We start from the raw sequence: 112,475 nt of genomic DNA, 5'->3' as shown, positions 1-112,475 counted from the left end.
CTGCTGGTGCTGCTCGACGCCCTGCGCAGCACGATCACCGGGCAGGCGCCCGTGCGGGCGGCATACCAGCCCGCGCCGTGCCCGCGGCCGCCCGAAGCGGGCACCGAGGCTCCCGCGCCGCAGTTCGAGGTGATGTACCTGCTGGGCGAGTGCGGTCCCGAAGACACCGAAGCCCTGCGGGAGCGGCTGAACCAGCTCGGAGAATCTGTGGCAATCGCCACTTCAGGCGTGGTCGGCGGATATTCGGTGCACGTGCACACCGATGACGCCGGTGCCGCGGTGGAAGCGGGCCTGGCCTTCGGCCGGCCGCGGCGGATCCAGATCTCGGCCCTGGCCGGCGCCACCGGTACGTCCCCGGGCAGCTGGGCGCGGGAGCGCGCGGTGCTGGCCGTGGTCGACGGCGACGGTGCCGAGGCGTTATTCGACTCCGAAGGAGCCTGCGTGCTGCGGCCCGACCCGCACAGTGCCGAGCCGGTCATGATGGTCACCGCCCAGCAGCTGTTGCGGGCGGTGGTGGACACCGGTGCAGCGCAGGTGATGCTGCTGCCCAACGGTTATGTCGCCGCCGAGGAGCTGGTGGCGGGTTGTACGGCGGCCATCGGCTGGGGCATCGACGTGGTACCGGTGCCGACCGGCTCCATGGTGCAGGGGCTATCCGCGTTGGCAGTCCATGACCCTGGCCGTCCGGTGGTCGATGACGGTTACACGATGGCCCGAGCCGCCGGCAGCACCCGGCTCGGATCGGTCCGGGTGGCCACCGAACAGGCGCTGACCTGGGCCGGTGCCTGCCGGCCCGGCGACGGCCTGGGCATCGCCGGTGACGAGGTGCTGATCGTGGCCCGCAATGTGGGCGCGGCGGCGATCGGCCTGATCGATCTGCTGCTGGCGGCCGGCGGGGAGTTGGTGACGGTGCTGTTCGGGGCGGGCGTCGACGGGTTAGAAGAAGATGTCATGGACGTGTTGGCCCGGCACGTGCATGACCAGCACCCGGGGACCGAACTGGCGACCTACTTCACCGGCCATCGGGGGGACGCACTGCTGATCGGGGTCGAGTAGCGATGGTGACGCTGGCTGACCGGCTGGATTTCATCGTCGGCTCTGATGCCGCCGACAAACTCGACGAATGCTTCGGCATCCGCACCGTCGGAGACCTGCTGCGGCACTACCCGCGCAGCTACGTCGAAGGCACCGGGGTGCGCGGCGCGGCGGACAGTCGCCCCGCCGAAGGCGACCACATCACCATCGTCGACACCATTAGTTCAGCGGTGCTCAAAGACATGCAGCGGCGCAACGGCAAATACCTCGCTGTCACCGTCGGTAGCGGCCGCAACAAGGTCAGTGCGACGTTCTTCAACCCCAAAGGCCTGCGCTGGCGGTTGACCCCGGGCACCCGGGTGATGCTGTCCGGGGAGGTCAAGCTGTTTCGGGGTGCGATCCAGCTCACCCATCCGGACTTCCTGGTACTCAAGGAAGCCGACGATGCCGCGCAGGAACGCAACTTCGGCAGCAGTTCGCTGCGCAACATCGCCGATGCATCGCAAAAAGTCAGCGGGCAGATCAACCAGTCGGACTTCGAGCGCAGCTGCTACCCGATCTATCCGGCGACCGCGAAACTGCAGAGCTGGGACATCTTCGCCTGCGTGCGGCAGGTGCTCGACATGCTCGATCCGGTTCCGGACCCGCTACCGACAGCGGTGCGCACCGAACGGGGACTGCTCGGCGAAGACGACGCGCTGCGCGCGATCCACCTGTCGGAGAACGCCGCCGAACGGGACCGCGCCCGGGCTCGGCTGGCCGTCGACGAAGCGTTCGGTCTGCAATGGGCGTTGGCGATGCGCCGCAACGGTGAACTGTCCGAATCCGGGTCACCGGCACCGCGCCGCGACAACGGGATGGTCGCAGAACTGCTGCGGCGGCTGCCGTTCGAGCTGACCACCGGACAACGCGAAGTGCTCGGCGTGCTCGAAGGTGAACTGGCCGCCAGCCGCCCGATGAATCGGCTGCTGCAGGGCGAGGTCGGCTCGGGCAAGACGATCGTCGCGCTGCTGGCGATGCTGCAGCTGGTCGATGCCGGCTATCAGTGCGCCCTGTTGGCGCCCACCGAAGTCCTTGCTGCCCAACATGCCCGATCGATACGCGACATGCTCGGGCCGCTGGCGCTCGGCGGTCAGCTGGGCGGGGCCGACAATGCCACCGCGGTGGCGCTGCTCACCGGCTCGATGTCCGCGGCCGCCAAGAAGCAGGCTCGTGCCGAGATCGCCAGCGGCCGGGCCGGCATCGTCGTGGGCACTCACGCCCTGCTGGTTGATGCGGTCGAATTCGACAACCTGGGCATGGTGGTCGTCGACGAACAACATCGATTCGGCGTCGAGCAGCGAGATCAGTTGCGCGCCAAAGCGCCCGACGGCATCACTCCGCACCTGCTGGTGATGACCGCCACTCCGATTCCGCGCACGGTGGCGCTCACCGTATACGGCGATCTGGAGACCTCCACGTTGCGCGAGCTGCCCCGCGGCCGCCAGCCGATCGCGAGTTCGGTGATCTTCGTCAAGGAGCAGCCGACCTGGCTGGATCGGGCTTGGGCGCGGATCCGCGAGGAGGTGGCGGACGGAAGGCAGGCCTACGTGGTAGCACCCCGCATCGACGAGACCGACGAGCCGAGCAAACCCGGTTCAGCAGATGAGGGCGGCCGGACCTCGGCCACCGCGGTGGGGTTGTTCGATCAGCTGCGGGCCGGGCCGCTGTCGGGGCTGCGGCTGGGCTTGATGCACGGGCGGCTGACCGGGGACGAGAAGGACGCGGTGATGACGGCGTTCCGCAGCGGTGCGGTCGACGTGCTGGTCTGCACCACGGTCATCGAGGTCGGTGTCGACGTACCCAATGCCACCGTCATGCTGATTGCCGACGCCGACTGGTTCGGCATCAGCCAGCTGCATCAGCTTCGCGGCCGGATCGGCCGCGGCCAGCACGCCAGCCTCTGCCTGCTGGTGACCTCCAGCGGTCCTGGGTCCAAGGCGGGTCAGCGTCTGAAGGCTGTCGCTGGAACCCTGGACGGATTCGCCTTGGCCGATCTGGATCTGGCCGAGCGTGGTGAGGGAGATGTGTTGGGCCGCAACCAGTCCGGTTGGCGAGGCGGCCTCAAGCTACTGTCGCTGGCCGACCACGGCGAAGTGATCGAGGCGGCCCGGTCGTGGTGCAACAAGGCCTGGGAAGCCAACCCGGATGATCCCGGATTGGCCACGCTCGCCGCGTATTTCACCGATATCGACTACCTGGACAAATCATGACCAGTCGTAAAGCCCTGCTGTGGCTGGCCGTGGTGGCGGTGCTGGCCGTGGTCGTCGCCTACCAGACCGTGTCGGCCGTAGGTAGGAGCAGCCGTGCCCTGGCAGCGCAGGCCGGCATGCCCACGGTGGCGGCCGGCACCGACGTCTTGGCGGGCATCACGGTGGTTCCAGCCCGCACCCACCGCTACGACTACCGCCGGCCGCTGTTCGGCGATGCCTGGGATGACGACAACGATGCGCCGGGCGGGCACAACGGCTGCGACACCCGCAACGACATCCTCAACCGGGATCTGGTGGACATCACGCACGTGTCGACCAAACGCTGCGCCGACGCGGTCGCCACCGGAACCCTGCACGACCCCTACACCAACGCCGTCGTCGCCTTCACCCGCGGCGCGAAGATCGGTGAGGCGGTGCAGATCGACCACATCGTGCCGCTGGCGTACGCCTGGGACATGGGGGCCTCCGCCTGGCCCTATCGCCAGCGGGTGCGCTTCGCCAACGACCCCGCCAACCTGCTGGCGGTCGCCGGGCAGGGCAACCAGGACAAGGGCGACGCGGGGCCTGGGCAGTGGATGCCGCCCAATAAATCGTTCGCGTGCCAGTACGCCGTCGCCTACATTTCGGTCCTGCGGGGCTACGCGCTGCGTCTCGATCAGCCGTCAGCCGACGTGCTGCGTGAGGCAGCGGCCACCTGCCCGACCGGATAGGGGAGCCGATGACGATCGACCACTGGCGTACCGCGCCCACGCTGTCCGGCGAGCATGTGCTACTGCGGCCGACCGTGCTCGCCGATGTCGGCGGACTGGCCCGCGCGTTCGACACCGAGTGCACCCGCTACTTCCTCTACGGCCAGCACTCCGAGCCGCCCACCGAAGCCTCGGTGTCCGCGGCACTGGCTTCCGACCATCAGGTGTTGACTCAGATCGAGGTCGGCACCGGCGAGATCGTCGGGACGACATCGCTGTACGACATGAGCGAGGTGGACCGCCGGGTGACGGTGGGCAGCACCTGGTTGGCTCAGCGGGTCCGCGGGTCGGCGGTCAACTCCGAGTCGAAACTGCTGCTGCTCGACCACTGCTTCTGCGCGCTGGGCGCGGGACGGGTGCAGTTCAACGTCGACAACCTCAATGAGCGCTCGCAGCGCGCGGTGCAGGCCATCGGCGCCACCCGGGAGGGTGAGCTGCGCAAGCACGCCCGGCGCCGCGACGGATCCTGGCGCACCACGATCGTCTACTCGGTGATCGGGCAGGAGTGGCCGCAAGCGCGGGCCCGGTTGGTAGAGCGCATCAACCGGGTGTCGGCGCGCTGACCCGAGTGTGCGGACCAGTTGGGATCAGATGCCGGTGTAGGTCAGCGGGTCTTCCCGCACCCGCGTGCCGTCATTGAGGCCGCCGAGGCTCTCCATGTGCTGGTCGGCCAGCTCGAAGCCGAACACGTCGAGGTTGGCCGCGATGCGCTCCGGCTGAGCCGACCGGGGGATCACCACGTTGCCCAGTTGCAGGCTCCACCGGATCAGCACCTGTGCCGGGGTCTTGCCGTACTCCCCGGCGATCGCCGTCACGGTCGGGTGCTCGAGCAACCGACCGACCGCCAGCGGGCTGTAGGCCTGCGTGATGATGCCGCGTTCGGCGTTGGCGGCACGCAGCTCGGCTTGGTTGAGCAGCGGGTGCAGCTCGATCTGGTTCACCGACGGCGTCTCGAACGCCAGGTCGATCACATCGTCGAGGTGTTCGGCGGTGAAGTTGCACACCCCGATGGACCGGGCCAGTCCCAGCTCCCGGGCCTGGATCAGCCCGCCGTAGCTGTCGACGTACATGCCCAGCGACGGAGCCGGCCAGTGGACCAGGTACAGGTCCACATAGTCCATGCCGAGCCGCTCCAGGCTGGCCTTGCAGGCTTCGATGGCGGCGGTCAGTCCCTGGTCGGCGTTGGCCAGCTTGGTGGTGACGAACACCTCCTCACGCGGGATCCCCGACGCGGCGATCGCCCGGCCCACCGCGGCCTCGTTGCCGTACACCTTGGCGGTGTCGATCAACCGGCAGCCCAGCTCAAGCGCGGTCGAGACCGCACGCTCGGTTTCGGCCTCGGTCAACTCGGCCACCCCGATGCCCAGAGTCGGCATCGAGCGGTCGTCGTTGAGAGTGACGGAGGGGATCGAAGTGCCCGACGTCATTTCACCTACCTGTGTAATCGAATGTTCGCGGATCCGGTCCCAATCGGGCGCCGTCGTCGAGCGAGGATATCTCGGCCATCTCTGCTGCGCCGAGTTCGAAGTCGAAGACGTCGAAGTTGCCGACGATGCGCTCCGGGTGCACCGATTTCGGAATCACGATATTACCCAGTTGGATATGCCACCGAATCAGCACCTGCGCCGGTGTCTTATCGCAACGCCGCGCCACCTCGGTAACCGTCGGATGGGCCAACAGCGAACCTCGGCCCAGCGGTGCCCAGGCTTCGGTGGCGATCCCGAGGCGGGCGTGCACCTCACGCAGGTCGGGCTGGCTGAAGCGCGGGTGCAACTCGACCTGGTTGACGACTGGAACGATCCCGGTTCCGTCGATGAGCATCTCGAGGTGCTCGGGTGCGAAGTTGCTCACCCCTATCGAGCGGATCCGGCCCTGATCTCGCAGGTGAGCCAACGCCCGGAAGGTCTCGACGAACTTTCCGCGTGCCGGCAGCGGCCAATGGATCAGGTACAGGTCCAGAAATTCGAGGCCGAGGCGGTCCATGCTCGCCTCGAATGCCCTCAGCGTGGAGTCGTAGCCCTGGTCGGAGTTCCACACTTTGGTGACCACATACACCTCGTCGCGCGGCAGCCCGGATGCCCCGACGGCCCGGCCGACCTCACGCTCGTTGTCATACAGGGCCGCGGTGTCGATATGGCGGTATCCGGCAGCCAGTGCGGTGCGCACCGCTTGCTCGGTCTCGGCAGGTGAAATCTTGTAAACCCCGAAACCGACGCTGGGGATGGAATTACCGTCGTTGAGCGTGACCGAACGCAAGCTACCGTCAACAGCCATGACACGAAGTCTGCCAGGCGGCTCCGGTTCCGGCCGGGGAGCGCGATGGACCGACCAGCTGCAGAGCACCGCCATGAGAGTCGGCATGAAAGTGACGCCGCTGCTGCCGATCGGGGTCCAGCGGATGCTGACCGGCGGGCGGTCGGTGGCCATCGATGGAAAGACGTTGGACCCCACCTTGCGGTTGACGCTGGCCGCGCAGCGCGCGATGGGCATCAACGGCTTCGTCATCGGCGACGACGCGGTTGCCTCCCGTGCTCAATTGCGCGAGACGACCGCCGGGCTCGGTGGCGGTGATATCCACGTCGATGTTCGCGACATCGTGGTGCCCGGCCCGGACGGCGACATCGCCGCCCGCCACTACCGGCCGGTCGGCGGTGGCGCCAAGCCGCTGCTGGTCTTCTACCACGGTGGCGGATTCGTGATCGGCAACCTGGACAGCCACGACGCGATCTGCCGGCTGACCTGCCGAGACGGCGACATCGCGGTGCTTTCGGTCGACTACCGGCTGGCGCCCGAGCACCCCGCACCGGCAGCGCTCGACGATGCCTTTGCGGCATTTCGATGGGCACACGACCACGCCGCTGAGCTGGGCGGGATTCCCGGACGGATCGCGGTCGGTGGGGACAGCGCCGGCGGCAACCTGGCCGCAGCAGTGGCGCTGCTGGCCCGTGACGGCGGGGGACCGGCACCCATCCTGCAGTGGTTGATCTACCCGGTCACCGACTGCACCGCCCAAACCCGCTCGCGCACCCTCTATGGCGACGGATTTCTGCTGACCAAGCACGACATCGACTGGTTCACCGACCAGTACGTGGGCCGCTCGCAGCTTGACCCGACCGACCCGCGGGTATCGCCGTTGCTGGCCGGCGACCTGTCGGGCTTGCCACCCGCACTGGTGGCCGTAGCCGGTTTCGACCCGCTGCACGACGAAGGCGAAGCGTTCGCGAAAGCCCTGCGCGAGGCCGGGGTCGTCGTCGACCTGCGGCAGATGCCGTCGTTGACGCATGCCTTCATCAACCTGTTCGGCCTGGGCGGTGGCAGCGCGACCGCCACCGCTGAGTTGATCTCCGCGCTGCGCGCGCACCTCAGCCGCGGCTGAGGTCTAGGACGCACGCCGGTACGCTGAACCGCAAACCGACCACCGAAGACGAGGACCAACCGACTGTGGCCAGCAAACCCAAACGCCCCGGCGTCTCCGGCTTGAGGGCCGGCGACCAGAAACGCAACCTCGCCATGCAGATCGGGTTGGTCGCGATCGTGGTGGTCTTCGCGGTGGGGCTCATCGGCTACATCGTGGTGTCCAACGGCCACAAGAAGGGCGCTGGCGCCGGTGAGGCGATCCGGGTGACCTCGAGCAAGCTGGTCACCAAGGACGGGACCGATGAGCCCAAGGCCGTGCTGGCGTTCTACGAGGACTTCCTCTGCCCGGCCTGCGGCAACCTCGAGCGGGCATTCGGCCCGACGGTGTCCCGGCTGATCGACAGCGGGGCGATCGCCGCCGACTACCACATGGTCGCGATCCTGGACCGGCCGCAGAACGACGACTACTCCTCGCGCGCCGGTGCCGCCGCCTACTGTGTCGCCGACGAGAACAACGACGCCTTCCGTCGGTTCCACACCGCGCTCTACACCGAGCAGCTGCAGCCGTCGGAGATCGGTACGGAGTTCCCCGACAACAAGCGCCTGATCGAGCTTGCCCGCCAGGCCGGCGCCGCCGGCGGCGTTCCGGCGTGCATCAACAGCGGGAAGTACCTCAAGATGGTCGGCGGTATGGCTGCCGCCGCGGGCATACACGCCACCCCCACCCTGCGTATCAACGGCGAGGACTACCGCCCCTCGACTCCGGAGGCGCTGGTCTCCAAGATCCGTGAGATCGTCGGTGACGTGCCGGGCATGGCCGCACCGGCCCAGGAGTCGTGACCATCGCGGCTTCGGCCGTCGAACCCGAACCGCCCGAGCAGGCGGTACCGGTGGCGACGCCCCGGGCCTGGGCGGTGCTGATCGGCGGAATCATCGGGCTGGCCGCCTCGATCACGCTGACCGTCGAGAAGATCGAGCTGCTGATCGACTCGGGCTACGTGCCGTCGTGCAACCTCAACCCGGTGTTGTCCTGCGGATCGGTCATGGTCACCCCGCAGGCGTCGGTGCTGGGTTTCCCCAATCCCTTGATGGGGATCGTGGCATTCACTGTGGTGGTGGTGGCCGGTGTGCTGGCGGTGGCGAAAGTGCCTCTGCCGCGGTGGTATTGGACCGGGATGACGCTCGGCACGCTGGTCGGTGCGGGGTTCGTGCACTGGCTGATCTTCCAGAGCCTCTACCGGATCGGCGCACTGTGCCCGTACTGCATGGTGGTCTGGGCGGTCACGCTGTGCCTGCTGGTGATATTCGCAGCCCTAGCATCTGAGCAGGGTGGTATACGCAAAAATTTGCAGCATTTGCACCGATGGCGTTGGACCATCGCTGCGTTATGGTTTATCGCGTTATTTCTGTTGATATTTATTCGGTTTCAGGATTACTGGATAACGCTGCTGTAGGGGTGGAAGTGATCTCCAAAGTGCTGGTTGCGAACCGTGGGGAGATCGCTGTCCGCGCGTTCCGGGCCGCCTGCGAACTCGGGGTCGGCACCGTGGCCGTCTACCCCTACGAGGACCGCAACTCGCTGCACCGGCTCAAGGCCGACGAGTCCTACCAGATCGGCGAAGAGGGCCATCCGGTACGCGCGTACCTGTCAGTCGATGAGATCGTCGGCACCGCGGTGCGGTGCGGGGCCGACGCCGTCTACCCCGGATACGGATTCCTTTCGGAGAATCCGCAACTGGCGCAGGCTTGCGCGGACGCGGGCATCACCTTCGTCGGTCCCAGCGCGGCCGTGCTGGCGCTGACCGGCAACAAGTCCCGCGCGGTGGCCGCCGCGCGGGAGGCGGGACTGCCGGTGCTGGCGTCGTCGGCGCCGTCGTCCTCGGTGGCGGAACTGCTCGCCGCAGCCCAAGACATGACCTTCCCGCTGTTCGTCAAGGCGGTCGCCGGTGGCGGTGGGCGCGGGATGCGGCGGGTCGCCGACATCGACGCGCTGGCCGATGCGGTGGAAGCGGCCAGCCGGGAAGCGGATTCGGCGTTCGGCGACCCACACGTCTACCTCGAGCAGGCGGTACTCAACCCGCGCCACATCGAGGTGCAGATCCTGGCCGACAACCACGGCAACGTGATCCACCTCTACGAGCGCGACTGCAGCGTGCAGCGCCGGCATCAGAAGGTCGTCGAATTGGCGCCGGCGCCGAACCTCGATCCGGCGCTGCGGATGAAGATCTGCTCGGACGCCGTCGCTTTCGCGCGTCATATCGGCTACACCTGCGCGGGCACCGTGGAGTTCTTGGTCGACGAACGCGGCCACCACGTGTTCATCGAGATGAATCCGCGCATCCAGGTGGAGCACACCGTCACCGAGGAGATCACCGACGTCGACCTGGTGTCGTCACAGCTGCGGATTGCGGCCGGCGAATCGCTGGCGGACCTGGGCCTGTCCCAGGATGCGATCACGCTGCACGGTGCGGCGCTGCAATGCCGGATCACCACCGAGGACCCGGCCAACGGATTCCGGCCCGACACCGGCCGGATCAGCGCGTACCGCAGCCCGGGCGGGGCCGGGATCCGGCTGGACGGCGGCACCAACCTGGGTGCGGAGATCAGCGCCCACTTCGACTCGATGCTGGTCAAGCTGACCTGTCGCGGCAAGGATTTCCCCACCGCGGTGAAGCGGGCGCGGCGGGCGATCGCGGAGTTCCGGATCCGCGGGGTGGCCACCAACATCCCGTTCCTGCAGGCCGTGCTCGATGATCCCGATTTCTCCGCCGGGCGTATCACGACCTCGTTCATCGACGAGCGCCCGCAGTTGCTGACCGCGCGGTCCTCGGCCGATCGCGGCACCAAGATCTTGAACTACCTGGCGGACGTCACCGTCAACAGTCCGCACGGTACCCGGCCGTCGGCGGTATACCCGCGCGACAAGCTGCCCGAGCTGGATCTGTCGGTGCCGCCGCCGTCGGGCTCCAAGCAGCGGCTGGTCGAGCTGGGCCCGGAGGGCTTCGCCGGCTGGCTGCGGGAGTCGCCGGCCTTGCAGGTCACCGACACCACGTTCCGGGATGCCCACCAGTCGCTGTTGGCCACCCGGGTCCGCACGAGCGGATTGGTCAAGGTGGCGCCGTATGTGGCCCACACCATGCCGCAACTGCTGTCGGTCGAGTGCTGGGGCGGCGCGACTTACGATGTGGCGCTGCGGTTTCTGAAGGAAGATCCCTGGGAGCGGCTGGCTGCGCTGCGTGAGGCGCTGCCCAACGTCTGCCTGCAGATGCTGCTGCGCGGTCGCAACACCGTCGGCTACACCCCCTATCCGGAGCTGGTGACCTCGGCGTTCGTCCAGGAGGCGACCGAGACCGGCATTGACATCTTCCGGATCTTCGATGCACTCAACAACGTCGACTCGATGATTCCGGCCATCGATGCGGTGCGCGAAACCGGCAGTGCGGTAGCCGAAGTCGCCATGTGTTACACCGGGGATCTGAGCAGTCCGGGCGAGACGCTCTACACGCTGGACTACTACCTGCGGCTCGCCGAGCAGATCGTGAACGCCGGCGCCCATGTGCTGGCCATCAAGGACATGGCGGGACTGTTGCGCCCCGCTGCGGCAACCACATTGGTGAAAGCGCTGCGCAGTCGCTTCGACCTGCCGATCCACGTACACACCCACGACACCGCGGGTGGTCAGCTGGCCAGCTACGTCGCGGCCTGGCAGGCCGGGGCGGACGCCGTCGATGGCGCGGCCGCCCCGCTTGCGGGCACCACCAGCCAGCCGGCGGTGAGTTCGATCATCGCCGCGGCAGCGCACACCGACTACGACACCGGGATCTCGCTGGATGCGGTGGGCGACTTGGAGCCGTACTGGGAAGCGCTGCGAAAGGTGTACGCGCCGTTCGAGTCCGGACTGCCGGCGCCGACCGGGCGGGTGTACCACCATGAGATTCCCGGTGGTCAGCTGTCCAACCTGCATCAGCAGGCCAAGGCGCTGGGGTTGGCGGACCGGTTCGAAGACGTCGAGACCAACTATGCCGCCGCGGACGCCGTACTGGGCCGGCTGATCAAGGTGACCCCGAGCTCGAAGGTGGTCGGCGATCTGGCACTGGCCCTGGTCGGAGCGGGCGTGACTGCCGACGAGTTCGCCGCCGACCCGTCCCGAGTCGACATCCCGGACTCGGTGATCGGCTTCCTGCGCGGCGAGCTGGGCGACCCGGCCGGTGGCTGGCCGGAGCCGTTGCGGACCAAGGCGCTGGAGGGTCGCGGCCCGGCACGGGAGATGCAGCAGCTCTCGGCCGACGACGAGGCAGTGCTGGCTCGGTCCGGACCGGAACGCCAGGCCCGGCTGAATCGCCTGCTGTTCCCCGGCCCCACAAAGGAATTCGAGTCGCATCGGGAGCTCTACGGCGACATTTCGCGTTTGTCGGCCAACCAGTTTTTCTACGGCCTGCGTCAAGGCGAGGAACACCGGGTCAAGCTGGAGCGCGGGGTGGAGCTGCTGATCGGGCTCGAGGCCATCTCCGAGCCGGATGAACGCGGCATGCGGACCGTGATGTGCATCATCAACGGTCAACTGCGGCCGGTCGAGGTGCGTGACCGCAGCATCGCCAGCGAAGTGCCGGTTGCCGAAAAGGCCGACCGCACCAAGCCGGGCCATGTCGCGGCACCGTTTGCCGGTGTGGTCACCATCGGGGTTTCCGAGGGGGAGAAGGTCACCGCCGGACAGACCGTGGCCACCATCGAGGCAATGAAGATGGAGGCGGCCATCACCGCGCCGGCCGACGGCACCGTCACGCGGGTGGCCGTTGCCGAGACCGCGCAGGTCGAGGGCGGTGACCTGCTGGTGGTGCTGAGCTGACCCGCATCGTCGGCGGTGCAGTCGGTGGACGACGCCTCGCCGTGCCACCGCGTGGCACCCGGCCAACCACCGATCGGGTGCGCGAGGCGCTGTTCAATGTGCTCGATTCCCGGATGGATCTGACCGGGATGACGGTGTTGGACCTATACGCGGGTTCGGGGGCTCTCGGCTTGGAGGCGTTGTCTCGCGGCGCCGCATCGGCGGTGTTCGTCGAATCGGACCGCCGCGCTGCCGATGTGCTGGCCGCCAATATTGCCGCACTCGGGCTGGCCGGCGCCGTGCTGCGCCGCGGCACGGTGGCCGCGGTGCTGGCCGGGGGAACCGAGACGCCGGTGGATCTGGTGCTGGCCGATCCGCCCTACGACGTCGATGCCGCCACGATCGACGCGCTGCCGGGATTGCTGGTCGCCGGCGGCTGGGCGGGACCGGGCACGGTCGTGATGATCGAACGGGCCGCCTCCAGCCCCGCGGTGGGCTGGCCACCGGGCTGGGAATCCTGGCCCTCGCGCCGTTACGGCGACACCCGGCTGGAGCTGGCCGAGCTGGAGTAGCCCGGCTGCTAGCGTCGAGCACTATGAGTGGCGCGGTATGCCCCGGTTCCTTTGACCCGGTGACGTTGGGACACGTCGACATCCTGGAGCGCGCGGCCGCCCAGTTCGACGAGGTGGTGGCCGCCGTGCTGGTCAATCCCGCCAAGAAGGGCATGTTCACCCTGGACGAGCGTCTCGAGATGATCGCCGAAGCCACCGCGCATCTTCCCAACGTACGTGCGGAGTCGGGCCAGGGTTTGGTGGTCGACTTCGTCCGCGAGCGTGAGCTGACCGCGATCGTCAAGGGCCTGCGCACCGGTACCGACTTCGAGTACGAGCTGCAGATGGCCCAGATGAACAAGCACATCGCCGGTGTCGACACGTTTTTCGTGGCGACCACGCCGCGGTATTCGTTTGTGTCGTCGTCGCTGGCAAAGGAAGTGGCGTCGATGGGTGGCGATGTCTCAGACCTGTTGCCCGAGCCGGTGAACCGCAGACTGGCCGCCAAGCTGGCCGGCCGCTGAACAGGTTGCTGCCTACTGCGGCTGCCACCCCAGACGGTGCCCGGTCGAGGTGCGCATCGCGGTGAACCCGCCGGCGCAGCCCAATACCCGTAGCGCCGCTTCGGCAATCGTCCACGGATAATCCGGCGGGCAGGAGCCGTCGTCGGAACGGCGGTTGATCACCGCCTCCACCAACCGGAACGGCAGATCGTCGGCGTCCGAGGCGCCGTCGTGGTCGGCGATCACCGCGCGCGACAACTCGTGATAGTGGTCGCGCAACTCTCCCCGGCGTCGGCGGAATGCGGCGAAGCGCTCGAGGCGAAGCTCAGGGAGCAGATACAGGGTGCCCAGATTCCAGGCACCGCCGCACAATTGCGCGGTATCGGCGACCACAAGGGTGTGCAGCCGGGGCGCGCTCGGTCCGCCCTCGGCCAGCAGCTCGGCGGCCAGCTGCACGGAGTTCTCGACGGTGTCGGCCAGCAGGGCGTCGAGGATGTCGTCCTTGGCGGCGAAGTGGTGATACAGCGAGGCCTGCCGAATCCCGACGCTGTCGGCGATCCGCCGGGTCGAGGTCGCGGCGTAGCCGACGGTGGTGAACAACTCCGCCGCGGCATCGAGGATCTCGTCGCGGGGGCTGCGGCCCGGCCTGCTGGAAGCCACCAGCCGGGGACGTCCTCGTCGATCGGTCTGCACGCCTTACTGCCTATCACGCGCCGAGGCCGGGCGCGCTAAAAACTATCAGTTGATAGAAAATGTGCTAGCTTCCTGGTCATGGACAATCCACGCACCGATTCCACCGACGGGGCGCGTACCCATGCCCGCGCGCAGGCGCAGCAGGCAACGCCGCGCGTCCCGGCGACTCCCGATGACGTCGACCCCTCGACGCTGGTCTGGGCGGAATCGATCCCGCCGAACGGCTACACCACCAAGGTGCTCGCCCGGGGCAGCCGGATTCGGCTGATCGACGTCGACGGCGGGGCGTGCGCGCACCTGCTGCTGTACCGGGCCGAGGCGCCCTGGGAACGGCTCAATGTCGCCGACACCATGAAGGTGCCGTGGCAGGCCTACCTCGGTGTCGGTCACCCCCTGTTGTCCGATCAGGGCCGGATACTGGCCACCGTCGTCGCCGACTCCTCGGGGCGCCACGACCTGCTCTGCGGCCCGGACGCCACCGGCCGCCAACTGCTGCTGCTCGCCGCGATCAAGCAGGGCATGGATATTCGGGACGTGGCGCCGTCGGTGTCGCTGTTCCGCGGCGTGCGTGTCGACCCCGTCAGCGGCGCACTGGAATTCACCGGGTCGGTGGGCGCGGGTGCGGCGGTTGACCTGCTGGTCCACCTGCCGGTGGTAATGGTGCTGGCCAACACCGCGCACCCGCTGGATCCCAAGCCTCCCGCTACCGAACTGGACGTGCTCGGCTGGCAGGCCGGCGAGCAGTTGGCCGACCTGACCAACCAGGACCCGGAATACCTGCGAGCGGTGCAGAACACGGAGGCGGCCTGGGCCGCCGGATCGGGGAAACGCTCATGACGAACCAATCGCAGATCATCTCCGACGAGGTGGTGGCGGCCCGGGCGCCCTGGTCGGCAGTGGTGCGCGCCGGTGACCAGCTGCAGATCATCGACCTGCACGGAAACCAGGCGGTGGACTGCCTGCTCTACGACGCCGCCGACCACACCCGCCGGTACAGCGCCCAGGCCACCGTTACCGCTCAGCGCAACATCTTCTTGAGCACCGGATCGGCGCTGCGCAGCGCCGACGGCGCCGCCCTGATGACCGTCGTCGCAGACGACGTGGGCAACCACGACACCATCGCGGGAGCGTGCTCGCAGGAATCCAACACCCTGCGCTACGGCCATCACACCGCCCACCAGCACGCCTGCGTGGAGAACTTCCTCGCCGAAGGGGCCCGATGGGGCCTGGGCAAGCGCGACATCGTCTCCAATATCAACTGGTTCATGAACGTGCCGGTGGAAGCAGACGGCACGCTGGGCATCGTCGACGGCCTCTCGGCGCCGGGCAAGAGCCTGACCCTGCGCGCCGAGATCGACACCCTGGTTCTGGTGTCAAACTGCCCGCAGATCAACAACCCGTGCAACGGCTTCGACCCGACACCGGTGCGGATGGTGATCACCCGAACATGATCGGCATCGAGGTGGTCTCGCCGGGCATGTTCACCACGGTCCAGGACTGGCCCGGGCGCGTCGGCTACTGGCATATCGGGGTGCCGCCGTCCGGGCCCATGGACGACCTGTCGTTTCGGATCGGCAACCAGGTACTGGGCAATCCCGAAGGTGCCGCCGGTTTGGAATGCACCAAAGCCGGACCTGCCCTGCGCTTTTCGGATCCCGCCTGGGTGTGCATCACCGGCGCCGCGGTGCCGGTCAGCCTAGACGGTGTCCCGGTTGGGCAATGGCAGTCGATCCGGATACCCGCCGGTGGCCTCCTGGAGATCGGCATCATCCCCGGGCCGGGGATGCGCTGCTACGTCCTGGTGGAGGGTGGCATCGCCACACCGGAATTTCTGGGCAGCGCAGCTACTTTCACCCAAGGTGTATTCGGCGGACACCACGGCCGGGCATTGCGCGAATCGGATCGACTCAGCGCCGTCGGCCTGGGCGGCGCCCCGCCGACGCTCACCCGTGCCCCCAGTGAGAGCCAGCCCAGCATCGGCCGGCACTGGGACCTCGCGGTGACCGAGGGGCCACACGCCGCGCCTGAGTTCTTGACCCGCGCCGACATGGACACCTTGATCACCACCGATTACACCGTGCACTTCAATTCCGATCGCACCGGCGTGCGGCTGGTGGGGCCGAAACCACGGTGGGCCCGTCCCGACGGCGGGGACGCCGGCCTGCACCCGTCCAACATTCACGACACCGCCTACAGCATCGGGGCGCTGGACTTCACCGGTGACACCCCGATCCTGCTCGGTCCGGACGGACCCAGCCTGGGCGGGTTCGTCTGCCCGGTGACGGTGGTGCGCGGCGACCGATGGAAACTCGGCCAGCTCTCGCCCGGCGACACGGTGCGCCTGGTGCCGATCCGTGCGGGCCACGCCCCGCCGACGGCAGCGCTGGGTGTGCGCCGGCGCGCGGCATTGCCCGTCGTGGTCTCCCGTTCCGGCGACGGCGACGACGGAGTGCTGCAGCGTTACACCGGCCGCGACGGGACGGCCGTCACATTGCGGCGCGCCGGAGACAATGGCGTGCTGCTCGAATACGGACCGATGACCCTGGATTTGGCGCTACGGGCGCGGGTGCAGGTGCTCTACGACCAACTCCGTCAGCGGGGATTGCCCGGGCTGGCCGAACTGACTCCGGGTGTGCGATCACTGCAGATCCAATTCGACACCGAGCAGTTCTCCTGCGCCGAGGTGACCGACGAGGTGGCAGCCATCGACGACGCGCTGCCGCCCTGCGATGAACTCGTGGTGCCGAGCCGATCGGTACGCCTGCCGCTGAGCTGGGACGACCCCGGTACCCACGAGGCCATTCGCCGCTACATGTACGGCGTGCGCCCCGACGCGCCCTGGTGCCCGTCGAACATCGAGTTCATCAGGCGCATCAACGGCCTCGACGACATCGCGCAGGTGTACGACATCGTGTTCGACGCGCAGTACCTGGTGCTGGGCCTGGGCGACATCTACCTCGGCGCGCCGGTGGCCACCCCGCTGGATCCCCGGCATCGGCTGGTGACCACCAAATACAACCCCGCCCGCACCTGGACCCCGGAGAATGCCGTCGGGATCGGCGGCGCCTACCTGTGCATCTACGGCATCGAGGGGCCCGGCGGCTACCAGTTCGTCGGGCGCACCACCCAGGTGTGGAACCACCGGCATGCCACCGCCGGGCTGTTCGATGCCGAAACCCCTTGGCTGCTGCGCTACTTCGACCGCATCAGCTTCTATCCGGTCGGAGCCGGGGAGCTCCTGGACTTGCGTGCCGACATGGCGGCCGGGCGTGGTCGGGTAGAGATCACCGACGGAGAGTTCTCACTGCCGGCCTACCGCCGATTCCTGGCCGACAACACCGAGAGCATCGCTGGATTCCGGGACCAACAGGTCGCCGCGTTCACCGCGGAGCGCAATGCGTGGCACGACGCCGGCGAAATCGCCAGCGGTTAGGCCAATTTCAGCGAATCGTCGCGGCGCAGCACGAAGAAGTACGGTCGCGACGAGCCCCGCAGGTCCATCGCACCGATCACCGCGTCATCGGAGAGCCGGCGGAAGACGTCGTTGACCGGCGCCTGGTCGTAGACCATCGTGGCGCTGTCGACTCCGCGGAACCGGGTGGTGCGCAGCCGAGCCCGGGGCGCACGGGTCCGCAGCAGTGGCGCCACCGCGTTGATTTGCCGGAGGAACGAGCGGTTCTTCAGCGCCGGCAACTTCGTGGCGAGCCCGAGGACACTGAACGCCAGCACCGGGTTGAACGCCCACAGCGCAGATCCGTCGCGGGTGGGGAACAGCAGCGGATGGACGGTCTCGGCATCGACGAACTGCTTGCCCCACCAGCCGGTGGCGGCCAACAGCCCGTCCATCCGGTGGCCGGTCGGCAGCTCGGAACCATGCCAGGTGCCGACCATGAAATCGGGGTCGACGGCCTCTGCAGCGTCGAAGATCTCACAGGCCTCGGCGGTGGTCGTCGGCACGCTCGAGAACAAGTCCTGGACAGCCATGCGCAACACCGTACTCGACAGATGTCAACTCCGGAGCCGCCTAGAGCACCACCGTCTCGTTGCCTACCCGGATCACCCGGTCCTGGCAGTGCCACTGCACCGCCCGCGACAACACCGCCCGCTCCACGTCGGCGCCCAGCCGCACCAGATCGGTGACGCTGTGGGTGTGATCCACCCGCACCACGTCCTGTTCGATGATCGGACCCTCGTCGAGCACCTCGGTGACGTAGTGCGCCGTGGCGCCGATCAGTTTCACGCCGCGTTCCCGCGCTCGCTGATAGGGCGCCGCGCCGATGAACGCCGGCAAGAAGGAATGATGGATGTTGATCAGCGGACAGCCCACCGCCTCGATGAAGTCGCCGGTGATGATCTGCATGTAGCGGGCCAGCACCACCAGATCCACGTTGCCGCAGAGCAATTGCAGCTGACGCTGTTCGGCATCGCCGCGGATGTCGCGGGTTGCGGGGATGTGGAAGAACGGCACCCCGAACGGGCGTACCTGCTCGGCGAGCTCCGGGTGATTGGAGATCACCATCGCCACGTTCATCTCCAGCTCGCCGCGGCGGTTGCGCCACAACAGGTCCAGCAGGCAATGGTCGGTCTTGGACGCCATGATCGCCACCCGCTTGGGCTTGGCGGCTTCGGTGAACCGATAGTCCATCGCAAACCGCTGGGCCACGGTGGCGCCGAAGCGCTCCTGGAGTCCGTCGAGGGCTGCCGGCAGGCCGGGCAGGTGAAAGATCGCCCGCTGCACGAAGGTCCCGTCTTCGGGTGCGGTCGAGTGCTGATCCAGCGAGATGATGTTGGCGCCGGCCTCGGCCAGAAAGGCGCTGACCGCGGCGATGATGCCGTGACTGTCCCGGCAGCTCAGCAGCAGCCGGCCGAGATCGGTGGTGGCCTGGGCGCCGGACTGTTGCGGATAGCCCTGTGGGGCCTGCCCTGGTGTCGCGGTGCCCCCGTGGCCCCCGGAACCGTTCGTCATGGCCGCCCTTCGCTCATCTCCGACTTCAACGGGTCAGGCTACCGGTGAAGTGCACGAGAATCCGACACACCGGGCGACTAACACAGTCACACGCGTAACACAGGGCACACTAGTAACAACAACTATGCCTGGAGGGTGCTGCCGTGTACCGAGTGTTCGAAGCCCTTGACGAACTGGGCTCCATTGTCGAAGAGGCCCGTGGCGTTCCCATGACGGCCGGTTGCGTGGTACCTCGCGGTGATGTCCTGGAGTTGATCGACGACATCCGCGACGCCATCCCCGGAGAGTTGGACGACGCCCAAGACGTTCTCGACGCCCGCGACTCGGTCCTCAACGAGGCCAAGGAGCACGCGGAGTCGATGGTCGGCTCGGCCACCACCGAAGCCGACTCGCTGGTCAGCCACGCTCGCGCGGAGGCCGACCGGTTGCTGGCTGATGCCAAGGGGCAGGCCGACCGGATGGTGGCCGAGGCCCGTGGACACAGCGAGCGGATGGTCGGTGAGGCCCGCGAAGAAGCGGCCCGGCTGAGCGCCACCGCCAAGCGTGAGTTCGAGACCGCCACCAGCCGCGCCCAGGCGGAATGCGACCGACTGGTCGAGAACGGCAACGCCGCCTACGAGAAGGCCGTGCAGGAAGGCATCAAGGAACAGCAGCGGCTGGTGTCGCAGAACGAGGTGGTGACCTCGGCGCGCGCCGAATCCACCCGGCTGATCGATTCGGCACACGCCGAGGCCGACCGGATGCGCGGCGAATGCGACATCTACGTCGACGCCAAGCTGGCCGAATTCGAGGACTTCCTCAACGGCACGCTGCGCTCGATCAACCGTGGTCGTCACCAACTGCGTACCGCCGCGGGCACTCACGACTACGCGACTCGCTGACCCGAGAACGTCGAGGAACGCGCTGCGTAGAATCGCGGCATGGCGAGGCACCCCGGCGCAGGTATGAAGGCAGCACACCGACGGCTGCCTGCGCCGTTCGTGGTCAATGTCTCCCGGTTGGGACGACGCCCCGGTGCGCTGTTGCCGCTGCACGAGCAGCGGATCAGCCCCAATCGCATCGGGCTGGACTTGGTGGCGATTCCTGCGGACGCCGCAGTCGATCTGGATCTGCGGGTGGAGTCGGTCTCCGAGGGCGTTCTGGTCAGCGGCGTGGTCTCGGCGCGCACCGCGGGCGAATGCGCGCGTTGCCTGCAACCGCTGACCGGCGAGGTCGAAGTCGAGCTGACGGAACTGTTCGCCTACCCCGACAGCACCACCGACGCCACCACCGACGACGACGAGATGGGCCGGGTCGTCGACGACGCGGTGGACCTCGAACAGGCGATTGTCGACGCGGTCGGTCTGGCATTGCCGCTGTCCCCACTGTGCGACCCCGACTGTCCCGGACTGTGCCCGGACTGCGGGGCGGTGCTGGTCACCGCGGAGCCCGGGCATCACCACGACAAGATCGATCCGCGCTGGGCGAAATTGGCGGGAATGCTTGAACCGCAGGACGAGGCCCGACCGAGCGACGACGGTGAGCGGTGAGCCGTCCCCGGCAAGCTGTGCTGGATGCACTCGGCGTGGATCTCGCCGACGACTTGCTCACGTTGGCCGTCACGCATCGCAGTTACGCCTATGAGCACGGCGGTCTGCCCACCAATGAGCGCCTGGAGTTCCTGGGCGATGCCGTGCTCGGACTGACCATCACCGACGAGCTTTTCCATCGCCACCCGGACAGGCCCGAGGGGGACCTCGCCAAACTGCGCTCCAGCGTGGTCAACACCACCGCCTTGGCCGATGTGGCACGGGGGCTGACCGAGGACGGCCTGGGAGCCCACCTGCGGCTCGGCCGGGGCGAGGAAAACACCGGCGGCGCCGACAAATCCAGCATCCTGGCCGACGGAATGGAGTCCCTGCTCGGAGCGGTGTACCTCCAGCACGGAATCGACACCGCCCGCGAGGTGATCCTGCGGTTGTTCGGTCCGCTGCTCGACACCGCGGCCACGCTGGGTGCCGGCCTGGATTGGAAGACCAGCCTGCAGGAGTTGACGGCCGCGCGCGGTCTCGGCGTGCCGTCCTACCAGGTCAGCTCCACCGGCCCCGACCATGACCGTGAGTTCACCGCGACTGCCGTCGTGTCGGATACCGCGTACGGAACCGGAGTCGGCCGGACCAAGAAGGAAGCCGAACAGAAGGCCGCGGCGGCGGCCTGGCAGGCGCTGGACGCGCTGGACAACACGCCGCAGGCCTGAGCATGCCCGAACTCCCCGAGGTCGAGGTGGTTCGGCGCGGCCTGAACGAGCACCTGGTCGGGCGCACGATCACCGGGGTGCGGGTGCACCATCCGCGGGCGGTGCGCCGGCACGATGCCGGCCCTGCCGATCTGACCGGTCGGCTGCTGGGCGCGAAGGTCACCGGCACCGACCGCCGGGGCAAGTACCTGTGGCTGCTGCTGAGCGGGGCAGCGGCCGACGAGGCGCTGGTGGTGCATCTGGGGATGAGCGGCCAGATGTTGCTGGGGGAGCTTCCGGACGCCAGACACCTGCGGATCGCCGCCCTGCTCGACGACGGTACGAAGGTCAGCTTCGTCGACCAGCGCACGTTCGGCGGGTGGCAGCTCACCGACCTGGTCGTCGTGGACGGCAGCGCACTGCCGGTGCCGGTCGCCCACATCGCCCGCGACCCGCTGGACCCGCGCTTCGACACCGAGTCGGTGGTGGAGGTGCTGCGGCGCAAGCACTCCGAGATCAAGCGCCAACTACTCGACCAGACCGTGGTGTCCGGTATCGGCAACATCTACGCCGACGAAGCGCTGTGGCGGGCCGGGGTTCGCGGCACCCGAATGGCCGACCGATTGTCCCGGCCGCAGCTGCGGGCACTGCTGGGTGCGGCAGCAGCGGTGATGAACGACGCACTGGCAGCCGGGGGCACCTCGTTCGATTCGCTGTACGTCAACGTCAACGGTGAATCCGGCTACTTCAGCAGGTCACTTGACGCCTATGGCCGTGAAGACGAGCCGTGCCGTCGTTGCGGGACGCCGATCCGCCGGGAGAAGTTCATGAACCGCTCGTCATACTTTTGCCCGAAATGCCAACGCTGACTGCCGTTCTCTTTCGGCGAGCGTGCGTGTCTGTGCGCCAACACGCCGAGAATGGTGGCATTCTGCGCACGCTCGCGCCGTAGCGGCCCCCGCGCTGCGGAGACCGGCCTTCGATCACTCGAAGATGTTGCGGTGCACCCTGCCCGGCGGCAGATTCGGATCGATGAACCACTCTCGGCCGAAGATCAGGCCGGCCGCCTGTGGGGGAAGCCGCATCAGCACCGCGAACAGCCGCGCGGCGGCGGCGCTGGCGCCGATCTGGGAGCGGTGCGCGGCGAAGGCATCGCGCTTCTGCCGGGCAAACCGAAACACGTTGATCCGGTGCGTGATGCTTGATGCCGGTGCGTATGCGGTGCGTACCACCTCGCGCCCGTAAGGCGCCGGCAGGTGCAGTAGACGTGCGCCTTCGGCGACCCGGGTCAGCATCTCCCGGGGCATCGTCGCCTCGAGCACGCGCGGTGTCGCCGCGATCTGCGCGGCCCGCTTGCCGACATGATGAACCCGCACGTGATCGCGGTGGCCGTAGCCGCCGTTGGACTGGTAGCTCAGGAGCAGATCCGCGTCTTCGTCACGCAGGACGGCTGCCAGTCGCTGTGCTGCCTCCTCGATGTCGGCGCGCGCGAACCTGATCCGCCCCGGCGGGTCAGGATAGAACTCCGCCCCGAAGCCGCTGTCGGCATAGCCCAGGCATTCGACCCGGTGGGCCCCGAGGGCCGTTGCGCTCGCGTGCAATTCGACGAGCCGATCGCCATCGCCGTCATTGACGCGTCCATCGGTCGCTACCACCACGACTACGCGATGCCCCTCGGCAGCCGCGCGCGCCAGGGTTCCCCCGGTCAGAATTGCTTCGTCGTCGGGATGGGCGTGGAACGCGACCACCGTCGCCATAAATGCCCAGTATGCCCGTGGCGGTCGGCTGTGTCAGCGCCTCAGCTGCGCGACGCGCCGTCGAACGTCCTCGCCGGCCTTGGCCAGCGACCCGCAGTCAAACGGCGGTTGCGGGTCGTATTCGATCAGTAACTGGATGGCGCGGGCCGCCTCGGCGTCGGCCAACAGTTCGGCGAGCCGCAGCGCCATGTCGATGCCGCTGGAGACCCCCGCGGAGGTCACTATCCGCTCCGGCAGATGCTCGACCACACGCTGCTCCACGTAGCTGGCGCCCAGGTGTTCCAGCAACCCGACGGCGCTCCAATGAGTGGTCGCGGTCATCCCATCCAAGAGTCCCGCGGCGGCCAGCAGCAGCGAGCCGGTACATACCGAGGTGGTGAACCTGGTGTGGGTGTGGGCGCTGCGTATCCAGTCGAGCAATTCCGCGTCGTCGAGCAGTGTTCGTGTCCCGACACCGCCAGGGACGACCAAGACCTCGGGTGCGGTCAGTTCGTCGAATCGGGCGTCACAGAGGACTCCGAGCATCCCGTTGTCGCTGCGGACCTCGCCTCGGCGGTGCCCGACGAAAACCACCTCGGCACCTGGGATCCGTTGCAGCACCTCGTATGGCCCGATCGCGTCCAGCGCGGTGAATCGCGGGAAGAGCGGGATCGCTACCTGCACGGATGCCCTCCCGGCCCTTCGGCGAATGGTGTTGCGGGACAGCTCTGACGATAGTCCTGTGGCGCCGGATCCGCAGATCTCGTTATCCGCGCGTGGGGCCGAGCAGGATCAGCAGCCGAACGAGTTCGGCCTGGCGATGGATGCCGGTCTTGTCGAAGATGTGCCGGAGGTGGGTCTTCACGGTGGTCAGCGACACCGAAAGCTCTTCGGCGATCGGGGTCAGCCCCTCGCCTCGCATCACCAACAGGGCCACCTCTGCTTCGGCGTTCGTCAGTCCGTACAGGCGTCGCAGCAGTATCGCGGGTGGTTCCGGCTGTCGTTCGGGGTCGACGATGATGACCATGGCCCGTCCGGGGTGCAGTGTCGCAAAGGAATTCGCCTCGACCGGTAGGACATGAACGATGTAGGGGCGTTGCCCTGAGGGGCGTGCGCACAGGAATGAACCGCCCCAGATTTCCTGGCTTTCGGCCTTGGACAGTCGGGCGATGCTGTGTTCCAACTCCGCGTCGGCGTGCGAGGAATCGGCTGTGATGCAGCCGCGTTCGATCCGCAAGCCGTCGTCGGAACCCAGAATGCGCTCCGCGGCACCGTTGGCGTAAACGCATCGCCGTCCTTCGACGATGACGACCCCGTGACGGACGGCCTCACTGGCCGCCGTGAGATCACCATTGCGGCGATCCAGATCTTCGAGACGGTCCTGCAATCGAAGCGCTTGTTGCAGATGCGGAATCAGACGGTTCATCAACGCAAGATTCTCGGGATTGTCGAACCGCTGCGATTGCTCTGTACTGGCGATGGCCAGGCTGGTCATCGTCGTTCCGGAAGTGAGCCGAACGAACAGTCCGTCGTGCAGTCCATTCGGGCGAGCCCAGTCGATCTGAAACTCGCAATTTTGGTAGGGCCACATGAGTTCAGCGCCGGTCCGCACCACACCCACCGGTCCGTTCTCCACCGCGTAAAGGACGTGATCCAGCCGTTCGTAGTGCGCCGCGTATGCCGCAGCCGCTGACGACGGCATCTGCGCGTGCTTCAGTGTGCGCGAGACATTGTCGGAGAGCACCAGCGACGCCGCATGCGCGGTGAAGGCGCGGGCGATGGCGGCCATGGCGAGATCCCATTCGTCGGGAGCCAACACCGCGGAGTAAATACGAGAGATCAGTTGTGAGAATTCATCGATCGCGCTCATCGCGGGCCCTGAATCCATTGATAGGCCTGGACATTCCGCATGCTCCCGGTTGTGAAGGAATGGGAAGACGCCTGTCTTCTCGTCGCAAAAGTTTACGCGGATCTCGTCCATTGGGATGAGGCAATTTTGCGGTGATGGTGCTTGCCTTATGGATGCCGCCAGTCAGCAAGCGCCGGCCGTGCAAGCCGCGCACTTGGCGCGTGAGATGTTCCGGCTCTGATGCGTGAAAGTAGGCCGGGCACAAGAGAATACCTAAGAAAGGACCCGACAGATGTCCGAGCAGAACATCGCGCTGGTGCGCAACGGCTACCAGGCGTTCGCCGCCGGCGACACCGAATCCCTGATGGCGCTCTTCGATGACGACATCGAATGGGTGCAGCCCGGCGAGAGTGCAATCAGCGGAACCTACCGCGGCAAAGGGGAGCTCATGGAGTTCCTGATGCAGTTGGGGCAGAAGTCACCGACGATCACGCCGAAGCGCTTCCTGGCCGACGGGGAGACCGTCGTGGTCCTCAGCGAGGCGGCGATCGGCGGCGAACGGGGCCACAGCGCCGAGGTCTACACCCTGCGTAACGGCAAGACCGCGCGGGTGCAGGTGTACGGCGACACGGCCATGATGGAGCGCCAGTACGGCAGAAAGCCTGCTGCGGCGGTGGCCGACTGACCTAGCGGGGATCGCAAGCGCGGCGGAGCCGGGCGCAGCGGGTCACCGCCATTGGCCTAGCGGGGATCGCAAGCGCGGCGGAGCCGGGCGCAGCGGGTCACCGCCATTGGCCTAGCGGGGATCGCAAGCGCGGCGGAGCCGGGCGCAGCGGGTCACCGCCATCGGCACAGCGGCATCCGCTTGCGCACGCCGAACGCACGTTCGGCGCGGTCACGTCCGGGGCTGCCAAGATATCCCCATGACCGAATTATGGGTGGAACGAACCGGAACCCGCCGCTACACCGGACACAGTTCGAGGGGCGCGCAGGTGCTGGTCGGCAGTGAAGACGTCGCCGGCGTCTTCACCCCCGGAGAGCTGCTGAAGATCGCGCTGGCCGCATGCAGCGGAATGTCCAGTGACGCCCCGCTGGCCCGCCGGCTCGGCGACGATTACCAGGCCACCATCGAGGTCTCGGGCCTCGCCGATCGGGAGCAGGAGCGCTATCCGCTGCTGGAAGAAGTCCTGAAGCTGGACCTGTCGGGTTTGGATGAAGCGGACAAACAGCGGCTGCTGACCGTCGTGCACCGCGCTGTCGACCAGGTCTGCACGGTGGGCCGCACCCTGAAATCCGGCACCGAGGTGCGCTTCGAGATCGACTCCGGTGACCGGTCCTGACGTCCGGCTGTCCGCCTGGGTGCACGGCCACGTCCAGGGCGTCGGATTTCGATGGTGGACACGGTCGCGGGCGCTCGAGCTGGGCCTGACGGGCTACGCGGCCAACCGCCCGGACGGCCGGGTGCATGTCGTCGCTCAGGGGCCTCGCGCGGACTGTGAGCGCCTGCTGGAACTGTTGCAGGGTGGCACCACGCCCGGGCGGGTGACCACCGTCGTCGTCGACTGGGCGGACGTTGGGGACCCGATCGACGGTTTCGCCGAACGCTAGCCCGGTAGTCTCACCTCCCGTGCATCTCAAGAGTTTGACGCTGAAGGGCTTCAAGTCCTTCGCCGCGCCGACGACTCTGCGTTTCGAACCGGGCATCACCGCGGTGGTCGGACCGAATGGTTCGGGCAAATCCAACGTGGTCGACGCGCTGGCCTGGGTGATGGGGGAGCACAGCGCCAAGACCCTGCGCGGCGGGAAGATGGAAGACGTCATCTTCGCCGGCACCTCCTCGCGCGCCCCGCTGGGTCGCGCCGAGGTCACCGTCACCATCGACAACTCCGACAACGCGCTGCCGATCGAGTACGCCGAGGTCTCGATCACCCGGCGGATGTTCCGCGACGGAGCCAGCGAGTACGAGATCAATGGCGCGAGCTGCCGGTTGATGGACGTTCAGGAGCTGCTCAGCGACTCCGGCATCGGCCGAGAGATGCACGTCATCGTCGGCCAGGGCCGGCTGGCGCAGATCCTGGAATCACGGCCCGAAGATCGCCGGGCATTCATCGAAGAGGCCGCCGGGGTGCTCAAGCACCGCAAGCGCAAAGAGAAGGCGGTCCGCAAGCTGGATGCGATGGCGGCCAACCTGGCCCGCCTGACCGACCTGACCACCGAGTTGCGCCGCCAGCTCAAACCGCTGGGCCGCCAGGCCGAAGTCGCACGGCGAGCGGCCACCATCCAGGCCGACCTGCGCGACGCCAAGCTGCGGCTGACCGCCGATGATCTGGTGTCGCGGCAAGCAGAGTTCGCCGGAACCACCGACGCCGAGGCGACGCTGCGCCGCGAACACGACCAGATCACCGAGCGTCTGGCGGTGGCCGCCGACGAACTGACCGCCCACGAGTCCGCGGTCGCCAGCTTGACCCAGCGCGCCGAGAACGCCCAGCAGACCTGGTTCTCGCTGTCCGCGCTGGCCGAGCGGGTCAGTGCCACGGTGCGCATCGCCAGCGAACGCGCGCACCATCTCGACGAAGAGCCGATCACCACCGCCGGCGTCGACCCGGACGCCTTGGACGCCGAGGCCGAGCAGGTGGCCGCGGCCGAGCAGCAACTGTTGGCCGAGCTGGCCGAGGCCGGGATCCGGCTGGAGGCGGCGCGCGCCGAGCTGGCCGAACGCGAGCGCCGCAGCACCGAGGCGGAGAAGGCGCATCTGGCCGCGGTCCGTGCCGAAGCCGACCGGCGGGAGGGCCTGGCCCGGCTGACCGGTCAGGTGGAGACGATCCGGGCGCGGGTCGAATCGATCGATACGCACGTCGGGCAGCTCTCGACGCGCATCGAGGAAGCCGCCGGGCGGGCTCAGGCCGCGCAGGCGGAGTTCGAAACGATTCAGGGCCGGGTCTCCGAGCTCGATCAGGGCGAGGTCGGTCTGGACGACCACCATGAGCGGACCGTGGCCACCTTGCAGCTGGCAGATGAGCGGGTCGCCGAACTTCAGGCGGCCGAGCGCGCCGCCGAGCGGCAGGTGGCTTCGCTGCACGCTCGCATCGAGGCCTTGTCGATGGGGCTGGAACGCCGGGACGGCGCCGCCTGGCTCGCGGCGAACCACAGCGGTCCCGGACTGTTCGGGTCGATCGCGAAGCTGGTCAAGGTGCGTTCGGGGTATGAGGCGGCGCTGGCCGCGGTGCTGGGGTCCGCGGCCGACGCGCTGGCCGCGGAGAATGCCGGCGCGGCCCGCTCGGCGCTGCATGCGCTCAAGACCGCCGACGGTGGCCGGGCCGCCATCGTGCTGGGGGACTGGCCGCTGCCCGCCACCGACCAGCGTGCGGTGCTGCCCGACGGAGCGCTCTGGGCGGTGGAGCTCATCGAGACCCCCGAGAAGTTGCGCGGCGCGATGACGGCCATGCTGTCGGCGGTGGCGGTGGTCGACGACCTGCCCAAGGCGCTGGACCTGGTGGCCGCGCGCCCCGGGGTACGCGCGGTGACGCTAGACGGAGATCTGGTCGGTGCGGGCTGGGTCAGCGGCGGATCGGATCGCAAGCCGTCCACCCTGGAGATCAACAGCGAGATCGACAAGGCCCGCGCCGAACTGGCCGCCGCCCAGACGCAGGCCGGTGAACTCGGTGCGGCTCTTTCCGGAGCGCTGGCCGAGCAGTCCGCGCGCCGGGACGCCACCGAGCAGGCACTGGCCGCGCTCAACGAGTCCGATGCCGCCATCGCCGCGACCCACGAGCAACTGGGCCGACTGGGGCAAGAAGCCCGCGCCGCCGAGGCCGAGTGGCACCGCCGGCTGCGTGAGCGCGACGAGCTGGAGACCGGCCGGGCGCAGACCGTCACGGAGCTGGGCGAACTGGAGGCGCGGCTGCGCAACGCCGAAGAGGACCAGCCGGCCGCGGCCGCCGAACCGGTGGATCGCCAGCAGATCGCGGCGGCAGCCGAGGCGGCGCGCAGCGTCGAGGTTGAGGCCAGGCTGGCGGTACGTACCGCCGAGGAACGCGCCAACGCGGTACGCGGTAAGGCGGACTCGCTGCGCCGGGCGGCGGCGGCCGAACGCGAGGCGCGGGTACGCGCCGAGCAGGCTCGCGCCGCACGCGCACGCGCGGCGACGACAGCGGCAGCGGTGGCCGACGCCGGCAGCTCGCTGGCTCGCCGTCTGCAACATGTGGTGACCGCGGCGGCGCGGATCCGCGATGGGCTGGCGACTGAACGCCAGCAGCGAGCCGCCGCGATGGTCGCCGTCCGCGACGAGGTGAACGCCCAGAGCACCCGGCTCACCGCGCTCACCGAGTCACTGCACCGCGACGAAGTCGCCAAGGCGCAGGCCGCCTTGCGTATCGAACAACTCGAGCAGACCGTGCTCGAACAGTTCGGTATGAGCTCGGCAGACCTGATCGCCGAATACGGTCCGGACGTGGCGCTGCCACCGACCGAACTGGAGATGGCCGAGTACGAGCAGGCCCGGGACCGCGGTGAACTGGTGATGGCCCCCGCCCCGATGCCCTTCGACCGTGCCACCCAGGAGCGCCGGGCCAAACGCGCCGAACGCGAGCTGGCCGAACTGGGCCGGGTCAACCCGCTGGCGCTCGAGGAGTTCGCGGCGCTCGAGGAGCGCTACAACTTCCTGTCGACTCAGCTCGAGGACGTCAAGGCGGCCCGCAAAGACCTACTCGATGTGGTCTCCGAGGTCGACGCGCGCATCCTGCAGGTCTTCACCGACGCCTACGCCGACGTGGAGCGCGAGTTCACCGAGGTGTTCGCGGCGCTGTTCCCCGGCGGGGAAGGCCGGCTGCTGCTGACCGACCCCGGCGACATGCTGACCACCGGCGTCGACGTCGAGGCCCGGCCGCCCGGCAAGAAGGTCAAGCGACTGTCGCTGCTGTCCGGCGGGGAGAAGTCGCTGACGGCCATTGCCATGCTGGTGGCGATCTTCCGGGCCCGCCCGTCGCCGTTCTACATCATGGACGAGGTCGAGGCAGCGCTGGATGACACCAACCTGCGCCGGCTGCTGGCGCTGTTCGAGATGTTGCGGGCCCGCTCGCAGCTCATCGTCATCACCCACCAGAAGCCGACCATGGAAGTGGCCGACGCGCTGTACGGGGTGACAATGCAGGGCGACGGGATCACCGCGGTGATCTCCCAACGCATCCGGGGCGAAGAGCTCGTTTCCAGCCAGGCGTGAACCCGCACTAAGTCCCTGCTGCCACAATGACGGTCGTGTCGTCTCAAACTCTCCTGATCGCCGCGGCGGTCGTTGTCGCGCTAATCCTGGTCGGTGCCTTGGTCTGGGGCCTGGTGCGGTATCGGCGAGGCCGGATCAACCTGTCCGCGCCGCAACGCGAGAGCCTGGACCGCTCCGGTGGCTACACCGCTTCCTCGGGCATCACCTTCAGCCGGACCGAGACGTCAGAGCCGCCCGCGCCTGTCATCGGCGACGACGCGACCGTTCCGCGTGACGCGCCCCGGCGCACCATCACCGACGTCGATCTGCCCGAAGCGCCGGCCGAAGTCCTTCCCGAAACCCAGGCAGCGCCGGCGCCAGAGGTCGTCGAGCCGGACATCGAGCCGGTCGAAGGCCGGATGGAGCGGCTGCGCGGCCGGTTGGCCAAGTCTCAGAACGCATTGGGCCGCAGTATGCTTGGGCTGCTGGGCGGTGGAGACCTCGACGACGACTCCTGGCAGGACGTCGAGGACACCCTGCTGGTGGCCGACCTGGGTCCCATCGTCACCGAATCGGTGGTGACGCAGCTGCGCAGCCGACTGGCCGGCGGCCAGGCTCGCACCGAAGCCGAGGCTCGTGCCGTGCTGCGCGACGTGCTCATCGGCGAACTGCAGCCTGGTCTGGAGCGCTCCATCCGGGCGCTGCCGCACGACGAGCACCCGTCGGTGCTGCTGGTGGTCGGGGTGAATGGCACCGGCAAGACCACCACCGTCGGCAAACTGGCCCGGGTGCTGGTGGCCGACGGCCGTCGCGTGGTGCTGGGGGCGGCCGACACGTTCCGGGCCGCCGCGGCCGACCAGCTGCAGACCTGGGCAGCGCGGGTCGGCGCGGAAGTGGTGCGGGGCGCCGAGGGCGCCGATCCGGCCTCGGTCGCGTTCGACGCGGTCGACAAGGGCGTGTCCGACGGTGTCGACGTGGTGGTCATCGACACCGCCGGACGGCTGCACACCAAGACCGGTCTGATGGACGAGCTCGGCAAGGTCAAGCGGGTGGTCGAGCGCCGTGCGGCCGTCGACGAGGTGCTGCTGGTCCTCGACGCCACTATCGGGCAGAACGGCCTGGCCCAAGCCCGGGTATTCGCCGACGTCGTCGACATCACCGGAGTGGTGCTGACCAAGCTGGATGGAACCGCCAAAGGCGGGATCGTCTTCCGGGTGCAGCAGGAGCTGGGTGTGCCGGTCAAGCTGGTGGGGCTCGGGGAGGGGCCCGATGACCTGGCTCCTTTCGAGCCGGGCGCCTTCGTCGACGCGCTGCTCGGCTGAGCGATCCGGCCTCCACCGTGACCGTCTTGTGACCTCGGGTCGGCCATAAGGTAATTTTTGCCTGTGATCCCCTCAGCGTTTGGCGCGGTCGCGCGCTGCCTCACCCCCCTCCTTGCCGTTGCGGCCCTGGCCGGCGCGGCCCCCGCCCAGGCCGACGGGGACAACCCGCTGGGCGGCATGCCCTTCTATGTCGATCCCATCTCGAAGGCGATGCATGCCTCCAACGCGCAGCCGGACAGCGCCGAGCTGGCCCGTGTCGCCAACACCCCGCAGGCGTACTGGCTGGACCAGGCGTTCGGTGTGGGTTCTGTCGGCTCGACGGTGGCCCGACACACCGGTGCGGCCGCGGCGGCCGGAGCCATGCCGGTGCTGGTGCTCTACGCCATCCCGCACCGTGACTGTGGAAGCTACGCCGCGGGCGGATTCTCCTCCGGCGCGTCCTACCGCGCCTGGGTCGACAGCATCGCCGACGGGATCGGCGGCAATCCGGCCGCGATCATCCTCGAGCCCGACGCGCTCGCGATGGCCGACTGCCTCTCGGGTGATGCGCGTCAGGAGCGCTTCGACCTGATCAGCTACGCCGTCGACACGCTGGGACGCAACCCGGCCACGGCCGTCTACGTCGACGCCGGGCACTCGCGGTGGGTCAGCGCCGGAGAGATGGCCAACCGCCTGAACCAGGCCGGTGTGGGGCGCGCGCGGGGCTTTGCCCTGAACAGCACGAACTACTTCACCACCGAAGAGGAAACCGGTTACGGCGAAGAGATCTCGGGGATGACCGGCGGCGCGCACTACGTGATCGACACCTCCCGCAACGGCGCCGGCCCCGCGGAAGGCGACCCCTACGGCTGGTGCAACCCCAGCGGGCGGGCCCTGGGCACGCCGCCGACCGCCAACACCGCCGGGCAGCACGCCGACGCCTACCTGTGGGTCAAGCGGGTCGGGGAGTCCGACGGCAGCTGCGGCTCCGGCGAACCCGCCGCGGGACACTTCGTCAGCGACTACGCCATCAACCTGGCGCGCAACGCGGGCTGACCGGGCAGGCCTAACCGGCCTCCGGGGCAGCGTCGTGCCACCGCGCGAACCGCGATCTCCTTCACTTCAGCGTTTGGTAGCGATGAAGTAGTAGTTCGACGGATCCTCGTCGATCTCGGAGCACTCGACGTCGGTGAAGCCGGCGTCGGCCAACATCGACATGGCGAGTTGGCGGCCCCACATGGTGCCCAGACCGGCACCGTTCAAGGCCAACGACACCGGCATGCAGTGCATCAGTGAGACCGTGTAGCGGTAGGTGTTCATGGGGGTGCCGATGTTGTCTTCCAAGCGGCTTGACGCCTTCGAATCGGCCATCAAGAAGACGCCACCCGGCCGCAAGGATCGATAGATGTTCTCCAACACCCGCGCGGGCTGCGCCTGATCGTGAATGGCGTCGAACGCGGTGACGAGGTCGTACGCCGATGCTCGGTCGAACGTGGTCAGGTCGTGGCTCTCGAAGGTGGTATTGGCCAATCCCCGCTGAGTCGCTTCGCGCGACGCGCGCTCGATGCCCTCGGTCGAGAAGTCGATGCCGGTGAACCGGCTGGTGCGAAACGCCTCGGCCATGACGTTGACGGCGTGTCCACTGCCGCAGCCGAAATCGGCCACATCCGCGCCGTCGCGGAGCCGTTGCGGCAAGCCCTCGACGAGGGGCAGGACGACGTCGACCAGTGCCGTGTCGAAGACCTCGCCGCTTCGCTCCGCCATCACGGCATGGAAGCGCGGATAGTCGCTGTAGGGCAGTCCGCCGCCGTGCCGGAAGCAGCCCAATACCTTCTGCTCGACCTCGCCCATCAGCGCGATGTACTGCGCGACGCGCGCCAGGTTGGCGGCCCCGGCAGCACGGGTCAGCACAGCGGCATGGTGCTGCGGCAATCGATACGTCTGGTTGACGGGGTCGTAGTCCAGCACGCCGGCCACCGTCGTGCCCCCCAACCACTCGCGAACGTAGCGTTCGTTGAGCCCGGTGCGGGTGGCGATCTCGGCGCTGGTTGCCGGTGCTGACAGGGTGGTCAGCGCGTCGAACAGTCCGCTTTGATGGCCCAGGCTCAGGAGCAGAGCGAGGCTGGCGGCGTCCAGCGCCTCGGTGACGCGATCGGCGAATGCCACTTCCTGGGCGGTGGATTCCGTCGGCTGATGCCCGCTCGCTGGTGTTGTCACCACACTCCTCCAGATTCTCTGCGCCCTCGGCGCACACCGTCACGGCCGAATCGGCCGAGTGGCTTCGTGACGGGCCGCCAACTAGGATACTAGAAGTATCCTAGAGAGTAGTAGCCAATCATGGAGGACCGTATGGGCGACGTGACGGTCAATTCCGCACAACGTGCTCACGACCTGATCCGCGCGGGCATCCTCGGCGGTGAGTTCCCGGCCGGTGCCATGCTCAGCGAGTCGGCCCTGGCGGCGTCGATGTCGATGAGCCGTACGCCGGTGCGCGCGGCGCTGACGCGTCTACAGGACGAAGGGCTGGTGCGGATCTATCCCAAGCGCGGTGCGCTGGTGCGTGAATTGACTGTCGATGAGATCCGCGAGTCAGACCAGGTGCGGCACGCCTTTGAATGTGCCGGTGTGCAACTCGGCGACCCTGAAGCCCGGCGGCAACTCGGTGCGCGCCTGCAGGAGAACCTTGATGGGCAGGACCAGGCGTTACGCCGGCGCGACTATCCCGGCTTTGCGGCACTGGCGATGCAGTTCCATCGCGCTTTCGTGGAGCTCGCGAACAACTCCACGATGCTGGCGTTCTACGACCGGCTCCAAGATCGACAGCACCTCTCGATCGTGCGCAACTCGACAGTCCGCGGGCAACCCGATCTCGTGCTGGCCGAACATCGGAGCCTGCTCACCGATGTCGAGGCCGGCGATTGGATGACCTTCTCCAGCCGGCTCCGCGAACACCAATCACACGGCAACGACTTCGGATAGTCGACGATCCCGCGGACTACGGTGACGGCATCGGCGGAAGGGAGCATTCCCATGATCGAGCTACTGGCGGACATGCCCGAGGGAGTGACCGGAATTCGGGTGTCGGGGCGGCTTCGCGGCGACGAACTGCGTGAGATCAAGCCCGCGCTGCACGAGCTTCTGCAGGGGGGCGACGTTCGGATCGTCGAGGTGATCGACTCCGACTACGAGGGTTTCGGGCCCGGCGGGCTGGCCGAGGACATCAAGCTCGGTCTGGGCGCCGTGCTGCCGCATCACGCCGCGTTCAAACGGATCGCGGTGGTGTCCGACAAGGAGTGGGTCGCCCACGTTCTGCATGCGCTCGAGTGGATGATCCCCGGCGAACTGGCGGTGTTCGGCCTCGATGACGTCGACCGTGCCAAGGAATGGGCAGCCGGCTGACCGACGGGTGGGTCAGCATCGAGATCGTTCCTGTCACGGCGCCTATGGTCAAGCGGTGACCATCAGCTATGACGAGGCGCTGCGGGAGCGGATCCGGGCACATCTGGACGGGCATGACCGCCGCGTCGTGACCGACCCGTCGAAGCGGCACGCGGCCGTCGCGGTGGTGATCGTGGACTCCGAAGTCGCCGAAGACCGGGTCGACCCCGCGCCCGTGGATGACTGGATCGCCGGTCGGCCCTTGCCGGAGGCTGGTCTAGACGGCCGCATGGTCGATGTGTCCGGGGGTGCTGCCTTCCTCCTGTGCCGCAGGGCCTCTCGTCTCACCTCGCATGCCGCTCAGTGGGCGCTGCCCGGTGGCCGCCTGGATCCCGGCGAAACCGCGGTCGACGCGGCCCTGCGCGAGTTGGACGAAGAGGTCGGCATCAGTTTGTCTGGCTCGGCTGTGCTCGGCGTGCTCGACGACTATCCGACTCGCTCCGGATACGTCATCACGCCGGTGGTGATCTGGGGCGGGGGACGGCTCGATCTCCGTCCCGAACCGGCCGAGGTGGTGGCGGTCTACCGCGTGGGGCTACATCAGCTGCAACGCGATGATTCGCCGCGCTTCGTCAGTATCCCGGAGAGCACGCGCCCGGTCGTGCAGATCCCGTTGGGCAATGACCTGATCCACGCGCCGACCGGGGCGGTGCTGTTGCAAGTGCGGTGGCTGTGCTTGGAGGGTCGAGGGGACCGGGTCGACGAGCTGGAACAACCGGTATTCGCCTGGAAATAGGTTCGGGCCCAAGCGCCGGGCCCTAGGCTGCGCTTCATGATCAAAGACCGTGCGGCGCTGGTCGCGGGCAGTATCCGGCTGGCGTCGGGTATCTCGTTTCTCGTCGATCCGCTTCGGGCGAATCGGTGGTGGGGAGAACCGGACGATCCCGGGCCTTCTGCGCGCCTGCTGCTTCGTTCGATGGGATACCGGGACGCCCTGATCGGCGGGCTACTCCTGAACGGGGCGTTGCGCGGTCGCGACACGCGCGGCTGGTTCCTCGCATCCGGTGGTGCCGATGCGGCCGACCTGCTGGGCGGGATCAGCGTGCACGCCGATCTCAAGCGTGGACAGCAGATCGTTGGTCTCGGTGGAGCAGTTGTCGGCATCGGCGTCGGGCTCTGGGGTGCCACGCGCCGGCGCGCCCCCAGGCCTTGAGGCCGTCGTCCGCTGAGATTGCGTCCAGGGCTGTACATTTCGCGGTATCCGCGACCCTGGACGCAATCTCAACCTCGGGTACGAAAACTACTTCGGGGGCATCCGGATGCCACCGTCCACGCGGACGACCTCGGCATTCATGTAGGAGTTGGTGAGCAGCTCCACCACCATCGACGCCAGCTCTTCGGGCTTGCCGAGCCGGTGCGGGAACAGTACGGACTCGCCGAGCTTGGCCTTGAAGGCCTCCGAGGCCTCGCCCTCGCCGTAGATCGGGGTGTCGATGAGGCCGGGGGCCACCGTGTTGACGCGGATGCCCGCCGCCGACAGGTCACGGGCCACCGGCAGGGTCAGGCCCACGACGCCGCCCTTGGACGACGAGTAGGCGGCCTGGCCGATCTGGCCGTCGAAGGCCGCAACGCTGGTCATGTTGACGATTGCGCCACGCTCGCCGGTGTCGGTCAGCTCGTTGCGGCTCATCGCGGTGGCCGCGATCCGGATGCAGTCGAAGGTGCCGACCAGGTTGATGGCGAGCACCTTCTTGTACAGGTCCAGGTTGTGTGCCGACTCGAACTCGCCGTCCTTGCCGATGGTGCGCTGCGCCCAGCCGATACCGGCCGAGTTCACCAGCGCCCGCAGCGGGCCGAGGTCCGTCGCGGTGTTGACCGCGTCGATGATCTGTTCGGTGCTGGTCACGTCGACGGACACGAACACGCCGCCGATCTCGTGGGCCAGGGCCTCACCCTTGTCCGCCTGCAGATCGGCGACGACGACCCGTGCGCCCCTGTCGGCCAACTGGCGGGCAGTGGCCGCGCCGATTCCTGATGCGCCACCGGTGACGATCGCGCTTGCTCCGTTAATATCCACGAATGACACCTTACTTGGACGGTGTTCCGCGCTACGATTCGGGGAAGCCGAAAGGCCGATTTTTTATCATGCCCCAATAAGCGCAGTTATGTCAATCTGGCTGGCTTTCCACCGAACTACTGACTAAAACTGTTGCGGGTGATCTAATTTCGGGTGGGGTTCCGCGTTCCGCGGTGCGTTGAAGGGCATTTCAAGGGGTTTCCATGGCTGGTGTCGTCGCGATGACCGGTCCGCAGGGGGGGCGTTCGCTCCGCCGTGGTCGCGGAGTTCTCGCTGTCGTAAGCGTTCTCGTCGTCTTCGCCGGCATGGCGGGGCTTGCGACGGCATCGCCGTTGTCCGCCCGGTCCTCGGCTGCCGTGTCACAGGACGTAGCGCTGACCGCGGGCGACATCGCGTTCGTCATGGGCGGCAGCGGTATTCCGTTGCCGTCGGAGGGGTACGTCAACGCCGCGAACTTGTTGTACCTCCAGGCGCACGGCTTTACCGGAACAGCGGAGTCGCTGTTCACGCCCCAGCTGTATTTCCCGGGCAACATCTCGATGGTCCAGGGCGCCCAGATCCTCGCTGAGGCGATCAACAAGGAGATCGCCACCGGCCAGGTGAACGCCGACAACCCGGTGTATGTGTTCGGCTACTCGCAGAGTTCGGCAATGTCGTCAATGACGATGGAACAACTCGAGCACGAGGGTGTCGCGCCCGACAACGTTCATTTCGTGCTTGTGGGGAATTCTGCGAACCCGAACGGCGGACTCCTCCAGTTACTGAACTTCTGGGGCGGGGACCTCACTTTTTGGAACGGGATGACCCTCGGGCATCCGACGCCGGACTACTTCACCACCGATGTCTACACGATGGAATACGACGGGTACGCCGATTTTCCCCGTTATCCGCTGAACCTGATATCGTCGCTTAATGCCGTCGTCGGCATGTTCTTGCTGCATGACGGATATTTCGGTGTGAGTCATGACGACATCGCCAACGCAATTCAGTTGGAAACCACCGGAGACGGTCTCACCAATTATTATGTGATCCCCACGGATTCGCTCCCTCTGCTGGATCTGTTACGGGTGAATCCCGTCTGGGGGAACCCCTTGGCCGACCTCTTGGAACCGAGCATGCGCATCCTGGTCAATCTGGGCTATGGCAGCCTCACGGAAGGCTGGAACCAGGGACCTGCCAACGAGCTCACGACCTTCAGTTTCGACCTGTTGCCGAGCAACATCAGCTGGGCTGAGGTCAACACCGCTCTGAGTGCAGCCTGGTCGGAAGGTGTTCAGGCAGCATTTCGTGACCTGCAGGACCCGGCGAACTACGTTTGGGGCTCGTTTATGGAGCAGGAACCGTTCTCGACGCTGTGGAACGCAGCCCAACGCGTCTTTTTCGATATCCAGGACCCGACCTCGCTGTTCGGTGGTCTGTTCGGTGGTTCGGCGATGGCGACCGACGCAGGGGACTCGCCGGATTTCCTGAACTCACTCGGGTCCCTTGTCGACGGGAATCCCGATCTGTCTTGGATCGGCGAATTCCTCGGCCTGGACACGGTTACCGCCGCCTAAGTCAGCTTCGCGCCCGTCAACACGGGTTAGTCGTAGAAAGGTCAATCGCAATGAATCGTCGTCTTCGCCGTAGTGCCGGGCACCGGGGTCGTAGCGCAACTGGCCGGATGAGTCGTGCGATAGGCGGTGCTGCGGCGGCATTGACGCTCGTCCTGGCGCCCATGACGATGGCGCCATCTGCCCAGGCGGATTTCGACTTCTTCGACCCTGTTACCTGGTTCGACACGGCCGACGTCAACCCGGCCGGCGCTGACCTCGCAGACATCGGCATCGCCAGCTTCGACCCGGGTGATCTCGGCGGCGCCGACTTCAATCTGTTCGTACCGGCTGACTGGGCTCAGCTCTATCAGGACAGCTTTTATCTCCCGATCCACGACGCACTGGAAAGCTTCCTGCACAACGCCGGAAACCAGCTGCTGATCGACCTGATCAACACTCCCGTTGTGTTGATGTTCGGCCGGGACCTGATCGGCGACGGAATCGACGGCTTCAACGGTGTCAACAACTCGTTGTTCGGCTGGCTCGGTCTGGGAAACCTCGGCGACGGCGGGTTCCTTTTCGGTGACGGCGGCGACGGTGCGGCCGGCGTCGCCGGAGTCAACGGTGGCGTGGGCGGTGATGGCGGCGACGCCGGATTGTTCGGCAACGGTGGTGCGGGCGGTCAGGGCGCCGCCGCCTACGTCGGTGCGGGTGGTGTGGTGATCGAGGCCGGCGCGGGTGGCCAGGGCGGTACCGGCGGAATGTGGTTCGGCGACGGCGGTGTCGGCGGCCAGGGTGGCACCGGCTTCCACGACACCTTCGACGGCACGTCGTTGGTGACGCACGCCGGGGGTACCGGCGGCGGCGGTGGTGACTCCCTGGCCGGGTGGGGATTCGGCGGAACCGGTGGGCGCGGTGGCTCCGGCTGGGCCGGTGTCAACGGTCCCGATGTGACCGCGTTGAACGGCGGCGTCGGCGGTAACGGCGGCGTTGGCGGCAATGCCGGGTGGCTCTTGGGCTTCAGCGGTAACGGCGGCGCCGGTGGCGTCGGCGGGCTGGGGGCGGCCGGCGGCATCGGCACCGCCAGCCAGCCCAACGGAGGCAACGGTGGCGACGGCGGCGACGGCGGCCGAGGCGGTGCTGCCGGCACGGGCGTCGGATGGATCGGCGCGGTCGGGCAGGCGGGCGACGACGGAGACGGCGGCGCCGGGGGCGCGGGCGGCGCAGGTCTGACCAACCCGTTCGGCACCGGAGGCCATGGTGGCAACGGTGGCGCGGGCGGGGCCGGCGGTGTCGGAACGACCGGTGGGAACGGCGGTGCCGGGGGAGTCGGCGGTGCCGGCGGCGGCGGCCGGGTCGGCGCTAACGGTGGTGACGGTGGCGACGGCGGGGCAGCGGCCGATCAGACCGGCAGCTCCGGCGGCCGCGGCGGCAACGGTGGTGCGGGCGGCAATGGTTCGGTGGGCGCCGGCGGGGACGGCGGCGACGGCGGCCACGGCGGGTCCACCGGAGGAACCGCCGGCGGCGCGGGCACACCCGGCGATCCCAACGTCGACGGCACCGGTGGTGCCGGCGGCGCCGGGGGTGCACCCGGCGCGCCCGCCTGACGCCGCCGCCTGGGCTGGCCGCGACTGGTTCGACCGCGCGCGGCAGGCGGTTCGTGGGACATTCTTTTGCACTCTTCTGGGCTCTTCCGGGTTCGACCGGTGTGAGCAGGTGGTCACACATCTGCAACGGAGCGGCGCTAGCGCCGAAACAACTGTTGCGCATGGTTATGACCAGCCGGGTTCATCTGGCAACCGGCCGCGGCGGAGGAGGTTTGGTGCATGGATCAATTCCCGACGATGGGCGTGCCCGACACCGGAGACACTGCCTGGATGCTGATCAGCGCCGCCCTGGTGCTGTTGATGACGCCAGGTCTGGCGTTCTTCTACGGCGGCATGGTCCGGGTCAAGAGTGTCTTGAACATGATCATGATGAGCATCAGCGCCATGGGAGTGGTGACCGTGCTCTGGGTGCTCTACGGATTCTCGATCGCGTTCGGCGATGATGTCGGCAACGTCGCGGGAAACCCAACTGATTACTGGGGATTGAAGGGCCTGATCGGGGTCAACGCGGTCGCCGCCGATCCGGCCAGTGGTACGCCTGCGGTAGAAATTCCGCTGGTCGGCACGGTGCCGGCGACCGTTTTCGTGGGGTTCCAGATGATGTTCGCGATCATCACGGTCGCGTTGATCTCTGGGGCAGTGGCCGACCGGATGAAGTTCGGCAGCTGGCTGTTGTTCGCCGCTCTGTGGGTAAGCGTCGTGTACTTCCCGGTTGCCCACTGGGTTTTCGCGTTCGACGACAGCACCGCCCCGCACGGCGGTTGGATCGCCAACAAACTCCATGCGATCGACTTCGCCGGCGGCACCGCGGTCCACATCAACGCGGGCATGGCTGCCTTGGTGCTGGCGCTCATCCTCGGCAAGCGCCAAGGGTGGCCTGCCCTTCCGATGCGGCCGCACAATCTGCCGTTGGTGATGCTGGGGGCCGGCCTGTTGTGGTTCGGGTGGTACGGATTCAACGCCGGATCAGCGGTCAGCGCCAACGGTGTTGCCGGATCGACCTTCATCACCACGACGGTCGCGACAGCCGCCGCGATGCTGGGCTGGCTGCTGGCCGAGCGGATCCGCGACGGCCACGCCACCTCATTGGGCGCAGCGTCGGGAATCGTGGCCGGGCTGGTGGCGATAACCCCGGCGTGCGCGTCAGTGGATGTTGTCGGCGCGTTGGTTGTCGGCGCGGTTGCCGGGGTCGCCTGCGCACTGGCAGTGGGCCTCAAATACCGCTTCGGCTTTGATGATTCGCTGGATGTCGTCGGGGTGCACCTGGTCGGCGGCCTTGTCGGAACCCTGTTGGTGGGTCTGGTCGCGGCGCCGACCACCGCGGCGATCGACGGTGCGTCCGACGTGTCGCCAGGCCTGTTCTACGGCGGCGGCTTCGATCAGCTGTGGCGCCAACTCATCGGCGCGTCCAGTGTTGCGCTGTACTCGGCGGTGGGAACCGCGATCTTGGCCTTGATCCTCAAATACACCATCGGGCTGCGAGTGGACGCCGAGGATGAAGCGTCGGGAATCGATGAAGCCGAGCACCTCCAAAGCGGTTACGACCTCGTGAGTACCGGCAGTGCTGTTCTTGCTTACTCGGCTGAAGACAGGAGAGAAGATGAAGTTGATCACCGCGATCGTGAAGCCGTTTACGTTGGAGGACATCAAGACTGGCTTGGAAGAGGCCGGGGTCCTGGGGATGACGGTCAGTGATGTCCAGGGATACGGACGGCAGAAGGGCCACACCGAGGTCTACCGCGGCGCTGAGTACTCGATCGACTTCGTTCCCAAGGTGCGGATCGAGGTGCTGGTCGACGACTTCGCGGTGGACAAGATCGTCGACGTCATCGTGCGGGCGGCACATACCGGCAAGATCGGCGACGGCAAGGTGTGGGTCAGCGCGGTGGAATCCGTGGTCCGGGTGCGCACGGGCGAACGCGGCTCCGACGCGGTATGAGTCTGTAGCGCGATCCGAGCCGATGTAGACGGCCATGAACCGCGGGGGTCCAACCTTGAGCCCTGAGCAGCGTCGACCTGGCTGCTCCGCAACCGACCTGGCCGCTGTTCGATCGGCATTGCTGGGTGCCACGCCAACACAATGGGACTCGGTCGCATTGCGGACAGTGTGGCGCCAGGTACATGAGTCGTGGCTGGTTGCCAAGGCGAGCGAGATCGGGGTAGTGGCCGGAAGTGGTTTCGCGGTTGTTGCCACCGGTTCGCTGGGCCGCGGCGAGTTGCTTCCGCACTCGGACTTGGACCTGCTGCTGGTGCACGACGGCATGCCTGCCGATTCGGTGCGGCGGACGGCGGAGCTGCTCTGGTATCCCTTGTGGGACGCCCATGTTCGTCTCGACCACAGCGTGCGCACAGTTCCGCAGGCGCTGCGGGTCGCAGACTCCGATATCCTCGCCGCTCTGGCCATGCTGGACGCACGCCATATCGCCGGCGATGAGCTGCTGTCGACACGCCTGATCGCCGGCGTCCGACAGCAATGGCGCCACGGCATCGGCCCCCGTTACGCCGAGCTCGTCGATGTGACACGCACCCGGTGGCAGCGCAGCGGCGAGATAGCGGGTAGCGCCGAACCCGATCTGAAATGTGGCCGAGGTGGCCTGCGTGACGTTCAACTGCTCGATGCGCTGACGGTGGCCCATGTCTCCGGCGGTTGGACCAGGCGTCGGCCGGATGGCATCGGGAGTTCGTTGCGCGGTGCCTATCGCATGGTGCTGGACGTCCGTACCGAACTGCACCGGGCGGGCGGGCGCGCCCACGATCTGCTGTCGCCCCAGTTCACCGACGAGGTCAGTGCCGCGTTGGAGCTCGGCGACAGGTACGAGCTGGCGGCCAGGCTCTTCGATGCGGCGCGCACGATCAGCCGGAGTGTCGACGCCGTACTGAGTGCCGTTGCCAACACATCGCCGCGTCGCGGGAGGCCAGCTCTGCGGGTGTGATCTCCGCGGTGTTGGCAATTTGCTGTCGGTACCCACTGTGGCCGGAAGCGTCGTTTTCTGTGCTTTATTACGGCCCTGCGTTGGGGAAAATGGCCCCGGAAATGATCAGCCGGCACATCGGCACAGATGGAACCGTGGTCGGTCCGGTTTCCGGGCAGCTGAAACCCGGCATTTCTGCCATTTGATCGGAATTATTTTTGGCGCGTTGAAAGCACGGCGAGGTATTTGGGGGAGCGCCCGGTATATTCCGCCGCGATTATCAATACCGACGTCCTAAATCTGGGGCCGCCGCCTTCCCGCGAAATCGCCCGCGTGCCCGGGGCGGACTTTCGCGCGCCGCCCGCGTCGGCGGTGACCGCCACCGGCAGAGACCTGCGAAGACTCAGATGTATGCCAGGAAGATTCAGATGGATGCCAGAAACACGAAGTACGTTGCGTGAAGGGGGTGAAACACGGACGAAACATAGGGATAGCGATGAGACACTTCGGCAAGATGACGGCCGCGTTGTTGGGCACCACCGGCGTAGCCTTGACTGTCGGGTTCACCGGAACCGGAGTGGCCGGCATCGCGCAGGCGGCGCCCATCCCTGTGAGCGGTGTGGCCCCCTTGCCGGGCGTAGCCCCCGCCAGCCCCCAGACCTGCATCATCGGCCTCAACTGCGGCTGTATTCGGGGCCGCACCTGCCCCGGTGACCGGCGGAAGCACGCGGTGCGCCCTCCTGAGGCGCGGCTCGACGGGGCTCCCGCCATCGCCAGTGACCACGAGGGCGCACCCGGCTTCACACCAGCACCTGTTTTGGCATCACCGTAGGTCTGAAGCCGTAACGCGGGCCTCCGGAACCCAAACCGCCGCGCCCACCCGCGCCCATCGGTCCCATTCCGGCCGGGACGGCGTGCATCTGCGCGGTCTCCTCTGCGGCAACCGTCCAGCCCGAGCCCGTCGACGCCGCGACCTGAGTGCCCGCCGCGGCCGACCAGCCGGCCGGTACCGACATCCCACCCATGGTCGATGCCTGACCCAGTCCCGCCAGCACCGGCGTTCCGGCGGCAGCCACCGCTCCTACCGGCTGGGTCATGCCCGCCAGGACCCCAGAGCCCAGTCCCGCCGCCAGCCCATCTACGCCGGTGACGTCGGACGCCAGGCTGGCCGGGCCGGCCAAGGCCAGGGTGTGGCCCAGCGATACCGCCGTCGGGATGGCGGTGCACACGAACCAGGCCGCGGTGTTCACCCCGCCGTTGATGGCATTGCCGAACAGTGGGGTCCCGAGAAACAGGTCAAATGCAGTCCCCAGGTCCGGCATCGACGCCGTGGCTGACAGGGGCGATGCAGCCGCCTGCAGCGCGCCCTGCAACGAAGCCAGTGATTGCGACAACTCCTGTTGGAGCCCGCCGGTGGCGCTGCCGGCAGTGGCGACTGCCGCGCCTACGGGGCTGGTGGTCTGCGGTGCCGGAGTCATCGGGGTGAGCGCGGCAGCGCTGGACGAGGAGGTGGTGTAGCCGAACATGGCCAAGGTGTCCTGGGCCCACATCTCCAGGTAGTGGGCTTCGGTGGCCAGGATCGCCGGCGTGTTCACCCCCAGGAAGTTCGACGCAACCAGGGCCGCCAGCTGGGCCCGGTTGGCGGCGATGATCGCTGGAGACACCACCGCCGCGCGGGCAGCCTCGAATGCTCCTGCCGAGGCCATCGCCTGCGAGCTGGCCTGGTGGGCGGCCGCTGAGGTGGTGTGCAACCACGAGAGATATGGCGACACGGCGCTGGTCATTGCCGCTGAGGCCGGCCCCGTCCAGTCTTCGCCGACCAGTTCAGAAAGCACCAACTGAGCTGACATGGCCGAAGACTCCAGCTCGGCGGCCAGGCTGCCCCACGCCGAGGCGGCCGACATCAGGGGGCCGGAACCGGCTCCGCTGTACATCCACGCGGAAACGATCTCCGGCGGTAGCGCTCCGAAATCGAAAGACATATCTGTATTCCCCTTCTCGTTGGTGGGGCAGGTTGCTAAACGGCGGTCGGCTTGGGCATGACGGTGTGCTTGACCCCGTAGCGCGGGGCGCCGAACTTCCCGACGCCGCGGTCGCCGGCGCCGGCTGCGGCCATGGCGGCCGGCACGGCAGCCATCGTGGGTACGGAGTGCGGGGTGGCCATGCTTCCCGCGGCCGCTGCCAAACGCGCGGGGGCCGCGGTCGTGGCCGCCGCGCTCTCGGCTGCCCAGGTGGGCGGCGCGGACAACGCCCCGACCGTGGTGGCCTGGGCCATGCCGGCTGCCACGGGCATCGCGCCAATGCCGGCCATCGGCGCGCCCAGCATGGGCGCCTCGTACCCCATGAGGCCGGCGGCACCCTCGGCGGCGATCTCTTCGGGGAAGTCCAGGAGACCGCCACCGGCCAGACCAAGCAGGGCAGAGGTGGCCGAGGCCCAGTTGCCCATCCCGATGTTCTCGATGTTGGCCAGGTTGCCCGAGAGCAACGAGCCACTGCCGCTGGTCGGCACACCGAGGACGTTGGTCAGGAACCACTGGAGTCCTGAGTCCATCGACGACGTCGCCTGGTTGGTCGCCTCGGCGGTGGAATAGGCCCCGGCGTTCTGCCCGAGGACCTGCACCAGCTGCTGGTGAACGGCCGTCGCCTGCTCGCTGATCGACTGGTAGAGGCTCCCGTAGGTCGCGAACACCGCGGCCTGCAGCGCAGAGACCGGGTCGGTGCCGGCCGGCGCGATCACCGTGGTCGGGATCGCCACCGCGCCGCTCTCGGCGGACAGTGCCTCGCCGATACCTGCGAGCTGACCCGCGGCGTGCGTCATTGACTCGGGGAGTGTTTTCACAAAGGACATGCATCCTCCTCGCAGGAAGCCGGACCAGAATGTGATGGTCCGACGGGCCGGTCATCGATGTTGTGAAGCGTTGCAGAGATCGGCGAGCGTGAGGAGATCGTTAACATTTTCTTTGCGGTGGAGCGTAGATCCTTAACAAAAATAGATTCGCTGTGAAAGGTCTGAAACGGTTCTTTAATTGGCGTGAATTGCCGCATTAACTGTGCAATTTATCTAACGTCGCGGTTACAATTAGTGAGCCGCGGAAATCTTTTGCCGTGGCGGTCAGGTGTCGTCCCGCTCCACCGGCCGTCACCTTCGCCTGCCCGCCAGCGACGTGAGCAGATATAGGCTGGCGGCGTGTTTGAATCCCTCTCCGACCGGTTGACCGGGGCCCTACAGGGGCTGCGCAGCAAGGGCCGTCTCACCGACGCCGATATCGACGCCACCGCCCGGGAGATCCGGCTGGCACTGCTGGAAGCCGACGTGTCGCTGCCGGTGGTGCGCGCGTTCATCGGCCGGATCAAGGACCGCGCCAAGGGCGCCGAGGTCTCCGGTGCGCTCAACCCGGCTCAGCAGGTCGTCAAGATCGTCAACGAGGAGCTCGTCGGCATCCTCGGCGGGCAGACCCGGCAGTTGTCGTTCGCCAAGGCCCCGCCGACGGTCATCATGCTGGCCGGCCTGCAGGGTGCGGGTAAGACCACGCTGGCCGGCAAGCTGGCCACCTGGCTGCGCGGTCAGGGCCACACCCCGCTGCTGGTGGCCTGCGACCTGCAACGTCCGGGCGCGGTCAACCAGCTGCAGGTCGTCGGGGAGCGCGCCGGGGTCTCGGTGTTCGCTCCGCACCCGGGCACCTCGGTCGCCGGTGACGGCGGCGCGCCGGGTGACCCGGTCGCCGTGGCCGCTGCCGGCCTGGCTGAAGCCAAGGCCAAGCATTTCGACGTCGTCGTCGTCGACACCGCCGGGCGCCTGGGCATCGATGAGGAGATGATGGCCCAGGCCGCCGCCATCCGCGATGCGGTGCAGCCCGACGAGGTGCTGTTTGTCCTGGACGCCATGATCGGCCAGGACGCGGTGACCACCGCCGATGCGTTCCGCGAGGGCGTGGGCTTCACCGGGGTGGTGCTCACCAAGCTCGACGGCGACGCCCGCGGTGGTGCGGCGCTGTCGGTGCGGGAAGTCACCGGTGCGCCGATCCTGTTCGCGTCGACCGGTGAGAAGTTGGAGGACTTCGACGTCTTCCACCCCGACCGGATGGCCAGCCGCATCCTGGGCATGGGCGACGTGCTCAGCCTGATCGAGCAGGCCGAGCAGGTCTTCGACGCCCGTAAGGCCGAAGAGGCAGCAGCCAAGATCGGCTCCGGCGAGCTCACCTTGGAGGACTTCCTCGAGCAGATGCTGGCGATCCGCAAGATGGGTCCGATCGGCAACCTGCTGGGCATGCTGCCCGGAGCCGGCCAGATGAAAGACGCGCTGGCCGCCGTCGACGACAGCCAGCTGGACCGTCTGCAGGCGATCATCCGCGGCATGACGCCGGCTGAACGGGCTGATCCGAAGATCATCAACGCCTCCCGGCGGCTGCGCATCGCCAACGGCTCGGGTGTCAGCGTCTCGGACGTCAACCAGCTCGTCGACCGGTTCTTCGAGGCCCGCAAGATGATGTCGTCGATGATGGGCGGCCTGGGCCTACCCGGGATGGGCCGCAAGAGCTCGAACCGCAAGGCAAAGGGCAAGGCGGGAAAGAAGGGCAAGAATCGCGGGCCGACCCCGCCGAAGGTGCGGGGCCTGTTCGGTCCCGGTGGCCCGGGGATGCCCGCCGGTTTCCCCGACCTGTCCCAGATGCCCGAAGGCCTCAATGAGCTGCCCCCCGGGCTGGCCGACTTCGACCTGTCCAAGCTGAACTTCCCGGGCCAGAAGTAATTTGGCGCTCCACGTCTCTGGCCGCAGGCTGCCCGACGAACAGCCCGTCGAGTATTGGATCGTCGACGGCGCGATCAGTCTCGAACCGGTCGCCGGCGCCGAAACCGTCTTCTCCGACGGCTGGGTCATCCCGGGTCTGGTCGATGCGCACTGCCATGTCGGGATCGGGCCCGGCGGTCCGGTCGACGTCGACGAGGCGGTGCGCCAGGCCGAGACCGAACGCCGTGCCGGGGTGCTGCTGATCCGAGACGCGGGCTCACCGGTCGACACCCGCGAGTTCGACGACCGTGCCGACCTGCCGCGCATCATTCGCGCCGGGCAGCACCTGGCCCGGACCAAGCGCTACATCCCCGGGCTGCCGGTCAACGTCGATGACGAGTCTGAGCTACCGGAAATAGTTGCGGCTCAAGCGGTTCGCGGTGACGGCTGGGTGAAGTTGGTAGGGGACTGGATCGATCGGGGTGTCGGTGACCTAGCGCCGCTGTGGTCCGACGACGTGCTGAAGTCCGCTATCGACGCCGCGCACGCCCATGGCGCCCGGGTCACCGCACACGTCTTCGGCGAAGAGGCACTGCCCGGGTTGATCCACGCCGGCATCGACTGCATCGAGCACGGCACCGGTATCACCGACGACATCATCGCGCTGATGTTGGACCAGGGCACCGCACTGGTGCCGACGCTGATCAACATCGACAATTTCCCCGGTATCGCCGATTCGGCGGCCAAGTACCCGACGTACGCGGCGCACATGCGCGCCTTGCACGCTTCCTGTCGATCACGGATCGGTGCGGCTCGGGAAGCCGGCGTACCGATCTACGCCGGCACCGACGCGGGTGGCATGGTGGCCCACGGCCGGATCGCCGACGAGGTCGATGCCCTGTCCGGGGTGGGCCTGAGCCGGACCGAGGCACTGGGCGCGGCCTGCTGGGATGCCCGTCGCTGGTTGGGGGCACCCGGGCTGGAGCATGGATCCCCGGCCGACCTGGTGTGTTTCGCCGACGACCCGCGCAACGGCCCCGAGGTGCTCGGGAGTCCCGATCTGGTGATGCTGCGGGGCCGGGTGTAACGGGCCATTCTGGCCGCGATTCGCCGGGCTCGGTGCTACGTTGCGGCAGCATGGCGTCGATGTCGTTCCGCGTCGAACAACCTTCGAGTGCGGAGCCCAGCGCGCTCTACGACACGTTCCTGGACGTGGAGAGTTGGCCGGCGTGGATGCCGACCGTGTCGGCCGCCTCCTGGGAACGGCGGGGAGCGCCGGACACCGCGGTTACCGGCATCCGGCTCGTGCGCATGCGTGGCTCGCTTGTGCGCGATGAGATCACCGGGGGAAGTCGGCCGCACCGTCATGCGTACACCACCACGCTGCCGGGATTCTGGCCCGTCAAGGATTACCGCGGTGACATCCGTATCGATAAGCGCCCCCACGGAAGTCTCATCACCTGGACTGCGACCTTCGAGTCACCGGTCCCTGGGTTCGGTCACCCGCTACGGTTCGCGCTGCGAACGTTGATCGCCCGACTGGCGGCAGCGCTGGCGACAGAGGCGGAGGGCGCCTCGACGACACCGTGAAACCAGACCCGGGCCCTGCCTACAGGTTGCCGACGCTCGACATCGGGCCCTGCGCGAACCCCCAGTCTAAGAGGGCGGCTGCCTGGTCCCAGTAGGTCGGCCCGCCCTCATGGATGAGCCCGTACATCATTGCGACCACCAGCCGCCGGCCGTCGCGGGCGGCACCGCCGACATAGGTCTTGCGGGCAGCGTCGGTGAAGCCGGTCTTGCCGCCGAACGCCCCCGGGTACCGGGCCAGCAGCTCGTTCATGTTCACGATCGGACGGTCCCCGGAATCGGTGGGGAACGTCGCCGCCGGCTGCGCGGTGATCTCGGCGAAGACCGGGTTGGCCATCGCCGCCCGGAAGATGGCCGCCAGGTCGTGCGGGGTGCTCGCGCCCGGGCCGCCGGGGCCGTCCAGGCCGGACGGTGTGCTGGCGTGGGTGTCGGTCGCGCCGACCGCGCCGGCCTTGGCGTTCATCTTCGCCACCGCCGCCTCGGGCCCGCCGAGCATGTCCGCCAGCGCGTTGGCGGCGTCGTTGCCCGACACCAGCAGCAGACCTTCGAGCAGTTGTCGCGCGGTGTAGCTGTGATCGGCCTTGACTCCGACACAGTTGCACTCCACATGAGTGTCGGCCGGCGTGGCGACCATGGTGTCGTCGAGATTCAATTCGTCGAGCACCACCAAAGCCAGCAGAACCTTGATGGTGCTGGCCGGCGGAGTCACGGCGTAGCCGTTCTGCTCGGCGAGTACCTGACCGGAATCCAGGTCGGCGATGAGCCAGTTCGGAGCCGGGCCGAGCGGCACGGGTGCCGAGCCGATGGGCTGGGCGGCATCGGCGTTGACAGTCACGGCGGGCGAGGCGAACACGGTCGCAAGGGCCGCGATTGCGGCCAAGATTTTCCGCATGGCGGCCTACCTTACCGCCGTGGTGTTGAATCGAGGAATGCTGAGCCAACAAGAAATTTCGGACCGTTGGGAGATCCAGCAGCTGCTGGTCGATTACTCGACCGCGATCGACACTCGCAACTTCGACGGTCTGGACGCGGTGTTCACCTCCGACGCCTACATCGACTACCGCGCGATGGGCGGTATCGACGGGCGCTTCCCGGAGGTGAAGGCTTGGCTGGCCGAGGTACTGCCCAATTTCGCGGGTTACGCCCACATGCTGGGACTGCCGGCGATCCGGGTGGACGGCGACAGTGCCACCGCGCGCACCTTCTGCTTCAACCCGATGGTGTTCGGCGGGGAAAAGCCCGCCACCATGTTGTTGGGCCTGTGGTACGACGACGAGTTCATCCGCACCGCGCAGGGCTGGCGGATGAGCCGGCGCTGCGAGATCAAGTGCTTCGAGAAGCTGCCCTGACGCGATTTCAGCTGACCGGCTCGGTTCTGGCACAATAGGCGGCTGTCCGCCGCGCGACTACGGCTGCGCGGTCGTGGCGCAACACGCGAGGCAAAACCGGATGGGAGCAAACCCGCCCCCGTCGCTGAATTGCAGCGTGCTACCTCAGGAGTAATTCATGGCTGTCAAGATCAAGCTCACCCGTCTCGGCAAGATCCGCAATCCGCAGTACCGCATCGCGGTCGCCGACGCCCGTTCCCGCCGGGACGGTCGCGCCATCGAGGTCATCGGTCGCTACCACCCGAAGGAAGAGCCGAGCCTGATCGAGATCGACTCGGAGCGCGCCCAATACTGGCTGTCGGTCGGTGCTCAGCCCACCGAGCCGGTGCTCAAGCTGCTGAAGATCACCGGTGACTGGCAGAAGTTCAAGGGCCTGCCGGGTGCCGAGGGTCGTCTCAAGGTCAAGCCGGCCAAGCCGAGCAAGCTGGAGCTGTTCAACGCCGCGCTGGCCGAGGCCGAGGGCGGTCCGACCACCGAGGCCACCACCGCCAAGAAGAAGAAGGCACCGGCCAAGAAGGCCGACGAGAAGGCCGAGGCTTCCGCCGGGGACGCCGCAGCCGAGGCGCCGGCTGCTGAGGCCGCCGAGTCGGCCAGCGAGAGCTGACCGCGGACATGAGTGCCGTGGTGGCAGATGCTGTCGAGCACTTGGTGCGCGGCATCGTCGACAACCCCGAGGACGTACGAGTCGACATGGTGACCAACCGCCGTGGCCGCACCGTCGAGGTGCACGTGCACCCCGACGACCTGGGCAAGGTAATCGGTCGCGGCGGTCGCACCGCCACTGCGTTGCGCACCCTCGTCGCCGGTATCGGTGGACGCGGCATCCGCGTGGACGTGGTGGACACCGACCGGTAGCCGGCTGGCTCATGGAGCTGACGGTCGGGCGTGTAGTCAAAGCACACGGCATCCGCGGCGAACTCGTCGTCGATGTCCGTACCGACGATCCCGAACTCCGGTTCGCGCCGGGTGCCACACTGCACGCCCGTAAATCCGGTTCGCCGCAACGCGACTACGTCGTCGAGGCGGCACGCCCGCACGGTGCGCGCCTGTTGGTGCGGTTGGCCGGGGTCGGCGACCGCGACGGTGCTGACGCGTTGCGCGGCAGCATTTTCGTCGTCGACTCCGCCGACCTTCCGCCGATCACCGAACCGGACACCTACTACGACCACCAACTCGAGGGTCTACAGGTGCGCACGGTGGCGGGGGAGGAGATCGGCACCGTGACCGAGGTGCTGCACACCGCCGCCGGGGAGCTGCTCGCGATCAAGCGGACCGATGGCCGGGAACTGTTGGTGCCGTTCATCGCCGCCTTCGTGCCGTCGGTGTCGCTAGCCGACAACGCCGTGGTGATCGAACCGCCCGACGGGTTGCTGGAGCTGGACGGATAAAGCGCGGCATGAGAATCGATGTCGTCACGATCTTCCCCGACTATCTGGCCCCGATCCGTCAATCGCTGCCCGGCAAGGCGATCGACTCCGGGATGGTCGAGTTGCAGGTCCATGACCTGCGGCGCTGGACTCACGATGTGCACCGCTCGGTGGACGACTCGCCTTACGGCGGCGGCCCCGGAATGGTGATGAAGGCTCCGGTCTGGGGTGAAGCGCTGGACGAAATCTGTTCGGAGCAGACTGTTCTCGTCGTCCCCACTCCGGCGGGCACACTGTTCGACCAGGCCACCGCGCAGCGCTGGAGCTTAGAAGAGCATCTGGTGTTCGCCTGCGGCCGCTATGAAGGCATCGACCAGCGGGTCGCCGACGACGCCGCTCGGCGGATGAGGGTCGAAGAAGTGTCGATCGGTGACTATGTGCTGGCCGGCGGCGAGCCCGCCGTGTTGGTGATGCTGGAGGCGGTGCTGCGGCTCATGCCAGGCGTGCTCGGCAATCCGGCGTCGCAACGTGACGATTCGCATTCCCCGGACCGTGACGGGCTGCTGGAGGGGCCGAGCTACACCCGCCCGCCGAGCTGGCGCGGCCTGGACGTGCCCAATGTACTGCTCTCCGGTGACCACGCCCGGATCAACGCCTGGCGCCACGAGGCGGCCCTGGAGCGGACCCGCGCGCGCCGTCCGGACCTGCTGGACGACTAAGCCAGACGGTGATCCGCTTCGCCCGGCTTCGCCGCGCGTGCGATCGCCTAGATCCGACCGCCCGGGAAGATGGTCTTGACGGCCTCGGTGATGGTGGTGCGCGCGGTGGCGTCGTCGCTGGGCTGCAGCGACTCGATCACCACGATGTAGCGACGATCCGCTCCGACCACACCGGTCGACAGGTGCATCCAGTTGTTGCCGATGCAGCACATCCAGCCCTGCTTCACCGCCACGGGCTCGTCGTACAAGCCCTCCGGGATCCCGAATCGCTGCGGGTAGCCGTCGAGGCCGCTCGGGGTGGACTGCGCGAGGTTGTTCATGATGATGCTGGCCTGGGCCGGTGGCAGACCGCCGGAGCCGTTGAGCAGCATGTCGTAGTAACGCGCCAGGTCCGGTGCGGTACTGATGGTGTTCCACCAGGCACCGTTCGACGGCGGCGAGGTGCCGGCCAGGCCATAGCGGCCGGCCACCCGGGTGATGATCGCGTTGCCGCCGTTCTGGTTCCAGAACGTCTCGGCTGCCCCGTCGTCGGACGCACGCAGCATGGAGTCGAGAGCAGCCCGGTCGTCGGCCGACAGGCCGCCTTCGGGTTTGCGGAGCAGCAGGTCGTCGGCGATGAACAGCTTGACGACCGACGCGGTGGCGATCGGTCGGGTGTTGCCGTTGGTGATCAATTGGTGCGAGATCCGGTCCAGCACCGCCACCGAGATGTTGGCCCCGACTTTGGCGGCGTCGTCGGTGGCTTCTTGCATGCGCGCCGAGAGGCCGTCGACCACCGCGGCCGGCTGGATGGCAGGCGCCCGGGGAACCTCGATCGCCGTGGCCACCGGCGCCACCTCGGGGGCGCGGTACGGCGTCGGCCGTACGGCGTCGGCGCCGTAGACCTTCTCGTCGCAACCGAACACCACCGTGGAAATCACCATGACGATGGTCAGCAGAAGCATCGATGGCCGCACGGCGGGTGGCCTCCTCAACAGGTGTCAGTCGCGTAATCGCACCGAACTATGGGTTACGGGCTCGCCACACTGCTGCCATCGGCCCGCCGGATAGGTTACCGCGTGGGCATGAGGATCGCGCAGTTCGGTCACTTCCAGAGTTATCACGGCGGCGGGGTTCGGTGTGGAACGACCAGCGGCGATTTGCGCGATTTCGCTGGCTGCGCTGCGTCTGGCACAATTGAGCAGTTGTCGCCTGCGGTTGATGCTGCAGCGGAGTCCTGGCGTCCCGGTCACCGCACAGCGCGACAACATGCCCGAACCCATCGGCTCGGTAACCGTCTGCATGCTCACAACGCGTGTCGGCCGGTCCGCAGCCGCGACCCGCGAGGAAGTGTTTCCGCAATGAACACGCTGGACATCGTCGACAAGGCGTCGCTGCGCGACGACATCCCGGCCTTCGCCCCCGGCGACACGGTCAACGTGCACGTGAAGGTGATCGAGGGCTCCAAGGAGCGCATCCAGGTGTTCAAGGGTGTGGTCATCCGTCGGCAGGGTGGCGGTGTTCGCGAGACGTTCACCGTCCGCAAGGAGAGCTACGGCGTCGGCGTGGAGCGGACCTTCCCGGTGCACTCGCCCAACGTCGACCACATCGATGTCGTGGTCCGCGGTGACGTTCGGCGCGCCAAGCTGTACTACCTGCGTGAGCTGCGCGGCAAGAAGGCCAAGATCAAGGAAAAGCGCTGATCTTGCCCGCGCTGGGCTTTCTTCGGTCGGTCCCCGGCACCGCTGACGCGGTCATTACCCTGATCTCGTGACCGAAACCACGGGCTCATCACCCGAAAGTTCCCCCGAGGCGGCTGAGGCTGCCGAGGCGCCCGAGGACGGCAAGCACAACACCTTCCGTGAGTCGGTCGTGCTGATCGCGATCGCTCTGGTGCTGTACTACCTGGTGCTGACCTTCGTGGCACGTCCGTACCTCATTCCCTCGGAGTCGATGGAGCCGACGCTGCACGGCTGCCACGGCTGCGTCGGCGACCGGATCATGGTGGACAAGGTCACCTACCGGTTCGGCGCACCGCAGCCCGGTGACGTCGTCGTCTTCCGTGGACCCCCCTCGTGGAACGTGGGCTACAAGTCGATCCGGTCGACCAACACGCCGGTGCGCTGGGTGCAAAACGCCCTGTCGTTCATCGGCTTCGTCCCACCCGATGAGAATGACCTGGTCAAGCGAGTTATCGCGGTTGGCGGTCAGACGGTTCAGTGCCGAAATGACACCGGCCTGACCGTCGACGGCAGGGCGCTCCACGAGCCCTACCTGAACCCGGCCACCCTCATGGTCGACCCGATGGTCTACCCCTGCCTCGGCAACGAGTTCGGTCCGGTGACCGTGCCCCAAGGGCGGCTGTGGGTGATGGGCGACAACCGCACCCATTCGTCGGACTCGCGGGCACACTGCGACTCGGTGCAGGTCCAGCCCGACATGCAGCGCCGGATCCTGTGCACCGGAGAAGATCTGGACGCCGGCACCGTGCCGGTGGCCAACGTGATCGGCAAGACCAGGTTCATTGCCTGGCCGCCGTCGCGCTGGGGACCGGTGAAAGCGACAAACCCGCAGCAGGGGCCTTAGGCGATGGCCCCGGGCTGGCCGCCGCGCACGGTGATCCGTCGCTCACCGGGGTTGCGCACCTTGGAGTCGGCGCTGTACCGCGGTGGGCTTGGTCCGGTCGCCGGCGTGGATGAGGTCGGTCGCGGCGCCTGTGCTGGGCCATTGGTGGTGGCTGCCTGTGTACTGGGGCCGGGCAAGCCGGCTGCACTGGCCGCGCTCGACGACTCCAAGAAGCTCACCGAGAAGACCCGCGAGCAGCTGTTCCCGCTGATCCGACGGTATGCGCTGGCCTACCACGTGGTGTTCATCGAGCCGGCCGAGGTTGACGCGCGCGGGGTGCACGTAGCCAACATCGAGGGCATGCGGCGGGCGGTGGCGGGTCTGGCGATGCGCCCGGGCTATGTGCTGTCCGACGGGTTCCGGGTGCCCGGGCTGCCGATGCCCTCGCTTCCGGTGATCGGCGGCGACGGGGCGGCAGCGTGTATCGCCGCGGCGAGCGTGCTGGCCAAGGTCAGCCGGGACCGCTACATGGCGACCCTGGACGACGACCACCCTGGCTACGGCTTCGCGGTGCACAAGGGTTATTCCACCGCGGCGCACACCGCGGCACTGACCGCGTTGGGACCGTGCAGCCAGCATCGCTTCTCGTTCATCAACGTGCGCAACGTGGCTATGGCTGCCGCGGCCGCCCCGGTTGCGGGGACAATGGGGTCGACGAACCGAGCAGAAGGACGGCTGAGCAGATGAGTGCCGAAGATCTCGAGAAGTATGAAACCGAGATGGAACTCTCGCTGTACCGCGAATACAAGGACATCGTGGGTCAGTTCAGTTACGTCGTGGAGACCGAACGGCGCTTCTACCTGGCCAACAGCGTGGAGATGGTGCCGCGCAACGCCGACGGCGAGGTCTATTTCGAGCTTCGGTTGGCCGACGCCTGGGTGTGGGACATGTACCGCCCGGCCAGGTTCGTCAAGCAGGTGCGGGTGGTCACCTTCAAAGACGTCAACATCGAAGAGGTCGAGAAGCCCGAGCTGCGGCTTCCGGAGTAGCGCCGGCCGGCGCGGCGCCTAAGTGCACCCACTGTCCTGACACTGGCGCGGCGTCTTCGAAAACCACCGTCGACAGGATCGGTTCAGCGCACTTTGCTCCGTGTAGCCGAGCAGGACGACGATCTGCCGCACTGGTAACCCGGGCTCGGCGAAGTACCGCATCGCCTGGCAGCGGCGCTGCTCGTCGATGATGTCTCGGCCGCTGGCACCTTCGATCGCCAATCGTCTTTGCAGCGTCCGGGGATGTAGGGCCAGTTCGGCGGCTATCACGTCCATGCTGCATTGCCCGGTGGGCAACAGTCGGCGCGCCAACTCTGCCACCCGTGCCGCCAGTGGCGACGTCCTCGGCAGGTAGGTCGACTCCAGGTACTGGGTGGCAATGCGGCTGGTGTGGGGATCGGCGTTCTCGATCCGGCGTTCCGCCAGATGCGTGGGCAGCTCGAACCCGCACCAGCTCTGCTCGAAGCGCACCGGGCAACCCAGGGCCTCACGGTAGGCGCTGTCGGAGGCCTGTTGTCGGTGGGAGAACGAGACGGAGTCGGGCCGCGCACCTGGGCCGCCGAGCAATTGCAGGATGCGCGCGGCGATGCCCATGCTCAGCTCGTAGGACTGCAGGGGATAGGGGATTCCGCGCTCGGTCACCTCGTATCGGAACGCGATGCCCCGCTGCGTTCGCCTATCGGTCAGTTCCAAAGCGGGGGAGTGGATGTACAGAAACCGCGAGATCGCGCCCAGACCACTGAGCACTGTCTGGGCGTTGCGCGCGATCACCGCGATCGGCCCGAGGATATGCAGCCCTTGCCGGTGGGCAAGGCGAAGCCCGAACTCCGGACACCGAAGTTCATCGGCGGTGGTCTCCAGCAACCGCGCGAACGCGTCGACCGGAACGAACGCGTCCTCCAGCTGTTCCACCTCTACCGGGATATGGAAGCGCGCCAGGAACGCCGCCGGGTCACCGCCGAGTTCGCGGACCAACTCGGCGTAACCCGACGCGGCCGGCGCGCGGATGAAACTGCCCGATGACACCTCGCTAACCACCTCCGCCAACCCGGTTGTCGGAAAATGATAAAAAAACGTCGGAAAATGTCAAGACCAAACGCCCCGGCGATGGACAAGATCGGGGCATGATTTCGCAACGCTTACCCCGTTGGGCCCTAGGACTGGGCTCGTCCGGGATCGTCATCGCCCTGGGCGCACTACGCGGACGCCGGCCGGTTGATCCCACGACCCGATTCGACGGCAAGGTCGTCGTCATCACCGGTGCCGGATCGGGGATAGGTAAAGCGTTGGCGCTCAACCTCGCCGCCCAGGGCGCGAAGCTCGCGCTGTCCGATATCGACACCGGCGGGCTGGCCGACACCGTGCGCGAGGTGCAGGCGCTGGGGGCGCAGGTGAAGGCCGACCAGCTCAATGTGGCTGAACGCGCAAAGGTATTGGCCTACGCCGACGACGTAGCCGGTCACTTCGGTCAGGTGCACCAGGTCTACAACAACGCCGGAATCGCCTACAACGGTGACGTCGAGAAGGCGTCGTTCAAGGACATCGAGCGAGTCATCGATGTTGACTTCTGGGGTGTCGTGAACGGCACCAAAGCCTTTCTGCCGTACCTCATCGCGTCCGGAGACGGGCACATCATCAACGTCTCCAGCCTGTTCGGGCTGATCGCCGTGCCGGGTCAAAGTGCCTACAACGCGGCCAAGTTCGCTGTGCGTGGCTTCACCGAGGCGCTGCGGCAAGAAATGTTGATCAGCGGTCATCCGGTCAAGGTGACGTGCGTGCACCCAGGAGGCATCAAGACCGGGGTGGCCCGCAACGCGACCGTCTGCGACGGCGAAGACGCCCAGACGCTGGCCGAGTTCTACGACCGATACCTGCTGCGCCATTCCCCGGAGATGGCCGCGCAGACCATCCTCGACGGCGTCCGCGCGGGCCGCTCCCGGGTGTTGATCGGCTGGGAGGCACACGCCCTCGACGTTCTCGTGCGGGTAGTCGGACCGGGGTATCAGCGGCTCACCGCCGCCGCGGCGGGGCGATTCTTTCCGTGGACGAAGCCGGGGAGCGCCCGATGAATCCCTCGTTTGATCTGTTCAAGTTGCCCGAGGAGCATGATGAGTTGCGGGCGGCGATTCGGGCGTTGGCGGAGAAGGAGATCGCTCCGTACGCCAAGGATGTCGACGAGCAGGCCCGATTCCCCGAAGAGGCCCTGACCGCGCTGAATGCGTCGGGTTTCAACGCTGTGCATGTGCCCGAGGAGTACGGCGGGCAGGGTGCGGATTCGGTGGCGGCGTGCATTGTGATCGAAGAGGTCGCCCGGGTGTGTGCGTCGTCGTCGTTGATTCCGGCGGTGAACAAGCTGGGCACGATGGGTTTGATCTTGTCGGGTTCTGATGAGCTCAAGGCGCAGGTGTTGCCGGGTTTGGCGTCTGGTGAGGTGATGGCCTCCTATGCCTTGAGTGAGCGTGAGGCGGGCAGTGATGCCGCGGCGATGCGGACGCGCGCCAAGGCTGATGGGGATGACTGGATCCTCAACGGTTCTAAGTGCTGGATCACCAATGGTGGCAAGTCCAGTTGGTACACGGTGATGGCGGTAACGGACCCCGACTTGGACGCCAATGGGATCTCGGCGTTCATGGTCCACATCGACGACGAGGGCTTCACCATCGGGCCCAAGGAGCACAAGCTCGGCATCAAGGGGTCGCCCACGACCGAGCTGTATTTCGAGAACTGCCGTATTCCCGGCGACCGGATCATCGGTGAGCCCGGGACGGGTTTCAAGACCGCGCTGCGGACGTTGGACCACACCCGCCCGACGATCGGTGCGCAGGCGGTCGGCATCGCGCAGGGCGCTTTGGACGCGGCGATCGAATACACCAAGGACCGTAAGCAGTTCGGCAAGAACATCAGCACGTTTCAGGGTGTGCAGTTCATGTTGGCCGATATGGCGATGAAGCTCGAGGCTGCTCGGTTGATGGTGTATTCGGCGGCGGCGCGGGCCGAGCGCGGTGAGACGGGGTTGGGTTTCATCTCGGCGGCATCGAAGTGTTTCGCCTCGGATGTGGCGATGGAGGTCACCACCGATGCGGTGCAGTTGTTCGGTGGGGCGGGTTACACCACGGATTTCCCGGTGGAGCGGATGATGCGCGATGCCAAGATCACCCAGATCTATGAGGGCACCAACCAGATCCAGCGCGTCGTCATGAGCCGACACCTACTGCGCTGACACCGCGGCGGACACAGGGGGCACAAGGTGGAACCAGACGTGGATGTCGAACAGCGGACCGGTCCGGTCGACTACCTCATGGCACTGAGCGAGTCGCTGGCGGCCGTGCCCGTCGTGGGCAAGCGCCTCACCCCGCTCGGGACGCTGGTTGCCGCGGGCCTGTGGGTCGGGGGTCGCGCTCCCGGTATCGCTTCGGCGGCGGTCAAAGGAATGTTCGTGCCGCGACGCGGTGCGCGCGATGAGCAACCCAGCAAGAGCGCGGCGCAGGCCTGCGTGAATGCCCTGCAGGACGTCGTTGCCGCCGAACGGCTCGACATCGACTGGCCGGCCCCCGGGCGGCTGCCACCGGTGTTGAGCTACCACCGGAACCGCCGCCGATACCTCTACCGGGCATCGGTGAGCTACGGGGACTCGCCCGAACAGGTGCTGGACATCTGGCGCCGGCCCGGGCCACTGGCCATGTCGGCGCCGGTGCTGATCTTCGTCCCTGGCGGCGGCTGGGTGCACGGCCGCCGCGCGCTACAGGGCGACGCGTTGCTGAGTCACCTCGCCGACCAGGGCTGGCTGTGCCTGTCGATCGACTACCGCGTATCGCCGCGCAATCGCTGGCCGCGCCACCTCAACGATGTCAAGACCGCGGTTGCCTGGGCGCGGGCCAACGCCGACACCTTCGGCGGCGACGGCGATTTCGTCGCCATCGCGGGCACTTCGGCCGGTGGACACTTGGCCGCCCTGGTCGGGCTGACCGCCGGGGACCGCAGCCTGCAAGCTGATCTGTCGCCCGACGCCGACACGTCGGTGGACGCGGTAGTGGGCATCTACGGGCGCTACGACTGGGAAGACCGATCGACTCCGGAGCGGCGCCGGTTCATGGACTTCATTGAGCGGGTCGTGGTCCGCAAGCGCCACGACCGGCACCGCGAGCTGTTTCGGGCGGCATCGCCGATTGCGCGGGTCGGTCCGCACTCGCCGCCGTTCCTGGTGGTGCACGGCGCCGCCGACACCATCATCCCGGTAGCCCAGGCCGCTGCCTTCGTGGACGCGTTGCGTGCGACCTCGCGGGCGGCCGTGGCCTATCTGGAGCTGCCCGGAGCCCACCACGGGTTCGACGTGACCGACGGTGCGCGAACCCCGTCGACCGTGACGGCGATCGGGATCTTCCTCGGTGAGGTCCACCGGTCGTATCGGTTGGACCGCAAGCAATCCGGAATCGGCAAGCACGGTAACCAGACGGCGCGGAGGCGATAATGGAGAGGCTCAACGGGGTCGACGCATTCATGCTCGGCATGGAGACGCCCAAGGCGTATATGCATACGTTCAAGGTGGCGATCATCGACCCGGCCACCGACCCCGACGGCTGGTCCTTCGACAAATTCTGCGCCGAGGCCGGGCGCCGGCTGCATCTGATGCCGGTCTTGCGGTGGAAGTACCTCGACTCGCCGCTCGGCCTCAACCACCCTTACTGGGTTGAGGATCCGGACTTCCAACTCGGCTACCACATTCGCCGGGTTGCCTGCCCGCCGCCGGCCGACCACAAGAGCCTGTGCGAGTTCATGGCCGACATCTACGCCTACCAACTCGACCGCAGCAGACCGTTGTGGATGATGTGGGTCGTCGAGGGACTCGCCGACGGCAAGGTCGCGTGCGTGATGCTCGTGCACCACGCCTACGTCGACGGTGTCGGCGCATCCTGGCTGATGCAGCGGTTCTACCAGCCGCAGCCGGGCGTCAAGTCCGACGACCCCCCGCCCTACACCCCACCTCCGCTGCCGTCGTGGCTGCGGCGCCTGGGCTGGGCGGTGCGCGACTTCCCCGAAGTGGCCATCGCCAACCTGCCGAAGGTCGCCGCCGGGCTATGGCAGCGGGTCAGGTTGGAACGCCAGCGCAGATCGGCTGGCGCCCCGCCCCATCCGGCGGCCGGAATGATGCGGCAGACCCCGCTGAACGTCAACCTCAGCGCCGGGCGCACCTTCGTCTGCGAGAGCCTCCCTCTGGACAGCTTCGTCACGGTCAGCAAGGCGCTGGATGTCACCATCAACGATGTCTTCAGCAGCTGCGTGGCCGGTGCGGTCCGCCGCCTCCTGATCGCCATGGACTACGACCCCGATGAGCATCCGCTGGTCGGCGCCACCCCGTTCGCCGGCGACCGGCCCACCGGGATGGAGGGCCGCGGCAACTTCGCCACCCAAGACTTCTGCTGGCTGCGCAGCGACCTGGCCGACCCACTGCGGCGCCTGACCGCCAGCCGAACGGCCAACCTCGAGATGAAAGAACACATCAAGGCGGTCAAGGAGGCGGGGGCCGACATCAGCACGTTGTTGCAGGTCGTCCCGCCCTGGGGCATCACGCTCATCCGTAAGGCGATCCATCGCCGCGGAGGCAGCTTCGGCCTTTTCGGAAATCTGGTGCTGTCCAACGTCCCTGGCCCCAAGGACGCGCTCTACCTGGACAACTGGAAGCTCGACAACTGGTTCTCCACCGGTCAACTCGCCGATGGCACCGGCCTCAACGTCACGATGTGGAGTTACTGCGGGCGGGCCAACATCTGCATGCTGGCGGACCGGGAAGTCCTCGACGACGGCTGGCAACTGTTCGGCTATTTCGTCGACGAACTGAACGCCCTGCTCGCCGTTGCCGAAACCAACGAGGTAGCCCGATGAGCGGAATCAGTCCGATGGACTTGACATTTCTGTTGTTGGAGAACCCGAACCGGCCGTTTCACATGGCCGCCATGACGATCTTCAGAAAGCCGCAGGGGCAGGAATCGACTTTCGGTTCCCGCCTGTTCGACGCCTATCGACACAGCCGGGCGGTCAAGCCGTTCAACCACAAACTCACCTGGGCGGGCACCGGGATCGCGGCGTGGGAGACCGTCGAACCGGACATGGACAATCACGTCCGTCAGATCGATCTGCCGGCGCCCGGCACGATGGCGCAGTTCTATGAGTTGGTCTCCACCCTGAACAGTGGGCTACTGGACCGTAGCCGTCCGCTCTGGGAGTGCTACCTGATCGACGGCCTCGAGAACGACTGCCTGGCGGTCATGATCAAGGTGCACCACGCCCTTATCGATGGTGAGGGCGGGCTGCGGGTGATGCGGAACTTCATGAGCGACTCGCCCGACGACGAGCGGCTGGCGGCCCCGTGGATGGCGCCCGAGGGCGGTGCCGCGGGGCGCCGCGTACGGCCCCGCGTGTCCCAAGCCGAGCGACTGCAGAGTCAGCTGCGGGGACTGACCACACTGCCCGCCGACATGATCGGCATCGGCGCCGACCTCGTCGACCTCGGCGTACAAGCGCTGCACCTGAAACCACGCATGGCATCGCTGCCGTTCACTGCGCACCGAACGCTGTTCAACAACACCGCGAAATCGGCGGCCCGCGCCTACGCCGACACCGGCCTGCCGCTCGCCGCGGTTAAGGCCGTGGCCTCAACGACCGACACCTCCGTCAACGACGTCGTCATGACCGTCATCGACGATGCGCTGCACACCTACCTCGCCGAGCGCGGAGCGCCCGCCGACCGCCCACTGGTGGCCTTCATGCCCATGTCGTTGCGCGAGGGACCGCCGCACGGACCCGGCGGGGCGGGCGGCAATCAGGTGAGCGCCGAACTGATCTCCATGGGCATCCCCGGGGCAGCGATCGGCGAGCGTCTGCGACAGATCAACAGGGCGACAAAAGATGCCAAGGCCAAGGGGCGCCGCATGCAGACGACTTCACGTCAGGTCTATGCGCTGCTGCTGGCCGGCAGCATGGCTGTGTCGGACTCCGTGCCCGGGCTGGGGAATGTGCCTAGCGCCAACGTGGTGATCTCGAACATGAAGGGGCCCGCCGAGCAGCTCTATCTGGCCGGTGCGCCGCTGGTCGCGTTCCTGGGTCTGCCGATTCTGCCGCCCGGCGCGGGACTCAACGTCACCTTCGCCAGCGTCAACGACACCGTCCGTATCGCCATCGGTGCGGCACCCGAGGCCGTAGACGAACCCCTGCGGTTGGCCCGGTTGATGGACCAGTCGTTCCAGCGTCTGCAGGACACCACACGGAGGAAACCATGAAGAACATCGGCGCCATGCTCGCACAACGTGCCGTCGTCAGCCCCCGGCTCGAGGCGTACGTCGAGCCGTCGTCATCGGTGCGGATGAACTACGCACAGCTCAATGTGCTGGCCAATCGCTGTGCCGCCGTGCTCATCTCGCTCGGACTCGGCAAGGGCGACCGGGTGGCGCTGTTGATGCCCAACAGTGTCGAGTTCTGCTGCCTGTTCTATGGCGCGGCAAAGATCGGGGTCGTCGTCGTGCCCCTCAACACCCGCCTCGCCGCAGCCGAACTGGAGTTCATCGCGTCCAACAGCGGCAGCAAAGCGCTGATCTACGGTGACGAATTCGCGCCGGTGGCCGACGCCGTGCGGGCGGGCACCACGCATCCGGGCACCGTCACCGACTGGGTGCCGGTGACAGGCGGTGACGGCTCGCTGGAAGAACGCCTCGCAGCCGTGGATGCGAATGAGCCCGACGTCGCATGCGGCGACCAGGACAACCTGTTCATCATGTATACCTCGGGAACCACCGGGAGCCCGAAAGGTGTTGTCCATACGCATGATTCCGTGCACTCGGCGGCAACGTCGTGGTCGCTCACCGTCGATGTGCGCGCCGGAGACCGCGTGCTGTTGCCACTGCCGATGTTCCACGTGGCGGCGCTGACGACAGTCATCTTCTGCGCCATGCGCGGGATCACCCTGATCTCGATGCCGCAGTTCGATCCGGCGACGGTGTGGACGCTGATCGTGCAGGAGCGGGTCACCATCGGCGGAGCGGTGCCGGCGATCCTCAACTTCATGCGCCAAGTGCCCGGGTTCGACGAACTCGTCGCCCCAGACTTTCGCTTCTTCATCACTGGCGGCGCACCCATGCCCGAGCCGCTGATCAGGCTATACGCCGCCAAGAACATGCAGGTCGTGCAGGGCTACGCGCTGACCGAATCGTGCGGCGGTGGCACCCTGCTGCTCGGCGACGACGCCTTGCGCAAGGTGGGCTCGGCAGGGCGGGCCTGCATGTTCGCCGACGTTCGGGTACGCCGGGACGACGGGGTGATCAGCGAACGGGGCGAGGGCGAAGTCGTGATCAAGGCCGACTTCCTGCTCAAGGAGTACTGGAACCTCCCGGGCGCCACCCGCGGCGCGTTCGATGACGGCTGGTTCCGCACCGGCGACATCGGCGAGATCGACGACGAGGGCTACCTGTACATCAAGGATCGCCTCAAAGACATGATCATCTCCGGCGGAGAGAACATCTACCCGGCGGAGATCGAGAACGTCGTGATCGGCATCCCGGGGGTCAACGAGGTGGCGGTCATCGGGCTGCCCGACGAGAAGTGGGGGGAGATCGCCTGCGCGATCGTCGTCGGCGACCAGGGCGCACTGAGCGAGCAGGACATCATCGCCGAGTGCGGGACCAAGCTCGCGCGCTACAAGATACCCAAGAAGGTGATCTTCGCCGAAGCCATTCCGCGCAACCCGACCGGCAAGATTCTCAAGCGGGTCCTACGCAAACAATTCGTGGGCTGACGCGCCCCAAATGAACACCACCGCGTCGAAGCTGACTTCGGTCTAGGCTGACATCTATGACCGCTGTCGACCGTGCCGTCTCCCGCCGTGAAATCACAGATGCCCTGCTCAAGGCCATGGAACGCCGCCACGAGGTGCTGGACGTGATCGTCGATTCCAACGACCGCGCGTCGGCGGTGCAGGCGATTGCCGACCTGCTGGGCGTCTCGCCGCTGGGCTGCGAAGCGGTGATCGGAATGTCGCTGGATCAGCTCACCAAGGAGTCCCGCGACAAGATCGCCGACGAGCTCAACGACTTGAACAACGAGCTCACGTTCACCCTCGGTGACCGGCCGGCCAGTTCCGGCGAGACCCTGGCGCTCCGGATTTTCTCCGGGGAGCAGGACCGCGACATTCTGGCGGACCGGACCACGGACGTCGGCGCAAGCGCCGACGGGACCGGCCGGCCGGCCGACGACATCGGCGACGAGATCAGTTCGGCGCTGGCGCGCGTCGAGGACGAGGACGCGGCGCTGTTCGTCGCCATCGACGGCGGGCACAAGGTGGGGATGGTCTTCGGCGACCTCAACCACGGTGAGGTCAACGTGCGGATCTGGATTCATCCCGAACACCGCAAGAAGGGCTATGGCACCGCCGCGCTGCGCCGGGCCCGCGCCGAGATGGCGGCCTACTTTCCCGGTGTGCCGTTGATCGTTCGAGCACCGGGTGCGCACGCCGGCTAAACAGCGGATCCTTGCCCCGGGTCGCCCCGGGTTTCGGCGCGGCGAGTGAGCCGGACCGCCCAGTTCTGAAGCTGTGGATGAAGGCTGGACTGGGGATAACTTCCTGTCCGGCAGCTGGTTTCGGATCTTCTCGGCTCGACGCTGTCGGGGTGTTGACCGACGCTGACCGGCATGACAACCATGTCTCGTACCGAGCTGGGCGCGCTCGGAGAACAACTGGCCGTCGACCATCTGACCGGACAGGGGTGGGCCATTCTGGCCCGCAACTGGCGCTGCCGTTACGGCGAACTGGATGTGATCGCCGCAGACCCGGTGGCGCGCATCGTGGTGTTCGTCGAGGTGAAGACCCGCAGCGGTGAGGGTTTCGGCGGGCTGGCGTACGCGGTGCCACCGGAGAAGGTACGCCGGTTGCGTCGACTGGCCGGTGCGTGGCTTGTGGGCCAGCAGGCGCATTGGGACCAGGTACGTCTCGACGTGATCAGGGTGCGGGTCGGGCGGAGCCGAACTCCGGAGATCACCCACCTACAGGGGGTGGGCTGAATGTCGCTGGGCCGGGCGTTCTCGGTGGCGGTACGCGGCCTCGACGGTTTGATCGTGGAGATCGAGGCCGACATCACCTCGGGCCTGCCCGGGGTGCATCTGGTGGGGCTGCCCGACGCCGCACTTCAGGAGTCGCGGGATCGCGTGCGCGCGGCGATCACCAACAGTGGGCAGCGTTGGCCCGCGGCCCGGCTGACCCTGGCACTGTCGCCCGCGACGCTGCCGAAGATGGGCTCGGTCTATGACATCGCGCTGGCCGCCGCGGTGCTCTCCGCTGACCGCAAAGCGCCGTGGTCCCGGTTGGAGAAGACGGTGCTGCTGGGGGAACTCGCACTCGACGGGCGGGTGCGACCGGTCCACGGGGTACTGCCCGCGGTGTTGGCCGCCAAGAACGGCGGCTGGGCTGCCGCGGTGGTTCCCGTGGACAATCTCGCCGAAGCCAGCCTGGTGGACGGCATCGATGTGTACGGCGTGGCGACGCTGGGCCAGCTGCACGGCTGGCTGGAGGGCGGCGCACGGCTGCGGGACCGGATGACGACCGTGGCCCCGGTGACCGAGCCGGTCGCGGACCTGGCCGAGGTGGTCGGCCAGGCTCAGGCCCGGTTCGCCATCGAGGTGGCTGCGGCCGGTTCACATCATCTGATGCTGACAGGACCGCCCGGAATCGGTAAAACCATGCTGGCCCAACGGCTTCCCGGGCTGCTGCCGGCACTGACCGAACGTGAGTCCTTGGAGGTCACCGCCATCCACTCGGTCGCGGGCCTACTGTCGGGCAGTGCGCCGCTGATCACCCGGCCGCCCTTCATCGCGCCGCACCACAGCTCGAGTGTCGCGGCGCTGGTCGGTGGCGGATCTGGGATGGCCAGGCCCGGCGCAGTGAGCCGCGCACACCGCGGCGTGCTGTTCCTCGACGAGTGCGCCGAGATCCGGGTCAGCGCCTTGGAGGCGCTACGAACGCCGCTGGAAGACGGGGAGATCCGGTTGGCCCGACGGGACGGGGTGGCCTGCTATCCGGCCCGCTTCCAGCTGGTCATGGCGGCCAACCCGTGCCCGTGCGCGCCGGCCGACCCCAGGGACTGCACCTGTAAGTCGATGGAGAAGCGGCGCTACCTCGGCCGGTTGTCCGGTCCGCTGCTGGACCGGGTGGACCTGCGGGTGGAGATGCATCCGGTCCGAGCGGGAGCATTCTCGGCGGCTGACGGGGAGTCGACTGCCGCGGTGCGGTCCCGGGTCGCGCACGCACGCGCCGCCGCAGCCCACCGATGGGCACCGCACGGCTGTCACACCAACGCCGAGGTGAGTGGGGCGTTGCTGCGACGCAAGTTTCGGCTCAGCGCCGCGGCGATGACACCGCTGCGTACTGCGCTGGACCGTGGCCTGCTGTCGATTCGCGGCGCCAACCGCACACTGCGGGTCGCGTGGACCCTCAGCGATTTGGCCGGGCGGAACTCGCCCGGACTGGACGAGGTTGCGGCGGCCCTGAGCTTTCGCCAAGCAGGCGCGGCACGATGAGCGCCGCAGACAGCACGATACGGGCCTGGGCCTATCTGTCCCGGGTGGCCGAGCCGCCGCGCCCGGAGTTGGCAGCACTGGTCGATCGGGTCGGCCCGGTGGAGGCGGCGGAACGGATTCGGCGCGGCGCTGTGGGTCCGGAGCTGGCCCAACGTACCGAAGCCCGCCGCGAGATCGATGTCGCCGCTGACGATCTGGAGGTACTTGTCCGTCGCGGGGGCCGCCTGATCACCCCGGATGACGACGAGTGGCCAACACTGGCGTTCGCCGGTTTCCGGGGCGCCGAGGCCGCGGACAAACCGGATTGTCAGCCACCGCTCGTGCTCTGGGCGGTGGGTCCGGCTCGCCTCGACGAGATCGCCGAGCGGGCCACCGCGATCGTCGGAACCCGGGCCGCAACCGCCTACGGTGAGCTGGTGGCCGCCGATCTTGCCGCCGGACTGGCCGAACACGATGTGACGGTGGTTTCCGGCGGCGCCTACGGAATCGACGGCGCGGCTCACCGCGCGGCCCTCGCCGCGGACGGCACAACGGCGGCGGTGCTGGCCGGAGGAATCGACATCGCCTACCCAGCAGGCCATTCCGCATTGCTCCACCGCGTCGGCTCCAGCGGGCTGCTGGTCACCGAATACCCACCGGGGGTTCGCCCGGCCCGCTACCGGTTTCTGACCCGCAACCGGCTGGTGGCGGCGCTGGCGGGGGTGACGGTTGTGGTGGAGGCGGGGCTGCGCAGCGGCGCCGCGAACACCGCTGCGTGGGCTCGGCTGCTGGGCCGGCCGGTGGCCGCGGTGCCGGGGCCGGTCACGAGTGCGGCCTCGGCCGGCTGTCACGTGCTGCTGCGCAGCGGCGCCGAACTGGTGACCCGGGCCGACGAGGTGATCGAGCTGGCGGGCCGGGTCGGGGAGCTGGCGGAGGATCCGCCGCGGCCGGTGACACCGCTGGACGGGCTCAGCGCCGCCGAACGTCAGGTCTACGAAGCGCTGCCCGGGCGCGGCGTGGTCACCGTCGATCAGATTGCCGTGGCCTCCGGGCTGGCGCCGTCGCAGGTATTCGGGCCACTGGCGATGCTGGAGGTCGCCGGCCTGGTGGCCCGGCGCGACGGAAGCTGGGCGATAACCCGCCCAAAGCGGCAGCTCGTATAGTCGGCTGGAGCAGGCCGAAGACGGGAGACAGCGTGGCGGGACGACCGGTTCACACCTTCGAAGTTGTCCGCACCGAGCAGGCGTCGGCACACATGATTCGAGTGGTGTTGGGCGGCACCGGTTTCGAAACGTTCACGCCCAGCGCGTTCACCGATTCGTACGTCAAGGTGGTCTTTGTGCGCTACGACGTCGACGTCGCAGCGCTACCGCAGCCGTTGACCCTGGACAGCTTCGCAGGCCTGCCGGACGAGCAGCGTCCGGTGGTCCGCACCCTGACGGTGCGCCGCGCCGATCCGCACGCCAGGGAGATCGCCATCGATGTCTCGGTGCACGGTGACCACGGTGTGGTCGGCCCGTGGGCAGCCGGCGCGCAGCCCGGCGATCCGGTCTACCTGATGGGGCCCGCCGGCGCCTACGCACCTGACCCCGACGCCGACTGGCACCTGCTGGCCGGTGACGAGAGCGCACTGCCGGCGATCGCGGCCGCACTGGAGGCCCTGCCGGCAGACGCGGTGGGCATGGCGTTCCTCGAAGTCGCCGGGCCCGAGGACGAGATCGCGCTGGATGCGCCGGACGGGATCGAGCTGAACTGGCTGCACCGTGGGGGACGGGCCGACCTGGTCGGACAGGAGCGTGCCGGGGACAACGCGCCGCTGATCGAGGCGGTCACCACCGCGGCTTGGCCACCGGGTCAGGTTCAGGTCTTCATCCACGGCGAGGCCCAGGCCGTCATGCACAATCTGCGGCCCTATGTCCGCAAGGAGCGCGGCGTCGACGCGAAGTGGGCATCGATCTCGGGTTACTGGCGCCGCGGGCGCACCGAAGAGACCTTCCGGCAGTGGAAGAAAGAGCTCGCCGCTAAAGAATCAGCCGAAGAACAGACAGGCTAACGCGATGGCATTCGGGGATTACCAGTTCGAGATCTACCTGCAGGGCCTGGCCGGAGTGATGCCCGCGCTGCCGATGACCTACACCGAGTTGGAGGCCAAAGCCGCTGCGGCGCTTTCCCCCTCGGTGTGGTCCTATGTGGCCGGCGGTGCCGGTGACGAGCGCACCCAGCGGGCCAACGTCACCGCGTTCGACGGGTGGGGGCTCATACCGAGGATGTTCGTCGGCGCCGCCGAGCGCGACCTGTCGATCGAGATGTTCGGATTGCGGCTGCCCTCGCCGGTCTTCATGGCGCCGATCGGTGTCATCGGGATCTGCGCGCAGAACGGACACGGCGACCTGGCCAGCGCCCGTGCCGCGGCCGCCACCGGAGTTCCGATGATGGTGTCCACCCTCACCGCGGACCCGCTCGAGGATGTCGCTGCCGAATTCGGTGACACCCCAGGGTTTTTCCAGCTCTACACGCCCAAGGACCGGGAGCTGGCTGCCAGCCTGGTGCACCGCGCCGAGGCGGCCGGTTACCAGGCCATCGTGGTCACCCTCGACACCTGGGTTCCGGGCTGGCGTCCGCGTGACTTAGCCACCTCGAACTTCCCGCAGCTGCGCGGGCACTGCCTGTCCAACTACTGGTCCGACCCGGTGTTCAGGGCGGGGCTGGCCCAGCCGCCCGAGGAGAACCCGCAAGCCGCCATCTTGTCCTGGATCCAGACCTTCGGAAGCCCGCTGAACTGGGATGACTTGCCGTGGTTGCGGTCGCTGACCGACCTGCCGCTGATCGTCAAGGGCATCTGCCACCCCGACGACGTGCGGCGTGCCCGAGACGGCGGCGTCGACGGCATTTACTGCTCCACGCACGGCGGCCGCCAGGCCAACGGCGGACTGCCGGCGCTGGACTGCCTGCCAGACGTGGTGGCGGCCGCCGACGGGATGCCGGTGCTCTTCGACTCGGGCATCCGCACCGGCGCCGACATCATCAAAGCCCTTGCGCTGGGGGCCACGGCGGTGGGTATCGGCCGGCCCTACGCCTATGGACTGGCTCTGGGCGGAACCGCCGGGATCGTGCACGTGCTGCGCTCGCTGCTGGCCGAAGCAGACCTGATCATGGCTGTGGACGGCTATCCGTCACGGCTTGATCTCACCCCGGAAACGCTGCGGCGCGTCACCTGAGCGCCGTCGAGCGATGTCTGAGACCGTGGTCGGTGTGGACGCGATTCTCGACGAGTTCGATGAGTACCTCGCTCTGGAGCGGGGACGTTCCGACCACACCCGGCGCGCCTATCTCGGTGACCTGCGATCGCTGTTCGGATTCCTCGCCGCACAGGGCCATACCGGCATCGAGGGTCTGAGCCTTCCACTGCTGCGCAGCTGGCTGGCCGCGCAGGCCGGCGCCGGTGCAGCCCGCAGCACACTGGCGCGCCGCACCTCGACGGTCAAGACCTTTACCGCCTGGGCGGCGCGGCGGGGGCTGCTGGCATCGGATCCCGGTGCGCGCCTGCAGCTGCCGAAAGCACGCCGGACGTTGCCGGCGGTGCTGCGCCGAGACCAGGCGCACGACGCGATGATTGCTGCGAAATCCGGTGCGCAGCAGAATGATCCCCTGGCATTGCGGGACAGGCTGATCGCCGAGTTGCTCTACGCCACTGCGGTGCGGGTCAGCGAACTGTGTGGCCTCGACATCGACGACGTCGACAGCTCGCGACGGGTGTTGCGAGTGGTGGGCAAGGGCAACAAGCAACGCACCGTGCCGTTCGGGGAGCCCGCCGCCGACGCGCTGCAGGCGTGGCTTGCCCGGGGGCGCCCGCCGCTGGCGACGCTGGACTCCGGCCCGGCGTTGCTGCTCGGTGCTCGCGGCGGTCGCCTCGACCCCCGTCAGGCCCGCACCGTGGTGCACCAGACCGTCGCCGCGGTCGGGGGAGCACCGGATATGGGGCCACACGGGCTGCGGCACACGGCAGCCACGCATCTGTTGGAGGGTGGGGCAGACCTGCGGATCGTGCAGGAGCTGCTCGGTCACTCCAGCCTGGCCACCACGCAGCTCTACACCCATGTCACCGTCGCCCGGCTGCGTGCCGTGCACGATCAGGCCCACCCGCGGGCGTGACGGTGCGGTCAACTGTCGAACTGCCGTCGGGACTGGTCTCGTACCTTGACTTTCGTCCCGACAATCCCGCTTCCTGGGCGGCCGGGACCGTGGTGTTGCTGCATGGTGGCGGCACGGACAGCGCCGAGTTGTCCTGGGGGGAGGTCGGGCCACGCTTGGCGGCCGGCGGCTTGCGGGTCATCGCTCCTGATCATCCCGGCTGCGGTAAGAGCCCGCTGCCCACGTGGCGGGTGACCCAGCAACGGCTGGTCGCCTACGTGGGGGAATTCATCGACGCGCTCGGACTGGATCACTACGCCGTCGGTGGGCTGTCGCTGGGCGGGGCCCTGACGATCGGGCACGTGTTGGACCGCCCCGAACGGGTCACCGCGGCACTGCTGTTGGACAGTTACGGGCTGATGCCGCGGTTGGCCGGCGGCCGGCACATGTTGGCCTGGGCGATGCAGCGCACCGGTGCGCTGGATCTCGCCACCCGCTGGATGGCGACCAATCGCGCCGCGCTGACCTGGAGCCTCAAATCGCTGATTCGTGATCCAGCCCAACGCAGCCCCGAACTGATCGCGGAGATCATCTCCGCCGCACGTCAGCCCGGGTTTGTCGCGTTCGAGCAATGGCAGCGCGACGAGATGTTGTGGAACCGGCTGAAAACCGACTACACGGCGCGGCTGGCGTCGCTGCGGTGTCCGACGCTGATCATTCACGGCGACCGGGATGCCGGCGTGCCCGTGGCGCGTGCGCGGGCGGCCGCCGAACTGATCCCGCATGCCGAGCTGAAAGTCGTTGCCGGCGCCGGCCATTGGGTCCAACGGGACCAGCCCGACGTCGTCATCGCCGCCATGACGGATTTCCTGCGTCGACTGCCGCCGCGGTAGTCGCGCCCAGACCAGATACCGGTTTGAGCCGGATCGGCGTCGAGATCAACAGTCCCAACGGATCGACGTAGTCGGCCCGTGACGCCGGCCCCCACATCGCGCCCCAGTGCAGGCAGGCGGCGCAGCCAGGGTGGCCGGACTCCAAAGTGCCGATCATCGATCCGGCGGCCACCAGCTGACCTGTCCGGACCGCCGCGGCCACCGGCTGATAGCTGGTGCGCAACCCACCGGTATGGGCCAGCGACACCACCGGCTGCCCGCCGGAACGCCCAGCGAACACCACCGTGCCGGCACCGGCGGCATACACCGGCTGGCCCGGCTCCGCGGCCAGGTCCACGCCCCGGTGGCCGCGCTGCCAATCCGGGCGCGGTGCGTCGAAACGCCGCACTACCGCCGGGCGCGGCCGCAGCGGCCAATCCAGCCGAATTGTGTCGCCGTGCGCCGGTGCGGCCAGCAGAAGGCTTCCGACCAGCAACAACGCCAACCACCGCATTCGCCCAGTTCACCTCGGCGGCCCCGGATCGGGCCAGTCACCGCTGTGGACAAAGCACCTGTTCGGACGGTGTAAACTCATCTGCGCAGTTCGCGTATGCGGGCTGACTTCGCGTGGCTGCGCCACAACGCAGATGCCGGGTGGTCCCCGACAGGGGTCCGACATCTCAGCAGGCACCAGGGCCCGGCCTCACCCGACGCCGGGCGTCAACCGACAAAAAAGGAACCATGGACTCATGGCTGTCGTAACCATGAAACAGCTGCTGGACAGCGGCGCCCACTTCGGGCATCAGACCCGTCGTTGGAATCCCAAGATGAAGCGGTTCATCTTCACCGACCGCAACGGCATCTACATCATCGACTTGCAGCAGACGCTGACGTTCATCGACCAGGCGTACGAGTTCGTCAAGGAGACCGTCGCGCACGGCGGCACCATCATGTTCGTCGGCACCAAGAAGCAGGCTCAGGAATCGGTCGCGGCCGAGGCCACCCGGGTCGGGATGCCGTACGTCAACCAGCGCTGGTTGGGCGGCATGCTCACCAACTTCTCCACCGTGCACAAGCGCCTGCAGCGCCTCAAGGAACTCGAGGCCATGGAGCAGACCGGTGGCTTCGAGGGACGCACCAAGAAGGAAATCTTGATGCTGACCCGCGAGAAGAACAAGCTGGAGCGCAGCCTCGGCGGTATCCGTGACATGAACAAGGTGCCCTCGGCCGTCTGGGTCGTCGACACCAACAAGGAGCACCTCGCGGTCGCGGAGGCCATCAAGCTGGGCATCCCGGTCATCGCGATCCTCGACACCAACTGCGACCCCGACCAGGTGAACTACCCGATCCCGGGCAATGACGACGCCATCCGCTCGGCGGCTCTGCTGACCAAGGTCATCGCCTCCGCGGTGGCCGAGGGGCTGCAGGCCCGGGCAGGTCAGGGCAACGGCGAGGGCAAGGCTGCGGCCGAAACGGTTGAGCCGCTGGCCGAGTGGGAGCAGGAACTGCTGGCGGGCGCCACCACCGCGGCGCCTGACGCCGACGCCGCAGCTGCCGGCACCGAAACCACCACCGACGCATCGTAGGAAAGGCACACAACAGTGGGGAACTACACCGCTGCCGACGTTAAGCGGCTTCGGGAACTCACCGGCTCAGGCATGATGGACTGCAAGAATGCGCTGGCCGAGAGTGACGGCGACTTCGACAAGGCCGTCGAGGTGCTGCGCATCAAGGGCGCCAAGGACGTCGGCAAGCGCGCCGAGCGGGCCACCGCCGAAGGTCTGGTCGCGGCCAAGGGCGGCGCCCTGATCGAGCTGAACTCCGAGACCGACTTCGTCGCCAAGAACGACGAGTTCAAGGCTCTCGCAGACGAGGTCGTCACCGCCGCCGCGGCGGCCAAGACCTCCGATGTCGAGGAGCTCAAGAGCGCCAAGATCGGTGACCGCACCGTCGGTGAGGCCATCGAGGCGCTGTCGGCCAAGATCGGCGAGAAGCTCGAACTGCGTCGGGTCGCCTACTTCGACGGCACCGTGGAGACCTACCTGCACAAGCGGGCCTCCGACCTGCCGCCGGCCGTGGGTGTGCTGGTCGAGTACGCGGGCGACAACACCGAGGCGGCCCACGCCGTGGCGCTGCAGATCGCCGCGCTCAAGGCCAAGTACCTGAGCCGTGAGGACGTTCCCGCCGAGCTGGTGGCCAACGAGCGTCGCATCGCCGAAGAGACGGCCAAGGGGGAGGGCAAGCCCGAGGCTGCCCTGCCCAAGATCGTCGAAGGCCGGGTCACCGGTTTCTTCAAGGACGTCGTGCTGCTGGACCAGTCGTCGGTGTCCGACTCGAAGAAGAGCGTCAAGGCGCTGCTCGACGAGGCCGGCGTGACCGTGACCCGTTTCGTGCGGTTCGAGGTCGGACAGGGCTAGGCCGTTCCGGGACTGAAGTTCCGGGTATCTACCGTTCGTTCAAATATCACCGCCAGTGTCACTTGAGTGGCACTGGCGGTGATATTTGTTTGGTCACGTGCTCGCGCCGAACAGGCCCGGCGGCCGCCTTCGACGCCGGCCAATCCACCCGGAGCAGTGGTATTTGTTCGCGGAGAACACTCCTGCGGCGGGGACGATCCGCCGGATGTGGGGCCGGGGCGAACCGTCAGATAATGTCACCCCATGCAACATGTGCACGCCTTCGGTAATGACGCGCTCGGTGATTCCGACACGGTCGGCTTGGTTGAACGACTCCGCGCCGGTGAGGTGTCGGCCGCGGAGCTCGTCGAAGCCGCGATCTCGCGAGCCGAAGCGGTCAATCCGCAGTTGAATGGCCTGGCCTACCGGGCGTTCGACCGCGCCCGGGAGACGGCGCGTCAGGGCGCGCACGGCGAAGATTCGAGGTCCCCGGGGTTCTTTCGGGGCGTCCCAACGTTCATCAAAGACAACGTCGATGTCGCCGGGATGCCGACCATGCAGGGCACCGACGCCTGGCAGCCACACCCGGTCGCGGCCGACGGCGACTTCGCCAAGCTCTACCTGAACACCGGGCTGATCGCGCTGGGAAAGACCCAGTTGAGCGAGTTCGGATTCAGCGCCTCCGCCGAGCATCCGCGCATTGGCGCGGTACGCAACCCATGGAACACCGATTACAGCGCCGGGGCGTCGTCGTCGGGATCGGCGGCGTTCGTCGCCGCCGGGGTGGTGCCGATCGCGCACGCCAACGATGGTGGCGGGTCCATCCGTATTCCCGCGGCCTGCAACGGACTGGTTGGGCTCAAGCCCTCGCGGGGACGGTTGCCCCTAGACAAGGCCCTTCGTGCAATGCCGGTGCGGATCGTTTTCAACGGGGTGGTGACTCGCTCGGTGCGTGACACCGCCGCTTTCTACGCTGACGCGGAACGGATCTCGCGCAACACCAAGCTTCCGCCGGTCGGTGACGTTCGGAAGCCGGGTGCCAAGCGCCTCAAGGTCGCGGTGATCACGGAATCGGTGTCCCGACCGACTTCCCCGGAGATGCGCGACCTGACCTTGAAGACCGCGGCATTGCTCGAGGAGCTCGGCCACTATGTCGAGTACCTCGAGCGTCCGCCGGTGCCCGGGCACTTCCCCGACGACTTCCTGCTCTACTGGGCGTTTTTGGCGACGGCGCTGGTGCGGGGTGGGCGCCAGATGTTCGGCCCCAGCTTCGACCGCAGCCGGCTGGACAGCTTGACACTTGGGCTGGATCGCTATGCCACGCGCCACCTGTACCGACTGCCGGTGGCGATTACCCGCTTGGCGACTCTGCGCCGGCACACGGCGCGGATGTACCGCGACTACGACGTGGCGCTCACCCCGACGCTGGCACACGAGACACCGCAGATCGGCCACCTGGACCCGACAGCCGACTATGAACAGATCATCGACCGGCTGATGGACTGGGTGGCGTTCACTCCGCTGCAGAACGCCACCGGCGAACCGGCGATCTCGCTGCCGCTGGCCGAGTCCGCGGCCGGCTTGCCGGTGGGGATGATGTTCAGCGCCCCCCTCGGGCAGGACGCCCGGCTGCTGGAGTTGGCCTATGAACTGGAGGCCGCGAAGCCCTGGCCCACGATCGCCGCCCGGGCCTAGCGGGTCGCCGCCATCAACCCAGCAGTCACTCTGCGCCGATTCGCTCCAACATCTGCCGCAACCGATGCTGCTCGGCCGCGCTCAGCGCGGCCAGCACGCGACCATCGGCGATGCGCACCGCATCCTCGGCCTGTTTCAGCAGATCCCGGCCGGCCTCGGTCAAGTTCGCCGGCAGTGCCCGCCCGGACGGCACCGACTCCGGGCGGCTCACCGCGCCGCGGTTCTCCAACCGGTGCAGCACGGTGTTCATGGCCTGCGGGGTGACGCCGGTGTGACGGGCCAGTTCGGCGCTGGACAGGCCGGGACGCAGCGATAACACCCGCATGCAGACGAATTCGGGCAAGGCCAGCCCCAGCGGTCCGAGTACCGCGGTCACCTGCGGGCGCAGCGCCGAGCTGACTCGGTACAGCAGATATCCCAGCGGAGCAACGTCCACGTCTTCCATATCAAATATCCTGACATACAAGGTCTCTGCGTTGAACCGCTATAGATCGTTTCCCGCGTAGGACAGATTGAAGCTCTTATTGGTCAGCGGAAAGTCCGGCACGATGGTGTCGGTCATCGACACCGGCAGTGCCGGCCAGTTGAACCAGGACGGGTCCACGATCTTCGCGCGGCCGATGACGCCGTCGACCCCGATCTCGACCCGGTGCACGATGCTGCCGCGCCAGCCCTCGACGATGCCGATCCCGCTGCGAGGACCAGTCGCCACCGGAAGTTGCGCTCGGACGTCGAGCGGCCCGTCGTGGTTATCGATCAGGTTGCGGCACAGCGCTACCGACGCCGCGAACTCGTCGCGGCGAACGGTATAGCGGGCGAGTACGTCGCCGGCGCTTGCCGTCACCTCGGTGACCGGAAGATCGGTGGTCGGATGGTCGATTCGGGCGTCGGTGACAATCCCGCTGGCCCGAGCCACATAGCCCAGGGTGCCCATCGCTACGGCGTCCTCGTGGTGCAATACCGAGGTGCCGGCGAACCGGTCGTAGATGACCGAGTTTCCCAGCGTCAGCTCGGCGATCTCGGCGACGTCATCGGCCAGATCCTGCAGCCGCTCGGGGCCGGGGAGTGCTTGCAGCACAACACCTCCGGGACTGATCGCGCCGCGCAACAACCGGTGTCCGGTCACCTGCGCGTTGATGCGCAGCAGTAGTTCACGGACTCGCTGAGTGTGTGCGTTGGCCAGGCCGAAACCCACATCGTTGGCCAGGGCGCCCAGGTCGGCGACGTGGTTGTAGAGACGCTCGAGCTCGACGAGCAATGCCCGCAGCCGGTGCACCGAATCGGGCAGCTCGACACCGAGGGCGTCTTCGATCGCCAGGCTGTGGGCGAGCGCGTGGCCGGCGGAGGTGTCACCGCTGATTCGTTCGGCCAGATCGACCGCCGCGGCGGCGGCCCGGCCTTGAAAGAGCCGCTCGATTCCGCGATGCACGAACCACAGTCGTGCCTTGAGGCGCAGCACCGATTCTCCGACGACCGAGAACCGGAAGTGGCCCGGCTCGATCAGGCCGGCGTGCACCGGACCGACCGGGATCTCGTAGACCCCGGCGCCGTCCACCGTCAGGAAGGGAAAGTGGTCCGCCGCAACGAAATCTCCAGGTGGCCCGGCGTCGTTGCGCATCGGGTGCCAATCGTTTGGCCAATGTGCATGCCGTACCAGGCGGCGCGGCTGCGGATGCCCGATCGGGGTGATCCCATACAGATCGAGCATCTCGCGCTCGAAGCGTCCGGCCTGAAACGACATCCGGGCCAGCGACGGAATCTCCGGGTTGTCCGCCGGAACGGTCAGGATCAGCTCCGTGCGGCGATCCGGACGCCCGGCGACGAACAGGTACACCACCCGCAGGGTGTCCCCGTCGTCGTGGGCGGCCACCAGGGCGAGCCGGAACCCGTCGGCCAACAGGGCGGTTGCCGCGCCGACGAGTTGGCTGTCGGTGACCGGCTGGGCGCGGGTGATGGGACTCATCAGCGGACTCCGAGTTGGCTTGCGGCAGTGCTGAACAGCTCGGAAAGCGGTCCCGCGGTCACACCCAGGGCGAGCGAGGCCAGCACCCCGGCAACCAGCGCGCCCGCAACCGTCACCGGCACCCGGATCGCCGGACTGTCGGCGCTCGGGGTGCCCAGCAGCATCCGACCGGAGTTGCGCAGCAACGCGGCGAATGCCACCAGCAGCGCCAGCAGTGCCAGGCCCAGCGCCCACGCCAGCCGGGCGTCGGCAAGCGAGATCGCGATCGCCACCTCGCTGGCGAACATCGCGAACGGTGGCAATCCGAGCAGGACCACCATCCCGACCGCGAACGCACCGCCGATCAACCGGGATCTGCCGAGCACCGCGGTGATCTCGCCGATCGCCGTCGTACCGTGGGCGGCCTGTAACTGCCCGCCGGCCAGGAACAGCACGGTCTTGCCGACGCCGTGAGCCAGGACGTGCAGCAGCAGTGCGGTGATCGCCAGTTGAGTGCCGGCGGCCGCCGCGACCGCCATCAAGCCCATCGTCTCCATCGACGAATAGGCCAGCATCCGTTTGAGATCGGTCGTGATGGTCAGCAGCAACGCCGCGATCAGCAGGGTCACCAAACCGGCGGCCAGCAGCGCGGCCCGCAGAAAAGCCGGACCCACCGCGGCATCGATGATCGGTTTGATCCGGATCAGCACCGAGAACGCGACGGAGAGCAGCACCCCGCTCATCAACGCCGACACCGGCGCCGGGGCTTGGCTGTGCGCATCCGCGAGCCAGGTATGGAACGGCGCCAGGCCCATCTTGGCGCCGTAGCCGATCAACAGCAGTGCGCCCGCCAACCGGGTTACCGCCGGGTCGAGCCCGGCGGCATGGGCGGCCAGCACGTCCAGGTCCAGCGCGTCTTCGCCGACCGCTCCGGCATGCAGCGTGGCGAAATGCAGCAGCACGGTGCCCAGGAACGCGATCGTGATGCCCACCGAACACACCATGACGTACTTCCAGGTGGCCTCCAGGGCAGCGCGGCTGCGGTGGTGACCGACCAGAAACGCGGTGACGATCGTGGTGGCCTCCACCGCGATCCACACCACGCCGATGTTGTTGGCCGACACCGCAAGAGCCATCGCCGCCAGGAACGCCGGAGTCAGGATGCCATACAACCGCGCGCCGCGATCATCGGTGTGCCCACGAGCCAGTTCGGCGCCGATGTAACCGATGCTCGCCCAGGTGGCCAGACTGCCGACGACACCGATGACGATCAGCATGGTCACCGACAGTGCGTCGGCGCGCAGCAGGCCGTTCAGAACCAGATGCGGCTGATCGCCGACCTGAAAACCGAGGGCGACACCGCATCCGAGGATTGTCAGCGCCGACATCACCGTGACGGCGGCGCTGAGCCGACGCCAGCCGAGTACCACCGAACACAGGGCGGCCAGCACCGGTGCCAGCAGGGGCAGCAGGATCAGAAGTGTCATTAGTCGCGCAGCTCCCGCAACAGGTCCAGGTCCACCCCGCCAAAGGCGTTGCGCAGCTGTCCGGTCAGCACTCCGAGCACGATCAGGACGAACAGCACATCCAGCGAGGCGCCGAGTTCGACGATCAGCGGGACGCCGGCGGTCAGCAGGAACGCGGTCGCGGCGATTCCGTTGTCCAGCATCAGCAGCCCGACGGTCTGTGAGATGGCGTGGCGGCGGGTCGCCATGATGAACAGCGCGATCAGCACCGTCGCGATGGCCGCCGGGGCGGCGTTGGTCGAGGTACTGGGCGCCAGTGCGACCACTGGTTGGGCGATGGTGAACGCCGCGACCACCAGTGCGGTGACCATCAGCAGCGAAGCGGTGGTGCTGACCAGGGGAGCGGACTCGCGGCGTTCCTGGCGTTCGGCGCCCAATGCCCGGTGTAGCAGCCACGGCAGCAATACCGCACGTACCGCAAGCACACCGAGGCCTACCAGGAGCAGGGCTGGATCATGGTCGTGCACACCGCGAATCACCGGGATGGCGGCCAGCGCGACACCTTGGGCGACGAGCAACCGGCGCACCACCACCGACAGGTCCCGGTGCCAGACCGCCAGCACCGCGGCCAGCAGCACGCCACCGGCAGCCAGGTCCAGCATGTTGACGTAGGTCATCCGCCTGCCCCCGAGAAGAAGTTCGCCGCCGTCACGGCCAGCAATGCCAGTACGAAGGACCCGGCGAGTAGTTCGGGCACCCGAAACAGCCGCAGCTTGGCGAGGAAGACCTCCACTGCGGCCATGATCGCGGCCAGCACGGCCACCTTGAGCGCGATCGCGCCGGCGCCGACGATCAGGTCGAGCGCGCCGGGGTTCGCGCCCGCGATGCCCCACGGAAAGAACAGATTCGCCAGCAGCGCCAGCAGCACCGTCAGCCGCATGCCGCTGGCCCACTCGACCATCGCCAGCTTGGGACCGGCATATTCGAGCACCATGGCCTCGTGCACCATCGTCAGCTCCAGGTGCGTGGACGGGTTATCCACTGGCAGCCGGCCGGTCTCGGCGACGATCACGATGACCAGCGCGACGAACGCCAAGGCGCTCGCCAGCGAGATCACCTCGCCGGGGTGCTGGCTGGTGTAACCGACGATGGCCCCCAGATTGGCCGAGTTCGCCGGGATCGAGCACGCGAACACCGCCACCAGGATGGTCGGTTCGACCAGGGCCGCGATGGTGATCTCGCGGCTGGCGCCCATTCCGCCGAAGGCGGTTGCGGTGTCGATGCCGGCCAGCGTCAGAGCCACGGTGCCCAGGAACAGCAGGCCCACAACGGTGATCAGGTCGGCGATCGGGTCCAGTGGCGAGCCGGTCGCCACCAGGGGCGCGGTGGCGACGATGACCAGGGTGGTGGCGGCCAGTGCAACCGGCGCCGCGGCGAACACCCAGGTGGTGCCACGTGGTTTGAGGTTCTGCTTGCCCAGCAGTTTGCGCATGTCACGCCAGGGTTGCCAGATCCCGGCACCGGCGCGGCCCTCGGCGCGGGCCCGCACTTGACGCATCAGACCGATGACCAGGGGCGCGCCCGCGACGACACCCGCGACCTGCACGAAACCCGCCAGGTAAGCCATGATGTTCATCGCGCCACCAGCATGGCGATCAGCACACCCACCGCGCCGTAGGCCAGGTAGAGGTGCACGCTGCCGGTGTGGGCGCGGCGCACCAACTGTGCGGCGGCGCCCACGGCCCGCAGCAGCGGGGCATACCAGCGGTCTTCGACGACATCGGCCACCCGAGCCCGGTAGGCGATCCGGTCTACGTAGTAGCTCGACGGCGCTTGGCGGGTCACCTCGACGGCGGTGTCGGTGTGCAGCACGTCGTCGAAGACCTGCTGCAGCGGTTGGGCGAACGACGTCGCGGTGTACTGCATACGCGGGCTTAGATCGTCTGCGCCGCAGGCCCACAACGGCACCGTAGCGGTGCTGGGGCGCCGACCAGCGCGCCAGCGAGAACCGATCAGCACCACGACGGTGGCGGCGGCCAGGACGGCGGCCAACAGCCCGGGCGACATGGACGCATCCAGCCCGGGAATGCGTAGATAAGTGCCGAGAGCCGGCGCTGACCCGGAGATCGGCAGCGTGTCGAGCACCCGATGCAACAGCGGGCCCACGGTGCCCGGCGCGACGGCCAGCACCACACAGGCGAGTGCGGCCAGCGTCATCCCGGCGAGCATCGTGACGGGCGCTTCCCGGGCTGCTGCTGCGGCATCCGAGCGTGGGCGGGCCAGGAACCCGATTCCGAACGCCTTGACCATGGCGGCCACCCCCAATCCGGCGGTCAGTGCGATCGCACCCACCGCCAGCGGTGTCACCAGGGTGATCGTGACGTCATGGTCGGCACGGGCATGCATCAGCGACTGGATCAGCAACCATTCACTGACGAATCCCGCTCCCAGCGGCAGGCCGGCCGCGCCGAGTGCGGCCACCCCGAACAGCGCTGTGGTGCCCGGCATTCGGCGGGCGAGGCCGCCGAGTCGATCCAGGTCGCGCAAGCCGGTGGCGGCCAGCACCGACCCGGCGCCCAGGAAGCCGAGGCTCTTGAACGCACTGTGGGCGAGCAGGTGCAGCAGTGCCGCGACGGCGGCAACGGTCGCCGCGTCGCGCGAACCGGCGCCCGACAACAACGTCGCCGCCCCCAGGGCCAGGGTGATCAGCCCGATGTTCTCCGTCGTCGAATACGCAAGCAGCCGTTTGAGGTCCGTTGCCACCGACGCCTGCAGCACCCCGTACAGCGCCGATGCGCCACCGGCGATCAGCAGCGTCAGACCCCACCACCGCGGGCCGGGACCGAGCAGCTGCACGTCGACGCGGATGATCCCGTAGATACCGAGGTTGACCATGGCGGCGCTGAGCAACGCCGAGACCGGGCTGGGGGCCTCCGGGTGCGCCCGCGGCAGCCACGCGTGCAGTGGGAGCAGTCCGGCTTTGGAACCGAAACCGATCAGGGTCAACACGAATACGGTATTGCGCACGCGATCGGGCAACGCGCCGATACCGCCGAAGTCGTTGCCGGAGTGGGCTGCCAGCACCACCATTCCCAACAACAGCGACACGAAGCCCAGCTGGGTCATCACCGCGTAGATCAGCGCGGCCGAACGCACCTCGCTGCGCTGTTGGTCGGTGAGCACCAACACCAACGAGCTCAGCGCCATCAGCTCCCAGGCAAGCAGGAACGTCGTCACCGAGCCGGCCGCCGGGACTGTCAGCAGGGTGGCGACGAACAGCGGCAGCGTCAGCAGCGGGAGGGCGCCGTAGCGCTCGTGGCGCGCATAGCCGATCCAATACAGGCCGGCGGCCACGGCCACCGCGCCGGTCAACACCATGAAGAATCCGCCCAGCGCATCGATGCGCAGCTGCACACCCAGCAGCGGGACCAGCCAGTCGATGCGGACCGCGGGCACACTGCCGAACGCGCCGGCCAGGCCGATGCCGATTCCGGCCGCACCGATCCCGGCCGTGGCGGTACCGCTGAGGGCCGCTGGAAGCGCCGGGTGGTGCGAGGTATCGGGGGAGGAGACCGCCAGCGTGCTCACCGACCGGTCACCGACCTCAGCGCGGCGAGGATCTGTTCGGGCGTCGGTGGACAGCCGGGAATCTCGACATCGACTCCGACCACCTCGCCGACCGCCCCCACGGTGGCGTACGACTGCGCGAACAGCCCGCGGTTGAGGGCGCAGTCCCCGCACGCGATGACTTTGCGCGGCTGCGGGGTGGCCTCCAGGGTGTTGCGCAGCGGCTCGGCCATATTGCGGGTGACCACCCCGGTGACCAACAGGGCGTCGGCATGCCGCGGCGAGGCGACGAGCCGGGCGCCGAATCTCTCGGCGTCATACACCGGGCCGAAAGCCCCGGCGATCTCGATCTCGCAACCGTTGCACGATCCGGCGTCGACATGGCGGATCTGTAGGGACCCCGCGACGCCTCCCGGCGGGTCGGTGGCGGCCGGGGGGCGGGCAGCTGCCGGTTCGGTGACACGGCCCAGCGCACGGATTCTGGTGAACCAGCTCATTGCCCGGCCCGCAGGTCATCGAGGAGGGCCACTTGTTCGTTGAGCAGTCCGGTCAGCGCCTTGCGCGCCACGGCGAGCAGTTCGGTGATCAGCGGCGAGGCGATGGAGTACACCACCGCGTTGCCGTCCTTGGTCGCTGTCACCACGCCTGCGCGGCGCAGGACACCCAGTTGTTGGGACAGATTCGATGCCTCGAGCCCGATCTCGGGGAGCAGCTCGCTGACGGTGTGGTCACGTTCGGCAAGCAATTCCAGGACGCGGATCCGGGCGGGGTGCCCGAGAGTCTTGAAGAACTCCGCTTTCACCTGATGGAGCGAGTTCGGCACAGCGCAGACCATAGCAGCGAACGCATCAATTGAAAATATTTTCATATGTTGTGACGGTTGAGCGCGGTGTCGCCACCCCGGGCTCTGTTTGACCGTTCCGGTAGGGCAGGATGACAATGCCGTCGCGGACGATTCCCGCGATGGCGCTGTCATATGCGCACAGCCCGGAGGAGCCTGATGACGGAGCCGACGAGTACCGACGGAGACCGGCCGGCCGGCCGCCCCCCCTACTCCCGGGTGTTGCTGAAGCTCGGTGGGGAGATGTTCGGCGGCGGGCAGGTCGGGCTTGATCCCGACGTGGTCGCCCAGGTAGCCCGCCAGATCGCCGAAGTGGTCCGCGACGGCGTGCAAGTGGCGGTGGTGATCGGCGGCGGCAACTTCTTCCGCGGCGCACAGTTGCAGCAGCGCGGCATGGAGCGGATGCGCTCGGACTACATGGGCATGCTCGGCACCGTGATGAACAGCCTTGCACTGCAGGACTTCCTGGAAAAGGAAGGCATCGACACCCGGGTGCAGACCGCGATCACCATGGGCCAGGTCGCCGAGCCCTACATCCCACTGCGGGCACAGCGGCATCTGGAGAAGGGCCGGGTGGTGATCTTCGGCGCCGGCATGGGGCTGCCGTATTTCTCCACCGACACCACCGCGGCTCAGCGCGCGCTGGAGATCGGCGCCCAGGTGGTGCTGATGGCCAAGGCCGTCGACGGCATCTTCACCGCGGATCCTCGCGTCGACCCGGACGCCGAACTGCTCACCTCGATCACCCATCGCCAGGTCATCGATCGGGGGCTGAAGGTGGCCGATGCCACCGCGTTCAGTCTGTGCATGGACAATGGCATGCCGATCCTGGTGTTCAACCTGTTGACCGATGGAAATATCGCGCGGGCGGTCGCGGGTGAGAAGATCGGAACACTGGTCACCAGCTGACGGGCGCGGTGGCGGTGACCACCGGCGGCGAAGGCGCTAGAGCGAAGCGATAACGAGGAGCGGGGCACATGATCGACGAGGCTCTCTTCGATGCCGAAGAGAAAATGGAGAAGGCCGTGTCGGTGGCCCGCGATGACCTCTCGACCATCCGCACCGGTCGGGCCAACCCGGGCATGTTCTCGCGGATCGTCATCGACTACTACGGGTCGATCACTCCGATCACCCAGCTGTGCAGCATCAACGTGCCCGAGGCGCGGCTCGTGGTGATCAAGCCCTACGAGGCGTCGTCGCTGGGTGCCATCGAGACCGCGATCCGCAACTCCGACCTCGGCCTGAACCCCAGCAACGACGGTTCGCTGATTCGGGTGTCGGTGCCGCAGCTGACCGAGGAACGGCGCAAAGAGCTGGTCAAGCAGGCCAAGGCAAAGGGGGAGGACGCCAAGGTCTCGGTGCGCAACATCCGCCGCAAGGCGATGGAAGAGCTGCACCGTATCCGCAAGGACGGCGACGCCGGCGAGGATGAGGTGGGTCGGGCGGAGAAGGACCTGGACAAGTCCACCCAGCAGTATGTGACCCAGATCGACGAGCTGGTCAAGCACAAAGAAGGCGAGCTGCTGGAGGTCTAGCGGCCGTCCAGTAGGCACCCTCGTGGCAGACCAAGACACCGGCGTAGACGCCGCGGATTCACAGCCGAAACAGTCGCGAGCTGGACGCAACCTTCCCGCAGCCATCGCCGTAGGCGCCCTGCTGAGCGGAACGCTGGTCTACACCCTGCTGTTCGCCCCGCGTTTCTGGGTGCTGATCCTGGCGGTAGCCGCTCCGGTCGCCACCCATGAGATCGTCCGGCGGCTACGTGAAGTCGGCTACGACGTGCCGTTCATCCCGCTGGCCCTGGGTGGCCAGGCGATGCTCTGGCTGTCGCTGCCGTTCGGCGCCAGAGGTGTACTGGGCGCGTTCGGTGCCACGGTGGTGATCGCCATGATGTGGCGGCTGGTGGGCCAGGGGCTGAACCACGCCCCGGTCAACTACCTGCGGGACATGTCGGCGACGATCCTGATCGCGGTCTGGGTGCCGCTGTGCATGAGCTTCGCGGCCCTGCTGGTCTTCCGCGACGATGGTCCCGGCCGGGTGCTGTGCCTGCTGTTCCCGGTGGTGTTCTCCGACATCGGCGGGTACGCCGTCGGCGTGCTGTTCGGCAAGCACCCGATGGCGCCGGCGATCAGCCCGAAGAAGTCCTGGGAGGGTCTCGCGGGATCACTGGTGCTCGGCGTCGCCGCGGCGGTGTTCGCGGTGACGGTGTTCCTCGACCGGCCGTGGTGGGTAGGACTGCCGCTGGGTCTGCTGCTGGTGATCACCGGTGTCTTCGGCGATCTGATCGAGTCTCAGGTCAAGCGCGATCTGGGCATCAAGGACATGGGCCGGCTGCTGCCCGGCCACGGCGGGATCATGGATCGGCTCGACGCGCTGCTGCCATCGGCCGTGGTGACCTGGATCGTGCTGACCGTTCTGCCCTGAGTCACCGGCATACTGGAACCGATCATGACGCAACAGCTGGTGTTCACCGCACCGCGGCGGGCCCTGCCGCCGCGGCATCTGGCAGACCTCGACACCGACGGAGTGGTGGCCGCGATCGCCGAGCTGGGGCTGCCGGCATTTCGGGCCAAACAGCTGGCGAACCAGTACTACGGCCGGCTGATCGCGGACCCGCAGCAGATGACCGACCTGCCCGCCGCGGTGCGCTCCGCGGTGGCCGACGCACTGTTCCCCACCTTGCTGACCGCCGCCAGCGAGATCGAATGCGACGCCGGCGAGACACGTAAGACGTTGTGGCGTGCGCACGACCAGACCAAGTTCGAGTCGGTGTTGATGCGCTATCCGCGCCGCAACACCGTATGCATCTCCTCGCAGGCCGGCTGCGGCATGGCGTGCCCGTTCTGTGCGACCGGCCAGGCCGGCCTTACCCGCAACCTCTCGACCGCCGAGATCCTCGAGCAGGTCCGGGCGGCGTCCGTGACGCTACGAGACCGCGGCGGTGCTCCAGCTTCGGGGGCGCGATTGTCCAACATCGTCTTCATGGGGATGGGGGAGCCGCTGGCCAACTATGCCCGCGTGGTGGCCGCGGTGCGGCGCATCACCGAGCCACCGCCCCATGGGTTCGGGATCTCGGCGCGATCGGTGACGGTGTCGACGGTGGGGCTGGCCCCGGCGATCCGCAAGCTCGCCGACGAGCGGCTCGGGGTGACGCTGGCGCTGTCCCTGCACACCCCCGATGACGAGCTGCGTGACACGCTTGTTCCGGTCAACAACCGGTGGAAGGTTTCCGAAGCCCTTGACGCCGCCCGCTACTACGCGGACGTCACCGGCCGACGGGTGTCGGTGGAATACGCGTTGATCCGCGACGTCAATGACCAGCCGTGGCGGGCAGATCTGTTGGGCCGCAAGCTGCACAAGGCGCTGGGGCCATTGGTGCACGTCAACCTGATTCCGCTCAACCCCACGCCGGGCAGCGAATGGGACGCCAGCCCCAAGCCGGTGGAACGCGAGTTCGTCCGGCGGGTCCGGGCTCAAGGCGTGGAATGCACGGTCCGCGATACCCGTGGGCGCGAGATTGCCGCGGCGTGCGGCCAGCTGGCGGCCGAAAACCAGTGATCGCCAGGCGAGATTGCACGGACGCCGGGAAAATCGCCGATTTGACTGCGTAGATGCAATCTCGGGCAATCGGCGATGGCCGATACGGCTCCTAGCGCAGCCAGCCGCGGTTGCGGCCGACGATGTCGCGCACCACGACGAACAGTGTCAGCGCGGCGAATCCCAGCAAGAAGTAGTCCTCGACGTGGCCGATGTGATTGCCGCGCAGCATGAGCAGCAAGAAACCGACGATGCCGAAGCCGACGATGTGCCAGGTGCGGTAGTTGATCGCGCTCCAACCCCACGCCGCCGACGGCACCTCGACAGGGTCAACCCCGGTGTGGCGCTCCACCTCGGTACTGGCCACTTCGACTCCTTAGGTTCGCAGCAAGTTCGCATCATTCTGGCATACGGCGAGCCGGCCCATCCCACGGCGGCGACCCGCTGCGCCGCGACTCCGATCGCTTAGATCTCGAACGTTCGGTAGGCGGCCGGGCCGACGATCGCGGCCAGGCTCTCCGGCGTCCACTGCTGGTCACTGTCGAGCAGCATCCGCGCGGCGGCTTCGCAGATCGCCAGGAACACCTCGGTAAGTGCCGCCAGGGTGTGGTCGGACGGAGCTCGGCGCTCCAGCAGTGGCCGCATCACCGTGCCGACCCGCTCGGCGAGCCGGGCTCGGCCCGAGACGACGGCGGCCGCCAGGACCGGATCCTGGTCGGCGGTGAAGATGATCCGCCAGGACGCCGGCCGTTCCCGCACGGCGGACAGGAACGCGCTAAAGCCCGCGACGAACCGGTCCTCGACGCTGCTGGTCCGCCGCGGCGGCAGAGCCCCGAGCAGACTGGTCAGCATCAGCTCGGTCTCCCGGTCGAGCAGCGCGGCCAGAACCTTGCCGCGGCCGTCGTAGCAGGCGTACACCACCGGTCGGGTGACTCCGATGCGCTCCGCTATCGCCGCCATCGTCACTCCGGCGATGCCGTGCTCGGCAGCGATCTGCAGGGCGGCGTCGAGCACCTGGGGCCGACGTCGCTGCGGGCCGAGATGCTCGGCGCGGGACCGGTTCGCGGCTTGTTCCGGCACCGGTTCAGCGTAATTGGATATCGGCGATGATCAGCACCGGCCAGGCCACGATCTCCCCGAGAACGGAGAACACCTTGTCCAGTCCGCGCACCTCGTGGAGGTGCTGGTAGTGGCTGCCGGCCCAGAACAGGCCGATCACCAGGTAGGCGCCGAGCAGTACCGAGCCCATGGCGCCGAGATAGAACAGCTGGCGGATGCTGAGTTCGCGGTCCAGCAGGCGTTGCAGGCCCCCGAGGTTCATCGGATGCTCCCCAGGATCGGCTGGGACTCGATGAGCCCCTCGTCGCTGGGCGCCAGGCCTTCGCCGAAGACCCGATTCGATTGCTTGGCCCGGAACTCCAGATGGGCCTGGGCCGGGACGGCGTAGCCGTAGCGCTCCTGGGCTTCCCGCGGAGTCGTGGTGACCGGGTTCACCGGCCGGATCGCCCGCAGTACCCGGGTGCCGATCGGCAGCGTCATCGGCGAGATCAGCCGCAGGAGTATCAGCTGTACCCGGGGGCTCAAGCTCAGCAGGGTGAACGCGGCACTCAGCGGCGGCACAATCAATGCGTCGAGCACCCGGGAGGTGCCTACACCGCCGAGCTTGCGCATCCAGCGGGGCATGGTCGCCAGCGTGCCGCGGCGCAGGAACGCGGTGACGAGCAGCGCGCCCGGCCACAGCAGCTTGGGCAGCGACTGCGGCAGGATCACCTCGGCGTGCAGCAGGTGTGCCATCGCGCGCCGGGCGATGTCGGAGTTGATCAGCTGCGGGCGCATCTGTTCGAAGTAGGCCGCGACGCCGTCGCGGGTGCGCGGTACGTCGGCCGGGTCGAGCGTCTGCAGTTCGGCCGCCTTGGCGCAGTCGGCCCAGTACGACGCCTCATCGGCCGCCGAGAGAGGTCCGGGTCCGTACTTCTCGTAGGCGTAGAGGATCGAGTGCCAGGCGGTGAGGTGAATCCACATCTGGGAGGCCGGGTCGTTGGCGTCGTAGTGCGCGCCGGTGACCGGGTCGACGCCGATGGCCTTGGAGTGGATCCGGACCAGCATGTCGGCTGCCTCGGTGGTGGTGCGGCTCTCGCCGAAGGCCACCATCGCGAAATAGCGCAGGGTGCGGTCGTAGCGGGTCCGCGGACGGTCATAGATCGCCTGGGTGGCATCGACGGAGGCGACCAGTCCGGGATCGAGTTCCTCGATCACCACGGCGCGCTGGAAACCGATCGACAGTGAAGTCGGGTAGCTCCAGACCTTCCAGGTCGCCGAGTCGGGGCCGAAGAAGCCGTAATCCTCGGCGGGCTCGGCGTCCGGCAGGGACAGCCACGTGCGCAGAGTGCTCATTTTGTCTGCCTTTCGCCATTTTCTGGCTTGTTCCATTTTTCTGACTCATTTTCCTACACTGTGTAGGATTCTGCATCGGCCGGTGATGGACGGTCAAGGGTCGGATTGCGGGGATACCGTGGGCGCATGGCCGCTGATGCCGGTGAAGCGCCACAGTTCTGGGATTTCGCCGCCGCACCGCCGCACACCGCGCCGGGCGTGAGTTCGATGGTGGGCTACCGCGCGCTGGACGTGCCCGACGGCGTGCACCGCGGGATGCCGTCGTCGACCTTGACCTTCATCGTCAGCCTCGACGAGGGCGTGCGTGCGGCCGAGACGCTCGAGGCCCTGCCGTCCGCGCGACCTGCCCCGGTGCTGCTGGGTGGCCTGCACGAGCGGGCCGCTCGGGTGCAGCAAACTCGGGGCCAGGCCGGCGTTCAGTTGGCGGTGCACCCCCTGGCGTCGCGTGCGCTGTTCGGCGTGCCGGCCGCCGAGCTCAGCGTGACCGAGTTCAACGCCGCACCGATATTGGGCCGGGGTGCGGTGCAGCTACATGAGCGGCTTGCCGCCGTGCGGTGTTGGCCGGACGCGTTTGCGCTGCTGTCCGGGTATCTGGTGGCCCAGCAGCGTCGACACGACGCCGCCGTGCGCCCCGAGGTGACGCACGCCTGGCAGTTGCTGCAGCGTAGCCGGGGGAGGACGCCGGTTGCGCGCATCGCCGAGCTGGTCGGACTGAGCCAGCGGCATCTGACCACGCTGTTTCGCCGCGAGGTCGGTCGCACGCCGAAAGCCGTGGCCATGCTGATGCGTTTCGAATACGCGACCGCCCGGATGGCCGACGAGGCTCGCCGGCATCGCCGTGTCGACCTGGGCGGTGTTGCCGCCGCTGCCGGATATGCCGATCAGGCCCATCTGACTCGCGAATTCGTTCGGTACGTCGGGGCGTCACCGGGAGCCTGGCTGGCCGACGAGTTCCAAAACATTCAAGACGGCGGCCATGCCCCGCGGTCAGAGTGGAGTTATGACGCATCAGAATCCGACCGTCTGGTTGACCCTGCAAGCGCATGACACGCGCAAACTCATCGACTACTACGTCGACACCTTCGGCTTCGTCGTCACGGCCCGCCACGGCGATGACGGCGACACCATCGCCCATGCCGAACTGCGCTGGCCAGAGGGGGTCGGCGCCATCATGCTCGGGAGCCACAAACCCGGTAGTGACTGGTGTCGCGAGCCCGGCACCGCGGGTGGCTACGTCGTCACCAGCGACCCCGACGGCCTCTACCAGCGGGTCCTGGATCGCCAGGCCGAGGTGATCCGACCGTTGAGCGACACCGACTACGGCGCCCGTGAGTTCACCGTCCGTGACCCGGAAGGCAACCTGTGGAGCTTCGGCAACTACGCGGGAGCACAATAGGTGGGTGACCACGGGCCGCCGGATCAAAGTTCTGCTGTTGGGCTCCACCGGCTCGATCGGAACCCAGGCGTTGCAGGTCGTCGCGGCGAACCCGGACCGCTTCGAGATCGTCGGGCTGGCCGCCGGCGGCGGTAACGCGGCGCTGCTGGCGGACCAGCGCGCCGAGACCGGGGTCGCCAACATCGCCGTCGCCGACACGCAGGTCGGTGAGGCGCTCGAAGCCCCCTACCGCGGACCCGACGCCGTCACCCGCTTGGTGCAGGACACCGAGGCCGACGTGGTACTCAACGCCTTGGTCGGCGCGCTCGGACTGCGGCCCACGCTGGCCGCGCTGGAAACCGGGGCGCGGCTGGCCCTGGCCAACAAGGAATCGCTGATCGCCGGCGGCCCACTGGTGCTGGCAGCCGCCGAACCGGGGCAGATCGTCCCGGTGGACTCCGAGCACTCCGCGCTGGCGCAGTGCCTTCGGGGCGGCACCCCCGACGAGGTCGCCCGGTTGGTGCTCACCGCTTCGGGTGGGCCGTTCCGTGGCTTCAGCGCCGCCGAGCTGGAACACGTCACACCCGAGCAGGCTGGAGCGCACCCGACCTGGTCGATGGGCCCGATGAACACCCTGAACTCGGCGTCACTGGTGAACAAGGGCCTCGAGCTCATCGAGACCCACCTGCTGTTCGGCGTTCCCTACGAGCGCATCGACGTGGTCGTTCACCCGCAGTCGATCGTGCATTCCATGGTCACCTTCACCGACGGATCGACCATCGCCCAGGCCAGCCCCCCGGACATGCGCCTACCGATCGCGCTGGCTCTGGGCTGGCCGGCGCGGGTGCCCGGTGCGGCGGCGGCCTGCGACTTCTCCACCGCCTCCACCTGGGAGTTTGAGCCGCTCGACGACGCTGTTTTCCCGGCGGTACAGCTGGCTCGCCATGCCGGTGAGGCCGGTGGCTGCATGACCGCGGTCTACAACGCGGCCAATGAAGAGGCAGCGGAAGCCTTCCTGGCGGGCCGGATCGGTTTCCCCGCGATCGTGGCCACCATCGCCGAGGTGCTGGGCGCCGCTGATCAGTGGACTGCGCAACCCGCTACCGTGGATGAGGTACTCGATGCGCAGCGCTGGGCCAAGCAGCGAGCGGCTCGCGCCGTCGAGGCGATAGCTACGAGAAAGGTCGGCAGCACCCGATGATGTTCGCGGTAGGCATCGCGCTGTTCGCGCTGGCCATCCTGGTTTCAGTGGCGCTGCATGAATGCGGTCACATGTGGGTGGCGCGCGCCACCGGAATGAAGGTGCGCCGCTACTTCGTCGGCTTCGGCACCACGTTGTGGTCGACGAAGCGCGGCGAGACCGAATACGGCCTCAAGGCGATCCCGGCCGGTGGCTTCTGCGATATCGCGGGCATGACCGCGGTGGAGGAATTGGAGCCCGACGAGGTCGACCGCGCCATGTACAAGCAGAAGACGTGGAAGCGGGTGGCCGTGCTGGCCGCCGGCCCCGCCATGAACTTCATCATCGGCCTGGTGCTGGTCTACTCGATCGCCGTGATCTGGGGCCTGCCCAACCTGCACGCACCCACCACCGCCGTCATCGGCGAAACCGCCTGTGTGGCACCCGAAGTCGTCAAGGGTGAACTGGGCACCTGCTCGGGTCCCGGCCCGGCGGCGCTGGCCGGCATCGAGTCCGGTGACGTGGTGGTCAAGGTCGGCGACACCCCGGTGTCGACCTTCGAGGAGATGGCCGCCGCGGTGCGCAAGCAGCACGGCACGACGCCGATCGTCGTCGAACGCGACGGCTCCAAGCTCACCAAGTATGTCGACGTGACTCCCACTCAGCGCTGGATCGCCGACGGCGCGGACCGCGAGGCCGTCCCCAGCACCGTCGGCGCGATCGGGGTGGGCGCCGCCCAATTCGGGCCGACCCAGTACAACCCGGTCACCGCGGTGCCGGCCACCTTCGCCTTCAGCGGCGACCTGTCGGTGCTGCTGGGCAAGTCGCTGGCCAACATTCCTTCCAAGGTCGGCGCGCTGGTGCACGCCATCGGCAACCCGCACGGGCAGCGCGACCCCGAAACCCCGATCAGCGTGGTGGGCGCCTCGATCATCGGCGGCGACACCGTCGATCACGGGCTGTGGGTGGCGTTCTGGTTCTTCCTGGCCCAGCTGAACTTCATCCTGGGCGTGCTGAACTTGGTGCCGCTGCTGCCATTCGACGGTGGGCACATCGCTATCGCGCTCTTCGAGAAGCTCCGCAACATGCTCAGGTCGGCGCGTGGGAAGGTCGCGGCTGCACCGGTGAACTACCTCAAGTTGATGCCGGCCACTTACGTAGTCTTGGTGGTGGTGGTCGGCTACATGCTGCTCACCGTGACCGCCGACTTGGTCAATCCGATCAGGCTGTTTTGATAGGAGCCCCCTCATGAGCGTCGGCCTAGGAATGCCGGCTGCCCCTCCGCCCACACTGGCGCCACGTCGCAAGACCCGCCAACTGAAGGTCGGTGGGGTCGGGGTGGGAAGCGACCATCCGATCGCGGTGCAGTCGATGTGCACCACCAAGACCCACGACGTCAACGCGACATTGCAACAGATCGCGGAGTTGACCGCCTCGGGTTGCGACATCGTGCGGGTGGCCTGCCCTCGGCAGGAGGACGCCGACGCGCTGGCCGAGATCGCCCAGCACAGTCAGATCCCGGTGATCGCAGACATCCACTTCCAGCCCAAGTACATCTTCGCCGCGATCGATGCGGGCTGCGCCGCGGTCCGGGTGAACCCGGGCAACATCAAGGAGTTCGACGGCCGGGTCGGCGAGGTGGCCAAGGCGGCCGGCGCCGCGGGTATCCCGATCCGGATCGGCGTCAACGCCGGTTCGTTGGATCAGCGGTTCTTGGCCAAGTACGGCAAGGCCACCCCCGAAGCCTTGGTGGAGTCCGCGCTGTGGGAGGCGTCGCTGTTCGAGGAGCACGGCTTCGGCGACATCAAGATCAGCGTCAAGCACAACGACCCGGTCGTGATGGTGGCCGCCTATCAGCTGCTCGCCGAGCAGTGCGACTACCCGCTGCACCTGGGCGTCACCGAGGCGGGCCCCGCCTTCCAGGGCACCATCAAATCCGCCGTGGCGTTCGGCGCCCTGCTGTCCCGCGGCATCGGCGACACCATCCGGGTGTCGCTCTCCGCGCCGCCGGTGGAGGAGGTCAAGGTCGGCAACCAGATCCTGGAGTCGCTCAACCTGCGGCCACGCGGTCTGGAAATCGTGTCGTGTCCTTCCTGCGGCCGGGCTCAGGTGGACGTCTACCGGCTGGCCAACGAGGTCACCGCAGGGCTGGAGGGAATCGACGTCCCGCTACGGGTCGCGGTGATGGGCTGTGTGGTCAACGGTCCCGGCGAGGCTCGCGAGGCGGATCTGGGTGTGGCGTCCGGCAACGGCAAGGGGCAGATCTTCGTCAAGGGCGAGGTGATCAAGACCGTTCCCGAGGCGCAGATCGTGGAGACCCTGATCGAGGAGGCCCTGCGCCTGGCGGAGGAGATGGGTGAAGGATCTCCCGGCGGGTCGCCCACCGTCGCCGTAAGCTGATCGCAGCCGGATCGCGGTACGCGCGCGGCAGTTGAGTTCGCCAGAAAGAGTCACTATGTCGGCTCCGCCCGAGTTCCGTCTCGACCAGCGACGGGTGTCCGTCGCGCGTGACGCCGCGGCGGTCTGGCGGGTGCTCGAAGAGGATCCGATCGGGTCCTGCATGGTCGCCGCCCGGGTCGCCGATCACGGTGTCGATCCCCGATTGATCGGCGGGGAATTGTGGACGCGCGGCGGCGTGGGCGAATCCTTGTGCTACGCAGGCGCAAACCTGATCCCGCTGCGCGGGGCGCCGGCCGACCTCACCGCGTTCGCCGACAAGGCGGTGAGTGCGATCCGGCGCTGCTCGTCTCTGGTGGGCCGCGCGGAATTGGTGGTGCCGATGTGGCAGCGGCTGGCCGATTCCTGGGGCCCGGCCCGCGACGTGCGGGAGAGTCAACCGTTGATGGCGCTGCACAACATGCCCTCGTGCCCGATGGATGCCGAAGTTCGCCAGGTGCGTCCCGACGAGCTCGACGCGTACCTGGTAGCAGCCGTCGACATGTTCATCGGTGAGGTCGGCGTGGATCCGCGGGTGGGTGACGGGGGGCGCGCCTACCGTCGGCGGGTGGCCAACCTGATCGCAGCGGGCCGCGCTTGGGCGCGCTTCGAACGGGGCGAGGTGGTGTTCAAGGCCGAGGTGGGTTCGCAGTCGCCGTCGGTGGGCCAGATTCAGGGCGTCTGGGTGCACCCGGACCGACGCGGACGCGGGCTGGGTGCCGGCGGCACCGCGATGCTGGCCGCGGTGATCGTCGGCACCGGGCGCATCGCCAGCCTGTACGTCAACGATTTCAACGAGGTGGCGCGGTCCACCTATGAGCGAGTGGGTTTCACCCAGGTCGGCACTTTCGCGACGGTGTTGCTCGACTGATCTCGGGCCTTGTCGTATTTTTCGCCGAGACTGTTGTTAGCGCGGAAAAGTTCGAGTAGCGGACACGCCAACTACAGGCTCGGTGGGTACTGGCGCCAAGTAGCGGTTGTATTTCGGTGCGCCTCCGCCTGCTGACCGTTTCTATTTCGTAACATCAGCCCCAATGACAACTGCAAGCTCATTCGTCACACGCGTCACGGGCCTGGCGACCGTACTGCTCACCGCAGCCGGCGTGGCAGCCTGCACTCCGCGCCCTGACGGCCCAGGGCCCGTCGCCGAGCGCTTCTTCGCCGCCCTGGCCACCGGTGACACCGCGACGGCCGCCGAGCTCAGCGACGACCCGTCTACGGCACGCAGCGCACTCAACGCCGCCTGGGCGGGCTTGCAGGCCGAACATCTGGATGCGCAGGTGCTCAGCTCGCGCTACAACGACGACACCGGCAGCGTGGCCTACCGCTATACCTGGAAGCTGCCGAAGAACCGGACCTGGGCCTACGATGGCCAGCTCAAGATGGTCCGCAACGAAGGCCACTGGACGGTTCGCTGGACGGCGACCGGCCTGCATCCCAAGCTGGGCGAGCACCAGACTTTTGCGTTGCGGGCCGACCCCCCGCGTCGTGCGGCGGTCAACGAGATCGGGGGCACCGACGTACTGGTGCCCGGCTACGTGTACCACTACCAGCTGGACGCCAGCAGGGCCGGACGAAACCTGATGCGCACCGCGCGCGCAGTGGTCGACACGCTGCGGCCTTTCGACGACGCCTTGGGTGACCCGCAGCGTCTGGCCGAGCAGGCCAGTTCCTCGGCGACCCCGCTCGGCCTGATCACGCTGCGCAAGGCCGACCACGACCGCGTCGAACCCGCCATCGGCGCCCTGCCCGGAGTCGTGGTCACGCCGCGCCCCGATCTGTTGCCCACCGACGACCACTTCGCCCCGATGCTCATCAGCGAGGTCAAAAAGGCGGTCGGGACCCAACTCGAAGGTGCCGCGGGCTGGCGTGTCGTCAGCGAGAACCAGAACGGCGTCGACGTCGCGGTGCTGCACGAAGTCGATCCGGCGCCGGCGCCCTCGCTGACGATCAGCCTGGACCGAGCGGTGCAGCGTGCCGCCCAGAACGCGGTCAACACCCGCGGTGACAAGGCGATGTTGGTGGTGATCAAGCCATCGACCGGTGAGCTGCTCGCCGTCGCGCAGAACGCGGCGGCCGACGCCGACGGCCTGGTCGCCACCAGCGGTCTGTATCCGCCCGGTTCTACCTTCAAGATGGTCACCGCGGGCGCGGCGATCGAACGGGATATGGCGACGCCGAACTCGATGGTGGGTTGTCCTGGCGAACTCGACATCGGCCAGCGCACCATCCCCAACTACGGCGGGTTCGACCTCGGACTGGTGTCGATGTCGCGGGCCTTCGCCAACTCGTGCAACACCACCTTCGCCGAGCTGGCCAGCCGGATGCCGCCGCGGGCGCTGTCGCAGGCGGCAAGCCGCTACGGGATCGGGGTGGACTACCTGGTGGACGGGATCACCACGGTCACCGGCTCGGTTCCGCCGACCGTTGACCTGGCCGAACGTACCGAGGACGGATTCGGTCAGGGCAAGGTGTTGGCCAGCCCATTCGGTGTCGCCCTGGCCGCGGCGACGGTGGCGGCCGGCCGAACGCCGGTGCCCCGGTTGATCGAGGGCCGCCCGACAGCGGTCAACGGTCCGGTGGCGGCCCCGGTCAGCGCGGAGATGCTCGACGGTCTGCGCGAGATGATGCGCCTGGTGGTGACCGATGGCACCGCACGCGACATCGCCGGCTGCGGCCCGGTTTACGGCAAGACCGGGGAGGCCGAGTTCACCGGTGGCTCACACTCCTGGTTCGCCGGCTATCGGGGTGACATGGCCTTCGCGTCGCTGATCGTCGGCGGTGGCAGCTCGCAGTACGCGGTTCGCATGACCAAGGTGATGTTCGACTCGCTGCCCGACAACTTCCTGCTGTAGAAAATCGCTTGACGCCAAAGGAACTGGCCGGCGGGGCTACGCTCCGCCGGCCAGTTGTCCTACCGCACTTCGTCAGATCGCCGGCGGCTCGCCCAGCAGGATGTCGATCAGCGGGGTCAACACGAAGTCGAGCCCGATCGGCGACAGCAGGCCGAAATCGAGACCCGTGGCGAGGTAGCCGAGGGCGTCGTCCGGGACCAGGTACGCACCACCGACCAACGTACCGGTGATGTCAGCCGAGGTCTGTTCGTAGAACGCGCTGGGATCGATCGCATAGATCAGGTTCGACACGCCGTGCTCGCCGCTGTTCTCCTCGAAGTTCACCACGTCTTGGTAGAAGGTGGCGTAGTTGGTTGCGCTTTGGTCGAACAATGCCTGATCGAGGGCGTTGTTTTCCCAACCTTGTTGGCCCTGGTCGGTGCCCTGAGCGCCGAACAGCACGTCATAGGGGTCGGGTGCGGAGTAGGTGTCGACGTACGGGTCGGCGCTGGCGATGCCGGCGGCGCCCAGGCCGATCAGCGCGGCGGCAACGGCGCCACCGGCGGCGACGCTTAGACCGGCCGCGATACGCCCCGGGTGCGTAAACTCGTTCTTGCTCATGTGCGAGCCCCCCAATTCTGGATCTCTCGATGTGGATGTGGATGTGGATGCGGGATTGCCCTCCCGCAGCCGCGGGCTCGCACATGAGTCTTTTGAATCCCACCCCTGCCGACCCCCCGGCAAACCGGAGTCTATACCTGTGTTTGGCGAAATCCGAAAGTATTCACAGCGAAATCGGGTCGGTACTCAGCGGACTGGCAGCTAATTACTGGTCGCTTGACAGGCGTGGATAGCGTTGGCAGCCTGAGGCTTTCGGGATCGGCAAATACGCGTGTGTCGAACCGGCCAACGGCCCCCGATTTCGATTCCGCGAGGCGCCGTGGTATTTGAATCGGCAAACAATAAGGGAAATTTCGGAAGTACGCCTCAGCCGATTTATCTGAATCATTGACACAATTCCATGGACGTTATTCCAGCATTTCGATCGGTCGTGGGGTTGGCCGGGCGGCGGTCCGAAGCTGCCGTTCGGCGGCCGACAGCGGTAGGTTGCGGGGAGACGTACAACGGGGAAGGTGATGACGGAGATCGAAGCGGAACTGTTGCGTATCTCGGATGCGGACCGCAACGGCACCCTGCGCCGCCTGCACAATGCCGTCTCCCTCGGACTGATCGACATCGGGGAGTTCGAGGAGCGCGCGGCGCAGGTCTCGCAGGCGCGGATGCGCTCGGAGCTCGACACCCTGATCGGTGACCTGCCCGGCCCGCGTGCCATCGTCACCTCGGCGGCCGACCGCGTTGAACTGCGCGGCTGGGCCGGATCGCTCAAACGTCACGGGGAATGGATCGTGCCGACCCGGCTGGCATTGGTGCGGCGCCTGGGCTCGGTCGATCTCGACCTCACCAAGGCCCGGTTCGCTGGGCCGGTCGTCGTGATCGAACTCGACATGCGATTCGGTTCGGTCGACATCCGACTGCCCGACGGTGCCAGCGCCTCGATCGACGACGTCGAGGTCTACGGCGGCAGCGCCCGGGATCGTCGTACCGACCCGCCCGCCGACGGGGCCCCGCACCTGGTGCTGACCGGTCGTGTGGTGTGCGGGTCGGTGGACATCAGGGGCCCTCGGCGCAAGCTGCGCTGGCGGCGCTGACCAGCTCCGTTAAGCTGGCGTAATGCCCGTTCGTGCCCCGCTTTCTCCTGGCGTGCTGTCTCCGACGCTGCCGGTGCCCCGCTTGATCCCGCGTCCGGAATACGTCGGCCGCGCCACAGCCGCCGAGGGCTCCGAGCCCTGGGTACAGACCCCCGACGTGATCGAGAAGATGCGGGTCGCGAGCCGGATTGCGGCGGGTGCGCTCGCCGAGGCGGGCAAGGCCGTCGCGCCCGGCGTGACCACCGATGAGCTCGATCGCATCGCCCACGAGTTCATGGTCGACCACGGCGCCTACCCTTCGACGTTGGGGTACAAGGGCTTTCCGAAGTCGTGCTGCACATCGCTCAACGAAGTCATCTGCCACGGGATCCCGGACTCGACGGTGATCGCCGACGGCGACATCGTCAACATCGACGTCACGGCGTACATCGACGGCGTGCACGGCGACACCAACGCCACATTCCTGGCCGGCGACGTCTCGCAAGAGCACCGGCTGCTGGTCGAGCGCACCTACGAGGCCACCATGCGTGCCATCAAGGCGGTCAAACCGGGCCGCGCGTTGTCGGTGATCGGCCGGGTCATCGAGGCCTACGCGAACCGCTTCGGCTACAACGTGGTCCGTGACTTCACCGGCCACGGGATCGGTCCGACCTTCCACAATGGTCTGGTGGTGCTGCACTATGACGAGCCCGAAGTCGACACCATCATCGAGCCCGGGATGACCTTTACCATCGAGCCGATGATCAACCTCGGCAGCCTGGACTACGACATCTGGGATGACGACTGGACCGTGGTCACCAGCGACGGACAGTGGAGCGCCCAGTTCGAACACACCCTGGTGGTGACGGACGACGGCGCCGAGATATTGACTCTGCCGTGACTTCCGGCCGTTGTCTGTTGAGCCGCTAAGGGGCCCGCCAAAATCGCCCCGTGCCGCCCGAGGGGCTGTAGCGTGGCGCAGATGCCGGGCACGATGATGACCATCGACGGGTTCCCGATCCCGGTCGACGTAGCAGGCCCGGACAACGGGCCCGTCGTCGTCGTGCTCGCCGCGGCGCAGCACCCGCTCACCGCCTACGACGCGGTCTGCCAACGGTTGCACACCGCCTCCCTGCGGACCATCGTGATCGGCGCAGATCCGCGTCTGACGCCCAAGTCGGTGATCGGCATCCTCGATTCGCTGGGCGTGCAGTGCGGCGTGCTGGTGGGTGACCGGACCGGTGCGGACAACGCCTGGGAACTCGCGGCGACGCGCCCGGACCGCTTCACCGGACTGGTGGCGCTCGACCGGGGCCATCCGCGCGCGCCCGATCTGAGCGGTGTGATCCGCGACGAACGCTGCCCCCCGGTGGAGATCAACACCACCGTGCTGGTCAGTTCCCGGGCCACGGCGTCGGTAGCCAACGCCAGCCAGCGGTTCGTCTACGGCGAACACCGGCTGGTGATGCTGCCCGGGCGGCGCAGTGCCCAGGAATTCACCGCACAGCTCGCGATGGAGATCGTGTTACGGGCCAGTACCTGGTAATACAGAGCGGGGGAGAGTAGGTTCCGGCGTAGCCGGCGGTCGAGGGCGCGTCGGCTGGGAAAAATAAAATACGTATCTGGGGGGATACCGAATGCTGTCGTGGGGGCAATCAATACCGGCTTTGCTGCGTGAACGGGCTCAGCACTGGCCTGATCGACCGGCGTTCACCTACATCGACTACGAGGTGGATCCGGCCGGTTACGCCGACACGTTGACCTGGTCGCAAATTCTGGGACGCACCGAGGCCGTCGCGGCGGAGGTGGCCGCCATCGCCTCGCCGGGTGACCGCATTGCGTTGCTCGCGCCGCAGGGTCTGGAGTACATCGCCGGCTTCTTCGGTGCGATGGAGGCCGGTTGCATCGTGGTGCCGCTGCCGGTCCCGGCTTTCGGCAGCCACGACGAACGAGTCACCGCGGCGCTGAAGGACTGCGCGCCGGTCGCGGTACTCACCACGTCGGCGGTCGCCGGCGACATCCACGGGTGCGTCAGCGCTCTCGGCGGAAATTCGCCCGCGATCATCGAGGTGGATCTGATCGATCTCGATGCTTCCGTATGCTGGGAGGGAACCGGAGCGTCGGCGACGAAAACGGCACTGCTGCAATACACTTCCGGTTCGACCGGGTCGCCGAGAGGTGTCGTGGTCTCGCACCGCAACGTGTTCGCCAACATCGAGCAGGTGATGGCGGACTACTTCGGGCAGGACGGGGGAGCGCCGCCGCCAAATGCCACGCTGGTGTCCTGGCTGCCCTTCTACCACGATATGGGCCTGCTGCTCGGCGTGATGGGAGCCGTCTTGCTGGGCCGCCACGCGGTGGTGATGAGCCCGATCGCATTCCTGCAGAAGCCGTCCCGATGGATCCAGCAGCTGGCCATCAACTCCTGCGCATTCACCGCCGGGCCGAACTTCGCGTTCGAACTGGCCGCGCGCCGGACCACCGACGAGGACATGGCCGGCCTCGACCTGGGGGGCGTGCACACCATCTTGAGCGGCAGCGAGCGCATTCACGCGGCGACTATCCGCCGTTTCACCGACCGCTTCGCCCGCTTCAACCTGCCGGCGAATGCGCTGGCACCGTCGTACGGGCTGGCCGAGGCAATGGTCTATGTCGCCTCGGCGCCGCGCGCGAACCGTCCGGTGACCATTCGGCTCGACTACGAGAACCTGGTCGGCGGCACTGCAGAGGCTGGTCCGGGCGGGGCGGAACTGGTCAGCATCGGAGCCCCGCGGGCGTGCACGGTGCGGATCGTCGACCCCGAGGCCCACACCGAGAGCCCAGACGGGCGCGTCGGTGAGATCTGGGTGCACGGGCCCAACGTCGCCAGTGGCTACTGGCACAACGCAGAGGCCACCGAGCGCACCTTCGGCGGGCACCTCCAGTCGCCGTCCGCCGGTACACCGGTGGGGCCGTGGCTGCGCACCGGTGACCTCGGCGTCATCCACGACGGCGAGATGCTGGTCGTCGGGCGCATCAAAGATCTGTTGATCGTCGACGGCCGAAATCACTACCCGGACGACATTGAGGCCACCGTGCAGGAGCTCACCGGGGGCCGCGTCGCCGCGGTACCGGTCAGCGGTGACGGTGGTGAACAGCTGGTGGTCATCGCCGAACTCAAGAACCGGGGTAACACCGTCGAAGAACAACTGGCACGGATCGCAGCCCTGAAAAAAGATGTGGCGGCCTCGGTTTCCCGATCCCACGGAGTCCGGGTCGCCGACCTCGTGCTGGTCGCGCCTGGCTCCTTGCCCATCACCACCAGCGGCAAGATCCGCCGCTCCACATGCGCCGACTGCTACCGTTCGGCCCAATTCAGTCGACTGGAGCCCGTCGACTGACCGCGGGCGGGTAGCCTGACAGCACTCAAATGTCAGGCAAGACCGTCGTCGGCGAAGGAGCACAATGACCCGGCCCGCGATGTTGTCCCAGGCCGAGCTCCAGGAACTGGTCACCTCCGGTGAGATCGACACCGTCGTAGTGGCATTCGCCGACATGCAGGGCCGGCTGGTTGGTAAGAGAGTCGCGGCTGAGCACTTTCTTGCCGAGGTCGCCGGACACGGCGTGGAGGCCTGCAGCTACCTGCTGGCCGTCGACGTAGAGATGAACACCGTTCCCGGCTATTCGATCGCCGACTGGGGAACCGGTTACGGCGATCTGGTGCTCAAGCCGGACTTCGCGACGTTGCGGCGCATTCCCTGGTTGCCCGGCACCGCGCACGTGTTGGCCGACGCGCACTGGCCCGACGGTGGTGCGGTCGCGGTGGCACCCCGCCAGATTCTGGCCGCCCAACTGGCCCGGTTGGCCGAGCGTGGACTGGTTGCCTACGCCGCCACGGAACTGGAGTTCCTGGTCTTCGAGGACAGCTACCGGCAGGCGTGGGCCGGCGGGTATCGCGGGTTGACGCCGGGAACGGACTACAACGCCGACTACGGCTTGGTCGCCGGTACTCGCCTGGAGCCGCTGCTGCGCGACATTCGGCTCGGGATGACCGGCGCGGGCCTGCGCTGCGAGGGCGTCAAGGGGGAGTGCAACACCGGTCAGCAGGAGATCACTTTCCGCTATGAAGAGGCGCTGAGGACCTGCGACAATCACAGCGTCTACAAGAGTGGCGCCAAGGAGATCGCCGACCAGCAGGGCAAGAGCCTGACGTTCATGGCGAAGTTCGACCAACGTGAAGGCAACAGCTGCCACGTGCATCTGTCGCTGCGCAGCACCGAGGGCGCTCCGGTGTTCGCCGATCCGGCCGCACCGCATGGCATGTCGGCGCTGTTCCGCGGCTTCCTGGCCGGGGTGCTGGCCACGCTGCCCGAGCTGACCCTGTGCTACGCGCCGAATATCAACTCCTACAAGCGATTCGTCGGGGGTAGCTTCGCGCCTACGGCGATCGCGTGGGGGCTGGACAATCGCACGTGTGCACTGCGGGTTCTCGGCCGCGGCGACTCGATGAGGGTGGAGTGCCGGGTTCCCGGCGGCGATGTGAACCCCTATCTGGGGGTGGCGGCGCTGATCGCGGCGGGGCTGCACGGCATCGACAACGACCTTTCGCTGCCCGAGCCGGTCGACGGTGACGCCTACCGGGCCGGGCTGCCGCACCTGCCGACGACGCTCGGCGGGGCCATGGAGCTGTTCGCCGAATCAGCGGTGGCGCGCAAGGCGTTCGGTGACGAGGTCGTCGAGCATTACCTGCACAGCGCCCGGGTCGAGTTGGACGCATTCAACACCGCGGTGACCGACTGGGAGAGGGTTCGGGGATTTGAACGCTTCTGAACCCGGGGGTTCAGCGAGGCTCGACGTAGGAGAGGCGAAGCTGGGACCGCCGCATGAGCCCGGGGGTTCAGCGAGGCTCGACGTAGGAGAGGCGAAGCTGGGACCGCCGCATGAGCACAGTCACCCCGTTATTGCACTGACGACCTACCTGGACCGAGCGAAGTTCGGGGTCTGGGATTCGCGGGCGGGCTTGCTTCCTGCGCAATACATCCAGGGCATCACCGCCGCCGGCGGGATCGCAGTACTGCTCCCGCCGCAGCCGGTGACGCCCGACGTCGCGACGCGCGTGCTCGACGGCGTCAGCGCGCTGGTGATCACCGGAGGTCGCGACCTCGACCCGATCGGGTACGGCCAAGCGCCCCACACCGAGACCGATCGACCCGACACCACCCGGGACGCATGGGAATTCGCTCTGCTGGCCGAGGCGATGCGGCGCGGCATGCCGGTGCTGGGAATCTGCCGCGGCGCCCAATTGCTCAACGTTGCGCTCGGCGGGACACTGCATCAGCATCTGCCCGATGTCATCGGCAACACCGGGCATCGGGCGGGCAACGGCGTCTTCACCCCGATGCCGGTGCGCACCGTGGCCGGCACCCGGGCCGCCGGACTCCTCGGCGAGACCTGCCAGGTGCAGTGCTACCACCATCAGGCGATTGCCGAGGTGGGTGCGAAACTTGTGGTCAGTGCGCGCGATGACGACGGGGTCATCGAGGCGATCGAGCTTCCCGGGGAGGACTTCGTGCTCGCGGTTCAGTGGCATCCCGAGGAATCCCCGGACGATCTGCGGCTGTTCGCCGCGATCGTGGCGGAGGCGGGCAAGTTTGAGCGGGCGCGGGTGAGCGAATGAAGCACGAATTGATCAACCCGGCCACCGGGGCGGTCTTCGCCACCGTCGAACACGTCGAAGCCGCCGCGGTCGACGATGCGGTGCGCCGTGCGCAGGCCGCCCAGAACAAGTGGGCCAAACGCGCCCCGGCCGAGCGGGCTGCCGCGCTGCGAGACTTCGCCGCGGTTGTCGGCGCCCACATCGACGAGCTCGCCGCCCTTGAGGTCACCAACTCCGGCCATCCGGTGTCGGCCGCGGAATGGGAAGCCGGGCATGTCCGCGACGTGCTGCAGTTCTATGCGGCCAGCCCGGAACGGCTGTCCGGCAAGCAGATACCGGTCGCCGGCGGGCTTGACGTCACCTTTCATGAGCCGCTCGGCGTCGTCGGGATCATCACCCCGTGGAATTTTCCGATGCCGATCGCCGCGTGGGGTTTTGCTCCGGCGCTGGCCGCCGGGAACGCGGTGCTGATCAAGCCGGCCGAATGGACACCGCTGACCACACTGCGGTTGGCGGAACTGGCCGTGGAGTCAGGGTTGGACCGCGACCTTCTACAGGTGCTGCCCGGCCGAGGTGCCGACGTGGGGGAGCGCCTGGTCACCCACCCGGACGTCGCCAAGATCGTGTTCACCGGTTCGACCACCACCGGCACCCGGGTGCTGCAGGCCGGGGCGGCCGGGGTCAAGCGGGTCACGCTGGAACTCGGCGGCAAGAGTGCCAACATCGTGTTCGGCGACTGCGACCTGGAGCAGGCGGCGGCGACAGCACCCTACGGCGTGTTCGACAACGCCGGCCAGGACTGCTGCGCACGTAGCCGGATCCTGGTGCAGCGCAGCGTCTACGACCGCTTCATGGAGTTGCTGGAGCCCGCCGTGGCCGGCGTCGTGGTCGGCGACCCGACGTCCCGCGACACCGAGATGGGCCCGCTGGTGTCGCGCGCGCACTGGGAGAAGGTGGCCTCGTACGTGCCCGACAACGCGCCCATCGCCTTCCGCGGTCAGGCTCCCACGGGCCCCGGCTTCTGGTTCCCCCCCACGGTCCTGACTCCCGCGGCGACCGACCGATGCGTCACCGAGGAGATCTTCGGCCCGGTGGTGACGGTGTTGCCGTTCGACGATGAGGCCGACGCCATCGCGATGGCCAACAACACCGTCTACGGATTGTCGGGCTCGATCTGGACCAACGACCTGTCCCGGGCGCTGCGCGTGTCTCGCGCAGTGGAAGCCGGGAACCTGTCGGTGAATTCGCACTCCTCGGTGCGTTTCACTACCCCCTTCGGGGGTTTCAAACAGTCGGGGTTGGGCCGGGAGTTGGGCGCGGACGCCCCACTGTCGTTCACCGAGACCAAGAACGTATTCATCGCAGTGAAGGAGACGCAGTGACCGATCTGACCCAACGCCTGGCCGGACGGGTAGCCGTGGTGACCGGCGCCGGTGGCGGAATCGGCTTGGCATCCGCCCGGCGGATGCGCGCCGAAGGTGCCCAGATCGTGGTCGGCGACCTCGACCAGGCGGCCGGCACCGCGGTCGCCGATGAGCTCGACGGTCTGTTCGTTCAGGTCGACGTCTCCGACCAGGACCAGGTCGACGCACTGTTCGACACCGCGGCCCAAACGTTCGGCTCGGTGGACATCGCCTTCAACAACGCCGGTATCTCGCCGCCCGACGATGACCTGATCGAAACCACCGAACTGCCTGCCTGGCAACGGGTTCAGGATGTCAACCTGAAGTCGGTGTACCTGTGCTGCCGGGCGGCGCTGCGGCACATGGCGCCTGCCGGGCGGGGCTCGATCATCAACACCGCGTCGTTCGTGGCGGTGATGGGTTCGGCTACCTCCCAGATCTCCTACACCGCCTCCAAGGGCGGCGTGCTGGCCATGTCGCGTGAGCTCGGGGTTCAGTACGCCCGGCAGGGCATCCGGGTCAACGCGCTGTGCCCCGGGCCGGTGAACACCCCGCTGCTGCAGGAGCTGTTCGCCGCCGACCCGGAGCGCGCCGCACGCCGACTGGTGCACGTACCGGTGGGCCGGTTCGCCGAGCCGGAGGAGATCGCGGCCGCGGTGGCATTCCTGGCCAGCGATGACGCCTCGTTCATCACCGGCTCTACCTTCCTGGTGGACGGCGGGATCAGCTCGGCCTACGTCACGCCGCTGTAAGCGCCTGCACGGGCCGGACTAAGGCCCGTCGTCGTCTTCGTTTTCCCGCAGGAGCCGCTCGGGGTGGTGGTAGTGGTTGGTGCGGGGTTGACCTGTGTCTAGGTGGGGTGGGGGCAGGGTTTGGGTGGTGCCGTCGTGTTGTTTGCGGGTTTTCCAGCTGCCGGTGGTGATGAGTTGGTGGTGGGGGCCGCAGCGCAGGGTCAGGTCGGTGATCTCTGTACGACCTGTCTTGGCGTAGTCGTGGTCGTGGTGGACTTCGCACAGGTAGCCGGATATGGGGCAGCCCGGGTGGGAGCAGCCGCGTTCTTTGGCGTAGAGCACGATGCGTTGTCCGGGTGAGGCCAGCCGTTTGGTGTGAAACAGAGTCAACTCTTTGGCGCCCTGGTAGATCCGCAGGTAATGGTGGGCGTGGCTGGCCATGGCGATCACGTCGCGGATCGGTAGCCAGGTGCCGCCGCCGGTGTGGGCTTTGCCGGTGCCGTTCTCCAGGTCGGCCAGGGTGGCCGAGACGATGATGGTGGCCGGTAAGCCGTTGTGCTGGCCGAGGTCTCCCGACGCCAGTAGGGCGCGGCCCATGGCGGTCAGGGCGTCGTGGTTGCGTTGCGGCGCACTGCGCGCATCGGCCTCGATGGCGGCTTGCGAGGGGGTGCCGGCGGTGCAGGGGATCTCATCGTTGGGGTTGCACATGCCGGGGGCGGCCCAGCGGGCTAAGACGGCGTCGAGGGTGGCGCGGGCTTGGGGGTCGAGATGGCCCTTGATGGGGGTCATGCCGTCGCGGTCTTGGGGGCCGAGCACGATGCCGCGGCGTTTGGCGCGCTGGTCTTCGGTGTAGTTGCCGTCGGGGTGTAGGTAGTCGGCGAGGCGTTGGGCCAGTTTGGCCAGCTCGTCGGGGCGACACCCGGTGGCCAGGCCGGACAGCTGCGCTTCGGCCTGGGTCACAGTGCCCGCGTCGACATCGGCGGGTAGATAGGTGAAAAAGGAACGGATCACCGCGATATGGGCGGCACCGATCTTCCCCGAACGTTGGGCGGCGGCCACGCTCGGCAGGACGGGTTCCAACGGTTCGCCGGTCAGGCTGCGGCGGGCACCAAGTTCGGCAGCCTCAGCGATACGCCGTCCCGCCTCAGCCCGGGTCAGGTGCAACTCGTCGGCCAGCACCCAGCGGGGTTTGCCGCCGATCTCGGCAGGGTCGGTGGCGGCGAGTGCGTTGACCAGCGGATGCTCCACTGCGGGCAGGCGCCGCCGCAGCCGTTCGCAGCGCCGCAGCAGTGCCAGGCATTCCCGCGGAGTCAGGGCGTCGAAGTCCAGATCCAGCGCCCGATCCAGATCAGCGGAGAGGGCGTCGAAGACTTCGACGGCCCCTTCCCGGTTATTCGAACGCATGTGCGACTCCTCAGGTTTGTGTGGGGAGTTTGGGGTGTAGGCCGCCGAGGCAGAGGTAGATCATTGAGCTCAGGGTTTGGGCGGAGTGGTGTCCGTAGCCGCGGGCGTTGATGAGTCGGATCTTGGCGTTGATGCCTTCGATGAGGGCGTTGCTGATGCCGAGTTCGATCGCGGCCAGAATGGGTTCGAAGTAAGCCTCGAAGCGTTTTCCCAGCGCGACGAACGCGGGGATGCGGGAACGCTTGGCTGCGGTGATCCAGGCTTTGAGCAATCTGCGGGCGACACCGGGTTCGTGGTCGTAGCGGTAGAGGTCGCGCGCTTGTTCTTTGAGGGTCCAGGCTCGGCCTATACGACGGTTGGTGCGTGCGATCTGGTTGACCAGGGCGCGTTTTTCGTCGTTGAGTTTGTTCTCGCCGGTACGCAGCGCCCATCGGGCGGCTTTCCAGTCCGCTGTGGCGTACCCGGGTAGGCGGATCGATTCGGCGAAGACGCGGTCCAGGGCACGGTTGACCCATTGCATGATGTGGAAGCCGTCGTAGCAGATGGTCGCGTGTGGGACCGCTGCGGTGGTGGCGGCGGTGTAGGCGGCTGAGACGTCCATGCTGACGGCTTCGATCTGTGCCAGTGAGCAATCCGTCTGGGCGGCATAGAAGTTGGTCAGTGATTGCTCGCTGCGGCCGGGTTGGATGTCGACGACGGTTCCGGTGTCGTGGTCGCCGATGATGGTCAGGTATCGGTGGGGGTGGCGGTAGCAGATCTCGTCGACCCCGATGCGGTAGAGCGTCTGCAGGCGGCGCTGATCAAGCAGCTCGGCCACGCCGCGGGTGATGATCGCGGTGACGGTTTCCCAGGCGCAGCGCATTAACGTGGCCACCGAGGTGCGGTCGGTGCGTTGGGCCAGCCAGAGCACCATGTCCTCGAAGTCGCGGGTATGACGCGCGCCGGGACGGGCCCAGGGCAGTTCTTCGGTGATCACCCCGCAGTCTGGGCAGTCGATGCGGCGAATCTCGTAGACCAGCCACAGCTGTGATCGAGCCAAATCCAGATGGCGCCAGCGCCGGCGCCGACGGTCATAAATGGACCGTGAGTGTTTGCCGCATGGGCAGCGCAGCAGCCTGGCCTTTGGGCGCAGGCTGACCTCGATCTCACCGCCGTCGATGGCGACATCGGTGACCGTGGCTCCGGGAATCTGCAATAGGCGGTTAAATGCAGTACTGACGCGCACGCGGATCGTTCCTTGCGGTTGAGGTTGGTGTGGTAACCCCGAAACCTAGAGGCGCACCGCGTGCGCGTCCCTCATTTCACCGACGAACCGTCAAATCCTATTGCAGCGCAGACCAATATCGCCCTGAGCAGGGAAAAGGCGCCCACTAGAACCCTAGGAGCGCCACGCATGTGCTAATAGTAGCTGCGGGGTCTGACAGGTCGCAGAACTCATCCACCACCAAAACTGCTGCGACGCAAGTGAATGCAGTGGTGCCAGGATCCTGGGTCAGTCGACTCTGGTGGCGGCTACCGACCACATCGGCAGGTGGACCCGATCGTCCTGCAGTGGCGGCTGCAGCGTCGCCAGCTGATCCGGCAGGGATTTCATCTGCGGCGCGACGCCGTCGTCGGAATCCATCTGCGACAGAAATTCCAACGCCCGTGGACCGAAGGCGCCGACGTAGCTGGAGGTGCCCATGTAGTCCGTGCGCCAGCCGTTGGCGTTGAGCTGCCGGTTGAAGGTGTCCGCCGGCAGGCCGTCGAACTGTAGGCCGTTGAGATTGTGCCGCCCGAGTTCGAACAGGAACAGCCGCGCACCGGGTGCGGTAGCGAGATGTAGCGCCTGGAGGTAGCGCGCCTGCAGTCGCTCGTCGTGGGCGAATACGTGATAGAAGGCGCTGTCGACGACAGTGTTGAACCGGCCCTCGAAGTCGGCCAGGCGTGTCGCGTCGGCGACCCGGAAGTCCACCGTCACTCCCGCCCGCTGCGCGTTGCGTCGGGCGTGCTCGACCGCCGCCGGAGAGGCGTCGATGCCGGTGGTCGAATATCCCTGCGAGGCAAAGTAGATCGCGTGGTGGCCGGGGCCGGTGCCCGGATCCAGGACTTCTCCGTGCAGCGCGCCGTGGGCGACGAGTTCTTGCACCACCGGCTGCGGACCGCCGATATCCCACGGAACCATTCCCGCGATCGTCTGCTCGCGGCGGTACATCGCGTCAAAGGTCGGGTCGGCCTGCATGGATCGTCCTCTCTATCACTGACCAAGAAGGATGCTTCCCTTTTGTATACTTGGTCAGTGACCAAGAATCAAGGTGTCGTGCGGGCACGAGCCGGCCTTGGCGTCGAGGATGTGGTGCGGGCCGCGTTCGAGGTCCTCGATCGTCAAGGCATCGCGAAGCTCTCAACGCGCGCCATAGCAACGGAACTCAGCGTCAGCATGAACACCGTGATGTGGCACATCGGCACCAAGGCCCGACTGCTCGAGCTGATGGCGGATGCCCTTGTGGCGGAGGTCGAGACGGGCCCGTTGCATGGCGACTGGCGTCAGCGGGCGGCCCAGTTGCTAGGCGGGTTGCGTCGGGCGATGCTGCGCTACCGTGACGGTGCGCTGGTCGTCGCCGGAACCTTCCCGGTCCTGCCGTCGACACTGGCCTTTGGCGATCAGCTGATCGCCGTCTTGTTGAGTGGCGGAGCGGCTTCCAAGCCGGCGGCATGGACCGCGTGGAACCTTTTCTACTTCACCCTGGGTCTGGTCCAGGAGGAGCAGCGGGCCCCCGATGCGTTGCCGGACAGTCTGCAGGATGTCGTGGACGAGACCGAGTTTCCCAGTCTGCATGCGGTACTGGACGATTTCCTGTCGGCAGACTATGAGGCCCGGTTCAGCTTCGGCATTGATCAGATCCTGGGGTCGCTCGGCTAGGGCGTCAGAACCACTCCGGGCGCATCTCGAGCGTCGTGCGGTCCAGGCTTTCCAGCAGGTCGAGCTGCGGCCCGGTCTTGGGCAGTTCGTAGCGGAAGAAGTACCGGGCCGCTTGGCGTTTGCCGTCGAAGAAGTCCCCGGTGCGCCCCGCCGCGGCCAACAACTGCTCCAGCCAGATCCAGGCGATCACCACATGGCCGAAGGCCTCCAGGTAGATCGCGCTGTTGGCCAGTGCGGCATCGATGTCGCCGGCGGCGAACATGCCCGCGGTGACCGCCACCAGCCGCTGGACCGCCGCGTCGAGTTGGGCGGCCATATCGGCCAATTCGCCACCGGCGCGATGGGCGGCCGCGGTGGCCCGGGTCATCGCGCCGTGCAGGGCGGCCAAGCTGG

At 67.5% G+C, this 112,475-nt stretch carries 114 protein-coding genes (2 of these 114 running past the window's edge); 81 read left to right on the top strand and 33 right to left on the bottom strand.

The window, feature by feature from the left end:
- The 4 genes in view from ACKY0W_RS14220 to ACKY0W_RS14205 are tightly spaced (at most 8 nt apart) and all read left to right on the top strand, a layout consistent with a single transcriptional unit that may run on beyond the window.
- Positions 1–1,056: the 3' portion of a DAK2 domain-containing protein gene (locus ACKY0W_RS14220; protein WP_409434588.1), read on the top strand. It extends 603 nt beyond the left edge of the window; 1,056 of the gene's 1,659 nt are visible here — the last part of the coding sequence; its start codon lies beyond the left edge, outside the window; its stop codon occupies positions 1,054–1,056.
- Positions 1,057–1,058: 2 nt separating this feature from the next.
- The gene (gene recG / locus ACKY0W_RS14215; RefSeq protein WP_409434587.1) at positions 1,059–3,287 is read left to right on the top strand and encodes an ATP-dependent DNA helicase RecG; all 2,229 of its coding nucleotides are present in this window, start codon (positions 1,059–1,061) and stop codon (positions 3,285–3,287) included.
- Complete coding sequence (locus ACKY0W_RS14210) at positions 3,284–3,997, top strand: HNH endonuclease family protein (protein WP_409434586.1); 714 nt, start codon at positions 3,284–3,286, stop codon at positions 3,995–3,997. Before recG ends, ACKY0W_RS14210 begins: the two co-directional genes overlap by 4 nt.
- An 8-nt stretch (positions 3,998–4,005) precedes the next feature.
- A complete protein-coding gene (locus tag ACKY0W_RS14205; RefSeq protein WP_409434585.1) occupies positions 4,006–4,599 on the top strand; it encodes a GNAT family N-acetyltransferase in 594 nt (197 codons plus the stop codon).
- Between the two features lie 24 nt (positions 4,600–4,623).
- On the opposite strand, the gene ACKY0W_RS14200 is transcribed toward ACKY0W_RS14205, so the two are convergent.
- Together ACKY0W_RS14200 and ACKY0W_RS14195 are read right to left on the bottom strand one after the other, a co-directional pair.
- A complete protein-coding gene (locus ACKY0W_RS14200; protein WP_409434584.1) occupies positions 4,624–5,463 on the bottom strand; it encodes an aldo/keto reductase in 840 nt (279 codons plus the stop codon).
- 1 nt (position 5,464) lies between these two features.
- Positions 5,465–6,310 (bottom strand): aldo/keto reductase, encoded by an 846-nt coding sequence (locus ACKY0W_RS14195; RefSeq protein ID WP_409434583.1) that lies wholly within the window; start codon positions 6,308–6,310, stop codon positions 5,465–5,467.
- On the opposite strand from ACKY0W_RS14195, the gene ACKY0W_RS14190 reads away from it, so the two are divergent.
- The 6 genes from ACKY0W_RS14190 to coaD all read left to right on the top strand — a co-directional run bounded on the left by ACKY0W_RS14190 (position 6,309) and on the right by coaD (position 13,293).
- Positions 6,309–7,412: an alpha/beta hydrolase gene (locus ACKY0W_RS14190; RefSeq protein ID WP_409434582.1), complete on the top strand. Its 1,104-nt coding sequence runs from the start codon at positions 6,309–6,311 to the stop codon at positions 7,410–7,412. The two genes, ACKY0W_RS14195 and ACKY0W_RS14190, sit on opposite strands and share 2 nt — an antisense overlap.
- A gap of 65 nt (positions 7,413–7,477) precedes the next feature.
- Positions 7,478–8,233: a DsbA family protein gene (locus ACKY0W_RS14185; protein WP_406757377.1), complete on the top strand. Its 756-nt coding sequence runs from the start codon at positions 7,478–7,480 to the stop codon at positions 8,231–8,233.
- 2 nt (positions 8,234–8,235) lie between these two features.
- Positions 8,236–8,847, top strand: a complete 612-nt coding sequence (locus ACKY0W_RS14180) for a vitamin K epoxide reductase family protein (RefSeq protein ID WP_409437787.1) — start codon at positions 8,236–8,238, stop codon at positions 8,845–8,847.
- A gap of 8 nt (positions 8,848–8,855) precedes the next feature.
- On the top strand, positions 8,856–12,239 hold the full coding sequence (locus ACKY0W_RS14175) for a pyruvate carboxylase (RefSeq protein ID WP_409434581.1): 3,384 nt from the start codon (positions 8,856–8,858) through the stop codon (positions 12,237–12,239).
- Positions 12,236–12,790, top strand: coding sequence for a 16S rRNA (guanine(966)-N(2))-methyltransferase RsmD (gene rsmD, locus ACKY0W_RS14170; RefSeq protein ID WP_409437786.1), 555 nt, complete (start codon positions 12,236–12,238; stop codon positions 12,788–12,790). The genes ACKY0W_RS14175 and rsmD overlap by 4 nt, the downstream gene beginning before the upstream one ends.
- Before the next feature lie 23 nt (positions 12,791–12,813).
- The gene (gene coaD / locus ACKY0W_RS14165) at positions 12,814–13,293 is read left to right on the top strand and encodes a pantetheine-phosphate adenylyltransferase (protein WP_406757375.1); all 480 of its coding nucleotides are present in this window, start codon (positions 12,814–12,816) and stop codon (positions 13,291–13,293) included.
- A 12-nt stretch (positions 13,294–13,305) separates the two neighbouring features.
- Here the strand turns inward: coaD and ACKY0W_RS14160 are convergent, their stop codons facing one another.
- Positions 13,306–13,932 carry a TetR/AcrR family transcriptional regulator gene (locus ACKY0W_RS14160; protein WP_409434580.1) on the bottom strand — a complete coding sequence of 209 codons (627 nt, stop codon included), beginning with the start codon at positions 13,930–13,932 and terminating at the stop codon, positions 13,306–13,308.
- Positions 13,933–14,043: 111 nt separating this feature from the next.
- Between ACKY0W_RS14160 and ACKY0W_RS14155 the strand changes: the two genes are divergently transcribed.
- Genes ACKY0W_RS14155 through ACKY0W_RS14145 form a run of 3 tightly spaced genes read left to right on the top strand, consistent with a single transcriptional unit; the run spans position 14,044 to position 17,398 of the window.
- Positions 14,044–14,802, top strand: coding sequence for a DUF1989 domain-containing protein (locus ACKY0W_RS14155; protein WP_409434579.1), 759 nt, complete (start codon positions 14,044–14,046; stop codon positions 14,800–14,802).
- On the top strand, positions 14,799–15,416 hold the full coding sequence (locus ACKY0W_RS14150; protein WP_409434578.1) for an urea amidolyase associated protein UAAP2: 618 nt from the start codon (positions 14,799–14,801) through the stop codon (positions 15,414–15,416). Before ACKY0W_RS14155 ends, ACKY0W_RS14150 begins: the two co-directional genes overlap by 4 nt.
- On the top strand, positions 15,413–17,398 hold the full coding sequence (locus tag ACKY0W_RS14145) for a 5-oxoprolinase/urea amidolyase family protein (RefSeq protein ID WP_409434577.1): 1,986 nt from the start codon (positions 15,413–15,415) through the stop codon (positions 17,396–17,398). Before ACKY0W_RS14150 ends, ACKY0W_RS14145 begins: the two co-directional genes overlap by 4 nt.
- Here the strand turns inward: ACKY0W_RS14145 and ACKY0W_RS14140 are convergent.
- Positions 17,395–17,949 (bottom strand): DUF4334 domain-containing protein, encoded by a 555-nt coding sequence (locus tag ACKY0W_RS14140; protein ID WP_409434576.1) that lies wholly within the window; start codon positions 17,947–17,949, stop codon positions 17,395–17,397. The two genes, ACKY0W_RS14145 and ACKY0W_RS14140, sit on opposite strands and share 4 nt — an antisense overlap.
- A 40-nt stretch (positions 17,950–17,989) precedes the next feature.
- Positions 17,990–18,931: a formyltetrahydrofolate deformylase gene (gene purU, locus ACKY0W_RS14135; RefSeq protein WP_409434575.1), complete on the bottom strand. Its 942-nt coding sequence runs from the start codon at positions 18,929–18,931 to the stop codon at positions 17,990–17,992.
- 143 nt (positions 18,932–19,074) lie between these two features.
- Between purU and sepIVA the strand changes: the two genes are divergently transcribed.
- The 4 genes from sepIVA to mutM are packed head-to-tail and all read left to right on the top strand — an operon-like array spanning position 19,075 to position 22,015.
- Complete coding sequence (gene sepIVA / locus ACKY0W_RS14130) at positions 19,075–19,812, top strand: cell division protein SepIVA (RefSeq protein ID WP_409434574.1); 738 nt, start codon at positions 19,075–19,077, stop codon at positions 19,810–19,812.
- A 39-nt stretch (positions 19,813–19,851) separates the two neighbouring features.
- Positions 19,852–20,460: a YceD family protein gene (locus tag ACKY0W_RS14125; RefSeq protein WP_409434573.1), complete on the top strand. Its 609-nt coding sequence runs from the start codon at positions 19,852–19,854 to the stop codon at positions 20,458–20,460.
- Positions 20,457–21,167, top strand: coding sequence for a ribonuclease III (gene rnc, locus ACKY0W_RS14120; protein WP_409434572.1), 711 nt, complete (start codon positions 20,457–20,459; stop codon positions 21,165–21,167). The genes ACKY0W_RS14125 and rnc overlap by 4 nt, the downstream gene beginning before the upstream one ends.
- Positions 21,168–21,169: 2 nt before the next feature.
- The gene (gene mutM / locus ACKY0W_RS14115) at positions 21,170–22,015 is read left to right on the top strand and encodes a DNA-formamidopyrimidine glycosylase (RefSeq protein WP_409434571.1); all 846 of its coding nucleotides are present in this window, start codon (positions 21,170–21,172) and stop codon (positions 22,013–22,015) included.
- Between the two features lie 114 nt (positions 22,016–22,129).
- Here mutM and ACKY0W_RS14110 read toward each other — a convergent pair whose 3' ends face one another.
- The 3 genes from ACKY0W_RS14110 to ACKY0W_RS14100 form a co-directional block, all read right to left on the bottom strand.
- Positions 22,130–22,903: a PIG-L deacetylase family protein gene (locus tag ACKY0W_RS14110; RefSeq protein WP_409434570.1), complete on the bottom strand. Its 774-nt coding sequence runs from the start codon at positions 22,901–22,903 to the stop codon at positions 22,130–22,132.
- Between the two features lie 33 nt (positions 22,904–22,936).
- Entirely contained in the window at positions 22,937–23,566 is a 630-nt protein-coding gene (locus tag ACKY0W_RS14105) for a DJ-1/PfpI family protein (RefSeq protein ID WP_409434569.1), read from the bottom strand.
- 82 nt (positions 23,567–23,648) lie between these two features.
- Complete coding sequence (locus ACKY0W_RS14100; protein WP_409434568.1) at positions 23,649–24,863, bottom strand: helix-turn-helix transcriptional regulator; 1,215 nt, start codon at positions 24,861–24,863, stop codon at positions 23,649–23,651.
- A 160-nt stretch (positions 24,864–25,023) separates the two neighbouring features.
- Between ACKY0W_RS14100 and ACKY0W_RS14095 the strand changes: the two genes are divergently transcribed.
- The 6 genes from ACKY0W_RS14095 (at position 25,024) to ACKY0W_RS14070 (ending at position 32,285) form a co-directional block, all read left to right on the top strand.
- A complete protein-coding gene (locus ACKY0W_RS14095) occupies positions 25,024–25,416 on the top strand; it encodes a nuclear transport factor 2 family protein (protein ID WP_409434567.1) in 393 nt (130 codons plus the stop codon).
- 238 nt (positions 25,417–25,654) lie between these two features.
- Positions 25,655–26,071: an OsmC family protein gene (locus ACKY0W_RS14090; protein WP_409434566.1), complete on the top strand. Its 417-nt coding sequence runs from the start codon at positions 25,655–25,657 to the stop codon at positions 26,069–26,071.
- Positions 26,058–26,339, top strand: a complete 282-nt coding sequence (locus ACKY0W_RS14085; RefSeq protein WP_409434565.1) for an acylphosphatase — start codon at positions 26,058–26,060, stop codon at positions 26,337–26,339. The genes ACKY0W_RS14090 and ACKY0W_RS14085 overlap by 14 nt, the downstream gene beginning before the upstream one ends.
- 19 nt (positions 26,340–26,358) lie before the next feature.
- Positions 26,359–29,949 carry a chromosome segregation protein SMC gene (gene smc, locus ACKY0W_RS14080; RefSeq protein WP_409434564.1) on the top strand — a complete coding sequence of 1,197 codons (3,591 nt, stop codon included), beginning with the start codon at positions 26,359–26,361 and terminating at the stop codon, positions 29,947–29,949.
- Positions 29,950–29,984: 35 nt separating this feature from the next.
- Positions 29,985–31,250 carry a signal recognition particle-docking protein FtsY gene (gene ftsY / locus ACKY0W_RS14075; RefSeq protein ID WP_409434563.1) on the top strand — a complete coding sequence of 422 codons (1,266 nt, stop codon included), beginning with the start codon at positions 29,985–29,987 and terminating at the stop codon, positions 31,248–31,250.
- A 63-nt stretch (positions 31,251–31,313) separates the two neighbouring features.
- Positions 31,314–32,285, top strand: a complete 972-nt coding sequence (locus ACKY0W_RS14070; RefSeq protein WP_409434562.1) for a glycoside hydrolase family 6 protein — start codon at positions 31,314–31,316, stop codon at positions 32,283–32,285.
- A gap of 66 nt (positions 32,286–32,351) precedes the next feature.
- On the opposite strand, the gene ACKY0W_RS14065 is transcribed toward ACKY0W_RS14070, so the two are convergent.
- The gene (locus ACKY0W_RS14065) at positions 32,352–33,446 is read right to left on the bottom strand and encodes a class I SAM-dependent methyltransferase (RefSeq protein WP_409434561.1); all 1,095 of its coding nucleotides are present in this window, start codon (positions 33,444–33,446) and stop codon (positions 32,352–32,354) included.
- A 120-nt stretch (positions 33,447–33,566) separates the two neighbouring features.
- Here ACKY0W_RS14065 and ACKY0W_RS14060 point away from each other — a divergent pair, with 120 nt between their 5' ends.
- From ACKY0W_RS14060 to ACKY0W_RS14045, 4 genes are read left to right on the top strand one after another with little or no spacing between them, the layout of a single operon-like run.
- On the top strand, positions 33,567–34,208 hold the full coding sequence (locus tag ACKY0W_RS14060) for a GntR family transcriptional regulator (protein WP_409434560.1): 642 nt from the start codon (positions 33,567–33,569) through the stop codon (positions 34,206–34,208).
- A gap of 51 nt (positions 34,209–34,259) precedes the next feature.
- Positions 34,260–34,628 carry an STAS/SEC14 domain-containing protein gene (locus tag ACKY0W_RS14055; RefSeq protein WP_409434559.1) on the top strand — a complete coding sequence of 123 codons (369 nt, stop codon included), beginning with the start codon at positions 34,260–34,262 and terminating at the stop codon, positions 34,626–34,628.
- A gap of 55 nt (positions 34,629–34,683) precedes the next feature.
- Complete coding sequence (locus tag ACKY0W_RS14050) at positions 34,684–35,403, top strand: NUDIX hydrolase (protein WP_409434558.1); 720 nt, start codon at positions 34,684–34,686, stop codon at positions 35,401–35,403.
- 36 nt (positions 35,404–35,439) lie between these two features.
- On the top strand, positions 35,440–35,820 hold the full coding sequence (locus ACKY0W_RS14045; RefSeq protein WP_409434557.1) for a DUF4267 domain-containing protein: 381 nt from the start codon (positions 35,440–35,442) through the stop codon (positions 35,818–35,820).
- Between the two features lie 87 nt (positions 35,821–35,907).
- Here ACKY0W_RS14045 and ACKY0W_RS14040 read toward each other — a convergent pair whose 3' ends face one another.
- Positions 35,908–36,684: an SDR family NAD(P)-dependent oxidoreductase gene (locus ACKY0W_RS14040; protein ID WP_406757350.1), complete on the bottom strand. Its 777-nt coding sequence runs from the start codon at positions 36,682–36,684 to the stop codon at positions 35,908–35,910.
- Positions 36,685–36,887: 203 nt separating this feature from the next.
- On the opposite strand from ACKY0W_RS14040, the gene ACKY0W_RS14035 reads away from it, so the two are divergent.
- From ACKY0W_RS14035 to ACKY0W_RS14015, 5 genes are all read left to right on the top strand, one after another.
- Entirely contained in the window at positions 36,888–38,240 is a 1,353-nt protein-coding gene (locus ACKY0W_RS14035) for a PE-PPE domain-containing protein (protein WP_409434556.1), read from the top strand.
- 107 nt (positions 38,241–38,347) lie between these two features.
- The gene (locus ACKY0W_RS14030; protein WP_409434555.1) at positions 38,348–39,826 is read left to right on the top strand and encodes a hypothetical protein; all 1,479 of its coding nucleotides are present in this window, start codon (positions 38,348–38,350) and stop codon (positions 39,824–39,826) included.
- Between the two features lie 219 nt (positions 39,827–40,045).
- A complete protein-coding gene (locus ACKY0W_RS14025) occupies positions 40,046–41,521 on the top strand; it encodes an ammonium transporter (RefSeq protein WP_409434554.1) in 1,476 nt (491 codons plus the stop codon).
- Complete coding sequence (locus ACKY0W_RS14020; RefSeq protein WP_406757346.1) at positions 41,427–41,765, top strand: P-II family nitrogen regulator; 339 nt, start codon at positions 41,427–41,429, stop codon at positions 41,763–41,765. The genes ACKY0W_RS14025 and ACKY0W_RS14020 overlap by 95 nt, the downstream gene beginning before the upstream one ends.
- Positions 41,766–41,931: 166 nt before the next feature.
- Entirely contained in the window at positions 41,932–42,759 is an 828-nt protein-coding gene (locus tag ACKY0W_RS14015; protein ID WP_409434553.1) for a nucleotidyltransferase domain-containing protein, read from the top strand.
- A 779-nt stretch (positions 42,760–43,538) separates the two neighbouring features.
- Here ACKY0W_RS14015 and ACKY0W_RS14010 read toward each other — a convergent pair.
- The gene (locus ACKY0W_RS14010) at positions 43,539–44,720 is read right to left on the bottom strand and encodes a PPE family protein (protein ID WP_409434552.1); all 1,182 of its coding nucleotides are present in this window, start codon (positions 44,718–44,720) and stop codon (positions 43,539–43,541) included.
- A gap of 35 nt (positions 44,721–44,755) precedes the next feature.
- Positions 44,756–45,586, bottom strand: coding sequence for a PE family protein (locus ACKY0W_RS14005; RefSeq protein WP_409434551.1), 831 nt, complete (start codon positions 45,584–45,586; stop codon positions 44,756–44,758).
- A 339-nt stretch (positions 45,587–45,925) separates the two neighbouring features.
- Here ACKY0W_RS14005 and ffh point away from each other — a divergent pair, with 339 nt between their 5' ends.
- From ffh to ACKY0W_RS13990, 3 genes are read left to right on the top strand one after another with little or no spacing between them, the layout of a single operon-like run.
- The gene (gene ffh, locus ACKY0W_RS14000) at positions 45,926–47,485 is read left to right on the top strand and encodes a signal recognition particle protein (RefSeq protein ID WP_409434550.1); all 1,560 of its coding nucleotides are present in this window, start codon (positions 45,926–45,928) and stop codon (positions 47,483–47,485) included.
- Position 47,486: 1 nt separating this feature from the next.
- Entirely contained in the window at positions 47,487–48,551 is a 1,065-nt protein-coding gene (locus tag ACKY0W_RS13995) for an amidohydrolase family protein (RefSeq protein ID WP_409434549.1), read from the top strand.
- Between the two features lie 50 nt (positions 48,552–48,601).
- Positions 48,602–49,054 (top strand): SRPBCC family protein, encoded by a 453-nt coding sequence (locus ACKY0W_RS13990; protein ID WP_409434548.1) that lies wholly within the window; start codon positions 48,602–48,604, stop codon positions 49,052–49,054.
- A gap of 19 nt (positions 49,055–49,073) precedes the next feature.
- Here ACKY0W_RS13990 and ACKY0W_RS13985 read toward each other — a convergent pair whose 3' ends face one another.
- Positions 49,074–49,943, bottom strand: a complete 870-nt coding sequence (locus ACKY0W_RS13985) for a D-alanyl-D-alanine carboxypeptidase family protein (protein WP_409434547.1) — start codon at positions 49,941–49,943, stop codon at positions 49,074–49,076.
- Between the two features lie 37 nt (positions 49,944–49,980).
- On the opposite strand from ACKY0W_RS13985, the gene ACKY0W_RS13980 reads away from it, so the two are divergent.
- From ACKY0W_RS13980 to trmD, 5 genes are all read left to right on the top strand, one after another.
- Positions 49,981–50,400: a nuclear transport factor 2 family protein gene (locus ACKY0W_RS13980; protein WP_409434546.1), complete on the top strand. Its 420-nt coding sequence runs from the start codon at positions 49,981–49,983 to the stop codon at positions 50,398–50,400.
- A gap of 157 nt (positions 50,401–50,557) precedes the next feature.
- Positions 50,558–51,043 (top strand): 30S ribosomal protein S16, encoded by a 486-nt coding sequence (gene rpsP / locus ACKY0W_RS13975; protein WP_406757339.1) that lies wholly within the window; start codon positions 50,558–50,560, stop codon positions 51,041–51,043.
- An 8-nt stretch (positions 51,044–51,051) separates the two neighbouring features.
- The gene (locus ACKY0W_RS13970; RefSeq protein ID WP_409434545.1) at positions 51,052–51,294 is read left to right on the top strand and encodes an RNA-binding protein; all 243 of its coding nucleotides are present in this window, start codon (positions 51,052–51,054) and stop codon (positions 51,292–51,294) included.
- Between the two features lie 11 nt (positions 51,295–51,305).
- Entirely contained in the window at positions 51,306–51,827 is a 522-nt protein-coding gene (gene rimM / locus ACKY0W_RS13965) for a ribosome maturation factor RimM (protein ID WP_409434544.1), read from the top strand.
- An 8-nt stretch (positions 51,828–51,835) separates the two neighbouring features.
- On the top strand, positions 51,836–52,525 hold the full coding sequence (gene trmD / locus ACKY0W_RS13960) for a tRNA (guanosine(37)-N1)-methyltransferase TrmD (RefSeq protein WP_409434543.1): 690 nt from the start codon (positions 51,836–51,838) through the stop codon (positions 52,523–52,525).
- A gap of 47 nt (positions 52,526–52,572) precedes the next feature.
- Here trmD and ACKY0W_RS13955 read toward each other — a convergent pair whose 3' ends face one another.
- Positions 52,573–53,469, bottom strand: coding sequence for a hypothetical protein (locus ACKY0W_RS13955; protein WP_409437785.1), 897 nt, complete (start codon positions 53,467–53,469; stop codon positions 52,573–52,575).
- Positions 53,470–53,865: 396 nt separating this feature from the next.
- On the opposite strand from ACKY0W_RS13955, the gene rplS reads away from it, so the two are divergent.
- The 4 genes from rplS to ACKY0W_RS13935 all read left to right on the top strand — a co-directional run bounded on the left by rplS (position 53,866) and on the right by ACKY0W_RS13935 (position 56,118).
- Positions 53,866–54,207 (top strand): 50S ribosomal protein L19, encoded by a 342-nt coding sequence (gene rplS / locus ACKY0W_RS13950; protein WP_024443224.1) that lies wholly within the window; start codon positions 53,866–53,868, stop codon positions 54,205–54,207.
- Between the two features lie 67 nt (positions 54,208–54,274).
- Positions 54,275–55,090, top strand: coding sequence for a signal peptidase I (gene lepB / locus ACKY0W_RS13945; protein ID WP_409434542.1), 816 nt, complete (start codon positions 54,275–54,277; stop codon positions 55,088–55,090).
- A 3-nt stretch (positions 55,091–55,093) separates the two neighbouring features.
- Positions 55,094–55,816, top strand: coding sequence for a ribonuclease HII (locus ACKY0W_RS13940; protein ID WP_409434541.1), 723 nt, complete (start codon positions 55,094–55,096; stop codon positions 55,814–55,816).
- Positions 55,813–56,118 (top strand): DUF2469 domain-containing protein, encoded by a 306-nt coding sequence (locus tag ACKY0W_RS13935; RefSeq protein WP_012393608.1) that lies wholly within the window; start codon positions 55,813–55,815, stop codon positions 56,116–56,118. The genes ACKY0W_RS13940 and ACKY0W_RS13935 overlap by 4 nt, the downstream gene beginning before the upstream one ends.
- 18 nt (positions 56,119–56,136) lie before the next feature.
- Here the strand turns inward: ACKY0W_RS13935 and ACKY0W_RS13930 are convergent, their stop codons facing one another.
- Positions 56,137–57,144, bottom strand: coding sequence for an AraC family transcriptional regulator ligand-binding domain-containing protein (locus ACKY0W_RS13930; RefSeq protein WP_409434540.1), 1,008 nt, complete (start codon positions 57,142–57,144; stop codon positions 56,137–56,139).
- 98 nt (positions 57,145–57,242) lie between these two features.
- Here ACKY0W_RS13930 and ACKY0W_RS13925 point away from each other — a divergent pair, with 98 nt between their 5' ends.
- From ACKY0W_RS13925 to ACKY0W_RS13860, 14 genes are all read left to right on the top strand, one after another.
- Complete coding sequence (locus ACKY0W_RS13925; protein WP_409434539.1) at positions 57,243–58,187, top strand: SDR family NAD(P)-dependent oxidoreductase; 945 nt, start codon at positions 57,243–57,245, stop codon at positions 58,185–58,187.
- A complete protein-coding gene (locus ACKY0W_RS13920; protein WP_409434538.1) occupies positions 58,184–59,338 on the top strand; it encodes an acyl-CoA dehydrogenase in 1,155 nt (384 codons plus the stop codon). The genes ACKY0W_RS13925 and ACKY0W_RS13920 overlap by 4 nt, the downstream gene beginning before the upstream one ends.
- A 78-nt stretch (positions 59,339–59,416) precedes the next feature.
- Positions 59,417–60,586 (top strand): alpha/beta hydrolase fold domain-containing protein, encoded by a 1,170-nt coding sequence (locus tag ACKY0W_RS13915; RefSeq protein ID WP_409437784.1) that lies wholly within the window; start codon positions 59,417–59,419, stop codon positions 60,584–60,586.
- Positions 60,586–61,998, top strand: a complete 1,413-nt coding sequence (locus tag ACKY0W_RS13910; RefSeq protein ID WP_409434537.1) for a WS/DGAT/MGAT family O-acyltransferase — start codon at positions 60,586–60,588, stop codon at positions 61,996–61,998. The genes ACKY0W_RS13915 and ACKY0W_RS13910 overlap by 1 nt, the downstream gene beginning before the upstream one ends.
- On the top strand, positions 61,995–63,392 hold the full coding sequence (locus ACKY0W_RS13905; protein WP_409434536.1) for a wax ester/triacylglycerol synthase family O-acyltransferase: 1,398 nt from the start codon (positions 61,995–61,997) through the stop codon (positions 63,390–63,392). Before ACKY0W_RS13910 ends, ACKY0W_RS13905 begins: the two co-directional genes overlap by 4 nt.
- Positions 63,389–64,900 carry an acyl-CoA synthetase gene (locus ACKY0W_RS13900; protein WP_409434535.1) on the top strand — a complete coding sequence of 504 codons (1,512 nt, stop codon included), beginning with the start codon at positions 63,389–63,391 and terminating at the stop codon, positions 64,898–64,900. The genes ACKY0W_RS13905 and ACKY0W_RS13900 overlap by 4 nt, the downstream gene beginning before the upstream one ends.
- A gap of 56 nt (positions 64,901–64,956) precedes the next feature.
- The gene (locus ACKY0W_RS13895) at positions 64,957–65,622 is read left to right on the top strand and encodes a GNAT family N-acetyltransferase (protein ID WP_409434534.1); all 666 of its coding nucleotides are present in this window, start codon (positions 64,957–64,959) and stop codon (positions 65,620–65,622) included.
- A gap of 171 nt (positions 65,623–65,793) precedes the next feature.
- Complete coding sequence (locus ACKY0W_RS13890) at positions 65,794–66,162, top strand: YraN family protein (protein WP_409434533.1); 369 nt, start codon at positions 65,794–65,796, stop codon at positions 66,160–66,162.
- Complete coding sequence (locus ACKY0W_RS13885; protein ID WP_409434532.1) at positions 66,163–67,674, top strand: YifB family Mg chelatase-like AAA ATPase; 1,512 nt, start codon at positions 66,163–66,165, stop codon at positions 67,672–67,674.
- Positions 67,671–68,816, top strand: coding sequence for a DNA-processing protein DprA (dprA, locus tag ACKY0W_RS13880; RefSeq protein WP_409434531.1), 1,146 nt, complete (start codon positions 67,671–67,673; stop codon positions 68,814–68,816). The genes ACKY0W_RS13885 and dprA overlap by 4 nt, the downstream gene beginning before the upstream one ends.
- 32 nt (positions 68,817–68,848) lie before the next feature.
- The gene (locus ACKY0W_RS13875) at positions 68,849–69,706 is read left to right on the top strand and encodes a siderophore-interacting protein (protein WP_409434530.1); all 858 of its coding nucleotides are present in this window, start codon (positions 68,849–68,851) and stop codon (positions 69,704–69,706) included.
- A gap of 4 nt (positions 69,707–69,710) precedes the next feature.
- Positions 69,711–70,871 (top strand): alpha-hydroxy-acid oxidizing protein, encoded by a 1,161-nt coding sequence (locus tag ACKY0W_RS13870; RefSeq protein WP_409434529.1) that lies wholly within the window; start codon positions 69,711–69,713, stop codon positions 70,869–70,871.
- A gap of 34 nt (positions 70,872–70,905) precedes the next feature.
- Positions 70,906–71,805 carry a tyrosine recombinase XerC gene (locus ACKY0W_RS13865; RefSeq protein ID WP_409437783.1) on the top strand — a complete coding sequence of 300 codons (900 nt, stop codon included), beginning with the start codon at positions 70,906–70,908 and terminating at the stop codon, positions 71,803–71,805.
- A gap of 2 nt (positions 71,806–71,807) precedes the next feature.
- Positions 71,808–72,677, top strand: coding sequence for an alpha/beta fold hydrolase (locus ACKY0W_RS13860; RefSeq protein ID WP_409434528.1), 870 nt, complete (start codon positions 71,808–71,810; stop codon positions 72,675–72,677).
- Here ACKY0W_RS13860 and ACKY0W_RS13855 read toward each other — a convergent pair.
- On the bottom strand, positions 72,631–73,170 hold the full coding sequence (locus ACKY0W_RS13855) for a M23 family metallopeptidase (RefSeq protein WP_409434527.1): 540 nt from the start codon (positions 73,168–73,170) through the stop codon (positions 72,631–72,633). The genes ACKY0W_RS13860 and ACKY0W_RS13855 overlap by 47 nt on opposite strands.
- Positions 73,171–73,405: 235 nt before the next feature.
- Between ACKY0W_RS13855 and rpsB the strand changes: the two genes are divergently transcribed.
- The 3 genes from rpsB to ACKY0W_RS13840 all read left to right on the top strand — a co-directional run bounded on the left by rpsB (position 73,406) and on the right by ACKY0W_RS13840 (position 76,747).
- The gene (gene rpsB, locus ACKY0W_RS13850; RefSeq protein WP_409434526.1) at positions 73,406–74,242 is read left to right on the top strand and encodes a 30S ribosomal protein S2; all 837 of its coding nucleotides are present in this window, start codon (positions 73,406–73,408) and stop codon (positions 74,240–74,242) included.
- 15 nt (positions 74,243–74,257) lie between these two features.
- Positions 74,258–75,073, top strand: coding sequence for a translation elongation factor Ts (gene tsf, locus ACKY0W_RS13845; RefSeq protein WP_409434525.1), 816 nt, complete (start codon positions 74,258–74,260; stop codon positions 75,071–75,073).
- 243 nt (positions 75,074–75,316) lie between these two features.
- A complete protein-coding gene (locus ACKY0W_RS13840; protein ID WP_409434524.1) occupies positions 75,317–76,747 on the top strand; it encodes an amidase in 1,431 nt (476 codons plus the stop codon).
- Between the two features lie 25 nt (positions 76,748–76,772).
- Here ACKY0W_RS13840 and ACKY0W_RS13835 read toward each other — a convergent pair whose 3' ends face one another.
- From ACKY0W_RS13835 to ACKY0W_RS13800, 8 genes are read right to left on the bottom strand one after another with little or no spacing between them, the layout of a single operon-like run.
- Complete coding sequence (locus tag ACKY0W_RS13835) at positions 76,773–77,192, bottom strand: MarR family winged helix-turn-helix transcriptional regulator (protein ID WP_409434523.1); 420 nt, start codon at positions 77,190–77,192, stop codon at positions 76,773–76,775.
- A 39-nt stretch (positions 77,193–77,231) separates the two neighbouring features.
- A complete protein-coding gene (locus ACKY0W_RS13830; RefSeq protein ID WP_409434522.1) occupies positions 77,232–78,710 on the bottom strand; it encodes an NADH-quinone oxidoreductase subunit C in 1,479 nt (492 codons plus the stop codon).
- Complete coding sequence (locus ACKY0W_RS13825) at positions 78,710–80,176, bottom strand: proton-conducting transporter membrane subunit (protein ID WP_409434521.1); 1,467 nt, start codon at positions 80,174–80,176, stop codon at positions 78,710–78,712. Before ACKY0W_RS13825 ends, ACKY0W_RS13830 begins: the two co-directional genes overlap by 1 nt.
- Positions 80,176–80,832, bottom strand: a complete 657-nt coding sequence (locus tag ACKY0W_RS13820) for a hypothetical protein (protein WP_409434520.1) — start codon at positions 80,830–80,832, stop codon at positions 80,176–80,178. Before ACKY0W_RS13820 ends, ACKY0W_RS13825 begins: the two co-directional genes overlap by 1 nt.
- Entirely contained in the window at positions 80,829–81,782 is a 954-nt protein-coding gene (locus ACKY0W_RS13815; RefSeq protein WP_409437782.1) for a respiratory chain complex I subunit 1 family protein, read from the bottom strand. The genes ACKY0W_RS13820 and ACKY0W_RS13815 overlap by 4 nt, the downstream gene beginning before the upstream one ends.
- Positions 81,783–81,787: 5 nt before the next feature.
- Positions 81,788–83,743, bottom strand: coding sequence for a proton-conducting transporter membrane subunit (locus tag ACKY0W_RS13810; protein WP_409434519.1), 1,956 nt, complete (start codon positions 83,741–83,743; stop codon positions 81,788–81,790).
- Positions 83,740–84,219, bottom strand: a complete 480-nt coding sequence (locus ACKY0W_RS13805) for an NADH-quinone oxidoreductase subunit B family protein (RefSeq protein ID WP_409434518.1) — start codon at positions 84,217–84,219, stop codon at positions 83,740–83,742. The genes ACKY0W_RS13810 and ACKY0W_RS13805 overlap by 4 nt, the downstream gene beginning before the upstream one ends.
- Complete coding sequence (locus ACKY0W_RS13800; protein ID WP_409434517.1) at positions 84,216–84,557, bottom strand: ArsR/SmtB family transcription factor; 342 nt, start codon at positions 84,555–84,557, stop codon at positions 84,216–84,218. Before ACKY0W_RS13800 ends, ACKY0W_RS13805 begins: the two co-directional genes overlap by 4 nt.
- Positions 84,558–84,722: 165 nt before the next feature.
- Here ACKY0W_RS13800 and pyrH point away from each other — a divergent pair, with 165 nt between their 5' ends.
- The 4 genes from pyrH (at position 84,723) to rlmN (ending at position 88,121) form a co-directional block, all read left to right on the top strand.
- Complete coding sequence (pyrH, locus tag ACKY0W_RS13795; protein ID WP_409434516.1) at positions 84,723–85,472, top strand: UMP kinase; 750 nt, start codon at positions 84,723–84,725, stop codon at positions 85,470–85,472.
- 68 nt (positions 85,473–85,540) lie between these two features.
- Positions 85,541–86,098 carry a ribosome recycling factor gene (frr, locus tag ACKY0W_RS13790; RefSeq protein ID WP_406757308.1) on the top strand — a complete coding sequence of 186 codons (558 nt, stop codon included), beginning with the start codon at positions 85,541–85,543 and terminating at the stop codon, positions 86,096–86,098.
- 22 nt (positions 86,099–86,120) lie between these two features.
- Positions 86,121–86,987 carry a phosphatidate cytidylyltransferase gene (locus ACKY0W_RS13785; RefSeq protein WP_406757307.1) on the top strand — a complete coding sequence of 289 codons (867 nt, stop codon included), beginning with the start codon at positions 86,121–86,123 and terminating at the stop codon, positions 86,985–86,987.
- Positions 86,988–87,011: 24 nt separating this feature from the next.
- Positions 87,012–88,121 (top strand): 23S rRNA (adenine(2503)-C(2))-methyltransferase RlmN, encoded by a 1,110-nt coding sequence (rlmN, locus tag ACKY0W_RS13780; RefSeq protein ID WP_409434515.1) that lies wholly within the window; start codon positions 87,012–87,014, stop codon positions 88,119–88,121.
- 91 nt (positions 88,122–88,212) lie between these two features.
- Here the strand turns inward: rlmN and ACKY0W_RS13775 are convergent, their stop codons facing one another.
- The 4 genes from ACKY0W_RS13775 to ACKY0W_RS13760 form a co-directional block, all read right to left on the bottom strand.
- Complete coding sequence (locus tag ACKY0W_RS13775; RefSeq protein WP_409434514.1) at positions 88,213–88,467, bottom strand: DUF2631 domain-containing protein; 255 nt, start codon at positions 88,465–88,467, stop codon at positions 88,213–88,215.
- A gap of 98 nt (positions 88,468–88,565) precedes the next feature.
- Positions 88,566–89,180: a TetR/AcrR family transcriptional regulator gene (locus tag ACKY0W_RS13770; protein WP_409434513.1), complete on the bottom strand. Its 615-nt coding sequence runs from the start codon at positions 89,178–89,180 to the stop codon at positions 88,566–88,568.
- A gap of 4 nt (positions 89,181–89,184) precedes the next feature.
- The gene (locus ACKY0W_RS13765) at positions 89,185–89,421 is read right to left on the bottom strand and encodes a hypothetical protein (protein WP_409434512.1); all 237 of its coding nucleotides are present in this window, start codon (positions 89,419–89,421) and stop codon (positions 89,185–89,187) included.
- The gene (locus ACKY0W_RS13760; RefSeq protein ID WP_409434511.1) at positions 89,418–90,494 is read right to left on the bottom strand and encodes an oxygenase MpaB family protein; all 1,077 of its coding nucleotides are present in this window, start codon (positions 90,492–90,494) and stop codon (positions 89,418–89,420) included. The genes ACKY0W_RS13765 and ACKY0W_RS13760 overlap by 4 nt, the downstream gene beginning before the upstream one ends.
- Before the next feature lie 207 nt (positions 90,495–90,701).
- On the opposite strand from ACKY0W_RS13760, the gene ACKY0W_RS13755 reads away from it, so the two are divergent.
- The 7 genes from ACKY0W_RS13755 to ACKY0W_RS13725 all read left to right on the top strand — a co-directional run bounded on the left by ACKY0W_RS13755 (position 90,702) and on the right by ACKY0W_RS13725 (position 98,340).
- Positions 90,702–91,541: a helix-turn-helix transcriptional regulator gene (locus ACKY0W_RS13755; protein ID WP_409437781.1), complete on the top strand. Its 840-nt coding sequence runs from the start codon at positions 90,702–90,704 to the stop codon at positions 91,539–91,541.
- On the top strand, positions 91,495–91,890 hold the full coding sequence (locus ACKY0W_RS13750) for a VOC family protein (RefSeq protein WP_409434510.1): 396 nt from the start codon (positions 91,495–91,497) through the stop codon (positions 91,888–91,890). Before ACKY0W_RS13755 ends, ACKY0W_RS13750 begins: the two co-directional genes overlap by 47 nt.
- Before the next feature lie 4 nt (positions 91,891–91,894).
- Positions 91,895–93,070 carry a 1-deoxy-D-xylulose-5-phosphate reductoisomerase gene (gene dxr / locus ACKY0W_RS13745; protein ID WP_409434509.1) on the top strand — a complete coding sequence of 392 codons (1,176 nt, stop codon included), beginning with the start codon at positions 91,895–91,897 and terminating at the stop codon, positions 93,068–93,070.
- On the top strand, positions 93,067–94,284 hold the full coding sequence (locus tag ACKY0W_RS13740; RefSeq protein ID WP_409434508.1) for a M50 family metallopeptidase: 1,218 nt from the start codon (positions 93,067–93,069) through the stop codon (positions 94,282–94,284). Before dxr ends, ACKY0W_RS13740 begins: the two co-directional genes overlap by 4 nt.
- Before the next feature lie 13 nt (positions 94,285–94,297).
- A complete protein-coding gene (gene ispG, locus ACKY0W_RS13735) occupies positions 94,298–95,449 on the top strand; it encodes a flavodoxin-dependent (E)-4-hydroxy-3-methylbut-2-enyl-diphosphate synthase (protein WP_406782186.1) in 1,152 nt (383 codons plus the stop codon).
- A 55-nt stretch (positions 95,450–95,504) separates the two neighbouring features.
- Positions 95,505–96,356, top strand: a complete 852-nt coding sequence (locus ACKY0W_RS13730) for a GNAT family N-acetyltransferase (protein ID WP_409434507.1) — start codon at positions 95,505–95,507, stop codon at positions 96,354–96,356.
- A gap of 163 nt (positions 96,357–96,519) precedes the next feature.
- Positions 96,520–98,340, top strand: coding sequence for a penicillin-binding transpeptidase domain-containing protein (locus ACKY0W_RS13725; protein ID WP_409434506.1), 1,821 nt, complete (start codon positions 96,520–96,522; stop codon positions 98,338–98,340).
- 72 nt (positions 98,341–98,412) lie between these two features.
- Here ACKY0W_RS13725 and ACKY0W_RS13720 read toward each other — a convergent pair whose 3' ends face one another.
- Positions 98,413–98,940: a hypothetical protein gene (locus ACKY0W_RS13720; RefSeq protein WP_409434505.1), complete on the bottom strand. Its 528-nt coding sequence runs from the start codon at positions 98,938–98,940 to the stop codon at positions 98,413–98,415.
- A gap of 515 nt (positions 98,941–99,455) precedes the next feature.
- Here ACKY0W_RS13720 and ACKY0W_RS13715 point away from each other — a divergent pair.
- From ACKY0W_RS13715 to ACKY0W_RS13680, 8 genes are all read left to right on the top strand, one after another.
- Entirely contained in the window at positions 99,456–100,028 is a 573-nt protein-coding gene (locus tag ACKY0W_RS13715; protein ID WP_406757294.1) for a DUF1707 domain-containing protein, read from the top strand.
- Between the two features lie 22 nt (positions 100,029–100,050).
- The gene (map, locus tag ACKY0W_RS13710; RefSeq protein WP_409434504.1) at positions 100,051–100,908 is read left to right on the top strand and encodes a type I methionyl aminopeptidase; all 858 of its coding nucleotides are present in this window, start codon (positions 100,051–100,053) and stop codon (positions 100,906–100,908) included.
- A gap of 81 nt (positions 100,909–100,989) precedes the next feature.
- Positions 100,990–101,553 carry an alpha/beta fold hydrolase gene (locus ACKY0W_RS13705; protein WP_406757292.1) on the top strand — a complete coding sequence of 188 codons (564 nt, stop codon included), beginning with the start codon at positions 100,990–100,992 and terminating at the stop codon, positions 101,551–101,553.
- A 91-nt stretch (positions 101,554–101,644) separates the two neighbouring features.
- The gene (locus tag ACKY0W_RS13700; protein WP_409434503.1) at positions 101,645–103,387 is read left to right on the top strand and encodes an AMP-binding protein; all 1,743 of its coding nucleotides are present in this window, start codon (positions 101,645–101,647) and stop codon (positions 103,385–103,387) included.
- Between the two features lie 64 nt (positions 103,388–103,451).
- A complete protein-coding gene (locus ACKY0W_RS13695) occupies positions 103,452–104,816 on the top strand; it encodes a glutamine synthetase family protein (protein WP_409434502.1) in 1,365 nt (454 codons plus the stop codon).
- Entirely contained in the window at positions 104,803–105,663 is an 861-nt protein-coding gene (locus ACKY0W_RS13690; RefSeq protein WP_409434501.1) for a gamma-glutamyl-gamma-aminobutyrate hydrolase family protein, read from the top strand. The genes ACKY0W_RS13695 and ACKY0W_RS13690 overlap by 14 nt, the downstream gene beginning before the upstream one ends.
- Positions 105,660–107,024: an aldehyde dehydrogenase family protein gene (locus tag ACKY0W_RS13685; protein ID WP_409434500.1), complete on the top strand. Its 1,365-nt coding sequence runs from the start codon at positions 105,660–105,662 to the stop codon at positions 107,022–107,024. The genes ACKY0W_RS13690 and ACKY0W_RS13685 overlap by 4 nt, the downstream gene beginning before the upstream one ends.
- Complete coding sequence (locus ACKY0W_RS13680; protein ID WP_046287003.1) at positions 107,021–107,797, top strand: 3-oxoacyl-ACP reductase; 777 nt, start codon at positions 107,021–107,023, stop codon at positions 107,795–107,797. The genes ACKY0W_RS13685 and ACKY0W_RS13680 overlap by 4 nt, the downstream gene beginning before the upstream one ends.
- A gap of 18 nt (positions 107,798–107,815) precedes the next feature.
- On the opposite strand, the gene ACKY0W_RS13675 is transcribed toward ACKY0W_RS13680, so the two are convergent.
- From ACKY0W_RS13675 to ACKY0W_RS13665, 3 genes are all read right to left on the bottom strand, one after another.
- Positions 107,816–109,180: an HNH endonuclease signature motif containing protein gene (locus tag ACKY0W_RS13675; protein WP_409434499.1), complete on the bottom strand. Its 1,365-nt coding sequence runs from the start codon at positions 109,178–109,180 to the stop codon at positions 107,816–107,818.
- A gap of 10 nt (positions 109,181–109,190) precedes the next feature.
- Complete coding sequence (locus tag ACKY0W_RS13670; RefSeq protein WP_409434498.1) at positions 109,191–110,375, bottom strand: ISL3 family transposase; 1,185 nt, start codon at positions 110,373–110,375, stop codon at positions 109,191–109,193.
- A gap of 297 nt (positions 110,376–110,672) precedes the next feature.
- On the bottom strand, positions 110,673–111,401 hold the full coding sequence (locus ACKY0W_RS13665; protein ID WP_409434497.1) for a class I SAM-dependent methyltransferase: 729 nt from the start codon (positions 111,399–111,401) through the stop codon (positions 110,673–110,675).
- A 57-nt stretch (positions 111,402–111,458) separates the two neighbouring features.
- Between ACKY0W_RS13665 and ACKY0W_RS13660 the strand changes: the two genes are divergently transcribed.
- On the top strand, positions 111,459–112,082 hold the full coding sequence (locus tag ACKY0W_RS13660) for a TetR/AcrR family transcriptional regulator C-terminal domain-containing protein (protein ID WP_409434496.1): 624 nt from the start codon (positions 111,459–111,461) through the stop codon (positions 112,080–112,082).
- A gap of 4 nt (positions 112,083–112,086) precedes the next feature.
- On the opposite strand, the gene ACKY0W_RS13655 is transcribed toward ACKY0W_RS13660, so the two are convergent.
- Positions 112,087–112,475, bottom strand: partial view of an acyl-CoA dehydrogenase gene (locus ACKY0W_RS13655; RefSeq protein WP_409434495.1) — the final stretch only. Its footprint extends 1,408 nt past the window's final position; 389 of the gene's 1,797 nt are visible here — the last part of the coding sequence; its start codon lies off the right edge, out of view — the gene reads right to left on this strand; it ends in the stop codon at positions 112,087–112,089.

The sequence above is a fragment of the Mycobacterium sp. SMC-14 genome (genome assembly GCF_046250075.1).
Classification (GTDB): domain Bacteria; phylum Actinomycetota; class Actinomycetes; order Mycobacteriales; family Mycobacteriaceae; genus Mycobacterium.
Note: the sequence above shows the minus strand (reverse complement) of the source record. Positions and strands in the feature narration are given on the sequence as shown.

Excerpts from the sequence above, each read along its gene's own strand:
- recG (WP_409434587.1), top strand. The coding sequence starts at position 1,059 with ATGGTGACGCTGGCTGACCGGCTGGATTTCATCGTCGGCTCTGATGCC.
- ACKY0W_RS14210 (WP_409434586.1), top strand. The coding sequence starts at position 3,284 with ATGACCAGTCGTAAAGCCCTGCTGTGGCTGGCCGTGGTGGCGGTGCTG.
- ACKY0W_RS14205 (WP_409434585.1), top strand. The coding sequence starts at position 4,006 with ATGACGATCGACCACTGGCGTACCGCGCCCACGCTGTCCGGCGAGCAT.
- ACKY0W_RS14200 (WP_409434584.1), bottom strand. The coding sequence starts at position 5,463 with ATGACGTCGGGCACTTCGATCCCCTCCGTCACTCTCAACGACGACCGC.
- ACKY0W_RS14190 (WP_409434582.1), top strand. The coding sequence starts at position 6,309 with ATGACACGAAGTCTGCCAGGCGGCTCCGGTTCCGGCCGGGGAGCGCGA.
- ACKY0W_RS14195 (WP_409434583.1), bottom strand. The coding sequence starts at position 6,310 with ATGGCTGTTGACGGTAGCTTGCGTTCGGTCACGCTCAACGACGGTAAT.
- coaD (WP_406757375.1), top strand. The coding sequence starts at position 12,814 with ATGAGTGGCGCGGTATGCCCCGGTTCCTTTGACCCGGTGACGTTGGGA.
- ACKY0W_RS14155 (WP_409434579.1), top strand. The coding sequence starts at position 14,044 with ATGGACAATCCACGCACCGATTCCACCGACGGGGCGCGTACCCATGCC.
- ACKY0W_RS14150 (WP_409434578.1), top strand. The coding sequence starts at position 14,799 with ATGACGAACCAATCGCAGATCATCTCCGACGAGGTGGTGGCGGCCCGG.
- ACKY0W_RS14145 (WP_409434577.1), top strand. The coding sequence starts at position 15,413 with ATGATCGGCATCGAGGTGGTCTCGCCGGGCATGTTCACCACGGTCCAG.
- ACKY0W_RS14140 (WP_409434576.1), bottom strand. The coding sequence starts at position 17,949 with ATGGCTGTCCAGGACTTGTTCTCGAGCGTGCCGACGACCACCGCCGAG.
- purU (WP_409434575.1), bottom strand. The coding sequence starts at position 18,931 with ATGACGAACGGTTCCGGGGGCCACGGGGGCACCGCGACACCAGGGCAG.
- ACKY0W_RS14125 (WP_409434573.1), top strand. The coding sequence starts at position 19,852 with ATGGCGAGGCACCCCGGCGCAGGTATGAAGGCAGCACACCGACGGCTG.
- mutM (WP_409434571.1), top strand. The coding sequence starts at position 21,170 with ATGCCCGAACTCCCCGAGGTCGAGGTGGTTCGGCGCGGCCTGAACGAG.
- ACKY0W_RS14110 (WP_409434570.1), bottom strand. The coding sequence starts at position 22,903 with ATGGCGACGGTGGTCGCGTTCCACGCCCATCCCGACGACGAAGCAATT.
- ACKY0W_RS14100 (WP_409434568.1), bottom strand. The coding sequence starts at position 24,863 with ATGGACGAGATCCGCGTAAACTTTTGCGACGAGAAGACAGGCGTCTTC.
- ACKY0W_RS14095 (WP_409434567.1), top strand. The coding sequence starts at position 25,024 with ATGTCCGAGCAGAACATCGCGCTGGTGCGCAACGGCTACCAGGCGTTC.
- ACKY0W_RS14090 (WP_409434566.1), top strand. The coding sequence starts at position 25,655 with ATGACCGAATTATGGGTGGAACGAACCGGAACCCGCCGCTACACCGGA.
- ACKY0W_RS14060 (WP_409434560.1), top strand. The coding sequence starts at position 33,567 with ATGGAGGACCGTATGGGCGACGTGACGGTCAATTCCGCACAACGTGCT.
- ACKY0W_RS14055 (WP_409434559.1), top strand. The coding sequence starts at position 34,260 with ATGATCGAGCTACTGGCGGACATGCCCGAGGGAGTGACCGGAATTCGG.
- ACKY0W_RS14045 (WP_409434557.1), top strand. The coding sequence starts at position 35,440 with ATGATCAAAGACCGTGCGGCGCTGGTCGCGGGCAGTATCCGGCTGGCG.
- ACKY0W_RS14035 (WP_409434556.1), top strand. The coding sequence starts at position 36,888 with ATGGCTGGTGTCGTCGCGATGACCGGTCCGCAGGGGGGGCGTTCGCTC.
- ACKY0W_RS14030 (WP_409434555.1), top strand. The coding sequence starts at position 38,348 with ATGAGTCGTGCGATAGGCGGTGCTGCGGCGGCATTGACGCTCGTCCTG.
- ACKY0W_RS14025 (WP_409434554.1), top strand. The coding sequence starts at position 40,046 with ATGGATCAATTCCCGACGATGGGCGTGCCCGACACCGGAGACACTGCC.
- ACKY0W_RS14020 (WP_406757346.1), top strand. The coding sequence starts at position 41,427 with ATGAAGTTGATCACCGCGATCGTGAAGCCGTTTACGTTGGAGGACATC.
- ACKY0W_RS14010 (WP_409434552.1), bottom strand. The coding sequence starts at position 44,720 with ATGTCTTTCGATTTCGGAGCGCTACCGCCGGAGATCGTTTCCGCGTGG.
- ACKY0W_RS14005 (WP_409434551.1), bottom strand. The coding sequence starts at position 45,586 with ATGTCCTTTGTGAAAACACTCCCCGAGTCAATGACGCACGCCGCGGGT.
- ACKY0W_RS13990 (WP_409434548.1), top strand. The coding sequence starts at position 48,602 with ATGGCGTCGATGTCGTTCCGCGTCGAACAACCTTCGAGTGCGGAGCCC.
- ACKY0W_RS13985 (WP_409434547.1), bottom strand. The coding sequence starts at position 49,943 with ATGCGGAAAATCTTGGCCGCAATCGCGGCCCTTGCGACCGTGTTCGCC.
- ACKY0W_RS13980 (WP_409434546.1), top strand. The coding sequence starts at position 49,981 with ATGCTGAGCCAACAAGAAATTTCGGACCGTTGGGAGATCCAGCAGCTG.
- rpsP (WP_406757339.1), top strand. The coding sequence starts at position 50,558 with ATGGCTGTCAAGATCAAGCTCACCCGTCTCGGCAAGATCCGCAATCCG.
- ACKY0W_RS13970 (WP_409434545.1), top strand. The coding sequence starts at position 51,052 with ATGAGTGCCGTGGTGGCAGATGCTGTCGAGCACTTGGTGCGCGGCATC.
- rimM (WP_409434544.1), top strand. The coding sequence starts at position 51,306 with ATGGAGCTGACGGTCGGGCGTGTAGTCAAAGCACACGGCATCCGCGGC.
- trmD (WP_409434543.1), top strand. The coding sequence starts at position 51,836 with ATGAGAATCGATGTCGTCACGATCTTCCCCGACTATCTGGCCCCGATC.
- ACKY0W_RS13955 (WP_409437785.1), bottom strand. The coding sequence starts at position 53,469 with ATGCTTCTGCTGACCATCGTCATGGTGATTTCCACGGTGGTGTTCGGT.
- rplS (WP_024443224.1), top strand. The coding sequence starts at position 53,866 with ATGAACACGCTGGACATCGTCGACAAGGCGTCGCTGCGCGACGACATC.
- ACKY0W_RS13940 (WP_409434541.1), top strand. The coding sequence starts at position 55,094 with ATGGCCCCGGGCTGGCCGCCGCGCACGGTGATCCGTCGCTCACCGGGG.
- ACKY0W_RS13935 (WP_012393608.1), top strand. The coding sequence starts at position 55,813 with ATGAGTGCCGAAGATCTCGAGAAGTATGAAACCGAGATGGAACTCTCG.
- ACKY0W_RS13925 (WP_409434539.1), top strand. The coding sequence starts at position 57,243 with ATGATTTCGCAACGCTTACCCCGTTGGGCCCTAGGACTGGGCTCGTCC.
- ACKY0W_RS13920 (WP_409434538.1), top strand. The coding sequence starts at position 58,184 with ATGAATCCCTCGTTTGATCTGTTCAAGTTGCCCGAGGAGCATGATGAG.
- ACKY0W_RS13915 (WP_409437784.1), top strand. The coding sequence starts at position 59,417 with ATGGCACTGAGCGAGTCGCTGGCGGCCGTGCCCGTCGTGGGCAAGCGC.
- ACKY0W_RS13910 (WP_409434537.1), top strand. The coding sequence starts at position 60,586 with ATGGAGAGGCTCAACGGGGTCGACGCATTCATGCTCGGCATGGAGACG.
- ACKY0W_RS13905 (WP_409434536.1), top strand. The coding sequence starts at position 61,995 with ATGAGCGGAATCAGTCCGATGGACTTGACATTTCTGTTGTTGGAGAAC.
- ACKY0W_RS13900 (WP_409434535.1), top strand. The coding sequence starts at position 63,389 with ATGAAGAACATCGGCGCCATGCTCGCACAACGTGCCGTCGTCAGCCCC.
- ACKY0W_RS13895 (WP_409434534.1), top strand. The coding sequence starts at position 64,957 with ATGACCGCTGTCGACCGTGCCGTCTCCCGCCGTGAAATCACAGATGCC.
- ACKY0W_RS13890 (WP_409434533.1), top strand. The coding sequence starts at position 65,794 with ATGACAACCATGTCTCGTACCGAGCTGGGCGCGCTCGGAGAACAACTG.
- ACKY0W_RS13885 (WP_409434532.1), top strand. The coding sequence starts at position 66,163 with ATGTCGCTGGGCCGGGCGTTCTCGGTGGCGGTACGCGGCCTCGACGGT.
- dprA (WP_409434531.1), top strand. The coding sequence starts at position 67,671 with ATGAGCGCCGCAGACAGCACGATACGGGCCTGGGCCTATCTGTCCCGG.
- ACKY0W_RS13870 (WP_409434529.1), top strand. The coding sequence starts at position 69,711 with ATGGCATTCGGGGATTACCAGTTCGAGATCTACCTGCAGGGCCTGGCC.
- ACKY0W_RS13855 (WP_409434527.1), bottom strand. The coding sequence starts at position 73,170 with ATGCGGTGGTTGGCGTTGTTGCTGGTCGGAAGCCTTCTGCTGGCCGCA.
- rpsB (WP_409434526.1), top strand. The coding sequence starts at position 73,406 with ATGGCTGTCGTAACCATGAAACAGCTGCTGGACAGCGGCGCCCACTTC.
- ACKY0W_RS13840 (WP_409434524.1), top strand. The coding sequence starts at position 75,317 with ATGCAACATGTGCACGCCTTCGGTAATGACGCGCTCGGTGATTCCGAC.
- ACKY0W_RS13835 (WP_409434523.1), bottom strand. The coding sequence starts at position 77,192 with ATGGAAGACGTGGACGTTGCTCCGCTGGGATATCTGCTGTACCGAGTC.
- ACKY0W_RS13830 (WP_409434522.1), bottom strand. The coding sequence starts at position 78,710 with ATGAGTCCCATCACCCGCGCCCAGCCGGTCACCGACAGCCAACTCGTC.
- ACKY0W_RS13825 (WP_409434521.1), bottom strand. The coding sequence starts at position 80,176 with ATGACACTTCTGATCCTGCTGCCCCTGCTGGCACCGGTGCTGGCCGCC.
- ACKY0W_RS13820 (WP_409434520.1), bottom strand. The coding sequence starts at position 80,832 with ATGACCTACGTCAACATGCTGGACCTGGCTGCCGGTGGCGTGCTGCTG.
- ACKY0W_RS13815 (WP_409437782.1), bottom strand. The coding sequence starts at position 81,782 with ATGGCTTACCTGGCGGGTTTCGTGCAGGTCGCGGGTGTCGTCGCGGGC.
- ACKY0W_RS13805 (WP_409434518.1), bottom strand. The coding sequence starts at position 84,219 with ATGAGCTGGTTCACCAGAATCCGTGCGCTGGGCCGTGTCACCGAACCG.
- ACKY0W_RS13800 (WP_409434517.1), bottom strand. The coding sequence starts at position 84,557 with ATGGTCTGCGCTGTGCCGAACTCGCTCCATCAGGTGAAAGCGGAGTTC.
- pyrH (WP_409434516.1), top strand. The coding sequence starts at position 84,723 with ATGACGGAGCCGACGAGTACCGACGGAGACCGGCCGGCCGGCCGCCCC.
- frr (WP_406757308.1), top strand. The coding sequence starts at position 85,541 with ATGATCGACGAGGCTCTCTTCGATGCCGAAGAGAAAATGGAGAAGGCC.
- rlmN (WP_409434515.1), top strand. The coding sequence starts at position 87,012 with ATGACGCAACAGCTGGTGTTCACCGCACCGCGGCGGGCCCTGCCGCCG.
- ACKY0W_RS13765 (WP_409434512.1), bottom strand. The coding sequence starts at position 89,421 with ATGAACCTCGGGGGCCTGCAACGCCTGCTGGACCGCGAACTCAGCATC.
- ACKY0W_RS13760 (WP_409434511.1), bottom strand. The coding sequence starts at position 90,494 with ATGAGCACTCTGCGCACGTGGCTGTCCCTGCCGGACGCCGAGCCCGCC.
- ACKY0W_RS13755 (WP_409437781.1), top strand. The coding sequence starts at position 90,702 with ATGGTGGGCTACCGCGCGCTGGACGTGCCCGACGGCGTGCACCGCGGG.
- ACKY0W_RS13750 (WP_409434510.1), top strand. The coding sequence starts at position 91,495 with ATGACGCATCAGAATCCGACCGTCTGGTTGACCCTGCAAGCGCATGAC.
- ACKY0W_RS13740 (WP_409434508.1), top strand. The coding sequence starts at position 93,067 with ATGATGTTCGCGGTAGGCATCGCGCTGTTCGCGCTGGCCATCCTGGTT.
- ispG (WP_406782186.1), top strand. The coding sequence starts at position 94,298 with ATGAGCGTCGGCCTAGGAATGCCGGCTGCCCCTCCGCCCACACTGGCG.
- ACKY0W_RS13730 (WP_409434507.1), top strand. The coding sequence starts at position 95,505 with ATGTCGGCTCCGCCCGAGTTCCGTCTCGACCAGCGACGGGTGTCCGTC.
- ACKY0W_RS13725 (WP_409434506.1), top strand. The coding sequence starts at position 96,520 with ATGACAACTGCAAGCTCATTCGTCACACGCGTCACGGGCCTGGCGACC.
- ACKY0W_RS13720 (WP_409434505.1), bottom strand. The coding sequence starts at position 98,940 with ATGAGCAAGAACGAGTTTACGCACCCGGGGCGTATCGCGGCCGGTCTA.
- ACKY0W_RS13715 (WP_406757294.1), top strand. The coding sequence starts at position 99,456 with ATGACGGAGATCGAAGCGGAACTGTTGCGTATCTCGGATGCGGACCGC.
- map (WP_409434504.1), top strand. The coding sequence starts at position 100,051 with ATGCCCGTTCGTGCCCCGCTTTCTCCTGGCGTGCTGTCTCCGACGCTG.
- ACKY0W_RS13705 (WP_406757292.1), top strand. The coding sequence starts at position 100,990 with ATGCCGGGCACGATGATGACCATCGACGGGTTCCCGATCCCGGTCGAC.
- ACKY0W_RS13700 (WP_409434503.1), top strand. The coding sequence starts at position 101,645 with ATGCTGTCGTGGGGGCAATCAATACCGGCTTTGCTGCGTGAACGGGCT.
- ACKY0W_RS13695 (WP_409434502.1), top strand. The coding sequence starts at position 103,452 with ATGACCCGGCCCGCGATGTTGTCCCAGGCCGAGCTCCAGGAACTGGTC.
- ACKY0W_RS13685 (WP_409434500.1), top strand. The coding sequence starts at position 105,660 with ATGAAGCACGAATTGATCAACCCGGCCACCGGGGCGGTCTTCGCCACC.
- ACKY0W_RS13675 (WP_409434499.1), bottom strand. The coding sequence starts at position 109,180 with ATGCGTTCGAATAACCGGGAAGGGGCCGTCGAAGTCTTCGACGCCCTC.
- ACKY0W_RS13665 (WP_409434497.1), bottom strand. The coding sequence starts at position 111,401 with ATGCAGGCCGACCCGACCTTTGACGCGATGTACCGCCGCGAGCAGACG.